Source organism: Actinoplanes xinjiangensis (genome assembly GCF_003148685.1).
Lineage (GTDB): Bacteria > Actinomycetota > Actinomycetes > Mycobacteriales > Micromonosporaceae > Actinoplanes > Actinoplanes xinjiangensis.
On record NZ_QGGR01000002.1, the window covers coordinates 1 to 115,343 of the forward strand.

The window sequence follows — 115,343 nt, forward strand, 5'->3', positions numbered from 1 at the left end:
GTTCGTCCTGAGCCAGGATCAAACTCTCCAACAAAATCTTTGGAAAAGCGTCCCGGCAACAAACAAATGTTGCCAAAGGAATCTCCAACCCATCCCAAAGGACAGGCCGGGGTATTGCCATAATTGGCACTGGCTTATCAAGCACCCTGTTGAGTTCTCAAAGAACAACCGCACACCATCAAAACGTTCCGCATCCGCGGCCCGTTTCCCCGGGGCACTCGCTCTACTTTACCCGCCGTTTCCGCCGTGTCAAATCCGCGTTTCGCAACCGCATTCAACAACCACAGAAACTGCACAGGCACCCCAAAGAAGCACGATGCTAGATCGTGCGATCTTGTCTGAGGATCCTCCAGGACGGCCGCGCCGGGCCCGAAAACCGGCCCCGCTCGCTCGCCCGTCTCCCTGGCGGCTCGGTAAACATTACTCGTCCACCCGGGCAACTCCAAATCGGGGCCCCGCGACCCGGGTCACACCCGCGATACCTCAGGTCGAGCGCTCCGAACGTGGCCCTGACCAGGCCACGAAGGCCGGCCACGCGCGGCCACCCCGGACCAGACGGACCGGAGCAGCCCCTGAACAGACTCGCCCGAGCAGCCCCTGAACAGACTGACGCGAGCGGCCGCCCATGAACAAACGGACGCGCCCCGGATCACGGGGATCCGGGGCGCGGTCAGTGGGCGTACAGGTCAGGGCAACAGTTCGACACCGGCGAAGGTGCGCTTGCCGCGGCGCAGAACCAGGAAGCGGCCGTGCAGCAGGGCCGACGCCGGAACCGGCGCCTCCCCGTCGGTGATGCGCTCGTTGTTGAGGTAGGCGCCGCCCTCGGCGATGGTGCGGCGGCCCTCGTTCGCCGAGGCCACGAGACCGGCGTCCTTGAGCAGCACCCCCACGGCCGGGAGCTCCCCGCGTACCTCGTGCAGTCCTGCCTCGGAGAGTGCGGCGCGCAACGTGTCCGCCGACAGCTCGTCGAGCGAACCTCGCCCGAAGAGGGCCTGGCTGGCGGCGATCGCCTGCCGGGCCTCCTCGGGACCGTGCACCAGCGCGGTGAGTTCCTCGGCGAGGGCGCGCTGCGCGAGCCGGGCCTGCGGCCGCTCGGCGGTCGCCTTCTCCAGCTCCTCCAGTTCCTCGCGGGACTTGAAGCTGAAGTAGCGCAGGTACTGGTTGACGTCGCGGTCGTCGCTGTTGATCCAGAACTGGTAGAAGCTGTACGGCGTGGTCATGCTCGGGTCGAGCCAGACGGCGCCGCCCTCGGTCTTGCCGAACTTGGTGCCGTCGGCCTTGAGGACGAGTGGGGTGACGAAGGCGTTGACCGGGCCGGCGCCGCGACGCCGCACGAAGTCGACGCCGGCCGTGATGTTGCCCCACTGGTCGGAGCCGCCGAACTGCAGCTCGCAGCCGTGCTGGACGTGCAGCTGGTAGAAGTCGTTGGACTGGAGCAGCTGGTAGCTGAACTCGGTGAAGCTGATGCCACTTTCCAGGCGGTTGCGGACCACGTCACGGGCCAGCATCTTGTTGACCGGGAAGTGCTTGCCGACGTCGCGCAGGAAGTCGACGACCGACATCGGGCCGGTCCAGTCGAGGTTGTTGACGAGGGTGGCGGCGTTGTCACCGTCGTAGGTGACGAACGGCGAGAGCTGTGTCCGGATGCGCTGCACCCAGCCCTCGACCACCTCGGGCGGGTTGAGGCTGCGCTCGCTGGACTCGCGGGGGTCGCCGATCTGGCCGGTGGCGCCGCCGACGAGCAGCAGCGGCCGGTGGCCGGCGAGCTGGAGGCGACGGGCGGTGCACACCTGCATCAGGTGACCGACGTGCAGCGAGGCGGCGGTGGGGTCGAAGCCGACATAGAACGTGATCGAGCCGCCGTCGAGCTTCTTGCGGAGCTCGTCGGGGTCGGTCGAGTCCTGGATGAGTCCGCGCCACAGCAGGTCGTCTACGAGAGTCACACCCGGATTCTCCCGCACCGGCTACTGCGGATCACAACGGGATTGGGGATGCTGTGCGGATGGGTCATCTGGGTAGCGCCAATCCCCCGGCGGAGATCTCGAAGAAGAAGGCCGCGGCGCGGCTGGAGGCGGCGCAGGAGCGGCTGCTGCGGTTGCGACTGCTCCTCGGCGGTCAGATCGGGGAGAGGAGGGACGCGGAGACGAGGATCGGCCCCCCGCTGTGCGTGGTGTTCGAGGGGTGGGACGCGTCCGGCAAGGGCGGTGCGATCAAGCGGCTGGTGGAGCCGCTCGACCCCCGGCACGTACGGGTGGCGCAGTTCGCCGCGCCGACCTATGACGAGAAGCGGCACCACTTCCTGCAACGGTTCTGGAGTGTGCTGCCCGGCAAGGGCGGGATGGCCGTTCTGGACCGGTCGTGGTACGGCCGGGTGCTGGTGGAGCGGGTCGAGGGTTTCGCGACGGACGAGCAGTGGAAGCGGGCGTATCAGGAGATCGTCGAGTTCGAGCGGACGCTGACCGCCGAGGGCATGATCCTGATCAAGTTCTGGATGCACGTGTCGGACGAGGAGCAGCTGAAGCGGTTCGAGAGCCGGCGGGTCGACCCGCTGCGCCAGTGGAAGCTGACCGACGAGGACTGGCGCAACCGGGAGAAGCGGGCGGAGTACGAGGCGGCGGTCGAGGAGATGATCGACCGGACGGACCAGCCGAAGGCCCGCTGGCACGTGATCGCGGGGGACGACAAGCCGTATGCGCGGTTGGCCGTGGTGGAGCAGGTGTGTCACGTCCTGGAGACGAAACTGGCGAAGCGGGGCTACGACCTGAGCGCGTTCTGACCGGAGACAGGTCGCCGACGGAGGGCCGCCCCCGGTCGGGGCGGCCCTCCGGTCATGCCGCGAGCTTGCGGGCCTCCCGCGCGTCCGGGGCGGCCACGGCCAGTTCGGCCAGCCGCCGGCAGTCCGCCTCGGTGCGTCCCGCCAGCGCCGCCCGGACCGGGCCGATCGCCCGCGGCGACATCGACAGGCTGGTCACCCCGAGCCCGACGAGCACCGGGGCGAGCAGCGGATCGGCGGCGGCCTCCCCGCAGACGCCGACCGGTTTGCCGGCCGCCCGGCCGGCCTCCCCGCACACCCCGATGAGCTGGAGCAGTGCCGGCTGCCACGGGTCCAGCAGGTCGGCCAGGTCGCCGCACATCCGGTCGGCGGCGAACGTGTACTGGCTCAGATCGTTCGTGCCGATGCTCAGGAAGTCGACCACCCGCAGCAGGTCGGCGGCCCGCAGCGCGGCGGCCGGGACCTCGATCATCACGCCGGCCTTGGGCAGGCCCGCGTCGCGGACGGCGGCCGCGAACCCGGTCGCCTCGGCCGTGGTGGACACCATCGGCGCCATCACCCACACGTCGGCGCCGGTCTGCGACCGGGCCTCGGCGATCGCGGCGAGCTGCGTGGTCAGCACGTCCGGGCGCTGTCGCGCCACCCGCAGGCCACGAATCCCCAGCGCGGGATTGGGCTCACCGTCCTGGTTCAGGAACGGCAGTGGCTTGTCGGCGCCGGCATCGAGGGTACGGATGACGACGCGCCGGCCGGCCATGGCGGTGAACACGTCCCGGTACGCGGTGATCTGCTCGTCGAGGGTGGGTTCCCGGGTCCGGTCGAGGAAGAGCAGTTCGGTACGGAACAGGCCGATCCCCTCGGCGTGTGCCTCGTCGGCGGACGGGACGTTCTTCGCCGAACCGACGTTGGCGAGGAGCTTCACGGCGTACCCGTCGGAGGTTCGGCCCGCACCGGTCGACGTGGACGCCGCGGCAGCCACCCGGGCCGCGTTCTGTGCCGCGGCCGTCGCGTCGGCCTCGGAGACACCCACCCGGAGGTGCCCGGAGGCGCCGTCGAGCAGCACGAACGTGCCGTCCGGCACGGCGAGCGCCCCGGGGCAGGCGACCACCGCGGGCAGGCCCAGCGCGCGAGCCAGGATCGCGGTGTGGCTGGTCGGGCCGCCGACCTCGGTGACCAGGCCGATCACCTGTTCCGGGTCGAGGTCGGCGGTGTCCGCCGGGGCCAGGTCGCGTGCCGCGAGGACGTAGGGGTGGCCGGGCGCGGGGACGCCCGGCATCGGCAGGCCGAGCAGCACCGCGACCGCGCGATCGCGGAGATCGTCCAGGTCGGCGACTCGTTCGGCGAGGTAGCCGCCGGCCGCGGCGAACGCCTCCCGGAACGTCGCGAACGCGCCGTCGATCGCGTGCGGGGCGTCGTGGCCCTCGTCGATCAGCTCGCGTACGCCGTCGCGCAGTTCCTCGTCGTCGGCCATCAGTGCCTCGGCCCGCAGCACCTCGGCGACCGTGGCGTCGGCCGTCCGGTCGGCGCGGCGCCCCAGTTCGGCGACCACCTCGGCCAGTGCGGCCTCGGCGCGGGTGTACTCCGCCTCGGTGTCGGTCACCGGGACGGGGGCCGGGAGCGCCGGGGCGGCCGCGATCCGCAGCAGCGGACCGGCGGCGATCCCGGCGCACACCCCGATGCCGGTGAGCACCTCAGACATCGGCGTCCAGATCCTTCGCCAGCAGTGCGGCCAGGCTGTCCAGAGCTTCGTCGGCGCCCTCGCCCTCGGCCTCGAGGATCACCTCGGTGCCCTGCTTGGCGCCGAGGGCGAGCACCGACAGCATGCTCTTGGCGGGCACCGGCTTGCGGTCGCCGGACCTGATGGTCACCTTGACCGGCGCCTTCGCGGCCGCCTCGACGAATATCTTCGCCGGACGGGCGTGCAGGCCGCTGCTGGAACCGACGGTCACCGTGCGCGTGGGCATGGCGATCTCCTAACTAGGGCTCGATGGTGACCTTGATGGCCTCGCCGCGGGCGACGATCCCGAAGGCGTCGATGGCGCTCTCCAGCGGCAGGCGGTGGGTGATCAGGTCGGCGACCGGCACGGCGCCGGAGGCGACCAGGTTGAGGGCCTCGGCGTTGTGCGCCGGGCTGGACCCGTTGGCGCCGACGATCATCAGTTCCCGGTAGTGCACCAGGTTCGAGTCGCAGGTGATGGTCGGGTTGTCCTTGGGCAGGCCGCCGAAGAAGCTGATCCGGCCCTGCCGGGCGGCCATCTGGATGGCCTGCTCCTGTGCCTTGCCGGAGGCGGCCGCCGTGATGATCACGTCGGCGCCGCGGCCGCCGGTCAGCTTGAGGATCTCCTCGACCGGGTCGACCTCGCCGGCGCAGATCGCCGCGTCCGGCTTGACCAGGTCGGCGGCCATCTCCAGGCGCTGCCGGCTGAGTTCGACCAGGAAGACCCGGGCGGCGCCCCGGGCCCGGGCCAGCCGGACGTGCAGGCAGCCGATCGGGCCGGAGCCGATGACGACCACGTCGTCGCCCGCGCCCACCCGGGCCAGGTTCTGCGCGTTGAGTGCGCAGGCCAGCGGTTCGGCGACGGACGCCTCGGCGAACGAGACACCCTCCGGGATGCGGTTCAGGCCGTCGACCTTGAGAACCTCGCGGGGCACCACCATGTACTGGGCGAAGCCGCCCTCGAAGTGGTAGCCCATCGAGACCTGGTTGGGGCAGATGGTCATCCGGCCGCGGGTGCACTCGGCGCACTCGCCGCACGGGATGGCGGCGATGACCTGCACCCGGTCGCCGGCCGACCAGCCGTCGACGCCCTCCCCGACCTGCACGATCTCGCCGGCGATCTCGTGGCCCATCACCCGCGGCGGGTGGATGTGGTGGTGGCCGAACTTCGAGATCTTGACGTCGGTGCCGCAGGTGGAGCAGTTCCGGACCCGGATCTTGACCTCGCCGGGCCCGGCCTCGGGCTCCGGCGCGTCCTCGAAACGGACGTCACCGGGGGCGTGGAATCGTACGACCTTCATTGTTTCGCTTCCTCCTGGATGCTCCCGAGCAGCCGGGTCACGGTCTCGGGTTCGGTGGCCTCGCGCAGTTCGCGGGCCTGGTCCTCGTCGAGCAGGATCTCGGCGAGAGCGGCCAGCAGCTCGACGTGCCCGTCGCCCTGGGCGGCGATGGCCACGCAGAGGGTGACCGGCTCGCCGTCCCAGTCGACGGTCTCCGGGAAGCGGAGCACCGCGAGGGCGTCCCGCTTGACCAGGTCCTTGCCGGCGAGGGTGCCGTGCGGGATGGCGACCCCCTCGCCGACGTAGGTGGAGATCGACTGTTCCCGGGCCAGCATCGTGTCGATGTAGCCGGGTTCGGCGGCGCCGATCTCGACCAGGACCTCGCCGCAGAGACGGATCGCGTCGTCACGGCTGGCGGCCGTCTCCCCGAGCCGGATGGCCCGGGGATCGAGCAGCTGGTCAGACATTGAGGTCGGTCCCCTGCTGGATGGCCTTGACCACGCGGGTCACGGCCGGGTCGCCGAGGAAGACCTGGAACCCGACGATCGGCTTGTCGGGCGCGACCGACCGGGCCCGGGCGGCCAGGCCGTTGTGGCAGACCACCACGTCGGCGTCGGCCGGGATCGAGTTCACCGGGGTGTGCTCGACCGTTACCCCGCTCTTGCCGAGCTGCTTGCGCAGGGTGCTGGCCAGCATCACGCTGCTGCCCATTCCCGCGTCACAGGCGACGACGAGCTTGCGGATGTCCTTGCCGTTGATGGTTGCCATGACTTCTCTCCTGTGGTGGTTAGGCGTTTTCCTTGCGGTCGGCCGCGATCTCGTCGTCGGCCGTCTCCGCCGGCTCCTGGTCGGACTTGAGCCTGCCGAACCCGAGGAGCAGGGACGCGACGCCGAAGGTGACCGCGGCGGCGATGACGACGCCGAGGATCATTCCCACGTGGCTGCCCTTCGCGGTGACGGCGAAGAAGGCGAAGATGCTGCCCGGTGCCGGGGAGGCGACGGTGCCCGCGCCGGTGATCATGAAGGTCGCGACGCCGGCCATGCCACCGGCCATCATGGCCAGGATCAGGCGGGGCTTCATGAGAACGTACGGGAAGTAGATCTCGTGGATGCCGCCGAAGAAGTGGATGATCATCGCGGCCGGAGTGGTCGGGCGCAGCGACTTCGGGCCGAAGAAGAAGTAGGCGAGGAGCAGTCCCAGACCGGGGCCGGGGTTCGACTCGATCATGAACAGGATCGACTTGCCGCTCTCCGCCACCTGCTGCACGCCGAGCGGGCTGAACACGCCGTGGTTGATGGCGTTGTTCAGGAACAGCACCTTGGCCGGTTCGACCAGGATGGACACCAGCGGCATCAGGCTGTGGTCGAGCAGCCAGTCGACGCCGTTGCCGGCCGCGGTGGTGAGGGAGTTGACGACCGGGCCGATGGCCAGCTTGCCGAGGATCGCGAAGCCCGCGCCGACGATGCCGGCCGAGAAGTTGTCGACGAGCATCTCGAAACCGGGCTTGATCTTGCCCTCGATCGCGGTGTCGAACAGCTTCAGCACGTAGGCGGTGATCGGGGCGATGATCATGGCGCCGAGGAACATCGGGACGTCCGCGCCGACGATGACACCCATCGTGGCGGTGGCGCCGACGACCGCGCCGCGCTGGCCGTGGACCATCCGGCCGCCGGTGTAACCGATCAGGACCGGCAGCAGGTACTTGATCATCGGGTCGACGAGCTCGGCCAGGTTCTCGTTCGGCACCCAGCCGACCGGGATGAACAGTGCCGTGATCAGACCCCAGGCGATGATCGCCCCGATGTTGGGCATCACCATCCCGGCGAGGTAGCCGCCGAGCTTCTGGACGCGGGCCCGGAATCCGGCGCCGCTGACCTCGGGTGTGTACGAAGAGGCCATGAGGGATCTCCATTTCGGTGTGGAGAGTTATTGGAGGGGGTTCGTCCGATCGGGCTCTGACGAGGTGCCGGCCGGGGGTCTCGAAGGGGTTCTGTCCGATCGGCGCCGGCGAGGCGCCTGCCGGGGGTCAGGAGTGGAGGGGGCGGGACGGATCGGGGTCGGGGGTGACGCGTACGTGCGTACGGTCGAGGTCGGCCGGGGTCGGCATGCGGCTGCCCGGAAGCGAGACCGCGGCCGCGCCCCACGCGAGCCCCTCGGTGAGTGCCGCGGCGCCCCGCGCGCCGGCCGAGAGGAAGCCGGCGAGCAGCGCGTCGCCGGCGCCGACCGTGCTGCGCGGCACGCTCACCGGGGAGACGCCGGCCAGGACGCCGTCGGCGTCGACGAGGATCGCGCCGTCCGCGCCGAGGCTGGCCAGGACCGCTCCGGCGCCCGCCGCGCGCAGCCGGCGGCAGGCTTCGATCACGTCGCCGAGGGTGGCCGGTTCCGCTCCGACCGCCTCGGCGAGTTCCTCGCGGTTGGGTTTGACCAGGGCGGCTCCGGCGGCGACACCGGCCAGCAGTGCCGGGCCGCTGCTGTCGACGGCCAGGCGGCTGCCCGCGCCGACCAGCCGGGAACAGAGGTCGGCGAAGGCGTCGATGCTCGGGCCGGGCGGCAGACTGCCGCAGATGACCACCCAGTCGGCGTTCGCCGCGGCGTCCAGGACCGCCTTGCTGACCTGGGCGAACTCGGCGTCGGAGAGGACCGGGCCGGCCTCGTTGATCTTCGTGACGGTGCCGTCCGGCTCGGCCAGGGTGATGTTGGAACGGGTCCGGCCGGCGATCGGCACGGACAGCAGGTCGACACCCTCGGCGTTGAGCAGGTCGACGAGTTGTTCACCCTCGGCGCCGCCGGTGGGCACCACGGCGGTGGAACGGACCCCGTTGGCGAGCAGCGCGCGGGACACGTTGACGCCCTTGCCGCCCGGGTCGATGTGGGAGTCGGCGGCCCGCAGCACCTCACCACGGATCAGGGCGTCGACCTCGAGGGCGCGGTCCACACTCGGGTTCAGAGTGACGGTCAGGATCATGCCTTCACCACCCGGATGCCGGTGGCCTCGACCTCGGCGGCCAGATCGTGGTCCAGGCCGTTGTCGGTGATCAGCAGGTCGAGGTCGGTGAGGGCACCGAACTTGGCCAGGTAGTCATTGCCGATCTTGGTGTGATCGGCGAGCAGCACCACCCGGCGGGCCGCGGCGATCATCGCCCGCTTGACCGCCGCCTCGGCCGGGTCGGGAGTGGTCATGCCACGTTCGACGCTGCACCCGTTGGTGCCCATGAACGCGACGTCGACATACATGTCGGCGAGTGGCCGCAGCGCCCAATCGTCCACGGTGGCCAGAGTCTTGCCCCGGACCCGGCCGCCGAGCAGCAGGACCGTCAGGTTGGGCTTGACGCCGAGCGCGGCGGCCAGCACCGGGGAGTTCACCACGACGGTGAGCTCACGGTCGGCCGGGAGCAGCTGGGACAGGCGGGCCGTGGTGGTGCCGGCGTCCAGGATGATCGCCCCGTCCTCCGGGACCTCGGCGAGGGCGGCCTTGGCGATCCGCTCCTTCTCGCTTATCAGCACCGCGTCCCGGGCGGCCAGGGCGGGCTCGAAGCCGAGCCGCTCGACCGGGATCGCGCCGCCGTGCACCCGGCGCAGCACACCGGAGCGCTCCAGCACCGTCAGGTCGCGGCGGATCGTCTCGGCCGTCACCCCGAAGGTCTCGGCCAGCGCGACGACGTCGACCCGGCCCTCGGCACGGGCCCGCCGCACTATCTCCTGCTGGCGTTCCTCCGCGTACATCCTTGCTCACCCGCCTACTTCGTTTTGGCTTTGTCTTTGTTTACGCCCGCTTCTGCCCGAGCGCAATATGTCGAAGAGATTTCGGTCTCTTAAATTCGCAGGAGTTTTCGCTGCAAAACGGGCGGAAATAGGAAAGTCCGGTTGTGTTGGTTTACCGGTCTAGATCAGATGGCGTTCCACGGACACGACCCGCGACGGGGTGCCGTGCATCACGAGCAGACCGCCCGCCGGGATCGTCGCGTCCACCACGACCGGAGACAACCGGCGCGACAGCTCCTGAAGGGCGCCGAGTTCGGCACAGAGCGCGGCCGGGCGGCCCATCGCGAACGATTCCTCGACGATTCCCAGCGCGCCGTCCGGATCGGCACCCGGGAACGGATCACCGGCGCCGTACGCGGAGAGGAAGGAATGCGCCGCGACCGGCCGGTCCCGGATCAGGATGACGCTGCTCGTGCTGACCGGCGCCCGATTCCGCAGTTCGCCGAGAATCCGCACGTCATCGGGCCGGCTCAGCGCGTCGGCGGCCCGCCCCGGCGGCAGCCAGAGAACGTCGTCGACCTCACCGGAGCCCCCGGAAGGGCAGGTCGCGGCCGGGTCCACCTCGGCCGCGAAATAGTCGACGTGCTCCGGCCAGCCCTGTTCGGAATAGTCGGTCGCGCCCAGCCACGGGCCCAGCCGGACGGACAGGCCGGACCGTTCGGAGACCGCCCGCACCGCGGCCGCCACCATGTGCTCACCCGGGGCGGTACGCCCTTTCGGGAAACACCATTCGCCGTGCCGGAGATGCACGACGGCGACCTCCCGCGCGTTTCCGGTGCCACGCCAGAGAATCGCGCCGGCTCCGGTGACGGGCGCGGAGAACGACGGGCCGAGATGCACGGCATCACGGTAGGCCCGCGCCCGTCTTGATCGGAGCGCCCTATTCGGGGGAAGGGTGGGGGTAGCCGCGGAAGGCGGGCAGGCCGAGGGTCTTGCGGATGGCCTGCTGCACCTCTTCGAGCGGAGGACGCCCGTCCACGTCGTGCACGACCTCCTTGCGCCGGAACTGCTCCAGCACCGGCCGGGTCTTCTCGTGATAGTCGGTGAGCCGGGCCTCCAGCGCCTCCGGGGTGTCGTCGGCCCGGGTGATCAGCTCGTGGCCGCAGATGTCGCAGCGGCCCTCCACCTCGGGGCGGTCGGCGATCAGGTTGTAGTCCAGGCCGCAGTTCGGGCAGAGCCGGCGGCTGAGCACCCGGCGGCGCACCTCGTCGTCGGGCAGCTCCAGGTGGATGACGGCGTCGATGTCGTAGCTCTCCATGAAGAACTCGGCCTGCCGCCCGTTACGGGGGAAGCCGTCGATGATGAACCCGTAGTTCCAGTCGTGGATGCCCATCCGGCGCCGCACCACCTCCTCCACCAGCTCGTCACTGACCAGCTCACCGGCCGCCATGATCCGCTTGACCTGCGCGCCCATCTTGGTGTGCTGGCGCACGTGCCAGCGGAAGATGTCACCGACGCTGATGTGCACCAGGTCCAGGTCCTCCCGCAGCATCTTGGCCTGGGTGCCCTTGCCACTGCCCTGCACGCCCATGATCACGTACTTGCGCATGTGCCTCTCCTCAGTCCGTCGCGCCGAGGCGCAGCGGGCCGGGCGCGAGCCCGGACAACGTGGTCGGGTCGATGCTCCAGGCGCCCGCGACCCGGAACACGTCGCCTTCGGCGACCAGCACCGATGTCTCCTCGCCGAACTCCTCCGGCAGCCCGGCGGCGCGCTCGGCCGCGTCCGGCTCACCGAACCAGGACGTGACCTCACCGGTCTGCCCCACATACCCGAACGTGCGCAGCAGATCACCCGAGTCGGCGCGCTGCCACCGGTGCAGCTCGGTGACCCGGTGGGTGGCGAAGAACTGCACCTCCGCGCCGAGCTCCGCGGAGAGCGCCACCACGTCCGGTGGGTTCATCAGTGCGCGGCCGACGGCCAGCACCCACGTCCCCCCGGCACCGGGCAGCGGCGGGGTGACCGCGACCCGGTCGTCGGTGAGATGAGCCAGGTCCAGCCCGTCGCGCCACGGCACGGTCCCCAGGTCACGCAGGCCGAGCGCCTTCAGGACCGCGCCGGGATCGCCGCCGGCGACCGCCAGCCACGCCTGCTTGCCACCGAAACCGGTCATGACGTCATTCATGGTCCAACGCTATCCGGCCCTACGGCCAGCCGTAGTTGCGGCGCAGGATCGCCGCGATCCGGTCGAAACGGGGACGGTCCAGGACCGCGCCCTCCCGGCGGATGCCGTCCTCGCCGACCTCGATGACCCGGTCCAGGCGGACCCAGCTCGGCCGCGCGTCGCGGTCCCACTCGCCGGGACCCAGCGCCAGCCAGTCCCGCTGACCGTCCCGCTCACTCTGGCTGGAGAGCATCAGGCCGAGCATCGTCCGGGCATCCCGGCCCACCACCAGCACCGGCCGGTCCTTGCCCTGCGACGGATCGTCCTCGTAGGGCACCCACGTCCAGACGATCTCCCCCGGGTCGGCGTCACCGTCCAGATCGGGTGCGTAGGCGAGGTGGCGGCCCTGCTTCGGAGCGGCCTGCCTGACCACCGCCGGCTTCGCGGAGGCCGGTTTCGGCGCGGCCCCGGCACGGGGCACGGCGGGCTTCGGCGCCGCCGGCTTCGGAGCGATCTTCTTGGGTACGGCCGGAGCACCCGACCGCGGCGCCGGCGAGGCGGGCCGTTCCGGTTGTCCGAGAAGTCGTCGAAGGAAGGCTTTCAGCATTTCGAGCACCGGGCCACCCTACGGGCCGGTCCGTCCAGCCGACAGGGCCGAGATCCCGATCGCCGCCCCGAGGTCAGCCGGCAGAAGGCGCGGCTCACGGACTCCTGAGGTCGAACTCGCCGGCGCACACCCCGGTGAGGAAGGCGGCCCATCCGGCGCGGCCGAAGACCAGGGCGGCGCCGCCGGGATCCTTGGTGTCGCGGATCGCCACGATGCCGGGGAGATTGACGGCCACCTCGACACAGTCGCCGCCGTTGCCTCCGCTGCGAGTGCTCTTGTGCCAGACGGCACCCGTCAGGTCAGCCATCGCTCTCCTCGATGATCGTGCGGATGAGGTCGTCGGAGTCGGCCCGGCTGAGCGCGACCGCTCCGAGCCGGCCCCAGATCGACTCGTACGTCTCCACCTCCGCGAGCTTATCCAGGTAGAGGGCACCGGTGAGGTTCTCGCAGTAGATGGTGGTGGGCTCGGGTGACGCGGTGCCGACGGCCGGGAACTCGAGGATGGTGAACTGCCCGGAACTGGCCGCCTGGTGCGGGCCGGCGGCGAACGGGATCACCCGTACCCCGATGTTGCGCCGGGCCGACATGGTGACCAGATGAGCCAGCTGCTTCCGCATGCCCACGGTGTCCGGGATGGCCCGGCGCAGCACACCCTCGTCGACGATCACGTCGAGCCCGGGCGCCTCCGGCAGGCGACGGCTGAGCAGCGACTGACGTTCCAGGCGGACGGCCACGGCGCCGGCGACCGCGTCGGGGTCGGCGTGCCAGCCGCGGAACACGGCCTCCGCGTACTCCCTGGTCTGCAACAGTCCGGGGATCACGCCGGGGGCGTACGAGCGCAGCCGGGAGGCGGCCTGCTCCATACCGACGTAGAGCTCGAACCAGGCGGGGACGACGTCGCCGTACGCGTGCCACCAGCCTTTGGCCTTGGACTCGGCGGCCAGTCCGATGACCACCTCGGTGATGTGGCGCGGCGCCGAGTAGACCCCGCACATGGCGATCACGTCGTGCTTGCGGACCGGGACCTCGCCGTTCTCGATCCGGTACATCCGGGCGCGGGAGAACTCCAGCTCACCGGCGGCGGCCATCAGCGAGATGCCGGCCTGCTCGCGCAACTGCCGCAGCAGCCTGCCGACCTGCCGTTTCGGAACGGTGGAACCCGTCTCGTTCATGTGCTGCCGTCCCCCGCGGTGTCCCTCGACGGTCCGGGTGCATCGCACGGGACGATCCGAACGCCCCGCGCGAGACAGCGGGAATCCAGTGCCGAGATTCTCACCGCACCGGCTTGCGACTGAGCCTAAGGCACGCAAGGCTCCACTGTGTAGTCGACGAATCGCACATGGTGAGGGTGCCGGCTCCCGCCGACGCCTCAGCCCTCGACGCGCTCGCGCAGCAGGTCGTACAACTGCCGGTCCTTGACCGCGCTGAACAGCGTGTCGCCGACGCTGCTCAGGATCACGAACGGACACGCCCGGTCCGCGCCGGTCAGCGCCCTGTCGACCACCTTGCGGTGGCTGGACACCTCGTAGACGGTCAGCCGGTACTTCCCCTCGACCAGCGGCAGCACCTTCGATCCCGACGTGCAGTCCCGGATCGGGCGACCCGGCCCGGTCAGGTCCAGGCACGCGACCAACTGGGCGCGCCGTGGTTCCGGTGCCCACGCCCGGCGTTGCGCGGAGGACCCCGCGAACGCCGCCTGATTCAGGGTGCGGGTCGACCGGTAGTCCACCTCGGCGCCGCCGTCCTCACTGATCAGAATCGGATGCGGGGAGTCGCCACGGAACCTCGGCGCCGACGGGTGGTACCAGTTCTGGCACACCAGATGCAGGTCGTCCTCCGTGCGTACCCCCTGATCGACCGGCTGCGGGCCGACCGCGACCGGGGCCGAGACAGCGGGGTACGACTTACGGGGCGGCGGCGGAGCCGCCGACGGCGACCGGCCGCCGACGTCGACGAACAGGTAGGCGGCGGTACCGAAGAAACCCAGCACGGCCACCGCGACACCCGCGCTGATCAGGTGGGTCCGGCGCCGCCCACGCTTCCGCGCCTCGCCGGTACGCACGACGGGCGCCCCGGCCGGAGCCGAGGCGCCGGCGGGGCCGGACGGGACGGCGTCGAACTCCCCCAGCTCGAGGCCGCCGAGCGCGACGAGCCGTGCGCCGAGTCCCGCCTCGTCCGGCCTCCCCGGTGTTTCCCCTGCCTGTCCCATGATCTGCTCCCCGCCCCGCTCCCAAGGCGACGAACTATATCGATGCGATCGCTCTCTTCAGAAGAGGCGATCACTCTCCTCAGTGCATCGCTCTCCTCAGTGCGATGGCTCTCCTCAGAAGGCGTAGGGCCCGAACCGCCCCCACACGACGAAGGCGGCGAGCACGAAGAGGACCGCGCCCGGAGCGATCGCCTGCCACTCGCCGCGCCGCGCGTGCACCACGATCGCGCCGATCATGGTCAGGGCCAGGCCGGTCGCCGCCAGCGGCACCAGCACCGGCAGTACGTCGAGAGCCGCCGGGAGGATCAGGCCGATCGCGCCCAGCACCTCCAGTGCGCCGATGCCCTTGATCGCCCCCGCGCTGAAGTCCTCGGTCCAGGCCATGCCGGAAGCGGCCAGCTTCTCCTTCGGCTGGGTCAGCTTCATCACGCCGGCACCCAGGAAAGCGGCGGCGAGCAGGCCCGCGACGACCCACAGGACGATGTTCATGATTCCTCGACTCACTCGTTTGAGTTAAACGCTTGAGCGAACGGTAGGCCGGTTGAGTTAAACATGCAAGTGATCGAGACGGGTAGTATGCGGTCGTGGAGACATCTGAGCCACGCTGGCTGACCAGTGAAGAGCGCGCCGCCTGGATGACCCTGATGGGTGTCCTGATGCGCCTGCCCGCCGCCCTCGACGCGCAGTTGCTGCGCGACGCGGGCCTCAGCCACTTCGAGTACGGGATTCTCGCCGGCCTCTCCGAGACACCCGGCCGGACATTGCGGATGAGCGCCCTCGCGGTCCTCGCCGAAGGCTCCCTGGCCCGCCTCTCCCAGGCCGTCGGCCGACTGGAGAAACGCGGATGGGTGCGCCGCTCCCCCGATCCCACCGACGGCCGTTACACCCTCGCCACCCTCACCGACGAGGGCTGGGACAAGATCGTCGCCAGCGCGCCGGGCCACGTCGAGAACGTGCGCACCCTGGTCTTCGACACCCTCACCAGAGCCCAGGTCCGCCAGCTCCAGGAGATCGGCCGCCGGATCCTCGGCGCCACCGATCCGGGCGGTTCCTGTCCCACCCGATAGACCTATTGCCACCCCGCTGACCTGCGGAGATCATCTAGCCCATGTCGACGGAGACAGAAACCGAACCGCTCGGCTGGTGCGTCGTGGCCAACGTCGCCACCGAGACCGCCAACGGGCCGGGAGGCCTGGAGATCAGGGCCGGCGTCCGGCACTTCCCGGCCGGCGCCAAGGTGTGGGTGCTGCCGCCGATGTGGGCCAACGACAGCGACCGCCTGATGGTCGTCGGGCATCACCGCGGCCGCGGCCACCGGCTCGTCCGCGTCCCGGTCCTCTGGCGCCACCTCACCGGGTTCCGGGTCCGGATGATCTACAGCCCGGCCGTCATGCGGGCCATCCAGCGGCCCGCGCGCGGCTCGCGCCAGCCGTGGCTCTGGAACAGCCGCGCGCAGGCCCAGGAGTACGCCGACCTGTGGAGTCACGGCAAACCGCTCGAAGGCCGTCTGGACGACTCCACGGACCGCCCGCCGATCAGCGACCCGCCCCCGCCGGTGCTCGACCACAAGGGACAGACCTACCACCTCGCGCACTTCAACGCCTACCGGGCGCGGTACTCGGTGCTGCCGCCGCCGTCTGAGGCAATATGACCCGGTGACATTCTCCTGGCTGGACCTGCCCGCGACCCGGGTCGACGAGGCGGCCCGGATGCTGCTCGGCTGGCGGCTCACCGCGAACGGCGTGACCGCGCGGCTGACCGAGGTGGAGGCGTACAGCGGGCTCGGCGAGGACCCGGCCAGCCACGCCCACCGCGGGGTCACCGAGCGCAACCGGGTGATGTTCGGGCCCGCCGGCCGGCTGTACGTCTACCAGATCTACGGCATGCACTTCTGCGCCAACGTCGTCTGTGGTGAGACCGGCCGGGCCGCCGCCGTCCTGCTGCGGGCCGGCGCCGTCGTCGACGGGATCGACCTCGCCCGTGCGCGGCGACCGGCGGCCCGCCGCGACAGTGACCTGGCCGCCGGACCGGCCAAGCTCATGCAGATGCTCGGCCTGAACCGGGCCGCCAACGACACGTCACTGCTCGGCGACGGCCCGGCCGTCCTGGCGCCGCCGGACTCACCGGCGGGACCGATCTCGGCCGGGCCGCGGGTCGGCGTGACCTCGGCCCACGACGTGCCCTGGCGTTTCTGGATCACCGGGGACCCCACGGTCAGCGCCTACCGCCGCCACACCCCCCGAAAGCCCGCCTAGTACGCGGCTGGTTCCCACCGCTGCCTCGCCGCCGCTGAGACAGCGGTGGGGACCAGCCGGACCTTCGCGGCTGGGCGTCACCGCTGTCTTGCGGCCGCTGAGACAGCGGTGGGGGCCAGCTGGAAGATTGTCAGGTGCTGGGTGGCGCGGGTCAGGGCCACGTAGAGGTCGTTGACGCCGCGCGGGGACTCCGATCGGATCAGGTCCGGTTCGACCAGGATCACCTCGTCGAACTCCAGGCCCTTGCTCTGGGTGACGGTCAGCAGGACGGCCGGCTCGTCCAGGTCCCGGCCGAGGCCGGGCAGCGCGGCGGCGATCTCGGCGTGCCGGCCCGCCGGGACGATCACGGCGAGGCTTCCCCGCGCCTCCGCCACCAGTGCGGCCAGGTCGGAGGCGCTTCCGGACACTTCGCGGGGCTCGGCTCCCGAGGAGCGGACCGGCTGCGGCAGGTCGATCGGCGGGTCGGCGTCGGCGAGGAGACGGGCGGCGTACGCCATGATCTCGGTCGGGGTCCGGTAACTCACGGTCAGCGCGGCGAGGCGCCAGCGATCGGCGACGTACGGCGAGAGCACCGCCGACCAGGTGTCCGCCCCGCCTCGCGCCCCGGTCTGGGCGAGGTCGCCGACGATCGTCATGGACCGGCTCGGGCAGCGCCGCATCAGCAGCCGCCACGCCATCGGGCTCAGTTCCTGGGCCTCGTCCACGATGACGTGCCCGAACGCCCACCGCCGGTCCACCGCGGCACGCTCGGCAGCCGACCGGGTGTCCCGGTCGGCGTACCGTTCGGCGAGCACGGCGGCCTCCAGCACGTCGGCCACGTTCGGGATCTCCGCCTCGGCGTCGTCCTCCGCCTCGTACGACCGGGAGCCCGCCGAGATGTCCAGGACACCCTGCGCGTAGTCGAGCCGGCGCAGCCGGTCCCGGGCGGCCCGGGCACGCTGGACCGTGTCGTCCTCGCCGAGCAGTTCGGCCGCCTCGTCCAGCAGCGGCACGTCCGCCGCCGTCCAGCCGCCACCCCGCGGCCGGCGCAGCTCCGCGCGGTCCGTGGTGGCCCACAGATCACTGAGGAAGCGCTCCGGCGTCAGCACCGGCCACAGCTCGTCGAGGATCGCCCGCACCGACGGCAGCCCGGCGAGATCGGCGCGGATGTCGGCGACGTCGGCGTCGTCCAGCACGTTCGGGGTGGCCGGCGCGTCGTCCTCGCCCAACGGGTCGTTCCAGAACGGGTCCGCGCCGATCCGCTCGGCCACCTGCCGGGCCAGGACGTCCAGGATCCCGGCCACGAAGATCGGCCGGGCCAGGTTGTGCGGCAGTCCCGACTCCCGGGCCCGGCGGCGCACCGGCTCGCAGTCGTAACGGTCCAGGCGTACCGGATGCCGGTCCACCTCGATCTCGATCGGGGTCTGCGGGACACGCTGCCGTGCGGCGATCCCCCGGATCAGGAAGTCCACCATGTCGGACCGGCCCTTGAGCTCGGCGGTCTCCGGTGGTTCCGGAGCGGTCGCGGACACTCCCGGGAACAGGTCGGCGGGCGTCGCCAGCAGCACACCGGTCTCGGCCAGCGACGGCAGCACCTGGGAGATGTAGCGCAGGAACGTCGGGTTCGGGCCGACGATCAGCACACCGCGGGCGCTCAACTGTTCCCGGTACGTGTAGAGCAGGTACGCCGCCCGGTGCAGGGCCACCGCCGTCTTGCCGGTCCCCGGGCCACCCTGCACGACCAGCACACCCCGGGCCTCCGAGCGGATCACCCGGTCCTGCTCGGCCTGAATGGTCGCGACGATGTCGCGCATCCGGCCGGTGCGGTGCGCGTCCAGGGCGGCGAGCAGCGCGGCCTCACCGACGAGCGGCGAGTCTCCGGCGGCCGCGGCGACGTCCGCGTCGAGGACCTCGTCGTCGAGATCCACGACGGTACGGTCCCGGGTGCGGATGTGGCGGCGGCGGGCGATGCCGTACGAGGTGACGGCGGTCGCCACGTAGAACGGCCGGGCGGCCGGCGCGCGCCAGTCCACGAGCAGCGGCTCGTCGGTGTCGTGGATGCCGATCCGGCCGATGTGCAGGGGCCCGCCGTCGCGCGGGTCGAGGCGGCCGAAGCACAGACCCTGCTCGACCGCCTCGTAGCGGGCCAGCCGGTCGGCGTACCCGCGGGCGACCGCGTCGCGCTGGGACCGTGCCTGCGGAGTACCGCCGGACTGCCGCCACGTGCCGGTGAGGTGTTCGCGGACCCGGTCCCGCATCTGGTCCAGCCGGGCGTAGAGCATTGAGACGTAGTCCTGCTCCTCGGCGAACGCGGAGGAGGATTCCTTCCCGGAAACGCTTGACAGACTTGACACACTGGCCCCCAAGCCGTATTCTAAAACTGGATCCTTCTGTCGTACGGCCATCAGGTCGTACGAAGGTTCCAGCGTACACGCAGAACCGGGTCCGTCGAGAAGGCTCTGTTCAGTGCAGAAGGACCTTCAGAGCGGCGGCATCCGCGCGCCAGATCTCCTCGCTGAGCAGCCGGGCCTCCGCCTCGGTGTCGTCCGGCCGACGGACCGCCACATGGGTGTGCAGGTGAGCCCCCCGGTCACCGCGGGTCAGATAATCGATCGCCGGCGGGCGGAAACAGTCACGGATCGCCCGCGCCACCGTCAGCACCTCACGGTGATACAGGTCGGACTCGATCGGGCTCAGATCGATCGGCTCGGCGATGTGCCTGCCGCGCCACACCACGAACACGCAGCCACGGGCGATCGCCCGCCGGGAGAGATACGCGTCGGTGACCCGGCCCGACCAGACCCGCAGCCCGAACTCGGTCTCGTCGCGGCGGTCACCACACCAGCGGCAACCGCCCTCCCCCACACCCTCCGCCCGCATCCCCGAACCATAAACGATCCTCGATCCCCACAGTGGTCCCGCGACGCCCCGGACTACCAGGGGTTCACCGAACGCCAGCGCTGGCCGGCGGCGCCGGTGCAGGGGCGCAGGCGCACCTTGCCCACGCCGGCGGGGTCCACCGACAGCTCGGTGAGGCAGCGGCCCTGCCTGCCGCCGGCGCGCAGGGTGGTGGCGTACCACCAGCTCTGATTCGCCCGGTAGGTGCAGCGTGCGACCACCGCGCGTGTGCCGGCGGCGTTGGGCTGGACGCAGTTGTCGCCCTGGGTGAAGTGGCCCTCGCTGGTCTGGTAGAAATCCTGGCCCTGGTTGGCCCGATCGCAGTCGGCGGTGTGCAGGACGGTCCCGGTGGGCCCGCCGGTCAGGCACCGGTACGGGGTCTGCTCGGTGACGATCCAGCCCTGGTGCAGCGGCGGCGGGGCGGGCACCGCGGCGACGGGCACGGCCGGGACGGCGAGTGGAAGGGCCGCCGTGACGAGCAGGACCCGGCTGGTCAGCATCTCTCGACTCTAGGAAGGCCGCCGGGGCGGTGCGGACGATTCACGCGGAACCGCCGGCCGGTAGCGGCGAAACCGCCCCGAAGGGGCAAGCAGGACATTAGCGTCGACGGTGATGTTCTCACGTCGGGGCCTGTTGGGGCTGAGTCTGGTGTGCGGGGCCGGCGTGCTCTGGGCCGCCGCGCTCATCGTCGCGTACGTCTTCGCGGTACGGCCGGTGATCACTCCGGTCGCCGTGGGCGTCGCGGCCGTCCTGACCGTGCCCGGGTTCGCGGCCGGCATCCTGGCGAACCGGCGCGGCTATCAGACCCGCCAGCCGCGGCGGCTGTGGAGTCTCGCGTCGTGGGTGCCGCCGCACGTGCCGGTGTGGGCGGCGGCCGTGGCGGCGCTGACGTTCTTCGGGTTCTGGCTGTCCGTGGTGCTGGCGTTCACCGCACTGGAGGGCACGCCACAGCGGCGCGGCGACCAGTATCTGCTGGTCGACCACGATCGGGAGACCGTCGTCGACCGGGCCGCCTACGACCGGCAGATCGACCACGAGACACAGATCTCGCTGGCCGTGCTCGGGGCGTTCGCGGTGGGCGGGACGTTCCTTTGCGCAGCGCGGGCCACCGACCACGAGGAAGGCTGACCGTTCGGGGCTCCCGGGCATACCGTGGGGCGATGGGCGATGAGTTCGGCGAGGTGCTGACGAGAACGGCGCGGATCGCGGCCGACTGGCTCGGCTCCCTCGATCAGCGGCCGGTCGGCGAGACCGCGACCCTCGCCGAGTTGCGCGGGCGGCTCGGCGGGCCGCTGCCGGACGGCCCGGCGGACCCGGTCACCGTGGTCGAGGAGCTGGTACAGGCGGCCGAACCGGGTCTGGTCGCGATCCCGTCCGGCCGGTACTTCGGGTTCGTCATCGGTGGCGGGCTGCCGGCCGCGGTCGCTGCCGACTGGCTCACCACGGTCTGGGACCAGAACGCCGGCCTGTACGCGTGCGGCCCGGCCGCGTCGGTCGCCGAGGAGGTCGCCGGTGAGTGGCTGCGCGAGCTGTTCGGCCTGCCCGGCGGCAGCTCGTTCGCGTTCGTACCCGGCTGCCAGACCGCTCACCTGACCTGTCTCGCCGCGGCCCGGCACCACGTGCTGCGGCGGGCCGGCTGGAACGTGGAGGAACAGGGGCTGGCCGGGGCGCCGCCGATGCGGATCGTGGTGAGCGCCCGCCGCCACGCCACCATCGACCGGGCGCTGCGCCTGCTCGGTTTCGGCACGGCGACGCTGACCGTGGTCCCCGCCGACGACCGGGGCCGGATGGACGTCGCCGCGCTGCGGGAGGTGCTGCGGGACGGGCCGCCGGCGGTGGTGTGCGCGCAGGCGGGCGAGGTTAACACCGGGGCGTTCGACGATCTGGCGGCGATCGCCGACGTGACCGGGCCGGCCGGGGCGTGGCTGCACGTGGACGGGGCGTTCGGGTTGTGGGTGCTGGCCAGCCCGGAGCTGCGGCATCTGGCGGCCGGGGCGGAACGGGCCGACTCGTGGGCGTTCGACGCGCACAAGTGGCTCAACGTGCCGTACGACAGCGGTGTCGCGTTCTGTGCCCACCCGGAGCCGCACCGGGCCGCGGTCAGCGTGACCGCCGACTACCTGGTGCAGGGTGGTGCCGGCGAACCGCGGGACGCGATCGACTGGACGCCGGGGTTCTCCCGCCGGGCCCGCGGCTTCCCGGTGTACGCGGCACTGCGGCAGCTGGGCCGGCAGGGTGTCGCCGAGCTGGTGGAACGCTGCTGCGCCCACGCCCGCGCGTTCGCCGCGGGGCTGGCCGCGGTGCCGGGATGTGAGCTGCTCGGTGAGGTGGTGATCAACCAGGTGCTGTTCCGGTTCGGCGACGACGCGACCACCGAACGGGTGCTGCGGCGGGTGGTCGACAGCGGGGAGGCCTGGCTGAGCGGGACGGTCGCGGGCGGCCGGCGGGCGATCCGGCTATCCGTGTGCAATTGGCGCACCGGGGACGAGGACGTGCGGCGCACCCTCGCGGCCTTCCAGAAATCGGCCGCCGCGGAAAGCTGAAACCGCGGCCGGCGCGGAACGGCGGGCGAACGGCGGGCGGCGGGCGAACCGGGAACGGCGGCCGGCTACCGGCGAACGGGGAACGCTGCGAGTGGTGGTCAAGGCAGGCTGGCGAAGAACCGCGCGATCACGCTGGTCGCGTCGAGGGCGGTGGACGGCGGATCGAGGTCGAGCCGGCCGGTGACGGCCGGGTCCGCCGGGGCGGCTCCGGGCCACTGGTGGCCGGCTCCGGCGACGCTGATCAGCTCGATCATGCGGCCGCCTGGGCAGATGGCGACCGAGCGGGTGACCGGGCCGTCGACGGTGCTGGTGGGCGCGGCGCACGAGGCGGCGGCCCGCCGTGCGGCGATCATGTCGGGGACGGCCGGGCCGTCGATGCGGACCGGGACGCGGCCGGTGCCGCCGTTGTCGCGTTTCCCGGGGCCACCCGCCCAGGGGACACTCTCGTCGGCGGTGCCGTGGATGTGCAGCACCGGCACCGGTGCTGGGTGCGGGCAGTCGCCGATCAGTGTGCCGGCGACCGGCGCGATCGCGGTGAAGACGGTGCTGTCGCAGGCCAGCCGGTACGCCATCATCGCCCCGTTGGACATGCCGGTCACCCGGACCCGGGACGCGTCGATCGGAGCGCCCCGGGACACGGCCGTCACCACGTTCTCGAGGAACGCGACGTCGTCGGCACCGTCCCGGACGGCCGGGCCGCAACAGCCGGGGCCGGCGTTCCACGAGCGGCCCAAGCCGTCCGGGTAGGCGACCACGAAACCGTCGCGGTCGGCGGCGGCGTTCCAGCCGTACGAGCGTTCGGCCTGCGCCCCGGAACCGGCCCCGCCGTGCAGCACCACCACCAGCGGCACCGCCCGCCCGGCCGGCAGCGACGCGGGGCGGTAGGTACGGAAGGTGCGTTCGCCCAGGCGGTGCCCGGTGCTGCCGGGACCGATCGCGACATCGTCGCGGGTGCACCCGCCGGGCCGGTCGCGGGCGCATTCCGCGGGTAGGAGGCGGGTGCAATCCGCGGACTGGTCGGAGGCGCATTCCGCGGGCAAGAGGCGGGTGCAGTCCGCGGACTGGTCGGGGGCGCATCCCGGAGGCAGGTCGCGGGTGCACCCCGCGGGCAGCAGGAGCAGCAGGGTGAGTGCGAGAGGCAGCAGCCGGGGCATGGGCGCATCGTCCACCGGACGGGTACGGATCCGGTAAGGGTCATGTTCGGCGCGGGGCAGAAGTCCCCGGCACCGGATACCGTCGGAGTCTCGCGCGCGCGGGTGGCCGCCGAGGGGGAGGCCACCCGCGCGCACGATCAGCCCGGCACGGTTGGCGACCGGGATCTACGGTGGGCCGGTGGAGATCCGCCTCTGGTCCGTCGTCGCCGAGGGTGCGGCGCTCGCCGTGGCCGGCCACGGCGCCCGGGTGCACGAGACCGCGGACGCCGTCTTCGCGGCCGGGCCGGACGGCACCGTGGTGATCGCCACCGGGCTGCGCAACGCCGAGGACCTGCGGGTGGACGGCCCGTTCCCGCGGCTGGTCGAGGGCCGGCTCACCGGTGACGGGCCCACCCTGCACACGTTCGCCCGGCTGCCGGAGGGGTGCCTGGCGCTGGGTACGGCGCGGGTCACCGAGGCGGCCCGCCGGCGGGGCGTCCTGAAGCGACTGGACCTGCGGCTGGACACGCCGTTACCGAAGCATCTGCTGACCGTGGCCGGGACAACGGACGACCCCGGCGGCGCGGACTGGCTGGACCTGCTGCCGGAGGACCCGGTCAAGGCGCTGGAGGGGTTCGTCACCGACTGGTACGGCGAGGCCCCGGCCGGTGCGCCGCCGCCGGTGGACGGGCAGCCGGAGCCGCTGCGGGCCTTCCACCGGCTGGCGGGTGGGCGGCCGGAGTTCTACGACGGATCGCTCCAGGTTCATCAGCGGCCGGGCGATCCGCTGGTCTTCGGCGAGTCCGGGGACGGCACGTTCGAGCTGTTGATGGAGGCGGGCGCCGACGACCCGCACGTCTACTACCGGGGGCTGAGCGACCAGCCTCTGCGGGAGCGCGAGCGGCTGTCGGCGTACCTCCTGCTTTTGGCTCTGACCCGGGTGGCGATGGACCGGCCGCCGGAAGGTCTCGCGCCGGGGGGCATGGCGTTCGCCGACCGGGCGCAGGCGCGGCGGATCGTCGCGCCGCTGAAGCGGGTGCCGTTGCGGCCGCTGCGGTGGCCGTGTGCGCGGACGCGGATCTACGCCGGGCCGGACACGGTGGCGGTGGTCGGTGCGGACGACGCCGACTGGTTCGAGGTCTACGTGGGCGCCCGTGACCCGGCCGCACTCCGCCGGCTGCGCAGAATCGGACTGGATTGGGCGTCGTTCGAAAGCTGAACCGGTCAGGTCGCGGTCGGTCTGACCGATCAGGGCACCATGACACCAGCACCGACTCGGCTTCGCCGGATGGCACCGCCGCGGCAACTCGGCGCTCGCATCCGCTGGCTCTTCCTGATCTTCATTCTCTTCAATGTGGGCACCGCGGTGCCCCGCACGCTGACGGGCGACCTCGCACCGCTGCCGTGGCAGCTCGCCGCGGTGGCCGCCGCGCTCGGCCTGGGCTGGTGGTGGCTGCGCGGCTACCGCACCGGCACGTTCCCGGTGTGGGCGGCGCCGATCGAGGGCGTCGCGCTCGGGGTGATCGGCTACGGATCGCACAACTGGCTGATCACTCTCGGACTGCTGTTCTCCGCCGTCTCGTTCCGCGGGCTCTACGGGACGTGGCGGCACGCGCTGGTGATGACGGTGTCGCTGTTCGCCGCGTCGGTCGCCGCGATCGCGCTCACCGAGCCGGCTCAACTCGGCGTCTTCCTCCAGCAGACCGCCGGGGTACCGCCGCTGGCGCTGTTCACCGCGGCGGTCGCGGAGAGCACCCGCCGGCAGGAGCAGGCGGCGGCCCGGGAGCGGGTCTTCGCCCGGCTCGGTTCGACCCTGGTCACCACGTCGGACGCGGAGGCGATCGGCCGGCACGCCACCGACGCGGCGCAGGAGCTTCTCGGCGGTCTGGCGGGCGGCTGGGCGGCGATCACCCGCAACACCCCGGAGGGCCAGACGGTGAGCACGGTCGCCGGCCCGGTGCCGGCGGCGCTGCTGGCCGGCGACATCTCGTCGGTACGGGTGACGCTGACCCTGCGCAGCGACAAGCAGTTGTACGGCACCCTGATGGCCGGCGGCGACGTGCCGATCCCGGCCGACGTGATGCCCAGCCTGGAGGCGCTGGCCGCACAGACGGTCCTCGGGCTGCGTAACGCCGAACACGCCGCCGACCTGCGGCATCAGGCGTTCCACGACAGTCTGACCGGGCTGGCGAACCGGCTGCTGCTGCGCGACCACCTGGAGCAGGCGGTCGCCCGGGCCCGCCGGGGCAGCCCGGTGGCGTTGCTGCTGATCGACCTGGACGGGTTCAAGGCGGTCAACGACACGTACGGCCACGCGACCGGCGACCAGCTGCTGGTGGCCGTGGCACAGCGGCTGCGCGACGGCATCCGGGGCGCGGACACGGCGGCCCGGCTCGGTGGTGACGAGTTCGCGGTGCTGCTCGACGGCATGGACTCGCCGGACGACGCGGTGCTGGTCGCCGGTCGTCTGCTCGCCTCGCTGCAGGAGCCGCTGACGGTGTCCGGGGTGGAGCTGGCGCCGCGGGGCAGCGTCGGCGTGGCGGTGTGGCGGGACCACGCCGACGCCGACGCGCTGATGCACGACGCGGACACCGCGATGTACGCGGCGAAGTCGGCCGGCCGGAGCCGGGTCTCGGTCGCGGCCTGACCCGGCGGTGCGCCCGTTCAGACCGAGGCGATCGTGAAGGCCACCTCGTCGAGGAGTTCCCTGGCCAGGTAGCCGATCCGGCCGTACCGCGGGGCCAGCCGCTGGCCGCTGACGGCGTGGGCGAACGCGCCCCAGCAGGCGGCCTGGGCCGGTTCGGCCCCGCGGGCGAGCAGCCCGGCCACGATCCCGGCGCGGACGTCGCCGCTGCCCGAGGTGCCCAGGCCGGAGTCGCCGCTCTCCTCGCGCCAGGCCCCGCCGCCGGGTGCGGCGACGTGACCGTAGAGGGAGACCACGGCGTCGTGGCGGTCGGCCAGCTCCCGCGCGGCCGCGGCCAGATCGTCGCCGGGTTCCCGGCCCAGCAGGTGGCCGGCCTCGACCAGGTTGGGGGTGAGCACCGCCCGGGACTGGCGCAGCAGGCCGGCGTCCTTGCTGAGGGCGCCCAGGGCGTACGCGTCGAGCACCACGGCGGTGTCCTCGCCGGCCGCGCCGAGGACCGATCCCATCAGCTCGAGGGCGCGGTCGATGTCGTCGAGGCCGGGGCCGAGCGCGATCACGTCGGCCCCGGCGGCCATCTCCAGCACCTGATCGGACGGGATGCCCTCCGGTGCCAGGCCGACCACCTTGGCCTCCGGGACGCTGATGCTCAACGGCACGGCCGACTCCTCGGCGACCACGAGTTGCAGCCGTCCGGCGCCGGCCCGCATCGCGGCGACCCCGGCCAGCAGCACGGCCCCCGGGGTGCAGCGGGCACCGCCGACCACCAGGACGGTGCCGCGGGACGTCTTGTCGCCGCCCGGGCTCGGCAGCGGCCAGTCGCGCAGCAGTCCCGGCGTGACGACCCGCTCATCAGACCGGTTCGGCATTGACGTCCTCCTGCCGGGTCGGCGGGGCGTCGTGGCGGTGCAGGTGGTCGACCGCGTTGAACAGCTCCGGCACCAGACGGCCGCCGTCGCGGCGCCAGGTGCTGATCGAGCAGTTCGCGATCGCGCTGCGGTGGGCGAGGTCCATCAACTCGGCCTCGCTCAGCCCCTCGGCCAGATAGCGGACCATCAGCACGGTCGCCTCGTGGGCGAACAGGACGACCCGGCCGCCGGGATGGTCCTCGCGGATCTCGCGCAGCAGGGCGCGCAGCCGCAGCAGCACGTCGGCCCAGGACTCGCCGCCCGGCGGGCGATAGTAGAACTTGCCGAGCCGCTCCCGGCGGCGGGCCTCGTCGGGTAGCCGGGCCTGGACGCCGCGGGCGGTCAGCAGGTCCAGGACGCCCAGTTCTCGGTCGCGGAGGCGCTCGTCGACGATGACCGGCACACCGCTGTCGCCGAGCGCGATCTCCGCGGTCTGCCGGGTACGCAGATAGGGCGAGACCACCGCCAGGTCGGGCGGATCCCCGGCCAGGAAGCGGCCGACAGCCTCGGCCTGTTCTCGTCCGGCCGGGGCGAGGGGCACGTCGGCGTCCCGCTCCGGGATGTCGATCGACTCCGCTCCGGACGTCTCGGCGTCCTGCGCGGTGACGTTGCCGGTGCTGAGGCCGTGCCGCACCACCGCGAGCCAGTGCAGTTGCTCCATGCCCGGCCCTTACCCCGGCCGGGCCCCCGTTATCCCGGTCAGCGGTGCGGCGCGAACGCCTCCAGGGTGCGGGCCTGGTTCACCAGGTGGTCACGGGTGTCGCCCAGCTCCTGGATGGCGGCGCGCAGCGACTCGGTGCCGGGCACGTCGCCGGCGATCGCCCGGGTCGCGGTGAGCACCTCCATGGTGGCGGCCATCGTGCCGGCCGCCGCCGACAGCTTGCGGGTCATCTCTTCGCGCAGGAGCAGCAGCAGTGGATCCACCAGCGGGACACCTCCGGGCGGGGCGGCTCGACGGCCGCCGTTCGAACGGTCCTGATCGGCCGGACCATGGTGGCTCTGAGGGGACTCGACATTTTCTACACATCCGCGGCGCCGGCCCGATCAACAGACCATGCACGTGCTGCGCCGTCTCGATCCGCCACTGGTTCTGGCGTTCGCCCTCTTCGCCTTCGTCACGGGCTGGTTTCTGACCGGGTTGTGGCACGTCTGGGACCATCCGGTGCTGCCGTGGCTCGGGGTGACGGCGCTGTCCGCGCTGACCACCTACGAATGCTGGCGGACCGCCCGGTACGCCCGGCTGGACACCGACATCCGCACCTTCTGGCGACGCCTCGGCATCGCGTGCGCGATCCTCGTCCCGGGCTCGCTCAGCACGATGTACGACTCCGTCGGCGGGCCGGTCCTGACCCAGGAGATCTCGGTGCCCACCCAGATCGTCTTCGGGCTCGCGCTGGCGATGATCCTCACCGCGCTGCTGCGGTTGCCCACCTGGCGGCGTACCCGCGGCGACTGGCTGCGGTTCGGGCTGGACACCGGCATCATCCTGATCACCGCCGGGGTGCTCGTCTGGCACTACTCGCTGAGCCGGATCGACTTCAGCGCCTCCCCGAACAGCACGCCGCTGTCCGGCCTGGTGATCATCATGGTGTCGTTCGCCTCCCTGGTCACCTTCGTGAAGGTGGCGTTCGCCGGGGCCGGGCGCCTGGACCGGGGATCGCTCTACCTGCTGGCGGTCGGCGTGGCGCTGTCCGCGGCGACCGGATCCATCGTGCCGCTGACCGCCGACCGGCCCTATCTGGCGCCGGGGCTGATCGCCTTCCCGGTCTCGGAGATCGCCGCGATCCTGGCCGCCCGCCGCCAGCGCCGCCGCTGGGACGCGCCGACGCCGGCCCGGCCCGCGTCGCGGCGGTTCAGTCTCGTGCCGTACATCTCGGTCGTCCTTCTCTATGCCGCCGTGTTGCAGGTGGAGATCCCGCAGAGCGGCGAGGAGGCACGGATGGCGATCGCCGCCACCGCGGTCACCGTGCTGGTCGTGCTGCGCCAGCTCACCACGCTGCGGGACAACGCCCGCCTCCTGGACGCCGTCGACGCGAGCCTCCAGCAGCTCGATCACCAGGTGACGCACGATGCGCTCACCGGGATCGGCAGCCGGTCGGCGTACACCGGCGAGCTGTCCGCGCGCCTGGCCGGTGGGGAGCCGTTCGTGGTGGCGCTGCTGGACCTCGACGACTTCAAGGTGATCAACGACCGGTACGGCCACGCCACCGGTGACGCGCTGCTCCAGGCGATCAGCGGGCGCCTGCGCGACCGGCTGCGCCCTGAGGACACCGTGGCCCGGCTCGGCGGTGACGAGTTCACCCTGCTGCTGCCCGGGATGACCGAGGCGGACACCGATCTGCTCCTGCACGAGCTGCTCGCCGCGGTGCAGGCGCCGGTGCTGGCCGGTGGCCTGGAGATGGCGCCGCGGATCAGCGTCGGCGTCACCGCGAGCCGCCCCGACGACAGCGCCGGGGAGCTGCTGCGCCGTGCCGACGTGGCGATGTACGCCGCGAAGACGGCCGGCGGCGGCCGGTGGACCTGGTTCGACCCGATCATGGACCGGCTCGCCGACGACGACGCCCGGCTCACCGCCGACCTGCGCCAGGCCATCACCCGCGACGAGCTGTTCCTGGTCTACCAGCCGATCGTCGAGCTGCCGCACGGCCGGCTCGCCGGGGTGGAGGCGCTGGTGCGCTGGCGGCACCCGGAGCACGGCCTGGTCTCGCCGGCCGTGTTCATCCCACTGGCCGAGCGCAACGGGCAGATCGTCGAGATCGGCCGCTGGGTCCTCGAACAGGCCGTCGCACAGACCGCACGCTGGGAACGCGACCTCGGACCGAACGCGCCGGCCAAGGTCAGCGTCAACGTGTCGGCCCGGCAGCTGGGCCAGCCCGGGTTCCCGGCGGAGGTGGCGGCGCTGCTGTCGGCGGCCGGTGTCGATCCGGCCCGGCTGACGGTGGAGGTCACCGAGACGGCGGTCCTCGGCACCGGGGTGGCGCTGGAGGTGTTGCGGGCGCTGGCCGCGCAGGGGCTGAGCATCGCGCTGGACGACTTCGGCACCGGCCAGTCGTCGCTGAGCCTGCTGGTGGACTGCCCGGTCGACTGGCTGAAGGTGGACAAGTCGTTCGTCGACGGGGTGACGTCCGACAGTCCGCAGGCCGTCATCGTGGACAGCCTGATCGGGATCACCGAGGGGCTGCGGATGCAGGCGGTCGCCGAGGGCGTGGAGACGGCCGAGCAGGCCGAGCGGCTGTACCGGGCCGGATACCGGTTCGCGCAGGGATTCCACTTCGCGCGGCCGCTGGCCGAGAGCGACATCGAGCTGCTGATCGCGGCCCAGCAGGTCCAGCTGACCTGATTTCAGCTCATCTCCGCATGCGGCGGGCCGATCTGAGGCACCGTCGGGGTGGGGGTGAGCATGAACGTACGCCAGAAGCTGCTGGGCGGATATCTGCTGGTCGCGCTGCTCGTCGCGGCGATGGCGGGGATCGCCTGGCACTCCTCCACCGCCTCGGCGGAGCAGGCCGCCACCGAGGAGGCCGTCCGGATCGCGCACGGTATGTCCCTCGACGTCACCCTGGGACTGCCGGTCGACACCGAGAACGAGGTGGTCTCACCGCTCTACTACAGCCCCCGGGCACTGGACAACTACCTCCAGCGGATGCACGAGGTCCAGCACCGCGACGCCGTGGTGGTGGACGCCGCCGAGTACGTGCTCGGCGACGTGGTCCGGGAGAACGTCGGCACGATCTTCGACCACGATCTCGCCGGCGAGGTCGGCGCGACGATCGACGACGGCCGGCCGCGGGTGTTCGTGGAGACCAGCGAGGACTACCCGGACGGCATCAAGCAGGTCGTGGTGCCGATGACGAACACCGGCGGCCGGACCATCGGCGCGATCATCGTCGAGTACACGCCGATCTACGACCAGCTGATGGCCGCCACCCGGCAGGCGCAGTACATCACCCTGATCAGCGCCACCGTGGTGATCCTGCTGGTGCTGGCCCTCGGGTTCGGGCTCTCCGGCGCGCTCGTCCGCCGGATCACCTCGCTCACCACCGCGGTCCGGGCCATCCGGACCGGCGACTACACGTTGCGGGTGCCGCACGACGGCCGCGACGAGATCGGCCGCCTGGCCCGGGCCTTCAACTCGATGGCCGAGAAGCTCGAACGCTCGGCCCGCGAGATCCTCGCCAAGGAGTTCACCGACAGCATCCTGGCCGGCGCCGGCGAGGGCATCTGCGGTGTCGACCCGGACGGGCTGATCGCGTTCGCCAACGAGGCGGCCGGCCGGATCACCGGCTTCGGTGTCGCCGGCCTGCTCCGGCGGGAAGCCGGCGTGCTCTTGCCGGAGGCGGCGAAAGGCCTGGTCAACGGCACCCGAGAGGGCCGTCTCCAGCGCCCGGACGGCACCGAGGTACGCGTCGAGTACACGATCAGCGCGCTGGAGAAGGAGGGCCGCCCCATCGGCGCCGTCATCCTGCTGCGTGACGTCACCCGGCAGCGGGACCTCGAACACGACCTGCGCCACCAGGCGCTGCACGACGGGCTGACCGGCCTGCCCAACCGCAAGTTGCTGCTCGACCGGCTCGACCACGCGCTCACCCGGGCCCGCGCCGCCTCCGAACGGATCGCCCTGCTCTACCTCGACCTGGACGGCTTCAAACGGGTCAACGACAGTCTCGGGCACAACGCGGGTGACCTGCTGCTGCGGACCGCCGCCGAACGGCTGGCCGCGGTACTGCGCCCGCAGGACACGGTGGCCCGGCTGGGCGGCGACGAGTTCGCCGTCCTGCTGGAGGGGGCCGACACCCCGGCCGTCGAGGAGATGGCCCGCCGCTGTCTGGAGGCGCTCGGCCGGCCGTTCGTGGTGCACGGCCGGGAGGCGGTCGTCACGGTCAGCATCGGCGTGGTCCCGGACGCCGGCCGGTTCGCCGACGCCGACGAGGTGGTCCGCAACGCCGACGTCGCCATGTACGCGGCCAAGGACCTCGGCAAGAACCGCTTCATGGTGTTCGAGACCCGGATGCACGAGCAGCTGCTGAGCCGCCTCGACCAGGAGGCACGGCTGCGGGAGGCGGTGCACCGCGGCGAGTTGCGACTGCACCTGCAGCCGGTGGTCGCGCTGCCGGACGGTCAGGTGTCCGGGGCCGAGGCGCTGGTCCGGTGGCAGGACCCGCAGCGCGGGCTCCAGCAGCCCGGCTCGTTCATCCCCCTCGCCGAGGAGACCGGGATGATCATCGAGATCGACCGGTGGATCCTGCTGGAATCGTGCCGGACGATCCGCCGCTGGCAGGAGGAGAGCCCGGCGACCGCGCCCGCCTGGGTCAGCGTCAACCTGTCCGCCGTCCACCTGGACCTGCCGGATCTGACCGATCACGTCGCGTACGCGCTAGCCACCACCGGTCTGTCACCGCACTGCCTGGTGCTGGAACTGACCGAGACGGTGATGATGCGGGACCTGGCGGTGACCTCGGCCCGTCTGGAGGAACTCCGGCAGCTGGGCGTCAAGATCGCGATCGACGACTTCGGGACGGGGTACTCGTCGCTCGGCTACCTGCGTGACATCCCGGTGGACGTGCTCAAGATCGACCGCTCGTTCATCACCGGGCTGGTCGGCAACGCGCGCCAGCAGGAACTGGTCAGCGCGATCATCCAGCTCGGGCACACCCTCGGATTGCGGGTGGTGGCCGAGGGCGTCGAGGAGGCCGACCAGCTCACCCTGCTCACCGTGATGGGCTGCAAGTTCGCGCAGGGTTACCACCTGGGCCGGCCTCAACCACCCGACGAGCTGCGGGCCGGGCTCGCCGTGCCGGCTCTGGCCCGTACCGTCACCGGGTCCTGAAAAGGTCTCTCAGCAGCAGGATCTCGGCACCGTGGTGGATCATCTCCCGGTTGATGTGCAGGACGAGCGTGGCCATCGGTTCCTCGGCGAAGCCGCGCTCGGTGGGCCCGACCGGGCGGTGCAGGCCGTCCTCCCCGAGCAACGCCACCCCCTTCGACCAGGTGTGATAGGCGTCGTCCAGCTGAGTGAGGGCGCCCGCGGCGGTGCCCGCGTAGAGGTGGGTCAGGTAGTCGGCGGACCCGGCGCCGAAGTGGGCGGCGTTACGGGCGCCGAGGACGCCAACGATGAGGTGGCCGAGCCGCCAGGCGATCGTGGTGACCGGCGGCGGGGACGGCTCCGGCATGTCCCAGTCGATGGTGAAGTCACCGCCGCCGGCCGCCATGCCGGTGGTACTCGTGCCCCGCGGGCGCACATTCCACGCGCCGGGCGCGGGTTCCCAGAGGTACTCCTCGTCGGTGAGGCCCTCCAGCCGGGGGCGGAAGTGCACCCGCCAGTGCCAGTCGAGCTGTTCGCGAGGTGCCGGTTCCAGTCGAGGCTCATGCTCCCCAGGCTGCCAGGTCCTGCATGGAAACGGCCACCGCCCACCTCAGCTGGTGGATGAGCGGTGGCCGCGACAAGGGGGCTGAGGACCGGGCCGGCGCCGGAGGTGGAAGGGCCCGGCACCGGCCCGGGGTCTCAGCTCTGCACGAAGACCGAGACGGTCCGTGCCGGAACGGTCAGCGTGCCGGTGGACGCGGTGTACGACGCGGAGCGTGTCACCGGGTCGGCGGAGGCCTGCTGGACAGGGTGGAGCGCCACCTTCTTACCGGCGAGACCGGGCACCTTCTGGGTGGCCGTGGTCGTGCCGGCGTTGAAGACCACCGTGATCGACTTCCACCGGGGGTCGATGCCGCGGGCGTCCACGGTCATGGTGATGACGCCCGGGGTCTCGTTCACGCCGGAGAGCGGGAACGCGACGCGCTGCTGCACCTGCGAGCCGGTGGCCAGCCCGAAGGCCGGCGTGGACTTCCGGATTCTCAGCAGCTCCTGGTAGGCGCGGTTCGCCTGGTTGATCGCGGCACAGTCCGGGATCAGGGCCGGGTCGGCGAGCAGCGGCCTGGCGTAGACGTACTTCGACTCGTTGTCCGCCTTGGGCGGCAGGCCGCGGCCGAAGCCGTTGCCCCGCGAGCAGTCCCAGATGATCTGGTTGAACCAGTCCCCGGAGTTGAACGAGTTCCGGTCCAGCGACTTCGAGCGGAGCAGTTCGCTGCCGGCCGTGACGAACCCGGCGCCCTGGCCGAGCACGGTGGTGGCGAGCGCCACCGACTGGGCCCGGGCCCGCTGGGCGGCCGTGGTGGACTGCGGCAGCTTGTAGGCGAACGCGTCGTACAGGATCTCGTTGTCGTGCGCGTCGACGTAGGTGATCGACTCGCCCGGGTTCTTCGTGTAGCCGGCCTGCGCGCCGTTGTAGTCGACCTGTGAACCCTTGACCGCCGCGCCGGCCGACGAGGTGAACGTGTAGTCCGCCAGGTTGCCGGTCAGGCCCACCTTGATCAGGTCCTGGTAGTGCAGCAGACGGGCCTTCTGCTCGGCCTCGGTGCCGTTGACCGCGTCGCCGTTGGGGGCGCCGGCCAGACCGGACGCGAAGCCCTGGATGCGCGGGTTGCCGTCGAACGGGCCGCCACCGCGGACCGCGTCCCGGAGCCGGTCGTTGAACGTGCCGATCCCGGTCCCGGCGAGCTCGGTCTGGGACGCCTGGACGAAGCGCGCGTTGTTCGCGACCTCACCGAAGTTCCAGCCCTCGCCGTACACGTAGATGTTCTTGCCGTCGACGCCGTCCTTCGCGACCGTGAGCCGGTCGAGGGCCTTGCGCACCGCCAGGATGTTCTCCTTCGGGTGGTGGCCCATCAGGTCGAAGCGGAAACCGTCGACCCTGTACTGCTTCGCCCACGTGACGATCGAGTCGACCACGAGCTTGCCCATCATCGCGTTCTCCGGCGCGGTGTTGGCGCAGCAGGTGGAGTTCGCGATGCTGCCGTCCTCCAGAAGGCGGTGGTAGTAGCCGGGCACGATCTGGTCGAGCACCGACTTGGCGTCGGTCCCGGCGGCCGAGGTGTGGTTGTAGACGACGTCCATGACCACGCGCAGCCCGGCCTGGTTGACGCCGGCGACCATCGAGCGGAACTCCTGCGTCCGCTTGTCGGGGTCGGCCGCGTAACCGCCCTCCGGGACCGTGTAGTGCAGCGGGTCGTAGCCCCAGTTGTAACCGTCGGTCGCGGCGACCGCGGCGATGCAGGCCTGCTGCTCCTCCGAGTCGGGCGGCAGCGAAGCCAGGTCGCAGGCGGGCTGCCGCTGGTCGGCGCGCTTCTCCGGGATGGTGGCGAAGTCGAACGCCGGGAGCAGGTGCAGGTGGGTGACGCCGGCACCGGCGAGTTCCCGCAGGTGCTTCATGCCCGTGGTGTTCCGGTCGGTGAAGGCGCTGAACGTGCCCTTCTTCCGCGTCGCGACCGAGTCGTCGGCGATCGAGAAGTCCCGGACCGACAGCTCCGAGATCTGGATCTTCGCGGGCGCCACCGCGGCCGGTTTCCTCAGGTTGTTCCAGCCGGCCGGCGCCAGCGCCGGGTCGGACAGGCTGACGAACCGGCTGTGGGTGGAGTCGGCGGTCAGCGCCACCGAGTACGGGTCGGTCACCGACGCGGTGACGATCTTCTGCGTGGCCGGCTGCCACGCGGTCACCCGGAACCTGTAGAACTTCCCGGCCCAGTCGCCGCGGCCGGACCAGACGCCGGTGCGGTCGTCCCGGGACAGTTCGACCAGCGCCGGGGAGACCTGGTCGGCGGTGTCGTAGACCTCGAGTTCGACACTGCGGGCGGTCGGCGCCCAGACGGCGGCGCTCGCCTTCCTTCCGCTGACGACCGGGCCGAGGGTGGCGGCGGCCGCCTTCTCGTAGACGTCGTCGAGGACCCCGGCGAGCTGGACCCCGGTGGCCGAGAGCAGCTTTCCGGTGGCGTCGCGTTCGGTGACGACCACCTGGCCGCGGAGGATCTCCGGGAGCCTGTTCGTGTTGATGGCGAACGCGCCGTACTGCCAAAGGTGCGGAAAGGCCTCACGCTGTGCCTCGGTGAGGCCGTTCCTCTGCGCGGCGAGAGAGACCGACCGGTACGTCCCGGTCAGCTCGCCGTCCGCGACGCCGATCCCGCCCGTCGGCGACCACACCAGGTCGTAGACCCTGCCGTCGGTGCCCGCGCCGACCGGCTCCAGGGTGGTCCCGGTGCCGGTCTTCCAGGCGATCGTGCCCCGGTCCAGCCAGACCGCGGCCGACTTGGTGACGTCCGCGACGCCACCGCCGGCACTGGTCTTGACCAGCGGCAGCAGACGGGTCTCCTGGCCGGCGAGCAGCCAGACCTCCCGGCCCGCCTTGGCGAAGTCGAGGGACTGGTCGGTGGGCAGGTCCTTGGTGTCACCGTTGTGGAGGATGTAGCTCAGCGACGTCGCCCCGGCCGCCAGCGGCACCTCGAAGACCGCGCCGTAGCTGTCGATCCGGGCCGGGAGCAGCGGGCTCGACCAGTCGGTCGGACTGGCCGCGCCGGCCCAGACGTGCAGGCCCCAGCCGTCGTAGTTCCCGTCGGCCCGCTTCCAGTGGATGATCGCCTTGGACTCGTCCTGTGCCGGGTCGGGCTGACCGGTCGCCGCCTGCCGGGACGGATGGACCGCCGCGTCGCCCTGCTTGATCCAGATCTCCGGGTTGGCGCCGATGTTGATGGTGCGGTCGGCGTCGACGTCCTTGGTGCCGTTGTCGTCGACCACGACGAACCCGACGCTCTTCGCGCCCGGCTTGAGTTTGACGTAGGCGAAGCGGCCGTACGAGTCCTCGCCGGTGAACTGCTGGCCGTCGGGCCAGGTGGTGGACATCGACGGGTCGACGTCGCCCCACACGTAGAGGTTCTGGTCGTCGTAGCCGCCCGCGGGCCGCTGATAGTGCACGACCGCGTAGCCGGCGGTGGACTCGGCCGCCGGCGTGCCGACGGTGATGTTCGTGGTGGCCGACGCGAGCCGCCCCCTGCTGTCGCGCACCACCGCCTTATACCGCACCGCGGTCTTCCCGGCCAGCCCGGTCAGGTCGTGGTAGATGCGGTAGGGGGCCCGGTCGGCGGTGCCGAGCAGCTTCCATTCGCCGTTGCCGGCCTGGGCCGCGAAGGTCACCGTGGACAGCGGGTCACCGACGACGTCGGCGACGATCTCGGTGCGGCCGGCAACCGATGCGCCCGGCTGCGGGCCACTGAGGGTCACGGTCGGGGCATGCGACGGTACGGCCACTGCTCCCCCGGCTCGCAGGACGACGGAGGACAGCGCCGGAACGGTGACGGTGATCCGCCCGCCGGCGTCGGCGTTCGCGCTGGCGGCCCCACCGTAGATCCCGGTGAACACGGTGTTCGGGGTGGACGTGGCGAACGAGACGGTCTGCGCCGTGGTGGCGTTGTTGACCGCGACCACGTACTCCTTGCGGGTGGTGTCCCGGGCGATCCGGGAGGCGGCGAAGACGCCCGGCCCCTCGGCCGCGTAGCGGGTCTGCTGGATGCCGGTGACCAGCGCCGGGTTCGCCCTACGGAGCTTCGCCAGCTCGGCGATGGTCCGGTAGACGGGGTGCGACGTGTCGTAGTTGTCGACCGCGTGCGTGCGGTCGGTGCCGATCAGGTCGTCGTCCAGGTAGTCGGCGCTCTTGTTGGCGAACATGTCCTGACGGGCGTCCTTGTCGCCGCCCGGCCCGGTGAAGCCCTGCTCGTCACCGGAGTAGACGACCGGCTGGCCGCGGGTCAGGAACATCAGCTCGTGCGCGAGCTGGTCGCGCTTGAGCTGGGTGTCGGCGGTGGCCGCGGCGGCGATGAACGAGCCGATCCGGCCCATGTCGTGGTTGCCGAGGAAGGTCGGCAGCCGGTCCGCGCCGGTGTTGCGGGCGGTGTAGAGGTCGTCCTTGGCGTAGAGGCCGGACAGGGCGTTCGCGCCGCTGTTGCCGGTGACGAAGCCGCGGGCCGTCTCCTGGAACGAGAAGTCCAGGGTGGCCGGCAGGTTGCCCTCGCGCACATAGGTCGACTGGATCTCCTGGTCGGCGCTGTAGACCTCGCCGAACATGAAGAAGTCCTTCTTGCCGGCCCGCTTCGCGGCCTTCTCCACGCCGGGCGCCCACTGCTGCCAGAACTCCAGGTTGGAGTGCTTGACGGTGTCGAGACGGTAGCCGTCGATCCCGGTGTCCTTCACCCAGTCGCCGTAGATCTTCGTCATGCCCTCGACGACCTCGGGCCGCTCGGTGAACAGGTCGTCGAGACCGACGAAGTCGCCGTACTCGCTGTTCTCACCGGCGAAGGCGGAGTCACCGCGGTTGTGGTACATGTTCACGTCGTTCAGCCACGCCGGTTTCTTCACCTTGCTGTCGGCCGCGTTGGCGAACACCGGGGTGTACGGGTACGAGGTGGCGTCCGTCTTGGGGAACTGTTTCGAGGTCGCGTAGTTGCGGTCCTCGAACGGCTGCCCGTCGGTGTCGGTGTAGGGCGAGTCCGCCTTGTCGACGTAGGTGTACTTGTCCTCCGCGTACCTGATGACGTCCGCGGTGTGGTTGACGATGATGTCCAGGTAGATCTTCATGCCCCGCGAGTGCGCGAGCTTGACCAGCTTCTTCAGGTCGGCGTTGGTGCCGAAGTGCGGGTCGACCTGGGTGAAGTCGGTGATCCAGTACCCGTGGTAGCCGGCTGACACGTCGGCGCCGGTGCCCTGCACGGGACGGTTCTTGAAGACCGGGGCGAGCCAGATGGCGGTGGTCCCGAGGCCCTGGATGTAGTCCAGGCGGTCCATCACGCCCTTGAGGTCGCCACCGTGGTAGAAGCCCTTGTCGGTGGGGTCGTACCCGGTGGAGAGCCGGTCTCCGGAGAGGCCGCCGCGGTCGTTCTTCCGGTCCCCGTTGGCGAACCGGTCGGGCAGCACGAAGTAGAACTGCTCACCCGAGGTGGGATTGTCGGAGCCCCACTGGGCGATCACGGAGTCGCCGGGCGTTTTCCCTCCGGCGGCGGACGGTGCCGCGACGGCGGCGGAGGCCGGCACGGCGAGAAGTGGGAGGACGAGGCTGAGCAGCGCGGCGCCCAGCTTCAGACGGCGGTGCAAAGGTCTGTTGAGTGCCACTGCGCACCCTTCCGATTCGGTGGTATCGGATTGACAGTTCTATATTTCGTCACGTCCCCCCGGCGCGGAAGCCGCTGGACGCCCTCGGAGTAGAGTGCTCCAGGACAGGCTCGACGACGCGCCGCGGCGACAAACCCGAAAAAGGCCGTTCAGGACGCGTTCCATCGACCGATCGGCCTGTATCGCTCCTGTTGCCGGGACGTTAGCAAGGTCTTGCATGGAATGGAAGACCTTTCAGGACCATGCCGAGCACACTACAGACGACTAGAGTGAGACCATGCGTGCGCGAATGGCCGATATCGCCAAACAGGCTCAGGTCAGTGAGGCGACGGTGTCGCGTGTCATTAACGACCGCCCCGGCGTCTCTGCTGAAACCCGACAAGCGGTCCTGACCGCACTCGACGTCCTGGGTTACGAACGACCGGAAAGATTGCGCAAGCGCAGTGCCGGTCTGGTCGGCCTGGTCGTCCCCGAGCTGGACAACCCGATCTTCCCCGCCTTCGCCCAGGTGATCGAGTCGACGCTGGCCCAGCACGGTTACACGCCGGTGCTGTGCACCCAGTCGCCCGGCGGCGTGACCGAGGACGAGTATGTGGAGATGCTGCTCGACCGGCAGGTCTCCGGCATCGTGTTCATCTCGTCGCTGTCCGCCGACACCACCTCCGACCGCTCCCGCTACCAGCGCCTGCTCGACCGGCCGCTGCCGATCGTGCTGGTCAACGGCTACGCCAAGGAGCTGGAGGCACCGTTCGTCTCGTGCGACGACCGGGTCGCCGGCGACCTCGGCGTGGCCCACCTGGTGGCTCTCGGGCACCGCCGGATCGGCATGATCTCCGGCCCCAACCGGTTCATCAACACCCAGCGCAAGCTGGAGGGCTACCGCATGGCGATGAAGCGGGAGGTGGGCCTCTCCGACGCCGAGGTGAACGACCTGGTCTCGCTCACCCTGTTCGGTGTCGAGGGTGGCGAGGTGGCCGCCGAGCGGCTGCTCACCAAGGGCGTGACCGGCATCATCTGCGCGTCGGACATGATGGCGCTCGGCGCGATCCGGGCCGCCCGGCGCCGTGGCCTGCGGGTTCCCGAGGACGTGTCGGTGATCGGCTTCGACGACTCGGCGCTGATCCCGTTCACCGACCCGCCGCTGACCACGCTGCGCCAGCCGGTGGCCTCGATGGCGGTCGCCGCGGTGCGGTCGCTGGTCGACGAGATCAACGGTCATGGCGCGCCGCACTCGGAATATCTCTTCCACCCCGAACTGGTGGTGCGCAACTCGACCGCGATCGCGCCGATGCGCTCGGAGATTCCGGTCGCCACTCCGGCTGCCTGACCGAAATCGTACGGATGGCGGCCATGTCGCGACCCGTACTCGGTGAGAGCGTTCTCCCGCATTTTCGAACACGACCGGCGCCCGCCGATTCCGGTGGGCGCCGGTCGTGTTTTCCATCGGACAATCAGCCCTTCGTGCCACCGGCGGTAAGACCGGACACGAGATGCTTCTGGGCGAACAGGAATACGATTCCGGCCGGGATCGTCACCAGGACGGCGGCGGCGGTGAGATATTCCCACTGCGGATTGAACTGCGGCACGAACTGCTGGAGACCGTACGCCAGGGTGTATTTGTCATCGGTCTGGATGAACGCCGACGCGTACGCGACCTCGCCCCAGGCGGTGAGAAAGGCGTAGAAACCGGTGACCGCGATGGCCGGGCGGGCCAGCGGCAGGATGACCCGCCAGAAGATCCGGAACGGGCCACAGCCGTCCAGTGACGCCGCCTCGTCGAGCGAGGTCGGGATCGAGTCGAAGTAACCCTTGAGCATCCAGGCACAGAACGGCACGGCGATCGTCAGGTACGCGATGACTAGCGCCGGGAGCGTGTTGATCAGGCCGAGCTTCGCCATGATCGCGTAGATCGGGACGATCAGGATGGACACCGGGAACATCTGCGTGACCAGGAAGACCATCATCAGCGACCGGCGGCCCGGGAAGTTGAACCGGGACAGCGCGTACCCGGTGGTCGCCGAGAAGAAGATGCCGATCAGCATGGTCAGGCTCGCCACGATGACCGAGTTCAGGAACCAGGACGGGAAGTTCGTCTCGAACAGCACGTACTCGTAGTTCGCGAACGTCGGGTCCTTGATCAGGGTGATCTCGGTGCTCTGCACGGCGTAACCGGGCTTGAACGAGGAGAGCACCACCCAGGCGATCGGGCCGATCGCGATCAGCACGGCCAGGATCAGCGTGCCGTGCAACGCCACCGACGCGCCGGGGCTGCGACGGCCACGCCGGGGCTTGTTGACACGCGCCGGCGCACCGCCTGCCGGCACCGCGATCGGTGGGGTCGTGGTCATCTGGGCCATGTCACCAAACCTCGCCTTGCTTGCGCAGCACCCGCCGGTAGAACACCGAGAAGATGAGCAGGATCGAGAGGATCAGCACGCCGTACGTGGAGGCGAGCGAGTAGTTCCGGATGCCCTCGAAAGCGGCGCGGAAGGCACCGGTCACCAGGATCTCGGTCGATCCGGCCGGCTGGCCCTCGGTCACCAGGAAGATGATCGGGAACATGTTGAAGGTCCAGATCGTGCCGAGCAGGATCACCGTCATGCTGACCGGCCGCAGCCCCGGCAGGGTGATGTTGCGAAACCGCTGCCACGGCGTCGCGCCGTCGATCTCGGCCGACTCGTAGAGCTCCTCGGGGATGCTCTGCAGACCACCGAGCAGGGCCACCATCATGAACGGCACACCCAGCCAGATGTTCGTGATCACCGCGACGAACAGTGACGTCCACCTGTCGGCGAACCAGGCGACCGAGTCGATGCCGATCGCGTTGAGCAGCGAGTTGACCAGGCCGAGCTGCTCGTTGAAGAGGAACTTCCAGGCGAAGGCGCTGATGAACGCCGGCACCGCCCACGGCAGCACCAGCAGGACCCGGTAGAAGCCGCGGAACCGCATCTCCCGGTGGATCATGACAGCCAGGCCGAGGCCGAGGCCGTAGTGGAAGACCACACCCGCGGCGGTCCAGATCAGGGTGGTCCCGGTCCACTGCCAGAACTCACCGATCTTCCCGGTGAGGACGTTGACGTAGTTGTCGAGCCCCACGAACGACCAGGCGTTCGGGTTCTCCTTGCAGACCTCGCCACCGGTGATCGACTTGGTGCAGATCTCGGCGAGCTGGTTGGCCTCGGTCTGGTCGGTGAACGTCAGCCAGATGCCGTTGACCAGGGGATAGAAGATCAGGACCGCCAGGACCGCGACGACCGGCACGACCATCGCCCAGGCCGCCCAGTGCTTGTCCCAGTTCCGCCGCAACGCGGTGCTCCTCGGCGCCGCGTCGGCAGTCACAGTGCTCATCAGCTGTGCTCCAGAGAGGAAGCGAAGCGGGCGCCGGCTCTCGGCGAGCCGGCGCCTGCGTTCAGGACCGTCAGTTGGTGGCGTACGAGGGAACGACCTCGGCCTTGTACTTCTGGGCCACGGCGTCGAGCGAGGCCTTGGCGTCCTTGTTCTGCACCAGGACCTCGGTGGCGAGAGTGTCGAGCGGGCCGAAGAACTGGCCACCCTCCGGGATCCACGGGCGGTTCACGGCCGACTCGATGACCGGCTTGAAGGCCGAGATCACGGCGTTGCCCTTGACCGACGCGACCTCGTAGGCCGACTTGCGGGTCGGCAGCACGCCCAGCTTGTCGGCGAGGGTCGCCTGCGACTCGGCGGAGTTCATGAACTTGATGAACTCGACGGCGGCGGCCGCCTTCTCCTGCGGGACACCCGAGTAGACGACGTAGTTGTGGCCACCGATCGGAGCACCCGCCTTGGCGGAACCGGCCGGGACCGGCGCGATACCGAGGTTCTCCAGGCCACCGAAGGCCGGAGCGGCCTTCACGTTCGCGACCTCCCACGGGCCGTTGACGATGAAGGCGACCTTCTTCTCCTTGAAGAGGGTCATCATCGTGCCGTACGAGTCGGTCGCCGACGGCTTGACCGAGGCGCCGCTGTCGATCAGGTCCTTCGCGATGTTCAGGCCCGCGACGTTCTGCGCGGAGTTCACCACGATCTTCTTGCTGGCGGTGTCGACCAGGTCGCCGCCCTCGCCGTAGAGGAACGGCAGGGTGAAGTAGCCGGCCGGGTTCACGTACAGACCCGCGGCACCGGTCTTCTGTTTCACGGTCTGCGCGGCGGTCTTCAGCTCGGCCCAGGTCTTCGGCACCGCGACGCCGGCCTTCTCGACGAGCTCCTTGTTGTAGAGCAGGGCGAGGCTGTCGGTCACCTGCGGGACGCCGTAGGTCTTGCCGTCGAACTTGTTCGAGGCCAGGGCGGCCTCGTTGTAGTCCGGCGCGTCGGCGAGCAGGGCCGAGTCGTCCAGCGAGTAGAGGTAGCCCAGCGACGCGAACTCGGGCACCCAGGCGACCTCGGCGCGCAGGATGTCCGGGGCCCCGGTCTTCGCCGCGGCGGCGGTCTTGAACTTGTTCTGCGCGTCGGCGAACGGCACCGACTGGTAGTTGATTTTGATGTTCGGGTACTTCGCGTTGAACTGCTTGATCAGGTCCTGGAAGACCGGACCCTCGTTCTTGGCGTCCGACGTGTCCCACCACGTGAGCTCGGCGGACAGGGCGGCCGGGTCGACGGCCTTGTTGTCGCTAGCGGCCGGCTCCTTGTCGCCGCTGCACGCGACGAGGGTGAAGGCGAGGGCCACAGAGGAGAGAGCGGCCAGTCCCTTGGTTATGCGACGCATGTTGCGCTCCTTGAAGACCTGCTTGGTGACGACCGGACGTTAGCAAGAGTTTTCGGTGTTAGAAACCCCTTGCGAACCAACTTGCAACACGGGCGTCTCCGAAAACCCGCACGATTCCGGCATCGCGGGCGCTCCAGGGCTTCTAGCTGCTGTTCCGTTACCGATAGTGGCCCATCAGGGAACACAACCGGCATGGAAGCGGGCGACATCTCTTGCAGGCGAGCTTGCGCGAAGGCGCGCGATAGAGCGTTTCGCCATGCAACTTCTTTCATGGACGACTGAAAGCCCGTGCCGGATTTCGACGGGCAGCCACCGGTCAGGGCGGAAAAGCGTCAGGAATGTAAACAAGCGGTGACCGGCATACCGCCGGTCACCGCTGTTCGAACGCCTCGGGCGCGGATCAGTGCCCGGCGGTCACCATCGCCAGGTCACGGATCAACTCGGACACCACCACCGGATCCAGGTCGCCGAACGTGGCAACCCGGCCGGCCGCTTCCACGACACCGAGGGTCTGCTCAGGGAAGAGGTCCACGGCGCCCACGGCGATGCCCGGCTCCAGACCCAGAATGAACTCCAGACCCCGCGCCGGCGACATGGTCACGGCCGTCTGCACGCCGCCGTCCCCCGGAGCCGCCCGCCGCCAGCCTCGGCTTTCCAGGCCCAGCACCGCACCGGCCGGAACCCGGCGGCCCTCGAACCGGGTCAACACGGCGGCCGCCGCCTCGGCCCCGGTCAGGCCGGCGACCTCCCGTCCGAGCTGGGCGAACGGCTGCACGATCCGGTAGTCGGCGAAGATCTCCGACCACAGCGGCAGCGTGCCACCCAGATGGACCGGATGGACCACACCGACGACCTCACCCTCGGCGATGGTGACGGCGTCGTCGTGCACGTCGGCGAAGGTGCCGTCCTCGGCCACCCGGAACCCGCCGGTCAGGCTGCCCTGCCCGCCGTAACGGCCCCAGAGAAGCCGCCGGGTCAGGTGGCGCACCAGCGGATGCTCCGCCAAGAAGCGCCGGAACTCGTCCACCGGCCAGCGGCGGCCGGTCACCATGGCACGTTCCAGACGGCGAACCTGATCGGCGGCGACCGTCCGCACATCCTTCTTCAGCAGCAGAAACCGCCGGTGGGCGGCGGAGGCGCGCTCCGCGTCGTCCCGGGCGCCCGGCTTCGGCAGAGTCTTGAGCACCTTCCCGCCGGCGTCCACGACACACGGCCTCAACTCCTCGTCGAACCGCACGGCGAAACTCCGGGACCCGTAGTCGAGCGTCAGACCACCGTCGCCGTCCAGCCCGAAGTCCGGCACCAGACGGTCCGCGAGCTGCTCGGAGGTCAGGCCCAGCCGGTCGGCGACCTGGCCGATCTGACGCTGGGCGGCCGTACGGAGGCCCGCATACCGCGAACGCTCGGCGATGTGGTTGAGCTGCACGAGCGCGAACTCGGTGCCGATGTCGGCGAGCACACCCAGACCGGTGACGGCCCGGGCGTGCCCGCTCTGCCCCGGCCACTCCATGATCAGCGGGGTGAGCCGCCGTACCGTCTCGTCGTCACCGACCAGCCCGAGCGCGTCCAGCGCCCAGCCCTGCCTGCCGTTGGCGCCGGCGGCCAGCCACGCCTCGAACAGCCCCCAGGTGAACCGGGCCAGGTCGGCCGGCTCGCACGCCTGCCGGACCGTCTCGACACCCGGATACGGTTCGAGGGGCTTGTCCAGCGCGAACACCATTGCCAGGTCACGCAGCACGGCAGTCGGCAGAACGGGAGCCGGTCCCCCGCCGGGGCGCTCGGCATCGCGGGTCGCCACACCACCGGCCTTGCGGCCGGCAACGGCTGGACCGGCAACCGCCGGACTGGCATCCTCCGGGCCCGCAACCGCCAGGCCAGCACCTCCCGGGCCCGCAATCGGTGGGTCGGCGCCTTCTAGGCCCGTAACCGCCAGGCCAGCATCTTCCGGGCCCCCAACCGCCAGGCCGGCGGCGGCCTCCGGGCCGGAGGCTTCCGCGTCGGGCCGTGGGGCGGGTGGCCGCCGGAGACGAACCGGGGGCAGAAGGGCCGGGTCGAACCACTTCGGGATGGCGGGGAGTTTCGTGGGGAGGATCGCCAGCGGATCGGTGGCGATCAGCGTTTCGACGGCGGCCGCGGCCTCGGGGCCATAGGACCCGGCGACCGCCCGGAGAGTCTCGGCGTGACCGGCGGCGGCCATATACGCCAGCGTGTGCTGCGCCGACCGTCGAGCGGAACCGTCCGGGCCGAACGCACGGGGCACGAGATACTGGGCCGCGAACCCGGGATGTCGCTCCAGCCACGCACGCGCCACCAGACCGGCCGGTCCCCGGTCATGCAGGCGCACCTGCATCCGCCAGGGGATGTCCGGAGACGTGAACGGCAGCATCAGCGCGCCGGCCACCGCCGAGTCATGGAAGGCCAGTCGCCGCAGGGGCAGCAGCGCGTCCGCCCCGAAACGCGCGACGATCCGCCGCATCCAGGGCTCGCAATCCGGAGCGGGCACCGGACGCCACTCGGCGAGCAGAGGACGGGCCGTCTCCTCCGGCGCGTCGACGAAGAACTCGGCCGCCTCCCGCCAGTCGACCGCCTCGCCCCGCTCCAGCCGGCCGGCGGTGACGGCCCAGCCCTCCTCGCCGGCGGTGCCGGCCGATCCTTCCCGGTGGGCGCCCGCGTCGTGCCGGTCGAGCGGGGACGACAGCCACTCGGCGCGCTCGCCGGGCAACCACTCCAGGGTGATCGGGGTGTCGGGGGCCTTGAGGTCGAGAATTACGAGGGGATTCGCCCGCCGGCGGCGCCATGGCGGGTCGGCCAGTAGTGGGGGCAATGCCTCCGGCGGGGCGGGCACGACGGTGTCCACGCCGGACAGGCACTCGCGGATCCGGGCTGCGGGAGCTCCGGTCAGATCGGCCGCGACCCGCTCGGCCAGCGCCGGCTCGGCCCGGACCAGGGCTGACAGCAGGTCGTTCATGCCGGACCTGCCCGCCGCGGCAGAGAACAGGCGCAGGGCCCGCTCCGGGAACCGGTCGGCCGCCCCGGTCAGCGCCTCGCGCACGTGCCGCTGACCGAGACGATCGACCAGGCCGCGCATCGCCTCGTCCTCCGGCAGCACGGACAGCAGGCCGAGTAGGTCACGGCGGACGTCGGCGCGGGTGGCGGGGAGACGGTCGAACCAGTCCAGCAGCAGGCCGGTCGCGGCGGCCGGGCCGACACCGTCGACGACCGTGGCGTTCAACCCGGGCCAGCCGGCGGCCAGTGACCCGGCGGCGTCACGGGCGCCGGCCGCCTGCGCGGGTGTGCCGATCGCGGCCAGCAGCATCGCGGCGTGGTGGAAGTCGCGGCCGGCCAGTGCCTCCGCCCAGTCCTGCTCGACCCAGTCGGCCCGCGACGGGACGAGCACCGAGGTGGCACAGCGGGTGTGCGGGCCGCGCTCCCGGTAGCCGGTGATCGCCTCGACGACCTCGGCGTGGACGTCGTCGGGGGCGGCTGCCAGGGCCGCCCGGACCCGTAACAGCACGACGAGGTCGGGGTCGAAGAAGAGCGCCACCGTACGGGACTCGTCGCCGGGCCGGCGGCGGCGCACACCCATGATCTCGGTGCCGTCGCGGCGGATCGCCCGGCGGGGTGGCCGGTCGCCCTCGGCCACCAGGATCAGGGAGAACAACTCGACGGCCGCCTCGGCTGCGAACCGCAGGCCCCGCTCGCCCAGCCACAGGTCGGCGAACCAGGGGCGGCGCACATGCTCCTGCCAGTCCAGCGTCTTCGTGGCGAGGGCGGCGACGGCCGCGCCGGCGGGAGCCGCCGCCGGATCGCCGGCGCACCAGGCGGTGGCGGCAGCGCGCAGCTCCGGCTCGGTGAACTCGCTGGCGATCACGCCCGGGACGAGATCAGGCAACTCCCGCAACTGCCCGGCGACGACCTCGCGGGCACGCGGGTCGGGCTCGACCGGTCGGACGCCGGCGCCGCCCCGGCGCGGGTGCAGCCGGGACAGCCATGGTTCGGGCAGCGCGAACGACATGGCGGCACGGTACCGGCCACCTGTGACAGAAACGGGAGCGGCCGGGACCGCTCCCGTTCGAGGTGACCGACTGGCTGCGGACGACCTTCACGACCCGGATCATCGAAGGAAGACCCCGGCGACCCGGATCACCGACGGACGAAGCTCCGCCACCGTGTCAGCGCGGGACGACCCGACGAAGCGGATCAGCGGCGGGCGGAGCTTCGCGGCCGGGTCAGCGCGGGACGACCTTCTCGATCGCCCACTGGCGCCAGTTGTCCAGTTTGTGCTGCACGATCGCCAGCTGTTCGGCGACCGGGCCCGGGCCGGTCGAGCCCGGCGTGGTACGGGCGGCGAGTGCCGACGACACCGACAGGACCTCGCGCACCGACGGGTCCAGGTGCTCGCTGATCGTCTTCAGGTCGTCGTCGGTCACGTCCTCCAGCTCGCACTCCCGGGCCGAGCAGAGTGCCACCAGCCGGCCGGTGATCTCGTGCGCGTCGCGGAACGGCACGCCCTTGCGGACCAGCCAGTCGGCGACCTCGGTGGCCAGCGAGAAGCCGACCGGGGCGGCCGCAGTGAGCCGGTCGACCCGGACCGTCATCGTGGAGACCATGCCGGCCAGCGCGGGCAGCAGCAACTGCAGGGTGTCGACCGCGTCGAAGGCCGGCTCCTTGTCCTCCTGCATGTCCCGGTCATACGTCAGGGGCAGGCCCTTCAGCATGGTCAGCACCGCGACCAGACCGCCGACCAGGCGGCCGCTCTTGCCCCGGGCCAGCTCGGCGATGTCCGCGTTCTTCTTCTGCGGCATGATCGACGAGCCGGTGGCGAACGCGTCGTCCAGCTCGACCCAGCCGAACTCGGTCGACGTCCAGAGGACCACCTCCTCGCCGAGGCGGGACAGGTGCACACCGATCAGCGCGGTCACGAACAGGAACTCGGCCACGAAGTCACGGTCGGCGACGGCGTCCATCGAGTTCTGCGCGGGGGCGGTGAAACCCAGCTCCTTGGCGACGGCCGCCGGGTCCAGCGGCAGGGACGAGCCGGCCAGCGCGCCCGAGCCGAGCGGGCTGATCGCGGCCCGCACGTCCCAGTCCTTCAGGCGCTCCAGGTCACGCAGCAGCGGCTGCACGTGCGCGAGCAGCCAGTGGCCGAAGCTGACCGGCTGGGCGTGCTGCACGTGGGTCAGACCCGGTGCCGGGGTGTCCACGTTGCGGGCCGCCTGCTCGGTCAGCGCGTCGGCCAGCTCGATCAGTGCCACGGCCACGCCACGGGCGTGGTCACGCAGGTAGAGCCGCAGGTCGGTGGCGACCTGGTCGTTGCGGGACCGGCCGGCGCGCAGCTTGCCGCCGAGTGCGCCGAGCCGCTCCAGCAGGCCCCGCTCCAGGGCGGTGTGCACGTCCTCGTCCTCGATCGTGGGACGGAACTCACCGGCCGCGCAGGCCGACGCCAGGTCATCCAGCGCGGCGAGGATCCGGCCCAGCTCGTCGGCGTCGAGCAGGCCCGCGTTGGCCAGCACCCGGGCATGCGCACGGGAGGCCAGCAGATCGTACGGCGCGAGCCGCCAGTCGAACTGGACGCTGACGCTCAGCCGGGCCAGCGCCTCCGCCGGACCACCGGCGAAACGGCCGCCCCACAGCCTCGTCGGCTCGTCGCTCTCCGACACACCTTCTCCTCGCTCGCTCACGTTTCGTTACCTTCCTGAACCCTATCGCTGAGCCCTGTGTGCCGGGTCCCGGCCCGGCGCCATCGCGCTGGGTGGGACAGGTGGCCGTCTCCACCGGATACACCCCGGCGGTCGCGTTGCGGCCGCGCCCCTCGCCTCCGTCGCGCGGTGGCTCACGGTGCCTTGACTGGCCGTACGTATAAAAATGCCTTGGATCTGATAAGTTTGCAACATGACCAGCCTCGATCTGACCGGTGATGTCGTCGACCTCACTCGGACCATCTGTGACATCCCGTCCGTGAGCGGTGACGAGAAGGCCCTGGCCGACGCTGTGGAGAGCGCCCTGCGCACCTGTCCGCACCTGGAGGTGCTGCGTGACGGTGACGCCGTGGTCGCCCGGACCTCGCTGGGCCGCCCGACCCGGGTGGTGCTCGCCGGGCATCTCGACACCGTCCCGATCGCGGACAATCTGCCGGTCGTGCTCGACGGCGACGTGCTGCGCGGCCGCGGCACCGTCGACATGAAGGCCGGGGTCGCCGTGATGCTGCAGCTCGCCGCCCTGCTGCCGGAGCCGCGGCACGATCTGACGTTCGTCTTCTACGACCACGAGGAGGTCGCGGCGCGGCTCAACGGGCTGGGGCGGCTGGTCCGCAACCACCCGGAGTGGCTGGCCGGCGACTTCGCGATCCTCGGTGAGCCGTCCGACGGCACGGTCGAGGGCGGCTGCCAGGGCACCATGCGGGTGAAGATCACCGTGCCCGGTGTGGCGGCGCACTCGGCCCGCTCGTGGAAGGGCAGCAACGCCATCCACAGCGCCGGCGCGGTGCTCGACGTGCTGCGCGCCTACGTGCCCCGGCAGCCGGTCGTCGACGGCCTGCAGTACCACGAGGGCCTCAACGCGGTGAAGATCGAGGGCGGCATCGCCGGCAACGTGATCCCCGACCTGTGCACCGTGTACGTCAACCACCGCTTCGCCCCGGACCGGGACGTGGCCGCCGCCGAGGCGCACCTGCGGGAGGTGTTCGCCGGTTTCGAGCTGGAGGTGACCGACGCGGCGCCCGGTGCGCGGCCCGGGCTGGACAAGCCGGCCGCCAAGGAGTTCGTCGAGCTGGTCGGCCGGGAGCCGCAGGCCAAGCTGGGGTGGACCGATGTGTCGCGCTTCGCCGGGCTGGGCGTCCCGGCGGTCAACTTCGGGCCGGGCGACCCGCTCCAGGCGCACACCGACGGCGAGCACGTGCCGGTGCCGGAGATCCGGCAGGCCCTGCACGTGCTCACCTCCTGGCTCAGCTGATCACTCGGCCGGTTCCGCCGCCGCACGCAGGATGGCGCCCGGCACCGAATACATGTGGGCGAACGCGCGGGCCTGCTCGCCGGTCCACAGCGACGAGCCGTGGCCGTAGACGACACCCGAACGGGTCGCGGCGTCCAGCAGGCTGTGCGGGCTCCTGCTGCCGAGGAGCACGATGTTGCCCTTGTGCAGCAGGACCCGCACGGTGCCGGTGACCCGGGTCTGGCTGGAGTCCAGGAAGGCCCGGAAGTCGTCCATGATCGGGTCGAAGTAGACGGCCTCGTGCAGCAGATCGCCGTAGGTGTTGCCGAGCGTCGCCTTGGTGGACTGCTGCCGGTTCGACAGCACCAGTTTCTCCAGCTCGCGGTGCGCGGCGATGAGGATCAGCATGCCGGGCGCCTCGAACCCGACCCGGGCCAGGTTGCCGACCATGGTGGAGCCCATGTGGATGCCCCGGCCCACACCGTGCTCGCCGCCCAGCACGTTCAGCGCCGACAGGATGTCGTAGTTGTTCTCGTTGGGCAGCGCGTCACCGGCCGCGGTCACCGCCGAGACGACCTCGCCCTTCTCGAAGCTGATCAGCAGCTCGACGCCCTTCTCCGGGGCCTCGTCGATCGGCTTGGTGTAGGTCCACGCCGACTCCGGCAGGTACTCCCAGGAGCCGTAGGTCTCCTCGCCACCGATCGACGTGCCGATCAGGCCCTCGTTGATCGAGTAGAGCTTGACCTTCTCGCTGACCTCGTAACCCCGCGACCGCAGGAACTCGGTCTCCCCCTCGCGGGTGAGCCGCTCGTCCCGGATCGGCGTGACGATCTCCAGGTGCGGGGCCAGCGCCCGGATCACCGCGTCGTAGCGCACGTGGTCGGCGCCCGCACCGGTCGAGCCGTGCGCCACCGCGTCCGCCCCGACCTCCAGGGCCACCTGGACGACCTTCTCCGCCTGGATCAGCCGCTCCGCGCCGACACACGACGGGTAGGCGCCGTTACGCAGGTAGTTCGCCTTGATCGCGTAGGTGATCACCCGGTCGTAGAGTTCCGCGCGGGCGTCCACGACGTGGTGCTCGACGGCGCCCAGCTCCTCGGCGCGCGCCTTGACGACCTCCGCCTCACCGCTGTGCAGGCCGCCGGTGTCGATGTTGGCGGTCACCACGTCCCAGCCCTTCTCGCGGAAGTCCACGAGGGCGTACGAGGTGTCCAGACCACCGGAGAAAGCGAGGACGATCTTGCGCTTGGTCATCGGGGCAGTTCCTTCTCGAGAATCGGCACATACGTCCTACCGTCCCGGCGGACGTGACCCGGCGGCAGGACGTAGAACTCACAGCGGCCCGCTTCGATGTCCTTCTGCATCGCCCGCTGGCGGCTGTAGTCGAACGGATCGAGCAGGAAGGTCGGCTCGGGCAGCTCTGTCCCGGCCGGGAGCGTCAGGTCGCTCTGATAGACGAACGAGCCCGGCGAGGTGTGGAACGGAACGGTCGCGACCAGGATCTTCAGCGCCCCGAACTCGGTGTGCACCTTGAGGGCACTGTTGTCGTACTGGGTGACGCCGTCCAGCTTCTGCGCCCGGTACGCCGACAGGGCCAGCGCCTTCGCCGCCTTGCCCAGGCCCACCGCCGGCATCAGCGACCACAGCGACCAGCCCACCCAGCGGCCCGGCTCGGCGCTCGGGGCGGCGCAGTATCCGCCGACCGGGACCGGACCGCGGTAACCGCTGTCGCGCATGTCCTGCTGCACCTTGCGCAGCAGCTGCTTCACGTCGGTGTCGAAACGGAACGTGGACCGCTCGACCATGTCCGCGAACTCGGCCTGCGGCAGCCCGGCGATCAGGGCGGCGGCCGGCATCAGGATCAGGTCGACCATCACCCACTGCGGCATCGGGATACCCCGGTCACCGAACGCGATGCCGTTGATGATGTTGAAGAAGTTCAGGAAGTCCCGGATGGACCAGTCCTTCTCCGCGGTGTCGGTGAAGTCCAGCCAGGTCAGCTTGTGGCCGTACGGCGTCTCGTTGAGGTGCGGCCGCAACGTCTCGTTGGAGGCGAGGAAGAACTCCACGCCGTGCCCGACCAGGCTGTCGGTGTGGTCGGCGAAGTCCGGGAAGCGAGCCTCCACCGCGGGTGTGAACGTCATGACCGGCTCTCCTCGGAATCCGCCCTGCTCCAGTTGCTGAGTTTCTCGGCCAGCACCGCACCCGACGTGGGACCGCTGTCCCGGGCCACCACGAAGATGGTGTCGTCCCCGGCTATGGTGCCGACGACGTCCGCGAGACCGGACCGGTCCAGCGCGCTGGCCAGGAACTGCGCCGCCCCCGGCGGAGTACGCAGCACCGCGATGTTGCCGCTGGAGTCGACACCGGTGAGCAGCTCGCGCAGCAGCCGGATCAGCCGGGCCGGGCCGTGCCCGGTGGTCTCCCGCAGCGGCTTGTGCCCGTCCTCCGGAATGTAGTAGACGCCGCTGACCTTGACGGCGTTGAGCTCCTCCAGGTCACGGGAGAGAGTGGCCTGGGTGACCTGGACCCCCTCGTGGGCGAGGATGTCGGCCAGCTCGGTCTGCGACCGGACCCGGCGGGTCCGGATCAGGTCGACCAGCCGGGCATGCCTACCGGCGCGGGTCAGCGGAGCACTCATTGCGCATTTACCGCCAGCAGCCAGCTGAGCAGTGCCTTCTGCGCGTGCAGGCGATTCTCCGCCTGGTCGAAGACGGCGCTCTGCGGCCCGTCGATCACCTCGTCGGTGATCTCCTCGTTGCGGTGCGCCGGCAGGCAGTGCAGCACGATCGCCTCCCGGTCGGCGGCGGCCAGCAGCTCCTTGTTCACCTGGTACGGCCAGAACGGGGTGAGCCGGTCCTTGCCGTCCTCCTCCTGGCCCATCGACGTCCACGTGTCGGTGGCGATCACCTGCGCGCCGTCGGCCGCCTCCCGCGGGTCCCGCAGCACCTCGACCGAGCCGCCGGTCCACGCCGCGATCTCGGCCGCCCGGCTGACCACCGACGCCGCCGGGTCGAACCCGGACGGGCCGGCCACCCGCACGTTCATCCCGGCCATCGCGCCCGCGATCAGGTAGGAGTGGGCCATGTTGTTGGCGGCGTCACCGACGTACGCGAGGGTGCGCCCGGCCGTCGAGCCGAACCGCTCCCGGATCGTCAGCAGGTCGGCGAGCAGCTGGCACGGGTGATAGCCGTCGCTCAGCGCGTTGATCACCGGCACCCGCACACCGGACGCCAGCTCCGCGAGCCGTTCGTCGCCGTGCGTGCGGTAGACCATCGCCGACACGTACCGGGCCACCACCCGGCCGGCGTCGGCGAGCGTCTCACCGCGGCCGAAGTGGGTGTTCTGGCTGTCCACGATGATCGGCTGGCCGCCCAGCTCGGCGATGCCCGCCTCGAACGACAGCCGGGTGCGCAGACTGGCCTTGTCGAAGAAGACGGCGACACTGCGCGGGCCGGCCAGCGGGGTGTGCCCGAACCGGTTCGCCTTCATCTCGGCGGCCAGGTCGAGGACCTCGGCCTGCTCCTGCGGGGTCAGGTCGTCGTCACGGAGGAAGTGGCGGGTGGTCACCGGATACCGTCCAGGGCAGCGATCAGGGCGTCCGCCTGATCGGAGGAGATGATCAGGGGCGGGGCGAGCCGGATCACGTCCGGCTTGGCGGGGTTGACCAGGAAACCGGCGTCGCGCAGCCGGGCCGCGACCTCGGCGGAGACCGGCTCGTTGAGGACGATCCCCAGCAGCAGGCCGGCGCCACGGACATATTTCACCAGCGGGTGGTTCAGTCCCTCGACGCCGAGCCGGATCTGCTCACCGACCCGCTTCACATGGTCCAGCAGACCCTCGTTCGCGATCGTACGGATCACCGCGAGCCCGGCCGCACAGGAGACCGGGTTACCGCCGAAGGTGGTGCCGTGCGAGCCCGGGGTGAGCAGGTCCGCGGCCGGGCCGAAGGCCATGCAGGCGCCCAACGGCAGACCCCCGCCGAGACCCTTGGCCAGGGTGACGACGTCCGGCTCGACACCCTCGCTCTGGTGGTGGAACCAGTGCCCGGTCCGGCCGATGCCGGTCTGCACCTCGTCGAGCACCAGCAGCGCGTTGTTACGCGTACAGATCTCGCGGGCCGCCGTCAGATAGCCGGCCGGGGGCACGACCACGCCGTTCTCCCCCTGGATCGGCTCCAGGATGACCATGGCGGTCGCGGTGGTCACCGCGGCCTCCAGAGCGGCGACGTCCCCGTAGTCCACATGGGTGACGTCGCCCGGGAGCGGCCGGAACGGATCCTGCTTCGCCGGCTGCCCGGTCAGCGCCAGAGCGCCCATGGTCCGGCCGTGGAAGGCACCGTGGGTGGCGACCACGTGCGTACGCCCGGTCAGCCGGGAGATCTTGAAGGCGGCCTCGTTGGCCTCCGCGCCGGAGTTGCAGAACAGCACCCGCCCGGTGCGGCCGGCCAGCGCCAGCAGCAGGTCGGCGAGCGCCACCGGCGGCTCCGAGATGAACAGGTTGGAGACGTGCCCCAGCTGCTGGATCTGCTGGGTGACCGCGGCGACCACAGCCGGGTGGGCGTGCCCCAGGGCGTTCACCGCGATGCCGCCGAGGAAGTCGACATACTCCTTGCCGTCCTCGGCGGTCAGCACCGCACCCCGGCCCTTGACCAGGCCGATCGCCGGGGTGCCGTAGTTGTTCATCATCGACTCCTGCCAACGCTGCACGAGAGTCATGCCGGGACCACCATTGTTCCGAATCCTTCTTCCGTGAAGACTTCGAGCAGAGTCGAATGGGCGACCCGGCCGTCGACGACGTGCGCGGCCGGGACCCCGCCGCGGACCGCGCGCAGGCAGGCCTCCATCTTGGGCACCATCCCGGACTCCAGGCCCGGGAGCAGCTCCTCCAGCGCGTCGGCGTCGATCTCGCTGGTCAGCGACGACGTGTCCGGCCAGTTCGTGTAGAGGCCCGGCACATCGGTGAGAACCACCAGCTTGCGGGCGCCGAGTGCGACCGCCAGCGCGGAGGCCGCGGTGTCGGCGTTCACGTTGTGCAGCACGCCCGCCGCGTCCGGCGCGACCGTGGCGATCACCGGGATCCGGCCCGCCGCGATCAGGTCGTCGACGGCCGACGTGTCCACCTGGTCGACGTCGCCGACCTGGCCGATGTCGACCTCCTCTCCGTCGATCGTCGCGCCCCGGCGGACCGCCGTGAACAGCCCGGCGTCCTCACCGGACAGGCCCACCGCGAACGGGCCGTGCTGGTTGATCAGGCCGACCAGCTCCCGGCCGACCTGGCCGGTCAGCACCATCCGGACGATCTCCATCGTCTCCGGGGTGGTGACCCGCAGGCCGCCGCGGAACTCCGACTCGATACCGACCCGCTTGAGCATCCGGCTGATCTGCGGGCCACCGCCGTGCACGACCACCGGCTTGATCCCGACCAGGCGCAGGAACACCATGTCGGCGGCGAACGCCTCCTGGAGCTCCGGGTCGATCATGGCGTTGCCGCCGTACTTGATCACGACCGTGGTGCCGTGGAACCGCTCCAGCCACGGCAGCGCCTCGATCAGGATCCCGGCCTTCTTCAGCGGATTCACGACGAGTACGCCGAGTTCTCGTGGACGTACGCGTGGGAGAGGTCCGTCGTCCAGATCGTCGCGCTCATCTCCCCCTCACGCAGGTTGATCGTCACGCTCACGTCCCGCCCGGACAGGTCGACCTTGCTGCGGTCCTCCGCGGCCGCCCCGCCCTTGCAGATCCACACGCCGTTGATCGCCACGTCGATCCGGTCCGGCTCGAACGCCGCACTCGTCGTGCCGATCGCCGCCAGGATCCGGCCCCAGTTCGGGTCGTTGCCGAAGAACGCCGTCTTCACCAGGTTGTTGCCCGCGACCGTCCGGCCCACCTGCACCGCGTCCGCCTCGGTGGCCGCGCCCTGCACCTCGATCGCGATGTGCTTGGTCGCGCCCTCGGCGTCGGCGATCAGCTGCTGGGCCAGGTCGTGGCAGACCTCGGTGACCGCGGCGGTCAGCTCCTCCGCGGTCGGCTGCCGGTTCGACGCACCGCTGGCCAGCAGCAGCACCGTGTCGTTGGTCGACATGCAGCCGTCCGCGTCGATCCGGTCGAAGGTGACCCGGGTGGCGGCGCGCAACGCGGCGTCCAGCACCTCGTTGTCGGCCGACGCGTCGGTCGTGATCACGACGAGCATGGTGGCGAGCGCCGGGGCCAGCATGCCGGCACCCTTCGCGATACCGCCGACCGACCAGCCCTCGCGCTGGGCCACCGCGTTCTTCGCCACCGTGTCGGTCGTCATGATCGCCTCGGCGGCCTTACCACCACCGTCGGTGGCCAGCGACCTGGCCGCCGCGTTCACCCCCGGCAGCAGCCTGTCCATCGGCAGCAGCTCGCCGATCAGGCCGGTCGAGCAGACCGCCACGTCACCCGCGCCGATCATCATGCGGTTGGCGCCGCCACGCAGCACCGTGGCGGTGTGCTCGGCGGTCGCGTGCGTGTCACGGAAGCCCTGCGAACCGGTGCACGCGTTGGCGCCCCCCGAGTTGAGGATCACCGCGCGGACGATGCCGCCCCGGAGCACCTGCTGGCTCCACAGGACGGGCGCCGCCTTGACCCGGTTGCCGGTGAACACGCCGGCGGCCGTGTAGTCGGGGCCGTCGTTGACGACCAGGGCGACGTCGGCGTTGCCGTTGGCCTTGAGCCCGGCGGCCACGCCGGAGGCACGGAACCCCTTGGGGTGGGTGACGGTCACTGTGCTTCCTTTACAGGTCCGGCGGCGTGGTCGATCACGGCGCCACTCCGAAGACGCTGAGGCCCGTGGTCTCGGGCAGGCCGAACATGATGTTCGCGTTCTGCACGGCCTGGCCGGCCGCACCCTTGCCGAGGTTGTCCAGCGCGCTCACCACGATGATGCGGCCCGAGTCGATGTCGACCGTGGCCTGCAGGTGGCAGGAGTTGGAACCCGCGGTGGCCGCCGTGCGCGGCCAGGAACCCTCCGGCAGCACGTGCACGAACGGCGCGTCCGCATAGGCCGCCTCGAGAGCCTCCCGCGGGTCGCCGCCGTTGAGCCGGCGCGCCGTCACCGTCGCCAGGATGCCGCGCGGCATCGGCGCCAGGATCGGGGTCATCGACAGCGAGGCCGCCCCGGTGGCCTGCTTGATCTCGGCGACGTGCTGGTGCGCGCCGACCTTGTAGGGCGACAGGTCGCCCATGATCTCGCTGGCCAGCAGGTTCACCTTGGCGTTGCGCCCGGCACCGGAGGTGCCCGAACTGGCCACCACCACGACGTCCTCCGGGTCGGCCACCCCGGAGGAGATCAGCGGCGCCAGCGCCAGCGTGATCGTCGCCGCATAGCAGCCCGTGTTGGCGACCCGGTCGGACGCGGCGATCGCGGCCCGCGCGCCCGGCAGCTCCGGCAGGCCGTAGGTCCAGGTGCCGGCATGCCCGCCGCCGTAGTAGCGGGTCCACTGGTCGGCGCTCTCCAGCCGGAAGTCGGCCCCCAGGTCGACCACCTTGACACCGGCGTCCAGCTGCCCGGCGACGGCCGCCGACTGCCCGTGCGGCAGAGCGAGGAACACCAGGTCAGCGCCGCTGAGCGTGGCGGCGTCGGTGGAACCCAGCGTCAGGTCGAGCCCGGTCAGCTGCGGATGCACCGCGCCGACCGGGGAGCCGGCCTGGCTGTGCGCGGTCGCCGCGACGAGGTCGAACTCGGGGTGCCCGGCGATCAGGCGCAGCAACTCACCACCCGCGTAGCCACTGGCTCCCGCTACCGCGACCCTGATTCCCATGCCTACCTCCGTATGACTATGCAGAAGAACGTATCAACTCCCACTCGCCGCAGCAACCACGAACGCGCCCATCCCGCATGCTGAGCGATGCGATCCGGTCCCGGTCGGGGTTTCTCCCATTTCGGGGGGTACGGGCCACACCGCCCCGACCGCAGTCGGCCCGTCCCCGCCTACACCGCGGCGCAGGCGGTCCGTCCCGCCCGCCACCGCGCCTCACGGGCGCAGCCGGCCCGTCCCCGCCGGCTGGCCCCCACCGCTGTCTCAACCGCTCCGAAACAGCGGTGACAACCAGCCGGGACGGTTCGGCTGGCTCTCACCGCTGTCTCAGGCCGTTTGAGACAGCGGTGGGAACCAGCCAGGACGGTGCGACTGGCTTCCACCGGTGCCTCAACCCGTCCGAAACAGCGGTGGGAACCAGCCGGGGCCTCGCGGCTGGCTCTCACCGCTGTCTCAGGCCGTTTGAGACAGCGGTGGGAACCAGCTGGGACTTTGGGCGCGGGGTGGAGCGGGTCGTTTGGTGGGGTGGACGCGGACAGGAGCACACGATCGGTGATCGTGTGCTCCTGTCGGGGCTTGGGGTGGGTGGCCTTGGGAACGTCTAGGTGGAGGCCCACTCGTTCCAGGCGGCGAGCCACTCGTCCTGGGCGGCGGCGATCGCAGTGATCTTGGCGTAGTCGACCGGGCGCAGGCCACGCTGGCGCTGCCAGGCCAGCTGCGCGGGTCGGCTGGGCACGTCGGGGCCGAGCCTGGTGCCGTACAGGAGGGTCTCGGCGATGGCCCGGTCCCGCCGTGCCGGGTCGGTGCGGAACCAGCCGGCCTCCCGGTCGAGACGGGTGAGCTGGTCGAGCATCGTCTGCACGGAGCGGCGCGCCTCCTCCTCCGGTTCGCCGGCGAGATCGGTCTGGCGGCGTACCGCGTTGCGCCACAGGTCGGCCCAGGCGCGCGGCAGTTGTGGGCGCGGACCGCCGGAGGTCGACCAGGCGTCGTGCTCCCGGGACGCCCGGATGACCGCATGGACCAGCAGGATGTGCGGCTCCCGGGCCGGTGACGGCTCACCGGCGGTCTCCGAGCCGTCGCCGGCCGGCAGCGGCGGAACGGGCGGCGACGGATCATCGCCGGGTGGTTCGGGTGACGGCGACGGGTCGCCGCCGGGTGGTGATGGCGGGCTAGCGCCGGAGGGCGACGGGTCGCCGCCGGGTGGTGGTGGCGGGCTGGCGCCGGAGGGCAGCGGGCTGGCGCCGGAGGGTGGGTGGGCCTGCGGTGACGGCTCGGCGGGCGGCTGGTCGCCGGGCGGTGGTACAGCGTCCGCGTGGTCGGACTCCATGCGGGACCCCCTTGGTCGACGCCTCGTGCTGCCGTCTCGCGCGGACTCGCGAGACGGCTCCTGGCGGTGAGGCGGCACCGCAAGGAAAACACGAAGCGTCAACCTTCAGCCCGCCTGGGCGAGGGTGAGTCCGAACCAGTCGTTCGGATCGGTCCACCAGTGGCGTGTGGTGAAGCCGGCGGCGGCGAGTTCGGCGGTGAGCCCGGCGCGGCGGAACTTCGCGGAGATCTCGGTGCGCATCTCCTCGCCCGCGGCGAACGGGACGTCGAGGTCCAGGCCGGCGACGTGGACGACCTGCTCGCGGGTGGACCGCAGGCGCATCTCGATCCACTCGTTGTCCGGGTCCCAGAGGGCGACGTGCCGGAAGGCGGCCGGGTCGAAGTCGGCGGCCAGCTCACGGTTGATCACGTGCAGGACGTTGCGGTTGAACTCGGCGGTCACCCCGGCCGCGTCGTCGTAGGCGGGAACCAGCACGGCCGGGTCCTTGACCAGGTCGGCGCCGAGCAGCAGCCACTCGCCCTCGTGCAGGACCGACCGCAGCGACGACAGGAACGCGGCCCGTTCGGTGGGCACGAGGTTGCCGACGGTCCCGCCGAGGAACGCGACCAGACGGCCGTCGCCCTCGGGCAGATGCCGCAGATGGCGGGTCATGTCACCGATGACACCGCGGATGCCGAGGCCGGGATAGGCGACGGTCAGCGACTCGACCGCCGCGGCCAGTGCCGACCCGGAGACGTCCAGCGGGACGAACGCGCCGAGCGTGCCGCGGGCGACCAGGGCGTCGAGCAGCAGGCGGGTCTTCTCCGACGAGCCGGAACCCAGCTCGACCAGGGTCTTCGCGTCGGTGATCCGGGCGATCTCGGCGGCGTGCCGGTCGAGCAGGGACCGCTCGGTACGGGTCGGGTAGTACTCCGGAAGCCGGGTGATCTCCTCGAAGAGTTCGCTGCCACGGGCGTCGTAGAACCACTTCGGCGGCATCCACCGAGGGTCGGCGGTGAGTCCGGCGCGCACGTCCGCGCGCAGCTCACGGGCCAGATCGTCGTCGTCGATGTACCTGTCCAGGAGCAAGGCCGAGCACCTTTCTAGAGGGGAGTGATCTCCACACGACCCGCGGTGGCGACGACCAGGCGGCCGTCGGGGACGGGCTGCCACGCCGGTCCCGGGTCGAGGGGCTCAGAACTGATCAGGGTGGAGTCGCGCAGCGATCGCACCGACAGGGCGTGACCGAGCGTGGTCGCGATCATCCGGTCGCCGTCGCCGAGGAGGAGGTTCAGCCGGGATCCGGGCGCGGCGGCGGCGACCTCGGTGACCACGGCGGCGACCGCCTTGGCCGGTGGCTCCCCGGCGCGCAGCTTTCCTCGTACCAGCGCCCAGAGGGTTGCCGAGTCGGTGGGCGCGTCGAGGGTGAGGAGATCCTCCACCGGGAGGTCACGGGCCTGCGCGGCGACGGCCGAAGGCCAGCCGCGGACGACGCCGTTGTGGCTGAACAGCCACCGGCCGTCGGTGAACGGCGCCGCCGCCGTCTCGACGACCGGCATGCCGACGGTGGCCGAGCGGACCGCCGCGAGGACCGCGCCGGCCGTCGTCGCGGCCGCGAGCAGCGGCAGCGACGCGTCCGTCCAGATCGGCATGGCGCTGCGGTGCCGCACCGGTGCCGCGGCACCGGGCGGCCACCAGCCGACACCGAAACCGTCGGCGTTGATCGTCCCCCCGCCACGCATGTCGCGGGGCGCCCAGGCTTGCGTCGCGAGGGCGTGCGGCGGGTCGAAGAGCAGATCCTTCAGCGGTACGGGCGGACCGAGATAACCGAGGTGCCGGCACATCAGGCGTCCCGTGCGCAGCGGAAACCGCTGAAGATCTGCCGCCGGATCGGATGGTCCCAGTTGCGGAAGGTGCCCCGGCAGGCAGCCGTGTCGGTGCCGAAGGAGCCGCCGCGCAGCACCCGGTAGTCACCGCCGAAGAACACCTCCGAATACTCGCGGTAGGGGAACGCCGCGAACCCGGGGTAACCGTGGAACCCGGACGAGGTCCACTCCCAGACGTCGCCGATCAACTGGTGCACGCCCTGCGGGGAGGCGCCGTCGGGGTAGGCGCCGGCCGGGGCCGGGCCGAGGTGCCGCTGGCCGAGGTTGGCGTGCCGCGCCTCGGGTGGGTCGTCTCCCCACGGGTAGCGGCGGGAGCGGCCGGCCGACGGGTCCCAGCGGGCGGCCTTCTCCCACTCGGCCTCGGTGGGCAGGCGTTTCCCGGCCCAGGCGGCGTAGGCCTCGGCTTCGAAGTAGCAGACGTGGACGACCGGCTCGTCGGGTGCGACCGGGGTGACCCGCCCGAAGCGCCGGTGCAGCCAGCCCCCGGAATCACGGATCCAGTGCAACGGCGCCTCCAGGCCGCTGCTCTGCCGGTGCGCCCAGCCGCGCTCGCTCCACCATCGTGGGTCGTCGTAGCCGCCGGCGTCCATGAACGCCAGATAGTCACCGTTGGTGATCAGTGCGGTGTCGATCCAGAACGCCGGCACGTCGACGGGGTGGGCGGGGCGTTCGTTGTCGAGCGCCCAGGGCTCGGTGTCCGTACCCATGGTGAATCTGCCCGCTTCGATGAGCACCTCGCCGGAGACGGCCTGCCGGGCACGCGGTGGTGGGGGCGCCGTCAGCACCGGGGCACCGGCCCGTAGCTGGTGGGTGGCCAGCATGGTCTCGTCGTGCTGCTGCTCGTGCTGGACGATCATGCCGAACGCGAACCCGCCGTCGAGCAGCCTGCTCTCCGGGCCGAACCGGGTGCGGTCGAGCACGTCGAACACCTTGTCGCGGACCTGCGCGGTGTACGCACGGGCCTCGGCCGGGTCGAGCAGCGGCAACCCCGGCCGGTCGCGCCGGGAGTGCTTGAACGCGTCGTACAGCTCGTCGATGTCCTGCCGGAGCGGGTCACGGCCGCCCACGTCCCGGACCAGCCACAACTCCTCCTGGTTGCCGACGTGTGCGAGGTCCCAGACGAGCGGGGACATCAACGGCGAGTGCTGCCGGGTGAGGTCGTCGTCGTCGACGGCGTCGGTGAGCAGGACCGTCCGGGCCCGGGCGCGTTCCAGGTCGGCGGCGATGGACAGCCGCAGGTCGTCGGTCATACGGAAACGTCCTCTCGTGGTCGTCCGGGCACGGCGTCCCGCAGGCGGCGGGAGACGATGCCGGTGACGGTGTCGCGGACCGGCGCGGACAGGCCGGTCCGGTCGAGGTTGCGGCAGGCCAGGTCGGCGAGGGCGGTGGCGGCCCGGCGCACCGGCCGGTCGGCGAGACCGGACCGGGCGGCGGCGTGCCAGCGGCCGGCGGCCGGGGCGGCCAGCTCCCGGGCCCGATCGGTGAGCGCGTCGCCGGAGAGCAGCGCCGTCAGCACCGCGGCCGGGGCGATCCACTCGTCGCCGGGTTGCGCGTCGAGGTAGCGGATCTCCAGGTAGCCGCGCGGTCGCACCGGCGGGAAGAGGGTGCCGAGGTGATATTCCAGGTCGTCGATCGTCGGCGGCCGGGTGACCGGGTCGATGATCTGCGGTGGCCGCTGCCGGCGGGGGCCGATGCGGCGCCCGCCGATCCGGCCGGAACCGGCCGGGCCGCCCTCGATGCCGCCCGCCTCGATCCAGTCGGCCATGGTCACACCGGGCCGCACGTCCCACCGGCCGTGCTCGCGCCGCACGCACAGCAGAGGCGCGTGCACCGCGTAGTGTGCCCAGCTCACCGCCGGGTCGACGGATGCGGGGACCGGGCCCGAGCGGCGGGGGTCGATACCGTGCCAGGCCGCCGTCCGGGCGGACGCCCATCCGTGCCGCGGTGAGTTGGCGAACAGGGCCAGCAGCGCCGGCCCGGCCTCGTGCAGAACGGCCCATCGGGCCGCGACCTGGTGGGTCTCCCCGGCGTCGAAGCAGACCTGGAGGCCGGCGGTGGAACCCATCATGGTGTGCCCGGCGTTGTCGAAGGCCCGGTCCATGGCCGCATAACGCGGCGCTTCCAGGATGCGGCGGGGCGCCCGGTACGGGTCCAGGCCGCGATCGCCGAGAACGATGCCCCGGCTCGCCAGCAGCCCCGCCAGGGTGTCCCGGTCGGCGGTGACCGCGGCGTGCAACTCGGCGAGCGAGCCGGCCGGCGCCGACGAGATCTCGATCTGCAGGCCCGGCTCGACGGTGACCATGCCGCCGCCGGGCAGCGGCACGGGGTGTGGATTGCCGAGGGCCGCGGGCGTGTGCACGCCCAGCGCCTCGACCAGGTCACCGGCCCGCAGGTACGCGGAAGGGTCGGCGACCGGATGCGTGGTCCACTCCAACTCGGCACCGACCTGCCGAGGCGGGCCGGTCTTGAAACAAATGCCGGTTATGTGCTCGATTGCTTCGGCGGCTCTTCGCAGAACCCGGTCAGCCGAACCCATGGTCCTCCATCACTCACTGCGCGTGATCAATAGACTTCACTGCGTCCGATCCCGTTAGGACCTTACCGGCACCCTCTGACATTCGCCTCCCACCAGAGCTTCCCGGTGGATGAAGTTCCGGAACCGTAGCGGGGTGCCGGAACCGGTTCCGTACGTGGAAGACTCCGAACCGTTCGCGTTCGGCAGACCCATCGGAGAAACTCATGCCCTTGCCATATCAGGACTCCTCGCTCCCGGTGCGAGAGCGTGTCGAGGATCTGCTGGGCCGGATGACTCTTCCCGAGAAGGTCGGCCAGATGCTCCAGCTCGACGCCCGCCAGGACATCGGCGAGATCGTCCTGGACAAGCTGGCCGGATCGATCCTGCACACCTCCCCCGCCAAGCTCGTCGAGGCCGCCGAACTGGTCGCCCGGACCCGGCTGCGGATCCCGCTGATCACCGCCGAGGACTGCATCCACGGGCACGCCTTCTGGCCCGGTGCCACGGTCTTCCCCACGCAACTCGCGATGGCCGCCAGCTGGGACGCCACGCTGGTCGAGCGGGTCGCCCGGGCCACCGCCGTGGAGGCCGCCGCCACCGGCGTGCACTGGACCTTCTCGCCGGTGCTGTGCATCGCCCGCGACCTGCGGTGGGGCCGGGTGGACGAGACGTTCGGCGAGGACCCGTACCTGATCTCCGAACTCGGCGCCGCCATGATCCGCGGCTACCAGGGTGCGGGTCTCACCGACCCGACCGCGATCCTGGCCACCGCCAAGCACTTCGCCGGATACTCCGAGACCCAGGGCGGCCGCGACGCCAGCGAGGCCGACATCAGCCGGCGCAAGCTGCGCTCCTGGTTCCTGCCGCCGTTCGAGCGGGCCGCCGCCGAAGGGTGCCGGGTCTTCATGCTCGGCTACCAGTCGATGGACGGGGTGCCGATCACGGCCAACAAGTGGCTGCTCAACGACGTACTCAAGGAGGAGTGGGGCTTCGCCGGCACCCTCGTCACCGACTGGGACAACGTCGGCCGGATGGTGTGGGAGCAGAAGGTCTGCGCCGACTACGCCGAGGCCGCGGCGGTCGCCGTCAAGGCCGGCAACGACGTGATCATGACGACGCCCGCCTTCTTCGACGGCGCCCAGGAGGCGATCCGGCGCGGGCTTCTCGTCGAGGAGGACATCGACGCGGCGGTACGCCGGATCCTGCGCCTGAAGTTCGAGCTGGGCCTCTTCGAGAACCCCCGCACCCCGGACGCCACCCGGCAGGCGGCGGTGATCGGCAGCCCCGCGCACACCGCCCTCAACCTGGAGATCGCCCGCCGGTCGCTGGTCCTGCTGCGCAACGACGGTGTCCTGCCCCTGCCGGCCTCGCCCTCCGGCCCGTCGAAGCGCATCGCGCTGCTCGGCCCCAACGCCGACGACGTGTCCGCGCAGCTCGGTGACTGGGCCGGCGACTCCGGCCAAGTCGACTGGATGCCCGGCGGCCACCCGCGGGAACTCACCTCCACCGTCCTCGACGGTCTGCGTGATCTGCTGCCCGGCGGCTGGGAGCTCGACTTCGACCCGGCCGTCGAGATCGAGGAACTCGTGCCCGACCCGGAGGGCGAGACGTTCCCCGACGGCCAGCCCCGCCCCCCGATCTCGGTGGGCGTCCCCGCCGACCCGGCCCGCCTCGCCGCCGCCACGGCCACCGCGGCCGCCGCCGACTACGCGATCGTGGTCGTCGGTGACACCGTCAACCTCAATGGCGAGCACAAGTCCACCGCCACCCTCGAACTCCAGGGCGGCCAGATCGCGCTGCTCGACGCGGTCGCCGCCACCGGCACCCCGATGATCGTCGTGCTGATCGACGGCAAACCGCACGCGCTGCCGGAGTCGGCGCTCGGCGCGGCCGCGATCGTGCAGGCCTTCAACCCCGGTATGCGCGGTGGACAGGCCGTCGCCGAACTGCTCCTCGGGCTGATCGAGCCGACCGGGCGCATGCCGATCTCGGCGGCCCGGCACGCCGGACAGCAGCCGGTCTTCTACAACCAGACCCGCGGCCAGCACGGCTCGCGGTACGCGGACCTCACCCAGGACCCGCTGTTCGCCTTCGGTGAGGGGCTCAGCTACACCACCGTCACCTACGACGGGCTCAGCATCGAGGAACCGGACGTGGCCACCGACGGGGTCGTCCGGGCCACCGTGCGGCTCAGCAACACCGGGACGCGGCCGGCACTGGAGACCGTCCAGGTCTACGTCAGCGACCTGGTCACCAGCGTCACCTGGGCGAGCCGTGAGCTGAAGACGTACCGGCAGGTCACCGTGCCCGCGGGCGAGAGCGTCACGGTCGCCGTCGAGCTGGCGGCCGCGGACTGCACGCTCGTCGACGCCGACGGGAAGCGGGTCGTCGAGGCCGGCGACTTCGAGCTGCTGGTCGGGCCCAGCTCCCGGCCGTCGGCGCTGCTGGCCGCCAAGTTCCGGATCAGCTGACCGGGAAGCTTCTCAGAGTCGCGGTCCCCCGGGGGGAGTTCTTCAGGGGACCGCTGGGGAGTTTCCTCAGGGGCGGGGGACCGCTGCGAACGCGAACTGCCGGAACCATGCGGGTACGGCGCGGCGCAGGTCCTCCGGCCCCTGGAACGCCAGCTCACCGGACCGCAGGCCGGACGCCCACGTACGCTCGCCCCGCCACACGTCGGTCAGGCAGCGCAGGTCGGCGGTCACCAGCACGTCCACGTCGTGACCGGGGTCGACGTCACAGATGTCGGCCTCGCTCGGCGTGATCACCAGCCACCAGTCCCGTACCTTCGCCGGCGCCGACGGGAACCGGAACTGCAGGACCGTGCGGCGGGCCGGCACCGCCCCGTGATCGACCGACCGGTGCATGTCCCACAGCAGCAGCTTCGGATCCAGATCACGGTCACCCAGCTCGGGGATCCAGCGGGTCCCCCACGCACCCAGTGCCACCACGATCGGCTGCAACTCCCGGCCCGCGGCGGTCAACTCGTACTCCACCTCGGTGCCCGACTCGCGGCGCTCCACCACCCCGGCCGCATTGAGCTGCTGCAACCGCCGGGACAGCAGCGTCGGCGACATCCGCGGCAGCCCGCGCCGCAGATCGTTGAACCGGCGGCTCCCGGCGATCAGCTCCCGGATCACCAGCATCGTCCAGCGCTCGTCGAGCAGTTCCATCGCCTTCGCAACCGGACAGAACTGCCCGTAGGTGGCACCCATACGGTGGTCTCCTTCCCCCGGTACACATCGTGTACTAGGCCTGGCCCGCCGCGGATCCCTACTGTCGGTCACATGACGACAACCGTGAAAACCAAGCACCGGGCCATGTGGGCCTCCGGCGACTATCCAGCCGTCGCCTCCGACTTGGTCGCGCCGCTCGGGCCGGCACTCGTGCAGGCCGCCGGTATCGGCCCCGGACAGAAGGTCCTCGACGTCGGCGCCGGCACCGGCAACGCCGCGATCCCCGCCGCCCGGACCGGCGCCACCGTCACCGCCAGCGATCTCACCCCCGAACTGCTGGCCGTCGGCGAGAAGAACTCCCACGTCAACCTGACCTGGACCGAAGCCGACGCCGAGGACCTGCCGTTCGAGACCGGCGCCTTCGACACGGTGATCTCGTGCATCGGCGTCATGTTCGCCCCGTTCCACACCGCCGCCGCCGCGGAACTGCTCCGGGTGTGCCGTCCCGGCGGAACCATCGGCCTGGCCAACTGGACCCCGGAAGGCTTCATCGGACAGATGTTCGCGACCATGAAGCCGTACGCCGCCCCGCCCCCGCCCGGCGCCCAGCCGCCGCCGCTGTGGGGCGACCCCGCCCACCTGGCGTCCCTCTTCGGTGACGGTGTCACCGACGTGTCCGTGGAACGCCGCACCCTGCACGTCGAACACTTCCGCACGGCCGTCGACTTCCGCGACTACTTCAAAGCCAACTACGGCCCGACGATCGCGGTGTACCGCAACATCGCCGACGACCCGGCCCGGGTCGCCACCCTGGACGCCGAACTCCTCGCCCTGGTTGAACGCCACGATCTCGGTGGTGGCGCCATGAACTGGGAATATCTGCTCTACATCGCCCGTCGGGCGGGCTGATCCGGCGGCTGCTCCGGTCCTCCCGCCGGCAGCGCCGCGGTTTCGCTCGCCGGTGCCATCGCCGTTCCGTTCGCGGCCCCCACCGCCCTTTCGCGCGGCCTCCACCGCCAGTCCGCGCGCCCCCGCCATTCCCCGCGGCCCCCACCGCCATTTCGCGCGGCCTCCACCGCCGTTCCGCGCCCCCGCCATTCCCCGCGGCCCCCACCGCCAGTTCGCGTGGCCTCCACAGCCGTTCCGCGCGGGTTCCCGGGGCCGGCGTGGTTGTGCGGGTTCAGCGACGGCGTGCGGCGGCCACTCGCCGGGTCGTGAATCCCAGCCCCGAGTAGGTGGCCAGAGCCGCCGTGTTCCAGTAGTCCACGAGCAGTGCCACCCGCTCCCGGCCGGCCAGCAGCTCATCGGCCACGAAGGCGCAGATGGCCGTCCCGAGACCCCGCCCCCGCGCCGACGGGCGGGTGGTCACCCCGGACATGAACCCGATCTCCGGCGTCGACCACGCCTCGGCGGCCACCGTGAGCAGTTCCCCGTCGGCACCACGGATGCCCGCCCACCGGTGCACTCCCGGGTGCCCCGGCCAGGCGTAGGACTCCGGATAGGCCTCCTGGATCATCTCGGTCACCTCGGGCCAGGTCTCTATCCCGAGCCAGAACGGGCCCGAGAACTCGCCCGGCGCCGTCTCACGCCGCCGACCCGGTGTCACGCCTCCGCCCGACGCAGTCTCACGCCGCCGATCCGGTGTCACGCCTCCGTCCGCCGCCGGCCCCGGCCCACCCGGCCTCAAGTCACCGCCGGTCAGTACGCCACCGTCGCCCAGACCCACATCCGCGCGGCGGCCCAGACCGAGGCCGTGGGATTCGTCCGAGTCGACGTCGGAGTGCCCGCCCCGGTTCACGCCGCCGGGTCGATCCGCGTCCATGCCGCCGCGCTGGACCGGCTGGGTGGTCTCCATCCAGGCGAACGTGGCGCTGACCTCCAACTCCGGGATCCGCGCGACGATTTCGGTGACCAGTTCCTCCGTACCGAATGGCCGGAAGGTCTCCCCGGTCTCGCCCAGCACCTGCCGCAGAAGCCCGGCCACCGCCTCCGGCTCGCCGTTGATCACGAGCCGGTCCCAGTGCGACAGGTCCGCGCACGCCACGACCACCGCGTCCGTCCGCCGCCAGACCCGGGCACCCGGCGCCCGCAACGCCCATCGAACCAACGGATCCCGGTCAGGAGCGATCTCGATCATGGCCACATGCTGCCATTGGAGCTTTTCCCGACCGTTGACCCCGTCTGCCATCCTCGGACCGATGCCGAAGCGCCCCGTTCTCCCCGACTGGCTGACGATCACCTTCCGCCGCCGGCGTCAGGCCGATCAGCCCGGCCCGGCCGGGCCTCGATCCGGTCCGACCGGAGACGCGTTTTCCGGCCCGCGCTCCACGCCCTCCACCGCGGCCGCTTCATCCACCGCGGCCTCGGCGTCGGGTCCGCATGTTCCGGACCACGGCGATCGGTCTCGGCGGGCCCGGCTGCGGGCGTTGCTCTCCTGGCGACGGGTACGCCGTCTGACGGTGGCGGGCACCGTGGGCGGTGTCGTCGCGGTTGTCGTCGCTCTGGGCTGCGCTCATTGGGTGCAGTCTTCCGCCGACGGTCACATCTATGACGTGGCCTCGGTACCCGCCGCCCCGGTGGCGCTGGTCCTCGGCGCCCAGGTCAACGACGACGGCCAGCCTTCGGCGTTCCTGGCCGCGCGTTTGGAGATCGCCCGCCGGCTCCTGGAGGCCGGCAAGGTGAAGGCGATCCTGGTCTCCGGCGACCACGGTCGGTGGACCTACGACGAACCGGGCGCGATGCAGTCCTGGCTGGTGGCCCGTGGGGTGCCCGCCGACCGGGTCGTCCTCGACCATGCCGGCTTCGACACCTACGACTCCTGCGTCCGCGCCAGCAAGATCTTCGGCGTGCATCAGGCGATCGTCGTGACCCAGGCCTTCCACCTCCCCCGGGCGGTGACCCTCTGCCGCGAACAGGGCATCGACGCCACCGGTGTCGGCGACGACAGCGTCCGTATCTACGAGGCGATGTGGCTGCGCGGCGAGGTCCGCGAGTACGGTGCCGCCGTCAAGGCCGCGACGGACGTCCTGACCTCCCGTGACCCGATCTTCCTGGGACCGCACGAGACCGGCGTGGAGGAAGCCGTCCGCCGCGGCTGACAGATCCCCGCCGTCGGCCCTCACGCTGCACACTTCGACGGAAGTGGCCCGCAACGGGATTCCACCGCTGCGAGCCGCGACGAGGCGCTGTCAGAGAAGGTCAGCGGCGAGACTCACCCGCAGGTAGGCGTCGGCCCAGGCGTTGGCCGCATCGAAACCTGGGTCCGGGCTGAGCCGGGCGGACACTTCGTCGAGCGCGGACGCCACCCGGTGCAGCCCGACCCGGGCCAGCACATTCCGGGCGTTGCCGAGACGGTTCGCATACGCCGGCGGCAGGTGGGCGAGACCGCTGTGAGCCGCCTCCGCGAGCACGTCCCGCGCCGCCGCCACGGCGGCTGCCAGCACTTCGGTGCCGTCGCCGCCGTCCCACACCTCAACCCCGGCCGGCGCACCGGGAACGCCGGCCTCCGGCCCGTGGCCGTCCGCCGATGTGCCGGGCACCGCAGACGATGCGGGCACCGCCGCGGAGGCTGTGGGGTTCAGGGTGTCGGTGGGGGTGGAGGCGGTGAAGGCATCGGGGGTGGCCAGGTCGGGGATGACCGTGGGGCCGTCGGCGGCGATCGCGTATGGGTCGATCACCACCCGGCCGCCGCTCCGGTGGACGCTGCCGGCCACGTAGCGGGGTCTGCCTCGCCGGCCGTCGAGCGCGGCAGCGACCGCATCGAGGCGGCCCGGGGCGACCGCGGCGTGGGTGGCGACGACGGTGGCCGTGTTGCCGTGGACGTCACGGATCTCGACGGTGAGGCGCTGGGCGCCGGGCGAGTAGTGGGCGGGGCCGACCTCGGCGATCGCGAGGACACGGACGAGTTCGGCGCGGACCCGGGCGCGGACCGGGCGTGGTGGCATCGCGTCGAGGTCGGCGGCGAGGCGGGCGTAGTCGTGGATCAGCAGGCCGTCGGGCAGTCCGTCCCAGGCGCCGTTCGACGCGGTGACGGTCGATTTCGCGACGCGGCTGGCGCTCAGCCGCACCGCCCGGCTGGCGTTACGGACCGCGGACTCGGTCACCAGTGTGCCGGCGGCCACGGCGGCGACGGTCGTGCCGGCGAGACGCCGCCGGGCCAGGGCCGGGCCGTCGTCCGGTGTCGTCCACTGCCGGTGGGAGACGAGGACGACGCCGCTGGCGGGCTGCCCGTGGAAGATCTCGATACGCCGTTCGTCGTCGATCGCGGTGACCCGGGCGCCGAGGCCGTCCAGCCGCACCCGGCGCAGTGGTGTCTCGGCCGCCTCCTCGGAGCCGAGCACCCGGGCGCGGGCCGCGGCCCCACCCTCGACGCCGGCCGCCCGGTGCCGGGCGAAGATCTCGGCGAGAAGGTCGGCGAGCAGCTCCGGTGAGTACCGGGCGCTGCGGTCGCGGTAGGCGGTGAGCTGGCCGGCGAGTTCGGTGGCGGCGTCGAGGGGCCACCGCAGCCCGGCCCGCTCCAGCGCGGTCAGGTGTCCGGCGGCCGTGGCGGCGAGGCCCGCACCGGAGTGGACGGCGCCACCCCGCAGCACTTCGGCGGCGAACTCGACGAGCGCCTCCAGACCGGAGCCGGTCGCCGCGCCGACTCCGGATCCGCCGACGTCGACCACGCAGTCGGCGGTGTCCGGCTGTTGGTCGTCGGCGGTCCGGAACGCCCAGACGGCCAGCGCGATCACGTCGTCGCGTACCCCGGCGCGGGCGTCGGTGTGCACGTAACCGAGGTCGTGGGGCACCAGGAACCGGACGGTCGCCGCGGGTAGTTCGACCACCGGAACCGGGCCGCGCCGGACCCGGGCCGTGTACCCGGCGCGCTCGGCACGCCGGGCCGTCGCGACGAGACGGGCCCCGATCCGGGCGGTCAGGTCGTCGTCGGTGAAGACACCCGGCGACCAGGCATCCCGCTCCGGCGGGCTCGCGGGCGCAGTCGGCCCGGCGGGCGCGGCGACCTGCGCCGGCGATGAAGGCATCCCGGACGGCTCGTCCCGGGCCGGTTCAGCGGCCTCGGAGGAACCTGCCGGAAGACCGGCGGGCGAGCCGGCGGAAGCGGCGGGGGCCGGGACGGAGGCGGTCTGGTACGCGAGGATCAGGGCGATCAGGTGACGGCAGACGCCGGTCGCGCCGCACGAGCACCGGCCCTGTTCGAGGCCGCCCTCCGGCAGCGAGGCCCGGACACCGTCGCTGAACTCGGCGACGATCGCCGGCCCGTCGGCGGAGAGCCGGGGTGGTTCCCGCTCGACCTCCCGGCTTGCCCGTTTGACCAGGCCACGGTTGGCGAGGGCAGCGAGCGCGTCAGCGTCCAGGGCACGGAGGTCGGCCCGGACCGGCAGGGTTCCGGTGCTCATCGTCCCACCCTCTCCGCGACGAATCCGGCCAGCTCGCCGGGGGTCATGGCGCCGACCCAGGCGCCCGCGTCCGCGAGTTTCTGTGCGCAGGCGCGGTCGTACGCCGGGTCGGCATTCTCGTCGAGGGCCGCCAGCCCGAGCACGATGCTGCCCTGCTCGACGAGGTCCCTCACCGCCCGCACCAGTCCGGCCTCCGATCCGCCCTCGAAGAAGTCACTGACCACCGCGACGATGGTGCGCCGTGGCTGTTCGACGAGCTGGGCGGCATACCGCACGGCGCGGGCGATGTCGGTGCCGCCGCCGAGCTGGGTCTTCATCAGCAACTCCACCGGGTCGCTGACGTCGGAGGTGAGGTCGACGACCTCGGTGTCGAAGGCGATCAGGTGGGTCCGTACCCCCGGCAGTCCCCACAGGCAGGCCGCGGTGATCGCCGAGTGGATGACCGACGACAGCATCGATCCGGACTGGTCGACGAGCAGAATGACCTGCCACTGGTTGATCTGCCGCCGGGTACGGGAGGCGAAGTACGGCGTCTGGACGTAGATCCGCCGCTCGTCGGGCCGGTAGTTGCCGAGGTTCGCCCGGATGGTCCGCCGCGCGTCGAAGTCGCGGGCCTGACGGAACCGGCTGGCCCGACGGGACCGCGCGCCGGAGAAACTCTGCTGGACCTCGGTGGCGAGCCGCCGCATCAGGTCGCGGACGACGGCTTCGACCAGCCGCCGGGCGAGCCGGAGCACCTCGGGGTTCATCAGGTGTTTGGTGCGGAGCACGGCGCGCAGCAGGGCCGGGTTGGGTTCGATCCGTTCGAGCACACCGGGATCGGTGACGATGTCGTCGATCTGGTAGCGCTCGACGGCGTCCTGCTGCAGCCGTTCGACGGTCTCCTTGGGAAACAGCCGGGTGATGTCGTCGAGCCAGTCGACCGTGGTGAGCTGGGACGGGCCGGTGCCACCCTCCCGCCGGATGTCGCGGCGGCTGAGTTCCTCGTCCCGGCCGTAGAGCCAGTCGAGCGCCGCGTCACGCTGCCCATTGGCGCCGCTGAGGCCGCCGAGGGAGCCGCCCGACGGCGCGCCCAGAATGAGGCGCCATCGTTCGAGGCTGACGTCAGTCATCGGTCCTCCCCACGGTGATCAGCCCGGCACGGGCCAGGCGTTCTTCGACGGCCTCGTCCAGGGCCAGCCCGGCCGCCACGGTCTGCGGCGCGACGGACATGCGGAGCAGGTCCCGGCCGGATCCGCCCAGCCCACGCCGGGCCAGCAGTTCCTCGGCGATGGTCTCCCGCTCCCGGGGCGGGAAATACTCGAAGGCCTGCCGCAGCGCGGGCAGCGCGATCAGGAAGTCGTCGGCGCCGAGCCCGCCGACCAGGTCGTCGAGCAGACGGAGGATGCCGCCGGGCGCGAGGACGTGCTCGCGGGCCACGCCGAACAGCCCGGCCAGCCAGTCCCCCGCGGCCCCGCCGGTGAAGGCACCGCGGACGGCCTCCGACGGTTCCGGGAACAGCCCGGCGGGGTCGTCCTCGTCGAGAAGGGAACGGCCGAGGCCGTAGAAGGCGCCACGCAGTTCGGGCGGCGCGGCGCGGTCGGCCGCGATGCGCCCGGAGATCTCGACCGCGGCGGTACGGTCCACGCCCAGCCCCGCCGCGTGCAGCACCGCGTCCCGCACCGCCACGACGGCGGCGATCCGTTCGCGGTCCGCCGGTGCTCCGGGCGCGTGCCATCCCTCGGCGAGCCAGAGGATGCGGCGGGCGGCAGCCGCCACCACGACACCGAGGGCGGCGCTGCCGGCCGTGCCGAGGAGGCGGTCGTGCCGCCACAGGGCCAGGGTGACGGCCAGCACCCGGCCGAGGACGGCAAGGTCACCGGCCACCGCGATGCCGCGTTCGAGCCGGTCGGGCACGTCCGATCCGAGGTCGGTGACCCCGCACAGCGCCGCGTCGAACAACGCGTCCGCGATGGCGCCGAGATCGCCGCCGGCGTCGTCGATGCGCTGGGCGATCCGGGTGGCGGCCGCGGACTCCAGGGTGGGGCCGTAGCCGCCGGCCTCGATGAGCGCGGCGAGCCGGTGCGGGTGTTGCTGGACCGTCCACTGCTCGCGCAGCACCGGGTCGATGCCGGTGGCCGGCCCGGAGTCGCGACGGAACCCGGGTATCTCGAGAACGCGCAGCCGGTGCAGGACCCGGCTGACGGTCCGGCCGTACGGGTCGGTCAGGTCGGTGGTGTGTTCACCGGCCCGGTCGAGGCCGTACCGCTCGAGTTCGGCGGTGGCGGCGTGGACCAGCGGCGGCAGCGGGGTGTCCGGATGCAGGCGCCCGACCCGGTCGCCGCTGAGGGCGGCGGTCATCTCGACGACCGCCGGGTGCTGCCCCGCGGTGACGGTGCCGCGCACCGCCCAGGGCAGCGGAACGTCGAGTGCCTCGTTGATCAGCGCGGATGCCAGCCCGTCGAGCACGTCGACCCGGGACGGGCAGTCGTGACCGCGGAGCCGGGCGAGGGCTTCGGCACCGGCCCGGGCGGCGATCAGGTCGGCCGTGGAGACCGGCTGCCCGCGCCGCCTCAGCCGCGCGGCGACCGCCGTGATCAGATACCGGGCGGCCTGCTCCGCGCCGCTCTCCCAGAGCTGCTGGTAGTACTCCGGGGACGGCATCCCGGACTGGTAGCCGCCGAACGCGTCGAGTCGCCGGAACGAGTAGGGCACCAGATAGCTGCCGGCGGTGGCGCCGGTGGGCGGCTCCGGCACCTCCGGCCACCCCGGCTCCCCAGGGTCACCCACACCCGGATCGCCGGCCGCGCCGCCGATGGGAGAAGCCGGAGAGGACGGAGAGGAACCGGAGGGCGCCGACGGGGCTGTCGCCGGAGAGGACGGGGAGGAAGCTGAGGAAGCCGACGGGGCTGTCGCCGGAGAGCCGGCCGGGGAGGCGAGACGGAGCAGGGCGGGCCGGTGGAAGCCGCCGACCACGGCGACGACCGGCCGGTCCCCCGCCGCCACCTGGGCGGCACGGATCCATCGGGCCATGTACGCCTCACGCGCCGTGTCCGAGGTCCCCGCCGCCGAGTCGCCCCGGATCAGATCGAAGTAGGTCTCCAGCCGCTGCCCGACCTGCTCGGCCGGGCCCATCTCGACGACGTGATCCCAGAGGGCGTCGCTGTTGTCGACCCCGAACTCGGTGCACAGCCGCTGCACCGCCTCGGCATAGCGCAGTTCGGCGTCGGCATACCGGTTGTCCCGGTCGGCGAACGCCTCGTGCCACGCCGGCAGATCGATGAACCGCAGCTCGGCCCCGCACTCGCGGCCGGCCCGCAGTGCCTCCCACTCGGGCGAGTAGGCGCAGAACGGGGCCCACGACCCGTGCCGCCGCTGCTCGTCGAGGTAGCTGGTGAAGACCGCCACCGGCAGCTCGTGCCCGAGCAGCAGCTCGCCGATCCGCGCGTTCATGTCGGCCGGGCCCTCGATCAGTACGAAGGCGGGCCGCAGGGCGGTGATCGTCGAGCCGACGAGGCGGGCGCAGGCGGGGCTGTGGTGCCGGACCCCGATGACGGTGAGGCTCATCCGCCGGGCAGTTCCCGGCGCGCGTCCCGCAGCTCACGCCACTGCGGCCCGTTACGCCACGAGGTGTGCTGCTCCAGGTAGCGGCGCAGTTTCGCAAGGTCCTCGGGACTGTCCTTGGCGGCGGTGCCGGCCAGGCAGGAGACCAGGTCGGCGGCGGTGCCGGCGTCGCCGCGCAGGAACCATCCGCGCAGGCCGACGGCGTGCGCGACGGAGACCGCCTCGGCGGTACTCATCACCGACGACAGCCGCTCCATCTCGTCGCCGCGCGCGGTGCGCCCGGCCCGCAGTTCCCGGAAGGCCGTCACCAGCACCTCCAGTACGTCGCGCCGCGGTGGCGTGGTGACCCCGGAACGCCGCAGCAGCGTGCCGGCCTCGGCCTCGACCAGGGACAGCTCGGTGTCGAAGTCGGCGATCGGGAAGACCGTCTCGAAGTTGAAGCGCCGTTTCAGCGCCGAACTCATGTCGTTGACGCCGCGGTCCCGGGTGTTGGCCGTGGCGATGATGTTGAAGCCTTCCTTCGCGAACACCATGCCACCGTCGCCGGGCAGCTCCGGGACGGCGAGGACCCGGTCGGAGAGCGGCGAGAGCAGGCAGTCCTGCACCTCGAGCGGGCAGCGGGTGATCTCCTCGAAGCGGACCACCTGCCCGTGGGCCATCCCGCGCAGCAGCGGCGCCGGAACCAGGGACCGCTCGGTCGGCCCCTCGGCGACGAGGAGCGCATAGTTCCACGAATACTTGATCTGGTCCTCGGTGGTGGCCGCGCCGCCCTGGATGGTGAGTGTCGAATCACCGCTCACGGCGGCCGCGAGCAGCTCCGACAGCAGCGATTTCGCGGTGCCGGGGTCGCCGACGAGCAGCAGGCCGCGGCTGGTGGCGAGGCTGACCAGGGCCCGGTCGATGAGCGACGGGTCGCCGACGAACTTGCGGGTGACGCCCAGTTTCTCGTCGCCGACGATGAAGGCGCGGGCGGCCCGGAGGCTGAGCGCCCAGCCCGGCGGAGTCGGCGCGTCGTCGGCGGCCCGCAGGCGGGCCAGCTCGTCGGCATACCGCACCTCGGCGGGCGGGCGCTGCACGTGGGCGGTGGTGGTGACGGTCATGCGAGCACCTCGGTCAGATCGCGCAGCGCCTCGGCTGCGGTGATGGGGTCGAGTTCACGGATACGGTCGTCCTGATCCCGGCGGAACCCGTGGTACTCACCGGCGGGGGCCACGTGGATCGACTCGACGGTCTGGTCGCCGAGCACGTCGATCGCGCCGACGGCGATGCCGGGGGTGATGGCGAGCACCAGGTGCAGGCCGCCGGGCACGTCACGCTCGAACCAGCCCTGCACGCCGCCGTCCTGTGGGCTGCCGCGCCGCCAGCCGCGCCGTTCCAGGCCCAGTAGGGCGGTACTGGGCGCCGTACGCCCGACGAATCCGGCCGCACGCTCCGCGGTGAGCGGCTCGACACCGCGGCCCAGCTGAGCGAACGGCTGCGTGATCTCGTAGTCGGCGAAGAGCTCGGACCAGGCGGCCAGATCGTCGCCGAGGTCCAAGGGGTGGGCGATCCCGACCGGCTCGGTGTCGCCCAGGGTGACGGTCTCGTCGGTGACGTCGGCGAGAGTGCCGTCCTCGGCCAGGCGCAGGCCGCCGCCCGGCCGCGTCGAGGCGCACCCAGACGAGCCGCCGGACCAGGTGCCGCAGCAGCGGATGGCCGGTGAGGAACTGGCGGAAGGTCGCGCCGGTCCAGCGGCGCCGGGTGACCATCGCCTGTTCCAGACGGCGGACCTGGTCGGCGGCGATCGCCCGGACGTCCTTCTTCAGCGCGGTGAACCGCTGGTACGCCTCCGGCGCCAGCACCGGGTCGTCCTGGGCTCCCGGCTTGGGCAGGGCCTTGAGCCGCTTGCCGGTGGTGTCCGCCACGAACGGTTTGAGCTGCTCGTCGAAGCCGACCGTGAAGGTCCGCCGGCCGTAGTCGAGGACCAGGCTGCCGGTGGCGTCCAGCCCGAGGTCGGGCACCAGCCGGTCGGCCAGTTCCTCCGCGGTGAGCCCCAGCTCGGCCGCCAGCTCGGCGATCTTCTCGCCGGCCCGTTCTCTGAGCGCGCGGAACTTGACCTTCTGCGCGATGCCGTGGAGATACATCAGAGCGACGTCGGTGCCGATGGCGGCCAGCACGTCGAGGCCGGCGACCGCCCGGGTGTGACCGCCCTCACCGGGCCAGGCGCGGATCACCGGAGCCAGCCGGCGGACCGTCTCGTCGTCGCCGAGCGGACCGAGCGCGTCGAGTGCCCAGTTCTGTTTCGCCGGATGCCCGGCCTCGCGCCACTCGGTGAACAGCGCCCACGCCGACTCGGCCAGGTCGGCGGCCTCGCACTCGGCGGTGACCACGGCGAGACCCGGGTACGGGGTGTCGGTCCGGGAGAGGGCCAGCATGGTGAGCACGTGACGGACCGACTCGACGGGCAGCAGGCCACGGTCGCCGGTGAGCCGGATCGGGGGCATCACCGCCGGATTCGCCCAGTCCGGTAGTGCGGGCACGGGTACCGGCAGAACGGTCAACGGGTCGACGGCCAGGATCTCCTCGACCGAGGCGGCGGCCTCCGGACCGAACTCGCCGGCGGCGGCCCGCACCTCCCCGCCGTACCCGGCGGCGGCCAGGACGCGCAGAGCCCCCTCGGCATCGGCGCGGGCCTGGCCGGCTCTGCCCACCGCGACCGGCACCAGGGCACGGGCCGCGACCGCGGTGTGCCGGGCGAACCAGGCCAGTGCGACCGGCCGGACCGAGCGCACCCGGGCCAGCCAGCCGGCCATCAGCATCGCGATCTCCGGCCCGGCGGCCGGGGCCAGCAGGCGTGCGGCGGCGGCCGGGGCCCGGCGGGCGACGTCGGCGAGCGGCGGGACGGCCTCCGCGCCATACCGCGCCAACAGCTCCGCACCCCAGTCGGCGACGTCGTAGTGGTGGCTCGGGCGCCGCGCGGCCACCCGGGGCAGAGTCAGCTCGTCCGGCCCGCGGAGGAAGAGATCGATCTCGTCCCAGCCGTTGGAGGCACTGGTACCGAGTTTGCCGGCGACGGCCGCCCAGTCGTGCGCGCCGCCGTGCCGGGCGGCCCAGGAACCGGCCGCCCAGGCCTCGCGCTCGCCCGGTGCCCACGCGACGCGCACCGGGTCGTCGCTGATCAGGCCGGTGACGACGAGCCGCTGCCGGGCCACCGGAGTCAGCCACGGCGGGCTCACCAGGATCGGCGGCAGATCCTCCAGGGAGGCGGTGCCGGTGTCGGCGGCCCGGAGCACGGCGTGCGCGGTGTCGAACCGGGCGGCGGCCGCCCCGGACAGGTGCGGACGGACCTGGTCGGCGAGCGGCCGGTGGTTGGCCAGATGCCGGTGCAGGAGCCGATCGGCGGACGGCGTCTCGGCGAACAGGCGCAGGGCGAGGGCCGGATCACGGCCCGCCGCGTCGGCGAGGGCGGCCGGCACATCGGGCTTGCCGGCGCGCTCGATCAAGGCGGTGAGGGCCGCCTCGCCGCCGACCGCCGCGAGCAGCCCGAGCAGCTTGCGCCGGTCCTGCGCGTCGGTGACCGCAGCATCCAGCCAGCCGGTCAGTGCGGGCACCGCGGCCGGGCCGAGCGTCGCGGTGAAGGTGTAGATCCGCTCCTTCTCGGCGAGCACCGCCCAGGGCGACAGCTGACCGGCGAGACGGGACGCGAGCGGATCGGCCGACACGACGGTCAGCAGCAGGCCCTTCAGTGCCTCCCGGCCGCCCATGGCCACCAGGCCACCGCATATCTCGTCGGCCCAGACCGTCTCGTCGGGCGCGATCACGGACACGAGCGCCCGCTGCGACAGCGACGGGCCACGCGCCGCGCCCAGGGCGGTCACCGCCGCCGCATACTCCCCCGGCGGTGCGGCCACGACGGCCCGGCGCAGCTGGTAGGCCATTCGGATCGCGGTCCGCGCGGCGAACCCGTTGGCGTCCGCGTCGGGCACCGCCCGGGTGATCGCGGAGTCCGACGGGGACGAGCCCAGATGGAACCCGGCCAGCTCGACGGTGGCGGCCGCGGCGAACGCCAGACCGTGCCGCACCCGCCAGAAGTCGGCGAACGCGGTCAGCTCGTCACGCCGCGACCACGGCAGCACACCCGCCACGCCGCGGGCCACCACCGCCGCGCCGAGCGGGGTGACCGCCGGACCGCCGGCGAGGTAGGCGTGCCCGGCCTCGGCCAGGTCACCGGCGATGAGGCGGTGGCGCAGCGCGCTGCGTACGTCGCCGTCGAACGCGGTCAGCAGCTCCTCGACGGCCTTGACGCCGGCGGCCCCCGGTCTCGGGGCGGCCGGCGCGGCGCCCCGCCGGGGCAGCACGAACCGCTTCCACGCCGACGGCACGACGAACGTGTCGGAGCCCACCACTTCGGTCACCGGCCCAACTCCCCAGGTCTGGTTCCACGACGACGCGCTGAACCCTAGCGACCCCCACCGACAAAAACGGGGACGGATCCGGGGCGTACGGACGACCGTGGACGCCGGGTTCGCGGTGGACCGGAGTGGAGCCGTCGGTGCGGGCCGCGCAGGCGGCCGGCCCGCGCCGATGCCCCGCCGGAACGCCGGGTTGCGCGCGGCCGGGGGTTCGTGAAAACCTCGCTGGGCGATCGTGCGACAGAGCACGGTCCCGGTGCATTCGAGAGAAGTGAAGCCTGTGATCGCCGCCCGGCCAGTCGGCCGTCGCTGAGCGTTCTCCGCCAGCGGCGGCCCTGCGTGAACAACGTGCCCACCCGCAGGTGTTTCTTCATCCTTCTCTCGAAAAGGCTTACCTCACCATGGATCTGCGCATCCAGCGCTCCGTCGTGTCCCACCTCCGCACCCGGCCGAAGGTCATCGAGATCGGCCCGTTCGTGGCCGGCCTCGACCCGGACACCGAGAGCCCCTTCATCAACTACGCCTCGCCACAGCCGGGCGTCCCGATCACGGCGGCCGACGTCACCGCCCTGATCAGCGCGTTCACCGAGGCGGGCCGCAAGCCACGCCTGGAGTACGTGACGAGTTGCACTCCAGAACTGGAGAGCCTGCTGGTCACGGCCGGGTTCACCGTCGAGCAGCGCAATCAGTACCTGGTCTGCCCGTCGGACGGGCTGACCGCCTCGCCCGTACCGGAGGGTCTGGTCCTTGCCGAACCCATGACGGACCCGGACCGGGCCGCGGTGGTCGCCGCACAGAACGAGGCCTTCGGTGACCTGCCGGACCAGCAGCCCGAGGCCGCGGTCGCCCGGATGCGCCGCAGTCAGGAACGCGGCGGGGTGGTCCTCGGCGCCCGCACGGAGGACGGCGAGTGGGTCGGCGGTGGCCAGGCCGCTCCGCCCGGCGACGGGGTCAGCGAGGTCGCCGGGATCGCGGTGCGCGAGCCGTTCCGGCGGCGCGGGCTGGGCGCCGCGATCAGCGCGGGCGTCACCCGGCGGCTCTTCGACCGCGGGGTGGAGATCGCCTGGCTGGAGGCCTCCGGCGACGACTCATGGCGGGTCTACGAGCGGGTCGGTTACGTCCCGGCCGGCCATCGTCTCTACATCTCCCGCGAGTTGTAGGAACGGCCCTCTTCCGGAAGTTGTAGGAACGGCCCTCTTCTGGAAGTCGTAGGAACGGAACCCCCGGGCGATGAGGAGACGAAGCCACCCGAGGCGCTCATGAGGGGAAGTCGCTGGGGCGGCGGAGAGCCGAACTGCCCGAGGTGATCACGGGGCGAAATCGCTGGGGCGGCGGAGAGCCGAAACCGCCCGGGGTGATCGCCAGGCGGAGTCGCCCGGGTGGTGCAGAGCCGGGACCTTTCCGGGGGAGATAGGGCGGTATCGCGAAACGGCCGGTCCGGCACGGACCGGCCGTCAGCGGCATGATCGACCCGAAAGTCCCACCGGACAGAACTCTATGTTCGACCTGCCCTGATGCACGGCGGTGCGACGATGTGGGCCATGACGGTCGACTACACGGTGCGGCTACGGTTCTCCGACGAGTCGCAGGCCGCGGCCACCCACACCAACCTCTCCGCGGTCCGCCTCGACGGCCGGGCGCTCTGGATCGCCGGCGACGAGACCGCGACGATCGAGCGCCTGATCGCCGACGACACCGAACGGCCCGCCGAGTTCGGGCAGGAGGCACGGTTCCGGCTGGCCGACTACGTGGACCTGCCCGGCGCGGACGCCGACGAGGAGGCGGACGTGGAGGGGCTGGCCCGCAACGGGCACTTCCTCTGGGCGGTCGGCTCGCACAGCCTGCGCCGCAAGCAGATCAAGGACCGCCACGTGGGGCCGAAGGCACTGCGCCGGCTGGCCCGGGTCGAAGGGCAGGACAACCGGCAGATCCTGGTCCGGCTGCCGGTCACCGACGTCGACGGGGTGCCGACCCCGGTCCGGGAGCTGACCGTCGACGGGGTGCGGCACCGGGCCGCCGCGCTGAGCGCCCGCGACGACCTGCGGCGGCTGCTGCGCGACGATGAGCATCTGGCGCCGTTCCTGCCGATTCCGGGCAAGGACAACGGCCTGGACATCGAGGGCATCGCGGTCCGTGACGACCGGGTCTTCCTCGGATTGCGCGGTCCGGTGCTGCGCGGGTGGGCGTTCGTGCTGGAGCTGCGGCCGTACGTGCTCGGCAGCGAGCCGGGAAGACTGCGCCTGCACCGGTTCGAGGACGGGCTGCCGTACCGCAAGCATGTTCTTGATCTTGAAGGTCTGGGGGTGCGGGACCTCTGCCCGGCCGGGAACGACCTGCTGGTGCTGGCCGGGCCGACGATGGATCTGGACGGGCCGGTGCGCATCTACCGCTGGCACGACGCGTGCGTGGCGGAGCAGCCGACGATCGTGCGGCACGATCTGATCACCCGGGAGCTGGAGCTGACCTACGGCGAGGGTGACGACCACGCCGAGGGCCTGAGCATGATGGGGACGGATCGGGTGCTGGTCGTCTACGACAGCCCGGCGGCGGTACGGCTGGAGGCGGACGGCGCGGTCATCGCCGACGTGCTGAAACTGCCCTGATGCGGCAGGTCTACGCGCATCAGGCGACGGTGTCGCTCGCGGCCGGCGGCGATCCGGGTGCACCGGGTGCGGCGATCACCGCCGCTCTGTGCGGGCATGGGGAGCACGAGCCGCCGTGCCCGCTGGCACCCCACCACACCGCCGCCGCACCGGAGGACGGCCGGCTGCGGCTGCGTGTGCTCTTCGCCACCGAGCCGGACCGGGTCGAGGACGTCCGCGCCCGCATCGACGCGGCGCTGGCGGCCGGCGACTGGCGGCTGATCGAATCCGGCTGCACCCGCCTGGACCCGGCCGAACGGCCGCACGGCCGCCGCCTGCTGCGCAGACGACCCGAGGAACCGGCGGGATCGAGCGAGTGAGGCCGGTTCCGGGGACGGCCACGGCGAGACCGGGTCAGCGGGCGGCCGAGTGGGACATCCGCCCGGGCCCCAGGAAGCGGGTGAGGGCGGCCGCCGTCCCCGTGACGGGGCCCCGCCACGCCACGTAGCCGTCGGGCCGGACCAGCACCGCGTCGCTCGTCTCCGCCTCAGGGGCTGCCACGACCAGGCGTTCGCCGTACCCGGAAAGGTCATCGGGTTCCGGGGTGAGCAGTACGTGCCGCCCGGACCGCAGCGCCTCGTAGAGGCGGCCGCCACCGCGGAGGGTGACGTCGCCGGCTCGCGGGGCGCCCGGGTAGCCGATGCCGACGCCGGAGATGACGCCGGTGGCACGGCGGACGACCGGCGGGAGGGCGAGCAGCGCGGCGCCGACGGTGTTGCGCAGGCGGCGGGCGACCGCCGACCGCATCATCGCCATCCGGACGAGGGCGCCGCTGCTGCGCAGGACGAGTCTGCCGACCGGGTGGCGTTCGGTCTCGTAGGAGTCGAGCAGGCCGGCCGGCGCCCAGCCGTGGATGGTGGCGGCGAGTTTCCAGGAGAGGTTCGCGGCGTCCTGGAGACCGGTGTTCATGCCCTGGCCACCGGCCGGTGAGTGCACGTGGGCGGCGTCGCCGGCGAGGAACACGCGGCCGACCCGGTAGTGCGGGGCCTGCCGTTCGTCGCTGTGGAAGCGGGACAGCCAGCGGGCCTCGGTGATGCCGAAGTCGGTTCCGTGGACCCGGCGGGTGACCTCGCGGATCTCGTCGAGGGTGATCGGGACGTCGTCGGCGACCTGGCGGCGGCGGTCCCAGGCGAAGATCCGATACCAGCCGTCGCCGAACGGGGCGACCATGGCGAACCCGTCACCGACGGAGTCGACGGCGAGGACGTCCTCGGGCGGGGCGGCGAGGCGCACGTCGGCCAGCATGATCGAGGTGAGCACCGCCCGGCCGGGGAAGGGCAGGCCGAGCTGCCGGCGGACGGTGCTGTGGGCGCCGTCGGTGCCGATCACCCAGTCGGCGGTGACGGTGCGGTCGCCGAACTCGAGGGTGACCCGCTCGCCGTCGGGGCGCAGGGAGGTGAGGCTCGCGCCGCGCTCGATGCGGGCGCCCGCGGCCAGGGCCCGCTCTTCGAGGGCCGTCTCCACCCGGTACTGCGGGGTGATCAGCAGGAACGGATAGCGCGACGGCAGCCCGGTCAGGTCGAGGCGGATCCGGTCGAACAGGCGCAGCCGCTCGACTCGCGCGCCACCGGTGAGGATGCCGTCGGCGAGGCCTCGGGCGTCGAGCATCTCGAGGGTACGGGCATGGACGCCGAACGCCCGGGTCAGGTTGGACGTCTCCGACCGGCGTTCGAAAACGGTGACCGGAATGCCGGCCAGGGCCAGGTCACCGGCGAGGAGCAGCCCGGTGGGGCCGGCCCCGATGATCGCGACGGTGGTGTGCATGACGGCGCCTCCACTCGAAAGTCAACAACTGTTGGCAACGATAGGCCGCCCGGGAAGATCGAGTCAACAGTTGTTGGCAAACGAGTGTTGGCATAATATGGTCACCATGACCGCACGCCGTTCCGACGCCACCCGGGCCGCCATCCTCGTCGCCGCCCGCGAGCGCTTCGCCGCCGACGGGTTCGAGCGCGCCACCATCCGCGCCATCGCCGCCGACGCGCGGATCGACCCGTCGATGGTGATGCGCTATTACGGCAACAAGGAGGCGCTGTTCGCCGCCGCGGCCGATTTCGATCTGCGGCTGCCCGACCTGGGTGACACTCCCGGCGAGCGGATCGGCACCACCCTGGCCCGGCACTTCCTGCACCGGTGGGAGGGCGACGAGACCCTGATGGCCCTGCTGCGGGCGGCCGTCACCAAGGAGGCCGCCGCCGAGCGGATCCGGTCGGTCTTCGTCCAGCAGGTCGGCCCGGTCGCCGCCCGGCTGGCCCCGGACCCGGCACAGGCGGCCACCCGGGCCGGCCTGGTCGCCACCCAGATGCTGGGCTTCGCCCTGTGTCGTTACATCCTCCGGCTGCCCCCGGTGGTGGGGCTGACCCCGGAGGAGGCCGCCGCCTGGCTGGCCCCGACCATCCAGCGATATCTCACCGGCGAGGCGCAGGCCGGATGACGAGAGCCGGGCCGGTGGAGATCCACCGGCCCGGCTCCGCGGTGCTGCGAACGGTCAGGCGCCGCGCAGGACGGCGCCGAAACGGGAGGACGTCACGGCGACCGCGGCGTCCCGGGCGGCGATGGTCTCCTCCGAGGTGAGAGTGCGGTCCGGAGCACGGAAGGTCAGCTTGTAGGCGAGGGACCGCTTGTCCCCGCCCAGCTGCTCCGACTCGTAGACGTCGAAGAGCGACACCGACTCCAGCAGTTCGCCGGCACCCTCGGTCAGGGCCGCCTGAACCTCGGCGGCCGGAACCGTGCGGTCCAGGACCAGGGCGACGTCGATCAGCGCCGGCGGGAAGGTGGAGATCTTCGGGGCGTCGACGACCGGGGCCGCCGGCAGGGCGTCCAGGTCGATCTCGGCGGCCGAGGTCCGCTTCGGCAGCTCCAGGGCGGCCAGCACGGCGGGGTGCAGCTCACCGGCATGACCGATGACCTCGCCGTCGACCAGGATCGCGGCGCAGCGGCCGGGATGCCAGGGGGCGTTCTCGGCGGCCCGTACCGTGATCCGGTCCTCGGCGATGCCGGCCGCCGCGACCGCGACGCGCGCCGCCTCGATGGCGTCCGCCCACGTCGCGGCACGTCCCGCACCCCACCAGCCGGCCGGCTCGATGTCGCCGGCCAGCACCACGGCGAGATGCCACGGCTGCTCGGGGACGATCGCGTTGGCCGCCGCCCACTCGGCGTTGCCGGGCCGGCGGTCCACCCCCAGCTCGGGCGGCGCGGTCGAGGTCAGGTGCGGCAGGAAGACCGTGCCGGCCTCGAAGAGCGCCACGTCCCGGCGGCCACGGCCCAGATTCCGCTTGAGCGTGCCGAGCAGCGGGCCGAGCAGCGTGGTACGCAGCAGCGGCTCCTCCTCCGACAACGGGTTGGTGAGCCGCACCGCACTGCGACGCGGGTCCGCCGGGGGCAGGCCGAGGGCGTCGGCGACACCGGGCGAGACGAAGGGGTACGACAGCACCTCGACGTACCCGTTCTCGGCGAGGGCCCGGCCCACCGACCGGCGCTGCTTCTGCGCCGGAGTGAGGCCACGGCTGGCACCGGCCGGCGGCAGCACGCTCGGGATCTCGTTGTAGCCGCCGAGCCGTGCCACCTCCTCGATCAGGTCGATCGGGGCGACCAGGTCGGGACGCCAGGTCGGCGGCACGACACTGAGCACCTCGTCGCCGGAGACCTCGCAGCCGATCCTGGCCAGCAAGGTGGCCACTTCCGAGGAGGTGTACGGCAGCCCGATGAGGCGCGCGGGGGCGGACGAAGGCAGCGTCAGTGCGACCGGAGCCACGACGTTGTCGATGTCCAGCACGAGCGGAGAAGCGGTCCCGCCGGCGTGCTCGATCAGGATGTCGACGGCCTTCTGCAGCGCGGCGAGCGGCAGCGCCGGGTCGACGCCCCGCTCCCACCGCTTGGCGGCCTCACTGAACAGCCGGTGCCGCCGGGCGGTCCGGCCGACCATGACCGGGTCCCAGTGGGCGGCCTCGAGGAGCACGTTGACCGTGCCCTCCTGCCACTCGCTGGTCTCGCCGCCCATGACCGCGGCCAGCGAGATCGGCCCGGTCTCGTCGCAGATCACCATGTCCTCGGCGTCGAGCGCACGCGCGACACCGTCCAGGGTGGTCAGCTTCTCCCCGGCCCGCGCCCGCCGGACGACCAGGCCGCCGTGGAGCCGGTCCAGGTCGAAGACGTGCATCGGCTGACCGAATTCGAGCATCAGGTAGTTGGTGATGTCGACGGGCAGCGAGATGGCCCGGATGCCGGCCTGGATCAGGCGCCGCTGCATCCACTCCGGAGACTGCGCGTTCGGGTCGACGCCGCGGACGACGCGGGCCGCGAACCGGTCACAGCCGACGGTGTCGTCGATCGTGACCGGATACGGAACCTCCGCCGTGGCACCCGCACAGGCGATGTCCGCGGGATCCCGGTAGGCCACGGAGAAGTACGTGGCCAGCTCCCGCGCGATACCGCGGACACTCATCTCGTAGCCGCGGTCCGGCGTGATCTCGACCTCGATCAGCACGTCGTCCAGGCCGACGATCGAGCGCGCGTCGACACCCGGCTCGGCGGAGTCGGCCGGCAGCACGATGATGCCCGAGTGGTCGCCCGACAGACCCAGCTCGGCGGCCGAGCAGATCATGCCGTTGGAGTTGCGGCCGTAGGTCTTCCGCGCACCGATCCTGAATCCGCCGGGCAGCTCCCCACCGGGCAGGATGACCGCGACGAGGTCGCCCTCGGCGAAGTTCCGGGCCCCGCACACGATCTCCTGCGGCGCCGGGTTGCCGACGTCGACGGTGCAGAACCGGATCGGCTTCTTGAAACCGGTCAGCTCCTCGATCGTCAGCACCCGGCCGACGACCAGGTCACCGAGGATCGTGCCGGCCTGGTCGACGATGCCCTCGACCTCCATGCCGAGATTGGTGAGCGCCGCGTCCAGCTCCGAAGCCGTGATCTCCGCGGGCAGCTCGACGTACTCGCGCAGCCACGACAGTGACGTCTTCATCGCTTCAGGACTCCATTCCGAAGTTCGTGGTGAACCGCACGTCGCCCTCGACCATGTCGCGCATGTCGGAGACGCCGTTGCGGAACATCAGGGTCCGCTCGACACCCATGCCGAACGCGAAGCCCGAGTAGACGGCCGGGTCGATGCCGCACGCGGTGAGCACGCGCGGGTTGACCATGCCGCAGCCGCCCCACTCGACCCAGCGCGGGCCGTCCCGGTGCTGGGGGAACCAGACGTCGAACTCCGCCGACGGCTCGGTGAACGGGAAGTAGTGCGGCCGCCAGCGGGTCTTCGCGTCCGGGCCGAGCATCGCCCGGGCGAAGTGGTCGAGGGTGCCGCGCAGGTGCGCCATGGTGATGCCCTCGTCGATGACCAGGCCCTCGATCTGGTGGAACACCGGGCTGTGCGTGGCGTCCAGCTCGTCGGTCCGGTAGACGCGGCCGGGGCTGACCACGTAGATCGGCGGCTGCCGGTCGAGCATGGTGCGCACCTGGCCGGGTGACGTGTGGGTCCGCATGACCAGGCCGGGCAGGTCGACGAAGAACGTGTCGGAGGCACCGCGGACCGGGTTGTCCGGGCCGATGTTGAGCGCGTCGAAGTTGGCCCACTCCAGCTCCAGCTGAGGGCCGTCGACGATCTCGTAGCCCATGCCGATGAAGATGTCGCCCATGTGCTCCATCAGCGTGGTCAGCGGGTGCCGGGCGCCGCGCGGCCGCCGGGACCACGGCAGGGTGACGTCGACGCGCTCCTCGACGAGGACCCGGGCCGCACGGTCGGCCTCGAGCTCGGCCTGCCGGGAGTCGTAGGCGGCCTGCACGGCCTGGCGGGCGATGTTGACACGCTTGCCGGCGTCGGATTTCGCGGCCGGCGGCAGTGAGCCGATCTCGCGGCGGGCCAGCGACACCGGGGAACGGTCACCCAGGTGCGCCGGCTTCAGGGCCTGGAGCGCGTCGAGGTCGGCGGCGGAGGCGAACGCCTTCTCGGCCTCCGCGACCGCGCCCTCGAGCGACTCGGGGGCCAGCAGGACGGCCTGCTTCGGATCGTACGGATCGTTGCGGTAGGACATGGTAGGGCGAACTCCCTCACACCGGATTTGCCAACGGCCCGTCGGCGCTGAGTGCACCGAGCGCAGCGAGGGCCGCGAAGAGGCGACACAGCTGGGACAGTCTACGGAGGCACGGCTGAGCCGTAGCCCGCCGGTCAGGGAGTGCGCGCAGAAGGGTCAGATCCGGCGCCCGCGACCAGCGGGCCGGATAAAGGAGAGCCGGGGACCTGACATGCGGCCCAGCATACCCTCAGCGCTGGGCGCGGGCCGACGCATATAGGCAGACGGCGGCCGCCGCGGCCAGGTTGAGGCTCTCCGCGCCCCCGTAGATGGGTACGCGCACCCGGCGATCCGCGGCACTCAGCAGGTCAGCGGGCAGGCCGTGGGCTTCGGAGCCGAACAGCCACGCCGTCGGCAGGGCGAGCTGACCGCCGTCGAGCAGCGAGTCCACATCGTCCTCACCGGTGCCGCTGGTGGCGAGCACCTGGAGCCCGCTGTCCTGGAGCAGTTCCACGACGCCGAGCGGGGACCGGACGACGTCCACGTGGAACAGCGAGCCGGCCGACGAGCGTACACATTTGCCGTTGTAGGGGTCGACGGCGTCGCCGGCGAAGACGACCATCCCCGCTCCGGCGGCATCCGCGGTGCGCAGCACGGTCCCGGCGTTGCCGGGGTCCCGGATCTCGGCGACCACGGCGACCAGCCGCGGGTTCTTCGCCAGGGCCTCGCCGATCGGCACGTCGTTCTGCTCGCAGACGGCGACCAGCCCCTGCGGGTGCACGGTCTCGGCGAGCGCGGCGAGGGCGTCGTCGGTGACCGGTGACAGCTCGGGCGCCTGTGCGGCCAGGTCGGCGTGGCGCTCCAGCGCGGCCGGGGTGCCGAACAGTTCGAGCACCGCGCCCGCGGCGAGCGCCTCACGCACGGCCTGCGGGCCTTCGGCGAGGAAACGCCCGGACTGGTCGCGGTCCCGGCGGCGTTGCAGGCGGCGGGCGGCGACGATTCGGGGAGTACGGGGTGTGAACATCGCTCCGACCTGAGGAAATGAAGACGCCCCCCGGAAACTGGGGGGCGTCTCGAAACGTGCTACGCGATATCAGGCAGCCTGCGCGGCGGCGCCGCCGGTGCCCTCGGCCGCGACGGCCGCACGGGCGATCTCGACGATGGCCGCGAAGGCAACCGCGTCGTGGACCGCGAGGTCGGCCAGGATCTTGCGGTCGACCTCGACCTCGGCCAGCTTCAGACCCTGGATCAGGCGGTTGTAGGTCATGCCGTTCGACCGGGCAGCCGCGTTGATACGGGTGATCCACAGCTGGCGGAAGTCGCCCTTGCGGTCACGACGGTCACGGTACGAGTACTGCATCGAGTGCAGCACCTGCTCCTTGGCCTTGCGGTACAGGCGGGAGCGCTGACCGCGGTAGCCGCTCGCGGTCTCGAGCAGGGTGCGGCGCTTCTTCTGGGCGTTTACCGCCCGCTTGACGCGTGCCATTTCTAGTTACTCCTTCAGGGGAACCGGGTCAGGCTCGCGTCAGCGGCCCAGAAGCTTCTTCACGCGCGCGGTGTCGGCCTTGGCCACAACGACCGTGCCGGTCATCCGGCGGGTGACGTGGGAGCTCTTGTGCTCCAGCAGGTGACGCTTGCCGGCCTGCTCGCGCACGATCTTTCCCTTGCCGGTGACCTTCACCCGCTTACCCATGCCGGTGTGGCTCTTCATCTTGGGCACTTGACGCCTCTTTCTGATCTCTCCCCACGACCGGGGGGTAGCGGGGAAAAGCTTGACTACTCTGCTGCGGTGGTCTCGGCCGGAACGGCCGGCTCGACGTCGGCGACATCGCCCTCGCCCTCGCGCGGCTCACGGGCGGGCTTGGCGCCGGCGGCGACGGCGGCGACGGCAGCGGCCTTGGTGGCCCGGTGCGGAGCGAGCACCATGATCATGTTGCGGCCGTCCTGCTTCGGGCTGGCCTCGACGAAGCCGAGCTCCGAGATCTCCTCGCTGAGCCTGCGCAGGAGCCGGAAACCCAGCTCGGGGCGGCTCTGCTCACGACCGCGGAACATGATCGTCACCTTGACCTTGTCGCCCGCCTTGAGGAACCGCACCACGTGACCCTTTTTGGTCTCGTAGTCGTGCGGGTCGATCTTCGGCCGTAGCTTCATTTCCTTGATGACGGTCTGCTGCTGGTTGCGCCGCGCTTCGCGGGCCTTGAGTGCGCTCTCGTACTTGAACTTGCCGAAGTCCATGAGCTTGCACACCGGCGGCCGCGCCATCGGAGCAACCTCGACCAGGTCCAGGTCGACATCCGCGGCCAGCTGAAGGGCGCGCTCGAGCGGCACGATGCCGACCTGCTCACCCTCCGGACCGACCAGACGGACCTCACGAGCCCGGATCTGTTCGTTCACGCGTGGTTCGACGCTGATGGGGCCTCCTCAGTTGATACCTCACCCGGCCGGGTAGGTCGGGCGCTGCCAATGTCGGTCGGCCCCGAGTGTCCCGCTGGCCGCGGGACGCCGGGAAAGTAGAAGGCCCCGCCTGCTCTCTCGAAAGAGAGCATGCCGGGGCCCGCTCGACCGGTCATCGGCGCCCAAAGGAGGACGCGCACCCGACAAGAGATATTCCCCTGTCAGGGAGACCGGACCCGGCCACAGTCAGTGACTCGGGTGGGAACCAGCGGGCTCCTCTTTCGCGCCCACACCGTCAACAAGGCTGAAACCCAAAAAGGCTGCAAACCAAAGCTGAAAGGTGGGCGTGGTCGACTGCCCGCAATCCTATCAGGCGTCCTGAGCAGCCTGATGAAGAGCCCTCAGGGTGCGTACGCCGTCCAGCGCGTAGTCCTTGTCGACGGCCTGTAGCGCGTGCACCGGGACCTGATCGTCGTTCTCCAGCTCCAGATGCGCCCACGCCGAGTTGCGGTCGAACCGGACGGCACGGATCACCGACCACGGCAGGTCGTAGCCGCCGATCACGTTGCGCACCCGCACCCCCGCCTCGTCGGCCGCCACCCGCGGCCGGCAGAACAGCAGGATGCCGAGGCCCAGCAGGATGCCCAGCCCGATCATCGCGAGCTGGTCGCCGCGCTGGAAGCTGGCCTTCGAGTTCTGGAAGCCGGCCGAGCCGCTCAGCCCGAAGCTGAGCACGATGAACAGCAGCGCCACCCCGGCGGCCAGCGGACCGGCCACCCAGCGGATCTTCTTCGGGCGGTACAGAACGGCGGTCATCACAGCCTGCAGTTCGCGATGTCGGTGACCAGGATCGCGCGGGCGCCCAGGTCGTACAGCTCGTCCATGACCCGGTGCACGTCGCTGCGCTGGACCATCGCCTGGACGGCGACCCAGCCCTCCCGGTGCAGCGGGGAGACGGTCGGCGACTCGATGCCGGGGGTCAGGCTGGTGGCCTGGTCCAGCAGGTCGGCGCGGACGTCGTACGCCAGCATCACGAAGTTTCTCGCGACCAGCACGCCGTGCAGCCGCCGCAGCAGTTGCGACGCACCGGCCGGCGTCTCCTCCGCGCGCCCGATGAGGATCGCCGACGACTGCATGATCGGGTCGCCGATGGTGACCAGACCCGCCTGGCGCAGCGTCGCCCCGGTCTCCACCACGTCGGCGATCAGGTCGGCGACGCCGAGCCGGACCGCGTTCTCCACCGCGCCGTCGAGGCGCACCACGTCCGCCTTGAGCTCGTGCTCCGCCAGATAGCGGCCCACCACGCCGGGATAGGCGGTGGCGATGCGGCGGCCGCCGATCTCGTCGACGCCGGTGAGCGTCCCCGCCGGGGCGGCCCAGCGGAAGGTGGCCCGGCCGAAGTTCAGGTCGAGCAGCTCGGTGGCGGGCACGCCGGAGTCGACGAGCAGGTCCCGGCCGGTGATGCCGAGATCCAGATCACCCGAGCCGACATACGTCGCGATGTCCTTCGGCCGCAGGTAGAAGAACTCGACGTTGTTGTCTTCGTCACGGCAGATCAGATCTTTGGGATCGGTGCGCTGGCGGTAGCCGGCGTCCCGCAACATCTGTGACGCCGGTGCGGACAGGGTGCCCTTGTTGGGAATGGCGATGCGCAGCATGACGTGCTCCTTCGATCAGTGAACGGGTCTTGTGGACGCGTGTCACAGATGTCGGTAGACGTCCTCGAGCTCAAGGCCTGTCGCGATCATCAGGACCTGGGCCTGGTAGAGCAGCTGGGAGATCTCCTCGGCAGCGCGTTCCGGCCCCTCGTGTTCAGCGGCCATCCACGACTCGGCCGCCTCTTCGACGACCTTCTTGCCGATGAAGTGGACTCCGCGTTCGAGCGCCTCGACGGTGCCCGAACCGGGTGTCTTGTCCGCCGCCTTGCTTTGCAACTCGGCAAACAGTTCTTCGAACGTCTTCACGAGTAGCGATTGTGGCAGCTCATCACGTCTTGACGACGAACGGCCCCAGCCCATGGGACGTCTTCTAAGCTCCCGGGCATGGTCAGCCGATTCACCCCCGTGGCCGTCGGTGGCGTAGCCCTGCTGCTCGCCGCCGTGACGGCATGTTCTCCCGCAGACGAAGACGAGACGACCACCACACCGTCGGCCGCCCCCGCCGCGACCTGTGAGCCGGCGTCACTGAAGACCCTGACCGCCGGCAAACTGACCGTCGGCACCGACACCCCGGCGTACGAGCCGTGGTTCACCGACAACAAGCCGGAGAACGGCAAGGGCTTCGAGTCCGCCGTCGCCTACCAGCTCGCCCAGCGCCTTGGATACCAGCAGTCCGACGTGGTCTGGACGACTGTCGGGTTCAACAACGCGATCGCGCCCGGCCCGAAGACGTTCGACATCGACGTCAACCAGTTCTCCATCACCGACGAGCGCAAGCAGGCGGTGGACTTCTCGTCGCCGTACTACCTGGTGCGCCAGACCGTGATCACCACCAAGGGCTCGAAGATCGCCGGTGCGAAGTCGCTGGCCGACCTCCGGGACGCCAAGCTCGGCGCCCAGGTCGGGACCACCAGCTACCAGGCCATCACCGACGTCATCAAGCCGGCCGGGCAGCCGCAGGTGTTCAACAACAACGACGACGCCAAGAAGGCGCTGGAGAACGGCACCGTCGACGGCATCGTGGTGGACCTGCCGACGGCGTTCTACATGACCGGCGCGGAGCTGGAGAACGGCGTCATCGTCGGCCAGGTCGGCCAGGTCGGTGTGCCGGAGCAGTTCGGCATCGTGCTCGACAAGGGCTCGCCGCTGACCGGTTGCGTCAGCAGGGCGGTCGACCAGCTCCGCCAGGACGGCACCCTCGCCGTGCTGGAGAAGACGTGGCTCGCCGACAGCGCCGGGGCCCCCGAGCTCCGGTGACGTACCAGCCGAGCATCAGGCAACAGGAACGGATCGCCTACCGTCGCGGACGGGCGGTCCGTTCCGTTCTGCTGGCCGCCGCATCGACGGCCGTCGTCGGCGTCGGGCTGGCCGTGGGCATCACCGGCGCGCCCGGCTGGGAGCGGGTCAAGGAGTCCTTCTTCGACCTGGACACCGCCCAGAAGTACCTTCCGCAGATCCTGGAGGGGCTCTGGCTCAACCTGAAGCTGCTGGTGGTCTGCGCGACCCTGGCACTGGCGCTCGGCCTGCTCGTCGCGGTGCTGCGGACCCTGCGCGGCCCGGTCTTCTTCCCGGTACGCGCTCTGGCCACCGGATACACGTACTCGTTCCGCGGCCTGCCGCTGATCATCGTGCTCTACCTGTTCGCGTTCGGCATCCCGGGCCTGCGGCTCAAGGGCACACCGGACGTGCTGGTGCTCGGTGCCGCGGCGATCATCGTGACGTACGGCGCCTACCTGGCCGAGGTGTTCCGGGCCGGCATCGAGTCGGTGCACCCGAGCCAGATCGCGGCGGCCCGGTCGCTGGGCCTGAGCTACCGGCAGGCGATGCGCCACGTGGTGCTGCCGCAGGCGGTCCGCCGGGTCGCCCCGCCGCTGCTCAACGACACGGTGGCACTCCAGAAGGACGTCGGCCTGATCTCCCTGGCCGGGCCGATCGACGCCATCCGGGCCGCCCAGATCGGGGTGGCCCAGGACGCCGACTTCACCCCGTACATCGTCGCCGGGGTTCTGTTCGTCCTGCTCGCCCTGCCGCTGATCGCCGTCACCGACTGGGTGACGCTGCGGGCGGCCCGCCGCCAGAACGCGGGGACCTAGTGCTGCTGGAATGCAGGGACGTCCGCAAGGTCTTCGGTGGCCACGCCGTCCTCGACGGGCTCACCCTGGACGTGGCCGAGCACGAGGTGGTGGCGCTGATCGGCGCGTCCGGCTCGGGCAAGTCGACGCTGCTGCGCTGCGTCAACCTGCTCGCCGAGATCGACGACGGCACGATCCACCTGGACGGCGAGGAGATCACCGATCCACGGGCCGACCCCGATCTGGTGCGCCGGCGGATCGGGCTGGTCTTCCAGTCGTACAACCTGTTCCCGCACATGACGGTGCTGGACAACATCACGCTGGCGCCGGTCCGCGTACACGGGCGGCCGGTGGAGGAGGCCCGGGAGCAGGCACGGCAATGGCTGGACCGGGTCGGCCTGGCGGAGAAGTCGGGTGCCTACCCGGACCGGCTCTCCGGCGGCCAGCAGCAACGGGTCGCCATCGTCCGCGCCCTGGTCAACAACCCGCGCCTGCTGCTGCTCGACGAGGTCACCTCGGCGCTCGACCCGGAACTGGTCGGCGAGGTGCTGTCGATGATCCGCGAACTCAAGGGCGAGGGCATGACGATGGTGCTGGCCACCCACGAGATGGGTTTCGCCAGGCAGGTCGCCGACCGGGTCGCCTTCCTGGACGCCGGCCGGGTCCTCGAACAGGGGCCACCGGAGCAGGTGCTCGGTGACCCCGTCGAGGCGCGGACACGTCAGTTCCTGACCCGGATCATCGACGCAGGAAGGCTCTAGCCCGCCGTTTCAAGGCTCCAGCCAGGCGTTTCGGGTCACGCAGCCGGGCCACCCGGCCGGCGAGCTGCGCGGCCCGGACGGCACGCCCGCCGCGTAGCCGCCGCATCTCGTCGCGCATGGTCCGCAGCTGCTGCTCCCGGGTGCGCAACTGCTGGTCCCGGAACCGCATCGTGCGTTCCAGGCCGAAGATGTGCCCGGCCTGCTCCTTGGCGGTGACCCGGGCGGCCTCCGCGTCGGCGAGGACGCTGAGCAGGTCGGGCCGCGACTCGGTGCCGGCGATCTCCCGGCCCCGGGCGAGCATCTCCGGAGTGGCCTCCACCCCGGACATCGCCAGCCACATGGTGACCAGGTCGTCGCCGTCGGCCATCCACGGCGGCCACGGGTGCCGGCGGTGGCCGCCGACCAGGCGGTCCCGGAAGCGGATCCAGGCGGCGGCCAGCGGGATCTCGGGCCCGGGCAGCGCGACGCCGTCGTGGACCCGGTCGAAGAAGGCGCCGTCGCGCAGCCGCGCGGCACAGGCCCGGAACCCGGGCACGTCCTCGGCCGCGGCCAGCCGGAACAGCTCGGTCTCGGCCGACTCGGTGTCCGGCACGAGGCGGTCACCGAAACGCCAGCCGTCCGCGGTGAGGTCCGCTACCCCGGACGGGGTGTAGGCGGTGTGCACCGGCCCGCCGTCGCCGAGGACGACGAGCCATCCGGGCGCGACGGCGTCCAGCATCCCGGCCCGTGCCGCGGCTTCGGCGGCGCCGGTCACCGGCGCGAGCAGGGGCGTTCCCCCGGCCACCGCCGCGAGTCCGGCGAGGGCGATCCCGGCGCCCGGCAACCCCGGTGCGGTACGGGCCAGAGCATCCGACTCCACCAGGGTGTGCACCCGTCCCGCCGAGCCGAACAGCGCGTACCGCCGCCCCGCCGTACCGAGCACGTCCTCGATCTGCGCCGGCGAGGAGGGCCGTCGCGGGTCGTCGCGCAGCGGCCGCCACTCGTCGTCGCCGTGGCGTTCCTTCACCGGCCGCCGGTCCAGCAACGCGGTGATCGAGAACCCGTTCTCCACCCCGATCACCACGAGCGCACCCGGGGCGGCCAGCCCGCGCAGCAGGCCGGCCCGCTCCGGCCAGTCCAGCGCCGGCGAGTCCGTGCCGAGCAGCCGGTCCAGGCCGTCGGCGGCGACCACCACGTCATAGGGCCCGGGCCGCTGACCGGCCAGCCCGTCGAGGGCGCCGGCCACCACGGTGTGCCCGCTGGCCCGCAGGTCCTCGGCGTCGCTGACCGAGCGGCGCAGCACCGTCACGTCGGCACTGCGGCCCGCCAGGACGTCCAGGACGCCGGTGTCGTGCGGCCCGGCCAGCAGCACCCGCCCCACGGAGGCCGGCAGCAGGTCGGCGAGGAAGGCGGCGAGAACCGGCCCACCGGCCGGGTCGGCGTCGGTCCACGGCTGGATCTCGCCCCGGACGACGGGTGGCAGCTTGGTCTCAGTCACGGTGGTTCCAATCAAAGAGCATGCGCATCTCCTCCGGCGGCATCAGGTGGCGCCGGCCCAGTTCGACGTCGGTGGTGGCGCGGGCGGCCGCCAGGTCGATCTCCTTGCCGAGCATCTCCGGCCACAGGCGGGCGATCCGGGCCTGTCCACCGAAGAGCGGGTCGTCGCCCTCCAGCGACATCGGGTCGCCGTAGACGGCCGGTTCGCAGCCGGCCGCGACCCCGAAGAAGACGGCGGTGCTGAGCCGGTTCGCGGCGACCCGCCGGAAGCGGCGGAACGTCTCCAGCTGCTTGTAGAGGAAGCGGCGGTCGGTGCCCTCGTAGTTCCAGCCGCGTTTGCCGAAACAGATCACGTCGAAGCCGGCCTTCTCGTAGGCACGGCGGACCTCGCGCCGTTCGAACTCGGTGTAATACAGGCTGATGGTGACCGGCTCGGTCTCGGTCTCCTTGATCTCGCTGATCAGCCGGGCGTGATCACCCTCGATCTTCCCGCCCCGGCCGCCACCCTCCCAGCCGTGGAAGAGGAACCACAGCGTGCCGCGGCGTTCGTCCTCGGGCACCGCCCCGAGCGTGGGCTCCAGCTCGGCGAGGTAGAGGAACGGCGCGCCCACCACGTGATAGTTGCGGCGCCCCAGCGAGTGACCACGCCGCCGGGGCGCGTCGCTCCACGTGTAACGCCAGGCCCCGTCGAAGAACTCGTGCACCGGGTTCCAGCCGCAGCCGACGTTCCACCCGTGCTGGAGGTAGCCGCGGATCCGGGGCGGGTGCTCGTCGTCCAGTCCGCACCAGCGGGCCAGGATGTGCGTCTGCCCGTAGTAGTGGTTGTGGTGATGCATGGATCAGTTCGTCTCCAGGTGCAGGGTTCCGGCCCGCGCGTAGAGCCGGTACCGGTCGAGGGCGCGCGGCAGGCCGGTCAGCGCGAACGACTCGGCCTGGACGGCGTGATCGGCGGCGAACAGCGTCCAGTCGGCGTCCTGCGCCGGGCCCAGATCGTCGAGGTTCACCCGCGCCGACCAGCGGTCGCCGTCGAGGGTGACCCGGCAGACGGCGTCGACCGCGTCGTCGGAGTTCGGCAGGAACCGCCGCCACACGATCCGTCCGTAGTCCACACCCGCCCAACGGGGCCCCTCGACCGTCACCGACCGGTCACCCGCGTGGATGCGGGCCGCCGTGACCCGGGCCGGCATCTCGATCAGGTTCAGGTACTGCCCGGGCGAACGGGCCACGGTCAGCAGCCGGTCGCCCTGCTGCGCACTGACCGCGGTACTCAGGCCGGTCACCAGGATCAGCGCGTCACCGATCTTCGGAATCAGCACGGTCCGGTCCAGGAACGGGTCGTCCGGGCTGGTCGCGTCGACCACCTCGGCCACCGGGACACGGACGGTGAAGACACCGCCGGGCCCGGTCTCCAGCGGCGCCCGCAGCTCCCGGGCGGCCCGGGCGAGCACCAGCTCGGAGCCCGTGGCGCCGGACGGCAGCCGCCCGGTCAGCACCAGCACGTCACCGTCGGTGGCGGCCGCGGTCAGCTCCGGCTCGCCGCGCATCCGGCGCAGCAGCAGCCGGCCGTCGGAGGCCTTGGCCGGCTGGAACCAGTCGTCGCCGATCCGGTCGCCGACCGGGTACTGCATCTGCATCAGCAGCAGGCTCCGGCGCCGGACCGGGCCACTGCGCATCGTCGCGATCAGGCGTACGGCCTCCCGTTTCGCCGGCATCGCGGCGAGCGCCTCGCGGGGCACCCGCGCCGTGAACCCGATGAGCCGCCGCTGCCCCGCCGAGTCGGTCAGCAGGTGCCGTTGCACGGTGAGCGGCGTCTCCCGCAGGCCGGCGAGCAGCGCGATCCGCAGCGTGGAGTCCTCGACGGCCGGCAGGTGGTCGATCGCCGCCGTACCGGTGACCACCAGGGCGTCGGGTTCCCAGACCAGCTCGGTGGCGGCGGCCCGCAGGGTGAGGTCGCGGCGCGACAGCCGGTGCAGGTCGGCCGGGGTGCCGGGGGTGTCCGGCAGGCCCAGGGCCCGGTAGCGCCACGGCAGCACCGGGTGCCGTTCGGCCGGCGCCCGCGCGGGACGGCCGCCGTCGGCCCGGTACCGGGCGATCCGCTGGAGCAGCTCCACGTCGCCGGACTGGAGACCGTGGTACTCCAGCCGCTCGATCGCCGACGAGCCCACGAGCGCCTCCGGGTCGAGGCGCCCGGTGAGCCGGCGGCCCAGGGCGAGGACCGCCTCCAGCTCGTGCTCGGGGGCCGACCCGAAGGCCTGGACCACCGTGGCGAGATCGATCATCGCCAGATGGCGGTGCACCTTCCAGCGCAGCTCGGGGGCCCGCCGGTCGACCATGTCCAGGATCATCCCGGCCGACCGGACCCGGTCCTCCAGGTTGCCGAACTGGAACTTGAGCTGGGTGACCGACTCGCCGGACTCCCGCTCGCGCCAGTAGTAGGTCGGGGCCGCCAGACAGTCCACGGTGACCGCGTCCAGGTGCGCCTTGAGCGCCACCGGCCAGTCCTCGTAGCGCATCGCCGGGAACTCGTAGCCGAACTGGTCCCAGAAGGTGCGGCGGTACACCTTGTTCCAGACCATCCGGTCGATCGCCAGATCCGGCCACTCCAGGACGTGGGTGGCCGGGCGGTCGGCACCGTAGGCGATCCGGTGCACGTACGACTGCCGTACCCCGGAGGTGTTGTTGAACCGCCGGGCGTTGCCGCCGGCTAGCGACGACGAGGTCCGGTCCAGCGAGCCGACCAGCAGTTCGTACGCGTGCCGCGGCACCAGGTCGTCGCTGTCGACGAACGTCAGGTACTCGCCGCGGGCCCGCTGGATGCCGGCGTTGCGGGCCGGGCCCATCCCGCGGTTCTCCTGGCTGATCAGCTGGAACCGGGAGTCGCGTTCGCACCACTCGCGGGCGATCGCGGCGCTGCCGTCCCGGGAGCCGTCGTCGACCAGGACCACCTCGAAGTCCCGGAACGTCTGCCGGGCCAGCGAGTCCAGACACGGGCCGAAGTAACGCTCGACGTCGTAGAAGGGCACGACGATGCTGAGCCGGGGGATCACCGCTGTAAACACCAGTTCCGGAATAGGCGACGGACCGGGCGAGCATCCCGGCGCCGTTCGCCTAATCCGCGAACTACGGGTGTCCGGAGGGTGAAGACCCTCCCTACTGCTTGGAGACCTCGCGAATGGCGAGCGCCGCGTCGAGCACGGCGACCGTGCTCTGCCAGCCCTTGTCCTCGATCGAGTCCTCCAGGCCGGCCCGGTCCCGGGCCTGCCCGAGGCTGTGCACGGTGAGCACGCCGTGCGCGACCGGGGTGCCCTCGTCCAGCGCCACCCGGGTCAGACCGGTCGTCACGGCGTCGCACACGTACTCGAAGTGCTGGGTCTCGCCCTTGATCACCACACCCAGGGCGACCACCGCGTCGACCCGGCGGGCCAGCGCCTGGGCCACCACCGGCAGCTCCACCGAGCCGGCGACCCGGGTGGTGATCACCTCCGTCACGCCACACGCCTCGGCAGCGGCCACCGCCCTGGCGATCATGTGTTCCACCAGGTCGTTGTGCCACCGCGAGCCGACGATGCCGAGCCGGAGCCCGGCCGCGTCGACAGTCTGCATGTGCGGATCACCGAAGCCGGCCATGAGTGTCCCCCTTCATCGTCATTGTTGCCCCGATCGGGGACTGGGTCAGGCCAACTCCGCGAACAGGTGGCCCATCCGGTCCCGCTTGGTGCGCAGGTACCGGACGTTCTCCGGGTGCAGGCGGACGGGCAGTTCCTCGCGGCCGGTCACGCGTAGGCCGTACCCCTCGAGGCCTGCTCTCTTCGCGGGGTTGTTGGTGAGCAGGCGCATCGAGCGGATGCCGAGGTCGGCGAGGATCTGCGCCCCGGTGCCGTAGTCGCGGGCGTCAGCCGGCAGGCCCAGCTCCAGGTTGGCGTCGACCGTGTCGAAACCGCGGTCCTGGAGCTGGTAGGCCTGGAGCTTGTGCAGCAGGCCGATGCCGCGGCCCTCGTGACCGCGCATGTAGAGGACCACGCCCCGCCCGGCCGTGGCCACCCGCTCCAGGGCGGCGTCCAGCTGCGGCCCGCAGTCGCAGCGCCGGGAGCCGAAGACGTCGCCGGTGAGGCACTCGGAGTGCACCCGGACCAGCACGTCCTCGCCGTCGCCGAGGTCACCGAAGACCAGCGCCACGTGCTCGCCGTCGTCGGCGGCGGTCCGGTAGCCGACCGCGGTGAAGACGCCGTGCTCGGTCGGCAGGACCGTCTCGACGACCCGCTCGACCTGGCTGCCCTCCCGGTGCCGCAGGTAGGCGATCAGCTCCTCGATGGTGATCAGGGCGAGGTCGTGCTCGGCGGCGAACTTCTCCAGGTCGGGCCGGCGCTGCATGGTGCCGTCGTCGTTGACCATCTCGCAGAGCACCCCGGCGGGGCGGCACCCGGCCAGCACCGCCAGGTCGATGGAGGCCTCGGTGTGACCCGGGCGCCGCAGGACGCCGCCCAGCTTGGCGCGCAGCGGCACGACGTGGCCGGGCCGGTTGAAGTCGGTGGGCTCACTGTCGGCGGCGGCCAGCAGCCGGATGGTGTGCGCCCGGTCGGCAGCCGAGATGCCGGTGCTGACACCGTGCCTGGCGTCGACCGTCACCGCGTACGCCGTCCCCCGCGCGTCCTGGTTGGTGTGGAACATCGGGGGCAGATCCAGCCGGTCCGCCTCGCTCTCGGGGAGCGGCACGCAGATGTAACCGGATGTGTAGCGGACCATGAAGGCGACGAGTTCCGGGGTGGCGTGCTCGGCCGCGAAGATGAGGTCACCCTCGTTCTCCCGGCTCTCGTCGTCCACCACGATCACCGCCTTGCCGGCCGCTATGTCCGCGATCGCGCGCTCGATGGTCTCAAACATTGCGGGCCCCCAGCATCTTCTCCACGTACTTGGCGATCACGTCGACCTCGAGGTTGACCGGATCTCCGATGGCCTTGCTGCCCAGCACGGTCAGCTTCGAGGTGGCCGGGATCATCCCGACTGCGAAGCTGTCCGCGTCGACCGCCATGACGGTCAGCGACACGCCGTCGACGGTGATCGACCCCTTCTCCACCACGTACTTCGCCAGCTCGGGTGGGAGCGAGAAACGCACCACCTCCCACTGGTCGGCGGGCTCGCGGGCGATGATCCGCGCCACCCCGTCGACGTGGCCCTGCACCAGATGACCGCCGAGGCGGCTGCCGAGAGCGGCGGCCCGCTCCAGGTTCACGTTGCTCCCGGTCCGCAGAGCACCGAGCGACGTACGCCGGAGCGTCTCGCCCATCACGTCGGCGGTGAACACCCCGTCGACGTTGTCGATCACGGTGAGGCAGCAGCCGTTGACCGAGATCGAGTCGCCGTGCCGGGCGTCCGAGGTGACCAGCGGACCGCGTACGGCGATCACCGCGGAGTCCTCGGCGCCCTCGGTCAGGCGGATGATCTCGCCCAGTTCCTCGACGATTCCGGTGAACATCTTCAGAAACCTTCTTCCGAATTACGGGTGGAGGATGAGGCGGGGGGAAGGTTCTCGGCCGCGGGGTTGCGGTTCTCCTTCTGCCGCAGGTTCGCGGTGAAACGCAGATCGCCACCGATCTGCGTGATGTCGGTGAAGTCGAGTTCGACGGCGTCGGCGATGGTGCCGATGCCGGCGCCGGCCAGGGCGGCGCGCCCGTCGCCGAGCAGTTTCGGCGCCACGTAACCGACCACCCGGTCGATCAGCCCGGCCGCCAGGAAACCGCCGGCCAGCGTCGGGCCACCCTCCAGCAGGACGTTGCGCACCCCCTTGGCGAACAACGCGATGAGCAGCGCGTGCAGGTCGACGTGGCCGTCCGGCCCGGCGCCGGCGGCGGCCGTCGTGACGATCCAGGTGGGTGCGGCCGCGTCACGGACCCGGGCATTCGCGGGGGTACGCCCGGACGAGTCCACCACCACGCGCAGAGGCTGCTTGATCGCCAGCGTGCCGTCCCGCAGATCACGAACGGTCAGCTGCGGATCGTCGGCGACCACCGTGCCGACGCCGGCCACGATCGCGTCGACGGTGCTGCGCAGCACGTGCACGTCGGCCCGGGACTCGGCCGCGGAGATCCACTGGCTGGTGCCGTCCGCCGCGGCCGACCGCCCGTCCAGCGTCGCCGCGAACTTCCACGTCACGAAGGGCCGGCCCCGGCGCACCGCGGTCAGCCAGGCGATGTTGCCGACCTCCGCCGCCTCGCGCCGCACCCCGGTGACCACCTCGATACCGGCCGCCCGCAGCGTCGCCGCGCCCCCGGCCGCCACCGGCGTCGGGTCGTCCACGGCGATCACCACGCGCCGCACCCCGGCGTTGATCAGGGCCTCCGAACACGGACCGGTACGCCCGGTGTGGTTGCACGGCTCCAGCGTCACCACACAGGTCCCGCCGCGGGCCAGCTCCCCCGCCTGGGCGAGGGCCACGATCTCGGCGTGCGGGCCGCCGGCATACGCGTGGAAGCCCTCGCCGACGACGTCGCCGGCGGGACCGAGCAGGAGGCAGCCGACCACCGGATTGGGACTGGTCGTGCCGAGGCCCCGGGCGGCCAGCGCGACAGCGCGGCGCATCGCCTCGTCCTCGGTCACCATCCGGTGTTTCCTCTCACGCGGTGCGGTCACGCGCTGGAGAGGGGGAGTTATCGCCAGGAATCGGACTTCAAGGGTACGCTTCGCGCACCCCGGCCGGATCGTGCCACTGAAGGCACGACCCGTTCCGATCCCGCGCGCTGTCTCCCATCCGGACTGTCTGATCGGCTTCCCAGCCGGTCAACCGTCGGCCCTGGAGTCTCACCAGGTCCACCGTCTGCCTTGGTAGGCAGCCGGGTCGCGGGCTTACCGTCGCTCTCGCGTCGGATCACCGCCGGTTCGGAATTTCACCGAGTCCCGCCAGCGCGTGGTGGGTCACCCCCGAGTCTTGCACTACTTCGAGAATTTGCCACCCACCTGGCGACCTACCTCACATCCGCCGCCGGCATTCCCACTTACCCACTGGGATTTGTCACTCGACTTCGCTGCGCCGACGGTCGATCGCCACATACGATCCGGGCTGCGACTTCGCGACCTTCTTCATCTCCGAGGCCACCGCGATCACCACCCGCGGATCGGTGAACCGCCGCCCGTCCTCGGTCGCCTGCGCCACCCCGATCGAGAGCGTGACCAGAGCCGCCTTCTGCTTGTTGCCGCGCCGGTCCGGGACCTCGATGTAGCCGCGCTGCGCGTCGCCCGGCTCATACAGCCGGTCCGCCGCCGTCTCGAAATCGGTCACGGTCCGCTGGGTCAGCGGCAGCACCTGATCGGGATGGCAGATGAACACGAAGTCGTCGCCGCCGATGTGGCCCAGGAAGATGGACGGCTTACCGGTCTGCGAGGCCGCCCGCTGCAGGCTCCGGGCCAGGGCGATGATGAACTCGTCGCCGCGGTCGAACCCGTACACGTCGTTGACGCTCTTGAACCGGTCGACGTCGATGTAGCCGACCGAGTAGTCGTCGCCGCCCCGCATCCGCTCGCTGATCTCCCGCCGCACCCGGGCGTTGCCGGGCAGACCGGTCAGCGGCGACACCTCACGGGCGTCCTTGTGCCGGCGCAGCGTGTTGGTGACCCGCGCGATCAGCTCCTCCAGATCGAAGGGCTTGACCAGGTAGTCGTCGGCGCCCGCCTGCAACCCGTGCACCTTGTCGCCGGTCAGGCCCATCGCGGTCAGCATGATCACCGGAAGGGCCGAGGTGAGCGGCTCGGCCCGGAGCTGGCGAATCAGCTCGACCCCGTCCATCCCCGGCATCATCCAGTCGATCACCGCGAGATCCGGCCGGTGCGTCTCCATCAGGTCGAGCGCCTCCTGGCCGTCCCGGGCCCGGATCACCTCGAAACCCCGCAGCTTCAGGTTGAACTCGACGAACCCGGCGATGTCCTGGTCGTCGTCGACCACCAGGATCAGGCTCGGGCCCTCATCCGGGTTCAGCTCGGGATCGATCTCGGGAAGCGGCTCGGCCGCGCTCATCGCGCCACCTCCGCCGCGCTCCGGCGTCGCCTGACAGTGCCGGCCGATTCGCTCGCGAGCTCGCTCATTGCACCTTCCTGCCAGCACCGGGCGTACCGCTCGATAATGGTCGGTGAACCGGCCTCACGCCAGTCCCTTCGGGGCCACAGCTCTCATGCCCCGCCCATGCGGGCCGCCGCGAGCGCCCGGAGGTTGCGGATCGCCTCGGCCGGGTCGGCGGCGCCGTAGACGGCCGTGCCCGCCACGAACGCGTCGGCACCCGCCTCGGCGGCCTGCTCGATGGTGTCGGCCGCGATGCCGCCGTCCACCTCGATGCGGATCTCCAGGTCGTTGATCTGCGCACGGCGCCGCACGTCACGCACCTTGTCCAGCATCTCCGGCATGAACGCCTGCCCACCGAAACCCGCCTTGATCGTCATGATCAGGATGGTGTCGAGGTACGGCAGCAACTCCAGATACGGCTCCACCGGGGTGTCCCGGTCGATCGCCAGCCCGGCCTTGGACCCGGCCGCCCGCAACGTCTTCGCCAGCGCCACCGGGTCTTCACACGCCTCCGCGTGGAAGGTCACGTTGTAGGCGCCCGCCTCCGCATAGGCCGGTGCCCACCGCTGCGGATCGGTGATCATCAGGTGCACGTCGAACGGGATGCTCGTCGCCTTGCGCAGGCTCTGCACCACCGGCAGGCCGATCGTCAGGTTGGGGACGAAATGGTTGTCCATCACGTCCACGTGCGCCCAGTCGGCCGCACCCTCGATCGCCTGCACCTCCTCCGCCAGACGGGAGAAGTCGGAGGCGAGGATGCTCGGCGCGATGATGGGTTCCACGCGACGAAGTCTACGGTCCGGCGATGCGGAAAGGCCGGGCCATCCCGGCCCGGCCTTCCATCTCAGCTCGTACGGCGGACGACCGCCCTCACCCCGCCGGCCGGCCACCCTTCACGTCAGCCGGCCCGGCGGAGAACCGTCAGCTGGTGCGGCGGAGGACCGCCAGGAACATCGCGTCCGTCCCGTGGCGGTGCGGCCACAGCTGCACCGTCGGGCCCGCGCCCAGCCCCGGCATACCCGGCGGCAGCAGCGGCCGGGCATCCACGAAGTCGACCTCGACGCCGCTGCGCCGGGCCCCCTCGCTCACCGTCACCTGGGTCTCCACCATGTGCGGCGAACACGTCACATACGCCACCACACCGCCCGGCCGGACCGCCCGCAGCGCCGCCACCAGCAGCTCACGCTGCAGACGGGTCAGCGGCGGCAGATCGGCCGGCTGACGGCGCCAGCGCGACTCCGGCCGGCGCCGCAACGACCCCAGCCCCGTGCACGGCGCGTCGACCAGCACCCGGTCGAACCCCTCCTCCGGCAGATCCGGGTCACGGCCCACCGACCGGCCGTCCATCGGCAGCACCGTCACCGGCATGCCCTCGGTGGCGATGTCCACCAGCCGGGCGCGGTGCTCGGCCACCTCGACCGCCGTCACCTCCGCGCCCCGGCCGGCCGCGATCGCGCCCATCAGGCCGGTCTTGCCACCCGGGCCGGCGCACAGGTCCAGCCAGCGGGTGTCCCGCCCCTCGATCGGGGCGGCCAGCAGCGCCGCCGCCACCAGCTGCGAACCCTCGTCCTGCACGTGGGCGCGACCCTCCCGGATGGCGGCCATGTTCCGCGGCGCGCCCCCGTTCAGATACACCGCGTACGGCGAGAACGCGCCCGGCACCCCGTCCACCTCGTCGGCCAGGTCGACCGCGTCGACCCGTCCGGGGCGCGCACACAGGTGCACCGCCGGCGGCTGGTTGTCCTCGATCAGCAGCCGTGCCGTCTCCTCCAGGTCACCGCCGAGCGCCTCGGCGAACGACCGGATCACCCACTGCGGGTGGTGGTGGATCACCGACAGGTGGGCCACCGGATCGTCCTGGTACGCCGGGGAGACCCGCTCCAGCCACGCCTCCAGAGGCGTCTCGGACACCGTGCGCATCACCGCGTTGGCGAACCCGGACGCGCCCGGCGCCACCGACCGCACCAGGTCGACCGTCTGGTTCACCGCGGCGTGCGACGGCACCCGGGTGTAGAGCAGCTGGTAGACACCGAGCCGCAACGCGTCCCGCGCCGGCGGGTCGATCCGGGAGACCTCACGGTCGGCGGCCGACGCGATGATCAGGTCCAGGGTGCCGACGGCCCTCAGCGTCCCGTACGTCAACTCGGTCGCGAACGCGGCGTCCCGCCCGTGCAGGCCCATCCCGCTGAGGATGTCGGCGAGCACCAGGTTCGCGTACGCGTCGTCGCGGTGCACGGCCGCCACCGCTTCGTACGCCGCCTGCCGTGCCGGATCCGATGGTGGCCGGCCGGCCCGCGGCGCCCGGCCGCTGCGCTCGTCCCGCGGGTGGCCCGGGCCACTCGGCCGGCTCGGCCGTCCGCCGTGGGGGCGCGGCGCCCTGTGTTCCGTCACGCTTGCGTCCTGCTCTCTGAAGTCCCGAACTCTGTGTTCATGCCAGCTTCTCCCCTGCTTCGATCCGCATGCCCCGCGCCCAATCGGTGGCGGACATCGGCTTCTTGCCGGCTGCCCGCACCTCGCCCAGGATCACCGGCGTCGTTGCCGTCCCTGCCAGCACCTGCTTACGCTCCACCAGAAGCTCCCCCGGGCGCAATCCGGCCGGCCCGTTCGCGATCGGCCGTACCGGGCCCAGCTTCAGCCGCTCGTCGCGCAGCGTCGTCCACGCACCCGGCGCCGGGGTGCACGCGCGGATCCGCCGGTCCACCGCGAACGACGGGTCGTCCCAGCGGATCCGGGCGTCCTCGGCCGACAGCTTCGGCGCGAACGTCACCCCGTCGTGCGGCTGCGGATGCGCCCGTGCGGTGCCCGCCTCGATCGCGTCCAGCACCGCCACCAGCAGGCCCGCCCCGTCCACCGCCAGCCGCTCCAGCAAGTGACCCGACGTGTCGGTGAACCGGATCTGCTCGGTCAGCGTGCCGTAGACCGGGCCGGTGTCCAGCCCCGCCTCCAGCTCGAACACGCTCGCCCCGGTCACCTCGTCGCCGTGCAGCACCGCATGCTGCACCGGCGCGGCTCCCCGCCAGGCGGGGAGCAGGGAGAAGTGCAGGTTCACCCAGCCGTGCTTCGGGATCTCCAGCGCCGTCGGGGGGACCAGCGCGCCGTACGCCACCACGGGCACACAGTCCGGCGCCAGCTCCCGCAGCCGGCCCTGGAACTCCGGGTCCCGCGGTTTCTCGGGAGTCAGCACCTCGATGCCGCGCTCGTCGGCCCACTCCCCCACGGGCGACCGGACCAGGCGGCGGCCCCGGCCCGCCGGAGCGTCCGGGCGGGTCACCACGGCCACCAGCTCATGACCGGAGGCGGCGATCGCGTCCAGGCTCGGCACGGCGACGGCCGGGGTGCCGGCGAAGATCAGGCGCATCGGATCACCGGCCCGGACTGAAGAGACCCGACCCGAAGACACTCCGGCCGTGCGGGCTCTCCTTGATCGTCGGGGGCTTACCCGCGTCATACCACTCCGCGGACCGGATCTGCTTCATCGCGTCCTTACGGGACGCGGTGTCCAGCCGGTCCAGGAAGAGCACCCCGTCGAGGTGGTCGGTCTCGTGCTGCACGCAGCGGGCCATCAGACCGGTGCCGACCAGCTGAACCGGGTCGCCGAACTCGTTGAACCCGTTGGCCACCACGTTCTGCCGGCGTTTCGTGTCGATGTAGATGCCCGGGATGGAGAGGCAGCCCTCCGGCCCGTCCTGCTCCTCCTCGTCGGGGAAGGACAGCACCGGATTGACGATGTGCCCGACCACGTCATCCACGTCGAAGGTGAACACCCGAAGACCGACACCGAGCTGCGGGGCGGCCAGACCGGCACCACCCTCGTCCTGCATCGTCTCGATCAGATCCTTCACCAGCTTGCGCAGTTCCTTGTCGAAATCCACGACGGGGTCGGCCGGCGTACGCAGCACCGGATCACCGAAGAGACGGATGGGCTGAACGGTCACGCGGAGAGACTCCTGACTCTGGTGGGCAGCACCTGACCAGTCTACGGAGTGACGCGCGCAACGCCGTGGGTGACAGCAGCCAAGCGGCCCCCTCCCCACCAAGGACATCGACCACCGGCACCGCGCCGGCCTGCTCCCCGCGCACCCCGGCACCCCCCGATCTCCCCGGCTGGCTCCCACCGCTGTCTCACAGGCCTCGAAACAGCGCTGGGGACCAGCCGGGAAGATCCAGCTGGCTGCCACCGCTGTCTCAGTGAGGCTGAGACAGCGGTGAGGACCAGCCGGGCGTGTGCCCGTTGCCGGGCTGTCCTGACCAGCAAATACGGAAGCGGACGAAGAGAACGGCACGCGAAAAAGCGGAACAAGCGGAACCGGTCAGACGGAAGCGCCGGCTGGAACCAGTGGAGCGGGAGCAGCTGGAAGCGCCCGAGCGGGATGGGCGGGCGGGTGGAAGGAAGAGGCGGGCGGCGAGAAGAGGCAGGCGCGGTCAGAAGAGGTCGGCGGGGTCGACCTGGATGCGGACCGGTAGGGCGGCCTTGCGGGCACTGCGAACCCCCGCTGCCTCGTGCAGGGCGTGTGCCAGGTCGGCGGCCCGGGAACGGGTGACGCGCAGCAGCATCCGTTCCTGTTCGTCGGTGGCCGGGACCGGTCCGAGTACCTCGGCGCCGGCGGGCAGGTGGGCCAGCGACAGCAGCTCGGCCACCGCGGTCGCCTGCCCGGTGACGCTGGCCATCCGGGCTGCCGGGGGGAATCCGAGGTCACGCCGCTCGGCCAGTTCCCGTGCCGCGAACCAACCCGGATCCCAGCGCAGCAACGCCTGCACCGGGGCCAGCGATCCGTCGGCGACCACGACCACGCGCCCGCCCTCCTGTGCGGGCCGGGCCAGGGCCGCCGCGTTCAGCCAGCGGCGCATCGTCTCCTCGGCGGCCCGCAGGTCGGCACGGCTCAGCAGCGCCCAGGTGTCGAGCAGCAGCACCGCACCGAACCCGCCCTCGGCCAGCGGCTCGGCTCCCGGTGTGGACACCACGACGGCCGCCTCGGCGGGCACATCGGTCAGCACCTGTTCCCGCCCGGACGTCCGCACCGGGAACCCCGGAAACGCCCGGCCCAACTCCTCGGCGGTCCGTTTGGCACCGATCACGGATGCCCGCAGACGGCGCTCCTGACAGTTCGGGCACTGGTAGTCGGCCGACCCACGCCCACACCAGTGGCAGACCGGGACGTCCCGCGCACCGTGCAGCCCGAGCGGCCCGGAACAGTGCGGGCAGCGGGCCGGAGTACGGCATTCGGCGCAGGCCACCGACGGCAGGTAGCCCCGCCGCGGGACCTGCACCAGCACGGGGGCTCCCGCCTGCAACGCCTGTTTGGCGGCCTGCCAGGCCACGCTGGGCAGCCGGGCCACGACCGCGGCCGAATCACGCTCCAGCTGGAAGTCGTCACCGGTCGGCGTGATCGCCGGCGACCGGCGCCGCAGCACCGCACGGTCGGCGGCGATCTCCCGCGCCCAGCCGGTCTCGAGCAGCAACTGCCCCTCACCGGTACGCGCGAACCCGCCCACCAGCGCCGCACAGTCCGCCAGCCGCGCCCGGGTAAGCAGCACGTCCCGCGCGTGCGGGTAGGGCGCCCGCGGCTCGGCGTGCAGATCGTCGCCGTCGTCCCAGATGACCACCAGCCCGAGATCGGGAACCGGCGCCCACATCGCCGCCCGTGTCCCCACCACCACCGGCACCTGGCCGCGAACCGCCGCCAGGAACCGCCGATAGCGCTCGGACGGGCCGAGAGCCGCGTTGAGTGCCACGTGCCGCCCCTCGCCCAGCACTCCGGCCAGGGCCCGGTCGACCCGGTCGAGATCACGCGCGTCGGCGACGACGATCACCACTCCGCGCCCCGCCCGCACGGTGGCCGCGGCCGCCTCCGCGATCCGCGCCGGCCAGTCCTCACCCGGCAGCGCCGACCAGACGGCCCGGGCCGGCCGCGCATCCTGGAGTGCCCTCAAATAGGCGGGCCCGGTCGCGTAGGAGTCCCATCCACCGGCCACCGGCTCCCGAAATCCGGAACTCCCCCAACGGCTCCCATCCCCCGGAAGGGGCCCAGCCGCTGGACGGGCTGCCGCAACCTGGGAAGTCCCGGCCGATGGAAGTGCTCCCGCGCCCAGAGGGCCTCCTGCAACCTGGGAGATCCCGGCCGATGGAAGGGCTTCGGCACCCAGAGAGGCTGCTGCAACCTGGGAAGCCCCGGCCCCAGAAGGGGCGCCGGCGTCCTGAGAGGCTCCTGCCCCTGGATGGGATTCGACCTCCGGGGCGACTCCTGCCTGCGGAAGCGCACGCTCCGCCTCCGACGGCAACGCGGATCCCGTCTCGGTGACCGGTGGCGACGCGGTTGCCGTCTCGGTGAGGTCAGGACCTGTTTCCCCCGGGGCACTCGCCGCCTCCGGCGGGGACGTCGCGGCCTGGGACTCGACGCGGGCGTGCCGGGGTGGCACCGCGAGCCGGAGCACGTCGGCGAGATTGCCCGCATAGCGGTCGGCGACCGCGCGGGCCAGGCGGGCGATCTCGGGGTCGAGAACCCGCTCGGGCGAGACCACCTTCTCCAGGTAGGCCAGCTTGCCGGCGTGGTCGGAGGACTCGACCCGGGCCAGCAGGAACCCGCCGACCTGCTGGCCGGCGAACCGGACCTTGACCCGGACCCCCGGCTGCGCCGCCTCGTCGTCAGCCGTGGAGACCAGATAGTCGAACGGCCGGTCGAGGTGGGCGAGTGGCATGTCCACACAGACCCGCGCGACGGGCAGCCGCTCGGCCGGCTCCCGCTCGCTGCGCGTCCTCTTGATCCCCATCGTCGAACATTCTGCCCGCACCCCCCGACATTTCCGTTCGCCGCGGGCCCCGGGATCAGTGGGTGAGGCAGGTCACCGTCTGGGCGTGCAGGTCGATCTCGACGATGTCCGGGAAGCGGAGGTCGGCCCAGAAGCGGGCCGGATCGGTGGCCAGCTGGTAGCGGCTGGCCATCCACACCGTCGGGGCCAGGCCGTGGGTGCCGATGACGAGGGTGCGGTTCTGTTCGGCGGCGGCGGCCGCGTGGCGTACCACCGCGGCGTCGAACCGCTCGATGACCTGGTCGCGCGGCTCCCACCCGTCGGGGCACTCGCCTCGCGCATAGGCCTGTGCGGCCGAGTGGTAGCCCTTCTCGTCGGTGAACCAGACATGCGGCCGGTGCACCTCGGCCAGGCCCGCGTCGCGGACCACCCGCTGGGCGCCGGCGATCTCCTGCATGGTCTGCGCGGCCTTCGGTTCGGTGCTGGCCACGTAGTAGGCCGGATGGCAGACGTGCAGCCGCATCAGGCGGGCCGCGACCCGGCTCTCCTGTGCCAGCTGCCACTGCTCCGACGGCACGTCCGGATCGACGGTCGGCATCGCATGCCGGACCACGATCACCCGCTCGCCTTGAACACCCGTCATCACGGAAGCGTAAGCGCCTTCACCACCCCTGACTGTCATGCGAACGAACACGCAATTCAGGCGTCACAAGTTCACTACCCGGCACAGTTCCCACCGGAGACGCGAAACGCCCACCCCCGGTCGGGGGCGGGCGTTTCGTCGATCAGCGGTCAGGAAGCGGCGTTCTTCAGGTCGGCGGCACGGTCGGTGCTCTCCCACTTGAGGTCCGGCAGCTCGCGGCCGAAGTGGCCGTACGCGGCGGTCTGCTGGTAGATCGGGCGCAGCAGGTCGAGGTCGCGGATGATCGCGGCGGGGCGCAGGTCGAAGACCTCGCCGATGGCCTTCTCGATCCGCTCGACCGGCACGTTCTCGGTGCCGAACGTCTCGACGAACAGGCTGACCGGGTGCGCCTTGCCGATGGCGTAGGCGACCTGGACCTCGCAGCGCTCGGCGAGTCCGGCGGCGACGACGTTCTTGGCGACCCAGCGCGTCGCGTACGCCGCGGAACGGTCGACCTTGGACGGGTCCTTGCCGGAGAACGCGCCGCCACCGTGCCGGGAGTAGCCGCCGTAGGTGTCGACGATGATCTTGCGGCCGGTGAGGCCGGCGTCGCCCATCGGGCCGCCGATCTCGAAGCGGCCGGTCGGGTTGACCAGGAGCCGGTAGCCCTCGGTGTCGATGCCGAGGCCCTCCAGCTCGGGGGCGATGACGTGCTCGCGGACGTCCGGCGTGAGCAGCGACTCGAGCGAGATGTCGGCGGCGTGCTGCGACGAGACGACGACCGTGCCGAGGCGGACGGGGCGGAGCCCGTCGTACTCGATGGTGACCTGGGTCTTGCCGTCGGGGCGCAGGTAGGGGATCGTGCCGTCCTTGCGCGCGGTGGACAGGCGGCGGGCCAGCCGGTGGGCGAGCGCGATCGGCAGCGGCATCAGCTCGGGGGTCTCCGAGCAGGCGAAGCCGAACATCATGCCCTGGTCACCGGCGCCCTGGCTGTCCAGCGAGTCGCCGGCCTCACCCTCGCGCTCCTCGATGGCGGTGTCGACACCCTGCGCGATGTCCGGCGACTGGGAGCCGATGGACACGCTGACGCCGCAGGAGGCGCCGTCGAAGCCCTTCTTCGAGGAGTCGTAACCGATCCGCAGGATCGTGTCGCGAACGATGCTGGGGATGTCGGCGTAGGCCTGCGTGGTGACCTCACCCGCCACGTGCACCTGGCCGGTGGTGATCAGGGTCTCCACCGCGACGCGGCTACGCGGGTCCTGGGCGAGCAGGGCGTCGAGAATCCCGTCGCTGATCTGGTCAGCGATCTTGTCCGGGTGGCCTTCCGTGACCGACTCGGAGGTGAACAGGCGGCGTGCCACGGTGCTCCTCAGATTTGTCGAATGAAACGTAACGCGGAAGTGTAGTCAGGGTCGCCGAGCGTCCCGGACCTGGGCTTCCAGGCGACTGGCCACTTGATCGAAAATCATATCGGCCACATCGTCTTTCGGTAGTTCCCCGTACGTGGCGGTGAAGCCGTCCGCCCCCAGAAGGGTAACGGTGTTGCGGTCCTGTCCGAAAACCCTGTCGACCCCGACCTCATTGACGACGATCAGGTCGGCACGCTTGCGGACCAGCTTGCCGCGGGCGTTCTCCAGAGCGTCGTGGGTCTCGGCGGCGAAGGCCACGAGGACCTGGCCGGGGCGCTTGGCGGCACCCAGTTCGGCGGCGATGTCCGGGTTGGTGACCAGGGTGATCGGTCCGGGCGTACCGTCGTCGGTCTTCTTGATCTTCTGCTCGGCGACCGATGCCGGGCGGAAGTCGGCGGGTGCGGCCGCCATCACGACGACGTCGGCCGAGGCGGCCGCCTCCACGGTGGCCTTGCGCAGCTCCTCGGTGGTGCCGACCCGCACGATGTCCGCCCCGGCGGGATCGGGCAGCGACACGTTCGCCGAGACGAGTGTCACCCGGGCGCCGCGGGCCACCGCGGACCGGGCGAGCGCGTAACCCTGTTTGCCGGAGGAGCGGTTTCCCAGGAAGCGGACCGGGTCGAGCGGCTCCCGCGTGCCGCCCGCGGTGACCACCACGTGCCGGCCGGCCAGATCGAGATCAAGACCCCGGCGGAGTACGCGCACCGCGGTCTCGAAGATCGCCGACGGGTCGGGCAGCCGGCCCTTGCCGGTGTCCTTACCGGTCAGGCGCCCGACGGCGGGCTCGATCACGACCGCCCCGCGGGACCGCAGTGTCGCCACGTTGGCCCGGGTGGCCGGGTTCTCCCACATCTCGGTGTGCATGGCCGGCGCGTAGACGATCGGGCACGTGGCCGTGAGCAGGGTGTTGGTGAGCAGGTCGTCGGCGATGCCGTGGGCGGCCTTCGCCAGCAGATCGGCGGTGGCCGGTGCGACCACGACCAGGTCGGCGGCCCGGCCGATCCGCACGTGCGGCACCTCGTGCACGTCATCCCAGACACCGGTCGCGACCGGCCGTCCGGACAGCGCCG

General features: G+C 71.6%; 98 protein-coding genes, 3 pseudogenes and 1 riboswitch (1 of these 102 running past the window's edge). Of the genes and pseudogenes, 22 read left to right on the forward strand and 79 right to left on the reverse strand.

Translation table 11 applies throughout. The features are described from left to right. Positions 1-686: 686 nt before the first annotated feature. Entirely contained in the window at positions 687-1,943 is a 1,257-nt protein-coding gene (gene tyrS / locus BC793_RS03535; protein ID WP_203896288.1) for a tyrosine--tRNA ligase, read from the reverse strand. A 59-nt stretch (positions 1,944-2,002) separates the two neighbouring features. On the opposite strand from tyrS, the gene BC793_RS03540 reads away from it, so the two are divergent. Then, a complete protein-coding gene (locus tag BC793_RS03540; protein WP_109590286.1) occupies positions 2,003-2,776 on the forward strand; it encodes a polyphosphate kinase 2 family protein in 774 nt (257 codons plus the stop codon). A gap of 52 nt (positions 2,777-2,828) precedes the next feature. Here the strand turns inward: BC793_RS03540 and ptsP are convergent, their stop codons facing one another. The 16 genes from ptsP to BC793_RS03620 all read right to left on the reverse strand — a co-directional run bounded on the left by ptsP (position 2,829) and on the right by BC793_RS03620 (position 14,940). Continuing rightward, complete coding sequence (gene ptsP, locus BC793_RS03545; RefSeq protein ID WP_109589130.1) at positions 2,829-4,472, reverse strand: phosphoenolpyruvate--protein phosphotransferase; 1,644 nt, start codon at positions 4,470-4,472, stop codon at positions 2,829-2,831. Next, positions 4,465-4,737 (reverse strand): HPr family phosphocarrier protein, encoded by a 273-nt coding sequence (locus tag BC793_RS03550; RefSeq protein WP_109589132.1) that lies wholly within the window; start codon positions 4,735-4,737, stop codon positions 4,465-4,467. Before BC793_RS03550 ends, ptsP begins: the two co-directional genes overlap by 8 nt. 13 nt (positions 4,738-4,750) lie before the next feature. Next, on the reverse strand, positions 4,751-5,791 hold the full coding sequence (locus BC793_RS03555) for a zinc-dependent dehydrogenase (RefSeq protein ID WP_109589134.1): 1,041 nt from the start codon (positions 5,789-5,791) through the stop codon (positions 4,751-4,753). Next, on the reverse strand, positions 5,788-6,237 hold the full coding sequence (locus BC793_RS03560; RefSeq protein ID WP_109589137.1) for a PTS mannitol transporter subunit IIA: 450 nt from the start codon (positions 6,235-6,237) through the stop codon (positions 5,788-5,790). The genes BC793_RS03555 and BC793_RS03560 overlap by 4 nt, the downstream gene beginning before the upstream one ends. Beyond that, positions 6,230-6,538 (reverse strand): PTS sugar transporter subunit IIBC family protein, encoded by a 309-nt coding sequence (locus BC793_RS03565; RefSeq protein ID WP_109589139.1) that lies wholly within the window; start codon positions 6,536-6,538, stop codon positions 6,230-6,232. Before BC793_RS03565 ends, BC793_RS03560 begins: the two co-directional genes overlap by 8 nt. Before the next feature lie 19 nt (positions 6,539-6,557). After that, positions 6,558-7,670: a mannitol-specific PTS transporter subunit IIC gene (mtlA, locus tag BC793_RS03570; RefSeq protein ID WP_109589141.1), complete on the reverse strand. Its 1,113-nt coding sequence runs from the start codon at positions 7,668-7,670 to the stop codon at positions 6,558-6,560. A gap of 127 nt (positions 7,671-7,797) precedes the next feature. Beyond that, positions 7,798-8,736 carry a 1-phosphofructokinase gene (gene pfkB, locus BC793_RS03575; protein WP_109589142.1) on the reverse strand — a complete coding sequence of 313 codons (939 nt, stop codon included), beginning with the start codon at positions 8,734-8,736 and terminating at the stop codon, positions 7,798-7,800. Next, positions 8,733-9,494 carry a DeoR/GlpR family DNA-binding transcription regulator gene (locus BC793_RS03580; protein WP_109589144.1) on the reverse strand — a complete coding sequence of 254 codons (762 nt, stop codon included), beginning with the start codon at positions 9,492-9,494 and terminating at the stop codon, positions 8,733-8,735. The genes pfkB and BC793_RS03580 overlap by 4 nt, the downstream gene beginning before the upstream one ends. A 159-nt stretch (positions 9,495-9,653) precedes the next feature. Continuing rightward, positions 9,654-10,373, reverse strand: a complete 720-nt coding sequence (locus BC793_RS03585; RefSeq protein WP_109589147.1) for an NUDIX hydrolase — start codon at positions 10,371-10,373, stop codon at positions 9,654-9,656. A gap of 40 nt (positions 10,374-10,413) precedes the next feature. Beyond that, complete coding sequence (locus BC793_RS03590; protein WP_109589149.1) at positions 10,414-11,082, reverse strand: adenylate kinase family protein; 669 nt, start codon at positions 11,080-11,082, stop codon at positions 10,414-10,416. Between the two features lie 10 nt (positions 11,083-11,092). Beyond that, positions 11,093-11,656, reverse strand: coding sequence for a hypothetical protein (locus tag BC793_RS03595; RefSeq protein ID WP_239170149.1), 564 nt, complete (start codon positions 11,654-11,656; stop codon positions 11,093-11,095). Positions 11,657-11,675: 19 nt separating this feature from the next. After that, positions 11,676-12,242: a type II toxin-antitoxin system PemK/MazF family toxin gene (locus BC793_RS03600; protein WP_239170154.1), complete on the reverse strand. Its 567-nt coding sequence runs from the start codon at positions 12,240-12,242 to the stop codon at positions 11,676-11,678. Positions 12,243-12,336: 94 nt separating this feature from the next. Next, positions 12,337-12,549, reverse strand: coding sequence for a DUF397 domain-containing protein (locus BC793_RS03605; RefSeq protein WP_109589151.1), 213 nt, complete (start codon positions 12,547-12,549; stop codon positions 12,337-12,339). Beyond that, on the reverse strand, positions 12,542-13,414 hold the full coding sequence (locus BC793_RS03610; protein WP_109589153.1) for a helix-turn-helix domain-containing protein: 873 nt from the start codon (positions 13,412-13,414) through the stop codon (positions 12,542-12,544). The genes BC793_RS03605 and BC793_RS03610 overlap by 8 nt, the downstream gene beginning before the upstream one ends. Before the next feature lie 197 nt (positions 13,415-13,611). Beyond that, complete coding sequence (locus BC793_RS03615) at positions 13,612-14,451, reverse strand: hypothetical protein (protein ID WP_109589155.1); 840 nt, start codon at positions 14,449-14,451, stop codon at positions 13,612-13,614. Between the two features lie 114 nt (positions 14,452-14,565). Continuing rightward, entirely contained in the window at positions 14,566-14,940 is a 375-nt protein-coding gene (locus BC793_RS03620; RefSeq protein ID WP_109589157.1) for a DoxX family protein, read from the reverse strand. Positions 14,941-15,035: 95 nt separating this feature from the next. Here BC793_RS03620 and BC793_RS03625 point away from each other — a divergent pair, with 95 nt between their 5' ends. From BC793_RS03625 to BC793_RS03635, 3 genes are read left to right on the forward strand one after another with little or no spacing between them, the layout of a single operon-like run. Beyond that, positions 15,036-15,518 (forward strand): MarR family winged helix-turn-helix transcriptional regulator, encoded by a 483-nt coding sequence (locus BC793_RS03625; RefSeq protein WP_373871234.1) that lies wholly within the window; start codon positions 15,036-15,038, stop codon positions 15,516-15,518. 41 nt (positions 15,519-15,559) lie between these two features. Continuing rightward, positions 15,560-16,102 (forward strand): hypothetical protein, encoded by a 543-nt coding sequence (locus tag BC793_RS03630; protein ID WP_146246181.1) that lies wholly within the window; start codon positions 15,560-15,562, stop codon positions 16,100-16,102. A gap of 58 nt (positions 16,103-16,160) precedes the next feature. Next, a complete protein-coding gene (locus BC793_RS03635; protein ID WP_239170153.1) occupies positions 16,161-16,706 on the forward strand; it encodes a DNA-3-methyladenine glycosylase in 546 nt (181 codons plus the stop codon). A 77-nt stretch (positions 16,707-16,783) separates the two neighbouring features. On the opposite strand, the gene BC793_RS03640 is transcribed toward BC793_RS03635, so the two are convergent. The 3 genes from BC793_RS03640 to BC793_RS03650 all read right to left on the reverse strand — a co-directional run bounded on the left by BC793_RS03640 (position 16,784) and on the right by BC793_RS03650 (position 20,083). Further along, positions 16,784-18,967: a HelD family protein gene (locus BC793_RS03640; RefSeq protein WP_239170152.1), complete on the reverse strand. Its 2,184-nt coding sequence runs from the start codon at positions 18,965-18,967 to the stop codon at positions 16,784-16,786. Between the two features lie 181 nt (positions 18,968-19,148). After that, on the reverse strand, positions 19,149-19,565 hold the full coding sequence (locus tag BC793_RS03645; RefSeq protein ID WP_109589168.1) for an HIT family protein: 417 nt from the start codon (positions 19,563-19,565) through the stop codon (positions 19,149-19,151). A gap of 53 nt (positions 19,566-19,618) precedes the next feature. Then, positions 19,619-20,083 carry an RICIN domain-containing protein gene (locus tag BC793_RS03650; protein WP_109589170.1) on the reverse strand — a complete coding sequence of 155 codons (465 nt, stop codon included), beginning with the start codon at positions 20,081-20,083 and terminating at the stop codon, positions 19,619-19,621. Between the two features lie 112 nt (positions 20,084-20,195). Here BC793_RS03650 and BC793_RS03655 point away from each other — a divergent pair, with 112 nt between their 5' ends. Then, positions 20,196-20,711 carry a hypothetical protein gene (locus tag BC793_RS03655; protein WP_109589172.1) on the forward strand — a complete coding sequence of 172 codons (516 nt, stop codon included), beginning with the start codon at positions 20,196-20,198 and terminating at the stop codon, positions 20,709-20,711. 32 nt (positions 20,712-20,743) lie between these two features. After that, positions 20,744-22,126 (forward strand): pyridoxal phosphate-dependent decarboxylase family protein, encoded by a 1,383-nt coding sequence (locus tag BC793_RS03660; RefSeq protein WP_109589175.1) that lies wholly within the window; start codon positions 20,744-20,746, stop codon positions 22,124-22,126. A 98-nt stretch (positions 22,127-22,224) separates the two neighbouring features. Here the strand turns inward: BC793_RS03660 and BC793_RS03665 are convergent, their stop codons facing one another. Further along, positions 22,225-23,280, reverse strand: coding sequence for a CE1 family esterase (locus BC793_RS03665; RefSeq protein WP_109589177.1), 1,056 nt, complete (start codon positions 23,278-23,280; stop codon positions 22,225-22,227). 178 nt (positions 23,281-23,458) lie between these two features. Here BC793_RS03665 and BC793_RS03670 point away from each other — a divergent pair, with 178 nt between their 5' ends. Then, positions 23,459-24,478 (forward strand): hypothetical protein, encoded by a 1,020-nt coding sequence (locus BC793_RS03670; RefSeq protein ID WP_146246182.1) that lies wholly within the window; start codon positions 23,459-23,461, stop codon positions 24,476-24,478. A 69-nt stretch (positions 24,479-24,547) separates the two neighbouring features. Further along, positions 24,548-25,906: a GGDEF domain-containing protein gene (locus BC793_RS03675; RefSeq protein WP_109589181.1), complete on the forward strand. Its 1,359-nt coding sequence runs from the start codon at positions 24,548-24,550 to the stop codon at positions 25,904-25,906. Between the two features lie 17 nt (positions 25,907-25,923). On the opposite strand, the gene BC793_RS03680 is transcribed toward BC793_RS03675, so the two are convergent. Genes BC793_RS03680 through BC793_RS03690 form a run of 3 tightly spaced genes read right to left on the reverse strand, consistent with a single transcriptional unit; the run spans position 25,924 to position 27,732 of the window. Further along, the gene (locus BC793_RS03680) at positions 25,924-26,769 is read right to left on the reverse strand and encodes an NAD(P)H-hydrate dehydratase (protein WP_109589183.1); all 846 of its coding nucleotides are present in this window, start codon (positions 26,767-26,769) and stop codon (positions 25,924-25,926) included. Beyond that, positions 26,753-27,469, reverse strand: coding sequence for a histidine phosphatase family protein (locus tag BC793_RS03685; RefSeq protein ID WP_109589184.1), 717 nt, complete (start codon positions 27,467-27,469; stop codon positions 26,753-26,755). The genes BC793_RS03680 and BC793_RS03685 overlap by 17 nt, the downstream gene beginning before the upstream one ends. Positions 27,470-27,507: 38 nt before the next feature. Next, the gene (locus BC793_RS03690) at positions 27,508-27,732 is read right to left on the reverse strand and encodes a hypothetical protein (RefSeq protein ID WP_109589186.1); all 225 of its coding nucleotides are present in this window, start codon (positions 27,730-27,732) and stop codon (positions 27,508-27,510) included. A gap of 130 nt (positions 27,733-27,862) precedes the next feature. On the opposite strand from BC793_RS03690, the gene BC793_RS03695 reads away from it, so the two are divergent. Together BC793_RS03695 and BC793_RS03700 are read left to right on the forward strand one after the other, a co-directional pair. After that, entirely contained in the window at positions 27,863-30,148 is a 2,286-nt protein-coding gene (locus tag BC793_RS03695; RefSeq protein ID WP_109589188.1) for a putative bifunctional diguanylate cyclase/phosphodiesterase, read from the forward strand. Between the two features lie 60 nt (positions 30,149-30,208). Next, positions 30,209-32,635: an EAL domain-containing protein gene (locus BC793_RS03700; protein ID WP_109589190.1), complete on the forward strand. Its 2,427-nt coding sequence runs from the start codon at positions 30,209-30,211 to the stop codon at positions 32,633-32,635. Here the strand turns inward: BC793_RS03700 and BC793_RS03705 are convergent. Further along, positions 32,622-33,122: a DinB family protein gene (locus tag BC793_RS03705; RefSeq protein ID WP_239170148.1), complete on the reverse strand. Its 501-nt coding sequence runs from the start codon at positions 33,120-33,122 to the stop codon at positions 32,622-32,624. The genes BC793_RS03700 and BC793_RS03705 overlap by 14 nt on opposite strands. A gap of 188 nt (positions 33,123-33,310) precedes the next feature. Further along, on the reverse strand, positions 33,311-38,785 hold the full coding sequence (gene pulA, locus BC793_RS03710) for a pullulanase-type alpha-1,6-glucosidase (RefSeq protein WP_239170147.1): 5,475 nt from the start codon (positions 38,783-38,785) through the stop codon (positions 33,311-33,313). A gap of 277 nt (positions 38,786-39,062) precedes the next feature. Between pulA and BC793_RS03715 the strand changes: the two genes are divergently transcribed. Continuing rightward, positions 39,063-40,112, forward strand: a complete 1,050-nt coding sequence (locus BC793_RS03715; protein WP_109589196.1) for a LacI family DNA-binding transcriptional regulator — start codon at positions 39,063-39,065, stop codon at positions 40,110-40,112. Between the two features lie 124 nt (positions 40,113-40,236). Here BC793_RS03715 and BC793_RS03720 read toward each other — a convergent pair whose 3' ends face one another. The 5 genes from BC793_RS03720 to argH all read right to left on the reverse strand — a co-directional run bounded on the left by BC793_RS03720 (position 40,237) and on the right by argH (position 49,189). Next, positions 40,237-41,142 (reverse strand): sugar ABC transporter permease, encoded by a 906-nt coding sequence (locus BC793_RS03720; RefSeq protein WP_109589198.1) that lies wholly within the window; start codon positions 41,140-41,142, stop codon positions 40,237-40,239. Between the two features lies 1 nt (position 41,143). Beyond that, positions 41,144-42,133: a carbohydrate ABC transporter permease gene (locus tag BC793_RS03725; RefSeq protein ID WP_373871233.1), complete on the reverse strand. Its 990-nt coding sequence runs from the start codon at positions 42,131-42,133 to the stop codon at positions 41,144-41,146. Between the two features lie 70 nt (positions 42,134-42,203). Then, positions 42,204-43,508 carry an extracellular solute-binding protein gene (locus BC793_RS03730; RefSeq protein WP_109589200.1) on the reverse strand — a complete coding sequence of 435 codons (1,305 nt, stop codon included), beginning with the start codon at positions 43,506-43,508 and terminating at the stop codon, positions 42,204-42,206. Positions 43,509-43,908: 400 nt separating this feature from the next. Then, positions 43,909-47,523, reverse strand: a complete 3,615-nt coding sequence (locus tag BC793_RS03735) for a DUF4132 domain-containing protein (protein ID WP_109589202.1) — start codon at positions 47,521-47,523, stop codon at positions 43,909-43,911. Positions 47,524-47,737: 214 nt separating this feature from the next. Then, on the reverse strand, positions 47,738-49,189 hold the full coding sequence (gene argH, locus BC793_RS03740) for an argininosuccinate lyase (protein ID WP_109589205.1): 1,452 nt from the start codon (positions 49,187-49,189) through the stop codon (positions 47,738-47,740). 211 nt (positions 49,190-49,400) lie between these two features. Between argH and dapE the strand changes: the two genes are divergently transcribed. Next, on the forward strand, positions 49,401-50,459 hold the full coding sequence (gene dapE, locus BC793_RS03745) for a succinyl-diaminopimelate desuccinylase (RefSeq protein ID WP_109589207.1): 1,059 nt from the start codon (positions 49,401-49,403) through the stop codon (positions 50,457-50,459). Here the strand turns inward: dapE and argG are convergent, their stop codons facing one another. From argG to BC793_RS03810, 13 genes are all read right to left on the reverse strand, one after another. Beyond that, positions 50,460-51,692, reverse strand: a complete 1,233-nt coding sequence (gene argG, locus BC793_RS03750) for an argininosuccinate synthase (RefSeq protein ID WP_109589209.1) — start codon at positions 51,690-51,692, stop codon at positions 50,460-50,462. Then, positions 51,689-52,582 (reverse strand): hypothetical protein, encoded by an 894-nt coding sequence (locus tag BC793_RS03755; RefSeq protein ID WP_109589213.1) that lies wholly within the window; start codon positions 52,580-52,582, stop codon positions 51,689-51,691. The genes argG and BC793_RS03755 overlap by 4 nt, the downstream gene beginning before the upstream one ends. Continuing rightward, on the reverse strand, positions 52,579-53,079 hold the full coding sequence (locus tag BC793_RS03760; protein ID WP_109589215.1) for an arginine repressor: 501 nt from the start codon (positions 53,077-53,079) through the stop codon (positions 52,579-52,581). The genes BC793_RS03755 and BC793_RS03760 overlap by 4 nt, the downstream gene beginning before the upstream one ends. Next, a complete protein-coding gene (gene argF, locus BC793_RS03765) occupies positions 53,076-54,008 on the reverse strand; it encodes an ornithine carbamoyltransferase (RefSeq protein WP_109589218.1) in 933 nt (310 codons plus the stop codon). The genes BC793_RS03760 and argF overlap by 4 nt, the downstream gene beginning before the upstream one ends. Continuing rightward, the gene (locus BC793_RS03770) at positions 54,005-55,156 is read right to left on the reverse strand and encodes an acetylornithine transaminase (protein ID WP_109589220.1); all 1,152 of its coding nucleotides are present in this window, start codon (positions 55,154-55,156) and stop codon (positions 54,005-54,007) included. The genes argF and BC793_RS03770 overlap by 4 nt, the downstream gene beginning before the upstream one ends. Beyond that, positions 55,153-56,019 (reverse strand): acetylglutamate kinase, encoded by an 867-nt coding sequence (argB, locus tag BC793_RS03775; protein WP_109589222.1) that lies wholly within the window; start codon positions 56,017-56,019, stop codon positions 55,153-55,155. The genes BC793_RS03770 and argB overlap by 4 nt, the downstream gene beginning before the upstream one ends. After that, the gene (gene argJ / locus BC793_RS03780; protein ID WP_109589224.1) at positions 56,016-57,188 is read right to left on the reverse strand and encodes a bifunctional glutamate N-acetyltransferase/amino-acid acetyltransferase ArgJ; all 1,173 of its coding nucleotides are present in this window, start codon (positions 57,186-57,188) and stop codon (positions 56,016-56,018) included. Before argJ ends, argB begins: the two co-directional genes overlap by 4 nt. A 34-nt stretch (positions 57,189-57,222) precedes the next feature. After that, positions 57,223-58,224, reverse strand: a complete 1,002-nt coding sequence (argC, locus tag BC793_RS03785; RefSeq protein WP_109589227.1) for an N-acetyl-gamma-glutamyl-phosphate reductase — start codon at positions 58,222-58,224, stop codon at positions 57,223-57,225. 598 nt (positions 58,225-58,822) lie between these two features. Then, positions 58,823-59,548, reverse strand: a complete 726-nt coding sequence (locus tag BC793_RS03790; protein ID WP_109589229.1) for a hypothetical protein — start codon at positions 59,546-59,548, stop codon at positions 58,823-58,825. Between the two features lie 105 nt (positions 59,549-59,653). Then, on the reverse strand, positions 59,654-60,616 hold the full coding sequence (egtD, locus tag BC793_RS03795) for an L-histidine N(alpha)-methyltransferase (protein ID WP_373871232.1): 963 nt from the start codon (positions 60,614-60,616) through the stop codon (positions 59,654-59,656). Positions 60,617-60,630: 14 nt separating this feature from the next. Beyond that, on the reverse strand, positions 60,631-61,371 hold the full coding sequence (gene egtC / locus BC793_RS03800) for an ergothioneine biosynthesis protein EgtC (protein ID WP_109589231.1): 741 nt from the start codon (positions 61,369-61,371) through the stop codon (positions 60,631-60,633). After that, entirely contained in the window at positions 61,371-62,663 is a 1,293-nt protein-coding gene (gene egtB / locus BC793_RS03805; protein WP_109589233.1) for an ergothioneine biosynthesis protein EgtB, read from the reverse strand. The genes egtC and egtB overlap by 1 nt, the downstream gene beginning before the upstream one ends. Continuing rightward, complete coding sequence (locus BC793_RS03810) at positions 62,660-63,949, reverse strand: glutamate-cysteine ligase family protein (protein WP_109589235.1); 1,290 nt, start codon at positions 63,947-63,949, stop codon at positions 62,660-62,662. Before BC793_RS03810 ends, egtB begins: the two co-directional genes overlap by 4 nt. A 203-nt stretch (positions 63,950-64,152) precedes the next feature. Here BC793_RS03810 and BC793_RS03815 point away from each other — a divergent pair, with 203 nt between their 5' ends. Next, positions 64,153-66,399: an exo-beta-d-1,3/1,6-glucosidase gene (locus BC793_RS03815; protein WP_109589238.1), complete on the forward strand. Its 2,247-nt coding sequence runs from the start codon at positions 64,153-64,155 to the stop codon at positions 66,397-66,399. A 66-nt stretch (positions 66,400-66,465) separates the two neighbouring features. On the opposite strand, the gene BC793_RS03820 is transcribed toward BC793_RS03815, so the two are convergent. Next, complete coding sequence (locus BC793_RS03820) at positions 66,466-67,140, reverse strand: winged helix-turn-helix transcriptional regulator (protein WP_109589240.1); 675 nt, start codon at positions 67,138-67,140, stop codon at positions 66,466-66,468. 72 nt (positions 67,141-67,212) lie between these two features. Between BC793_RS03820 and BC793_RS03825 the strand changes: the two genes are divergently transcribed. Beyond that, positions 67,213-68,010, forward strand: coding sequence for a methyltransferase domain-containing protein (locus tag BC793_RS03825; protein WP_109589241.1), 798 nt, complete (start codon positions 67,213-67,215; stop codon positions 68,008-68,010). A gap of 271 nt (positions 68,011-68,281) precedes the next feature. Here BC793_RS03825 and BC793_RS03830 read toward each other — a convergent pair whose 3' ends face one another. Continuing rightward, a complete protein-coding gene (locus BC793_RS03830) occupies positions 68,282-69,238 on the reverse strand; it encodes a GNAT family N-acetyltransferase (RefSeq protein WP_239170145.1) in 957 nt (318 codons plus the stop codon). Between the two features lie 322 nt (positions 69,239-69,560). Here BC793_RS03830 and BC793_RS03835 point away from each other — a divergent pair, with 322 nt between their 5' ends. Next, complete coding sequence (locus tag BC793_RS03835; RefSeq protein ID WP_239170144.1) at positions 69,561-70,199, forward strand: SanA/YdcF family protein; 639 nt, start codon at positions 69,561-69,563, stop codon at positions 70,197-70,199. Positions 70,200-70,289: 90 nt separating this feature from the next. On the opposite strand, the gene BC793_RS49465 is transcribed toward BC793_RS03835, so the two are convergent. The 7 genes and pseudogenes from BC793_RS49465 to BC793_RS03865 all read right to left on the reverse strand — a co-directional run. Next, positions 70,290-72,500, reverse strand: a complete 2,211-nt coding sequence (locus tag BC793_RS49465) for a hypothetical protein (protein WP_158319195.1) — start codon at positions 72,498-72,500, stop codon at positions 70,290-70,292. Then, on the reverse strand, positions 72,497-73,612 hold the full coding sequence (locus BC793_RS03845; RefSeq protein ID WP_109589245.1) for a VWA domain-containing protein: 1,116 nt from the start codon (positions 73,610-73,612) through the stop codon (positions 72,497-72,499). Before BC793_RS03845 ends, BC793_RS49465 begins: the two co-directional genes overlap by 4 nt. Further along, positions 73,605-76,046, reverse strand: a complete 2,442-nt coding sequence (locus BC793_RS03850; protein WP_109589247.1) for a DUF5682 family protein — start codon at positions 76,044-76,046, stop codon at positions 73,605-73,607. The genes BC793_RS03845 and BC793_RS03850 overlap by 8 nt, the downstream gene beginning before the upstream one ends. Then, positions 76,043-77,143, reverse strand: coding sequence for an ATP-binding protein (locus BC793_RS03855; protein ID WP_109589250.1), 1,101 nt, complete (start codon positions 77,141-77,143; stop codon positions 76,043-76,045). The genes BC793_RS03850 and BC793_RS03855 overlap by 4 nt, the downstream gene beginning before the upstream one ends. Then, positions 77,140-77,376 carry a hypothetical protein gene (locus tag BC793_RS50150; RefSeq protein ID WP_170167195.1) on the reverse strand — a complete coding sequence of 79 codons (237 nt, stop codon included), beginning with the start codon at positions 77,374-77,376 and terminating at the stop codon, positions 77,140-77,142. The genes BC793_RS03855 and BC793_RS50150 overlap by 4 nt, the downstream gene beginning before the upstream one ends. An 87-nt stretch (positions 77,377-77,463) precedes the next feature. Beyond that, positions 77,464-77,736 (reverse strand): annotated as a pseudogene (locus BC793_RS52745) (DUF4132 domain-containing protein); the annotation flags it as partial. A 7-nt stretch (positions 77,737-77,743) separates the two neighbouring features. Then, a pseudogene (locus BC793_RS03865) lies at positions 77,744-79,960 on the reverse strand (DUF4132 domain-containing protein); the annotation flags it as partial. A gap of 875 nt (positions 79,961-80,835) precedes the next feature. Here BC793_RS03865 and BC793_RS03870 point away from each other — a divergent pair. From BC793_RS03870 to BC793_RS03880, 3 genes are all read left to right on the forward strand, one after another. Next, positions 80,836-81,594 carry a GNAT family N-acetyltransferase gene (locus tag BC793_RS03870; protein WP_109589256.1) on the forward strand — a complete coding sequence of 253 codons (759 nt, stop codon included), beginning with the start codon at positions 80,836-80,838 and terminating at the stop codon, positions 81,592-81,594. Positions 81,595-81,975: 381 nt separating this feature from the next. After that, a complete protein-coding gene (locus BC793_RS03875; RefSeq protein ID WP_109590300.1) occupies positions 81,976-83,037 on the forward strand; it encodes a DUF3616 domain-containing protein in 1,062 nt (353 codons plus the stop codon). Continuing rightward, positions 83,037-83,396: a hypothetical protein gene (locus tag BC793_RS03880; protein WP_109589258.1), complete on the forward strand. Its 360-nt coding sequence runs from the start codon at positions 83,037-83,039 to the stop codon at positions 83,394-83,396. The genes BC793_RS03875 and BC793_RS03880 overlap by 1 nt, the downstream gene beginning before the upstream one ends. A 34-nt stretch (positions 83,397-83,430) precedes the next feature. Here the strand turns inward: BC793_RS03880 and BC793_RS03885 are convergent, their stop codons facing one another. Beyond that, complete coding sequence (locus BC793_RS03885) at positions 83,431-84,840, reverse strand: FAD-dependent monooxygenase (protein WP_109589260.1); 1,410 nt, start codon at positions 84,838-84,840, stop codon at positions 83,431-83,433. 106 nt (positions 84,841-84,946) lie between these two features. Between BC793_RS03885 and BC793_RS03890 the strand changes: the two genes are divergently transcribed. Next, entirely contained in the window at positions 84,947-85,510 is a 564-nt protein-coding gene (locus BC793_RS03890; protein ID WP_109590302.1) for a TetR/AcrR family transcriptional regulator, read from the forward strand. A gap of 54 nt (positions 85,511-85,564) precedes the next feature. On the opposite strand, the gene pheT is transcribed toward BC793_RS03890, so the two are convergent. From pheT to BC793_RS03935, 9 genes are all read right to left on the reverse strand, one after another. After that, entirely contained in the window at positions 85,565-88,042 is a 2,478-nt protein-coding gene (pheT, locus tag BC793_RS03895; protein WP_109589262.1) for a phenylalanine--tRNA ligase subunit beta, read from the reverse strand. Between the two features lie 4 nt (positions 88,043-88,046). Further along, on the reverse strand, positions 88,047-89,108 hold the full coding sequence (locus BC793_RS03900; protein WP_109589264.1) for a phenylalanine--tRNA ligase subunit alpha: 1,062 nt from the start codon (positions 89,106-89,108) through the stop codon (positions 88,047-88,049). A gap of 229 nt (positions 89,109-89,337) precedes the next feature. After that, the gene (locus tag BC793_RS03905) at positions 89,338-90,111 is read right to left on the reverse strand and encodes a TrmH family RNA methyltransferase (RefSeq protein ID WP_109589266.1); all 774 of its coding nucleotides are present in this window, start codon (positions 90,109-90,111) and stop codon (positions 89,338-89,340) included. A 69-nt stretch (positions 90,112-90,180) separates the two neighbouring features. Beyond that, positions 90,181-90,573, reverse strand: coding sequence for a 50S ribosomal protein L20 (rplT, locus tag BC793_RS03910; protein ID WP_109589268.1), 393 nt, complete (start codon positions 90,571-90,573; stop codon positions 90,181-90,183). Between the two features lie 39 nt (positions 90,574-90,612). Then, positions 90,613-90,807 (reverse strand): 50S ribosomal protein L35, encoded by a 195-nt coding sequence (gene rpmI / locus BC793_RS03915; RefSeq protein ID WP_043528306.1) that lies wholly within the window; start codon positions 90,805-90,807, stop codon positions 90,613-90,615. Between the two features lie 56 nt (positions 90,808-90,863). After that, the gene (gene infC, locus BC793_RS03920) at positions 90,864-91,481 is read right to left on the reverse strand and encodes a translation initiation factor IF-3 (RefSeq protein WP_109589270.1); all 618 of its coding nucleotides are present in this window, start codon (positions 91,479-91,481) and stop codon (positions 90,864-90,866) included. A 369-nt stretch (positions 91,482-91,850) separates the two neighbouring features. Further along, on the reverse strand, positions 91,851-92,297 hold the full coding sequence (locus tag BC793_RS03925) for a PH domain-containing protein (RefSeq protein WP_109589272.1): 447 nt from the start codon (positions 92,295-92,297) through the stop codon (positions 91,851-91,853). Continuing rightward, positions 92,297-93,139, reverse strand: a complete 843-nt coding sequence (gene hisG, locus BC793_RS03930; protein ID WP_109589275.1) for an ATP phosphoribosyltransferase — start codon at positions 93,137-93,139, stop codon at positions 92,297-92,299. The genes BC793_RS03925 and hisG overlap by 1 nt, the downstream gene beginning before the upstream one ends. A 42-nt stretch (positions 93,140-93,181) precedes the next feature. Beyond that, positions 93,182-93,445 carry a phosphoribosyl-ATP diphosphatase gene (locus BC793_RS03935; RefSeq protein ID WP_109589277.1) on the reverse strand — a complete coding sequence of 88 codons (264 nt, stop codon included), beginning with the start codon at positions 93,443-93,445 and terminating at the stop codon, positions 93,182-93,184. Between the two features lie 78 nt (positions 93,446-93,523). On the opposite strand from BC793_RS03935, the gene BC793_RS03940 reads away from it, so the two are divergent. Genes BC793_RS03940 through BC793_RS03950 form a run of 3 tightly spaced genes read left to right on the forward strand, consistent with a single transcriptional unit; the run spans position 93,524 to position 95,972 of the window. Continuing rightward, complete coding sequence (locus BC793_RS03940) at positions 93,524-94,396, forward strand: ABC transporter substrate-binding protein (protein WP_109589279.1); 873 nt, start codon at positions 93,524-93,526, stop codon at positions 94,394-94,396. Further along, positions 94,393-95,232 (forward strand): amino acid ABC transporter permease, encoded by an 840-nt coding sequence (locus BC793_RS03945; protein WP_109589281.1) that lies wholly within the window; start codon positions 94,393-94,395, stop codon positions 95,230-95,232. The genes BC793_RS03940 and BC793_RS03945 overlap by 4 nt, the downstream gene beginning before the upstream one ends. After that, positions 95,232-95,972: an amino acid ABC transporter ATP-binding protein gene (locus BC793_RS03950; RefSeq protein ID WP_109589284.1), complete on the forward strand. Its 741-nt coding sequence runs from the start codon at positions 95,232-95,234 to the stop codon at positions 95,970-95,972. The genes BC793_RS03945 and BC793_RS03950 overlap by 1 nt, the downstream gene beginning before the upstream one ends. Here BC793_RS03950 and BC793_RS49470 read toward each other — a convergent pair. From BC793_RS49470 to coaBC, 16 genes and pseudogenes are all read right to left on the reverse strand, one after another. Continuing rightward, positions 95,950-97,449: a hypothetical protein gene (locus BC793_RS49470; protein WP_109589285.1), complete on the reverse strand. Its 1,500-nt coding sequence runs from the start codon at positions 97,447-97,449 to the stop codon at positions 95,950-95,952. The two genes, BC793_RS03950 and BC793_RS49470, sit on opposite strands and share 23 nt — an antisense overlap. Next, positions 97,442-98,284 carry a hypothetical protein gene (locus BC793_RS03960; RefSeq protein ID WP_109589287.1) on the reverse strand — a complete coding sequence of 281 codons (843 nt, stop codon included), beginning with the start codon at positions 98,282-98,284 and terminating at the stop codon, positions 97,442-97,444. Before BC793_RS03960 ends, BC793_RS49470 begins: the two co-directional genes overlap by 8 nt. A 3-nt stretch (positions 98,285-98,287) precedes the next feature. Further along, positions 98,288-100,507 carry a glycosyltransferase gene (locus BC793_RS03965; protein WP_109589289.1) on the reverse strand — a complete coding sequence of 740 codons (2,220 nt, stop codon included), beginning with the start codon at positions 100,505-100,507 and terminating at the stop codon, positions 98,288-98,290. A 91-nt stretch (positions 100,508-100,598) separates the two neighbouring features. Further along, entirely contained in the window at positions 100,599-101,075 is a 477-nt protein-coding gene (gene ribH, locus BC793_RS03970; RefSeq protein ID WP_109589291.1) for a 6,7-dimethyl-8-ribityllumazine synthase, read from the reverse strand. Positions 101,076-101,120: 45 nt separating this feature from the next. After that, positions 101,121-102,329, reverse strand: coding sequence for a bifunctional 3,4-dihydroxy-2-butanone-4-phosphate synthase/GTP cyclohydrolase II (locus BC793_RS03975; protein WP_109589293.1), 1,209 nt, complete (start codon positions 102,327-102,329; stop codon positions 101,121-101,123). Then, on the reverse strand, positions 102,322-102,921 hold the full coding sequence (locus tag BC793_RS03980; RefSeq protein WP_109589295.1) for a riboflavin synthase: 600 nt from the start codon (positions 102,919-102,921) through the stop codon (positions 102,322-102,324). The genes BC793_RS03975 and BC793_RS03980 overlap by 8 nt, the downstream gene beginning before the upstream one ends. A 74-nt stretch (positions 102,922-102,995) precedes the next feature. Next, positions 102,996-104,045, reverse strand: a pseudogene (gene ribD, locus BC793_RS03985) (bifunctional diaminohydroxyphosphoribosylaminopyrimidine deaminase/5-amino-6-(5-phosphoribosylamino)uracil reductase RibD); the annotation flags it as partial. Positions 104,046-104,177: 132 nt separating this feature from the next. After that, positions 104,178-104,351, reverse strand: a riboswitch (FMN riboswitch). Between the two features lie 103 nt (positions 104,352-104,454). Continuing rightward, complete coding sequence (locus BC793_RS03990; protein ID WP_109589297.1) at positions 104,455-105,453, reverse strand: GGDEF domain-containing response regulator; 999 nt, start codon at positions 105,451-105,453, stop codon at positions 104,455-104,457. Between the two features lie 152 nt (positions 105,454-105,605). Continuing rightward, positions 105,606-106,277, reverse strand: coding sequence for a ribulose-phosphate 3-epimerase (rpe, locus tag BC793_RS03995; protein ID WP_109589299.1), 672 nt, complete (start codon positions 106,275-106,277; stop codon positions 105,606-105,608). 139 nt (positions 106,278-106,416) lie between these two features. After that, positions 106,417-107,886, reverse strand: a complete 1,470-nt coding sequence (locus BC793_RS04000; RefSeq protein ID WP_109589301.1) for an RsmB/NOP family class I SAM-dependent RNA methyltransferase — start codon at positions 107,884-107,886, stop codon at positions 106,417-106,419. Positions 107,887-107,923: 37 nt separating this feature from the next. After that, positions 107,924-108,853, reverse strand: coding sequence for a methionyl-tRNA formyltransferase (fmt, locus tag BC793_RS04005; RefSeq protein WP_109589302.1), 930 nt, complete (start codon positions 108,851-108,853; stop codon positions 107,924-107,926). A 4-nt stretch (positions 108,854-108,857) separates the two neighbouring features. After that, the gene (def, locus tag BC793_RS04010) at positions 108,858-109,430 is read right to left on the reverse strand and encodes a peptide deformylase (RefSeq protein ID WP_109589304.1); all 573 of its coding nucleotides are present in this window, start codon (positions 109,428-109,430) and stop codon (positions 108,858-108,860) included. Positions 109,431-109,917: 487 nt separating this feature from the next. Next, entirely contained in the window at positions 109,918-112,197 is a 2,280-nt protein-coding gene (locus tag BC793_RS04015; RefSeq protein WP_239170150.1) for a primosomal protein N', read from the reverse strand. 121 nt (positions 112,198-112,318) lie between these two features. Further along, positions 112,319-112,885, reverse strand: a complete 567-nt coding sequence (locus tag BC793_RS04020; protein WP_158319196.1) for a histidine phosphatase family protein — start codon at positions 112,883-112,885, stop codon at positions 112,319-112,321. Positions 112,886-113,034: 149 nt separating this feature from the next. Next, positions 113,035-114,225, reverse strand: a complete 1,191-nt coding sequence (gene metK / locus BC793_RS04025; protein ID WP_109589310.1) for a methionine adenosyltransferase — start codon at positions 114,223-114,225, stop codon at positions 113,035-113,037. A gap of 45 nt (positions 114,226-114,270) precedes the next feature. Continuing rightward, a protein-coding gene (gene coaBC / locus BC793_RS04030; protein ID WP_109589312.1) for a bifunctional phosphopantothenoylcysteine decarboxylase/phosphopantothenate--cysteine ligase CoaBC crosses the window boundary here: on the reverse strand, positions 114,271-115,343 show its 3' portion. The gene runs 145 nt beyond the window's last position; only the last 1,073 of its 1,218 coding nucleotides appear in the window; its start codon lies off the right edge, out of view — the gene reads right to left on this strand; it ends in the stop codon at positions 114,271-114,273.

Coding starts and splice junctions, on each gene's coding strand:
- ptsP (WP_109589130.1), bottom strand. CDS start 4,472: ATGTCTGAGGTGCTCACCGGCATCGGGGTGTGCGCCGGGATCGCCGCC.
- BC793_RS03635 (WP_239170153.1), top strand. CDS start 16,161: ATGCTGCTCGGCTGGCGGCTCACCGCGAACGGCGTGACCGCGCGGCTG.
- BC793_RS03555 (WP_109589134.1), bottom strand. CDS start 5,791: ATGAAGGTCGTACGATTCCACGCCCCCGGTGACGTCCGTTTCGAGGAC.
- BC793_RS03845 (WP_109589245.1), bottom strand. CDS start 73,612: ATGACTGACGTCAGCCTCGAACGATGGCGCCTCATTCTGGGCGCGCCG.
- egtC (WP_109589231.1), bottom strand. CDS start 61,371: ATGTGCCGGCACCTCGGTTATCTCGGTCCGCCCGTACCGCTGAAGGAT.
- BC793_RS03810 (WP_109589235.1), bottom strand. CDS start 63,949: ATGGGTTCGGCTGACCGGGTTCTGCGAAGAGCCGCCGAAGCAATCGAG.
- BC793_RS03550 (WP_109589132.1), bottom strand. CDS start 4,737: ATGCCCACGCGCACGGTGACCGTCGGTTCCAGCAGCGGCCTGCACGCC.
- BC793_RS03825 (WP_109589241.1), top strand. CDS start 67,213: ATGACGACAACCGTGAAAACCAAGCACCGGGCCATGTGGGCCTCCGGC.
- BC793_RS03730 (WP_109589200.1), bottom strand. CDS start 43,508: ATGCGTCGCATAACCAAGGGACTGGCCGCTCTCTCCTCTGTGGCCCTC.
- argG (WP_109589209.1), bottom strand. CDS start 51,692: ATGACCAAGCGCAAGATCGTCCTCGCTTTCTCCGGTGGTCTGGACACC.
- BC793_RS03565 (WP_109589139.1), bottom strand. CDS start 6,538: ATGGCAACCATCAACGGCAAGGACATCCGCAAGCTCGTCGTCGCCTGT.
- BC793_RS03980 (WP_109589295.1), bottom strand. CDS start 102,921: ATGTTCACCGGAATCGTCGAGGAACTGGGCGAGATCATCCGCCTGACC.
- BC793_RS03590 (WP_109589149.1), bottom strand. CDS start 11,082: ATGCGCAAGTACGTGATCATGGGCGTGCAGGGCAGTGGCAAGGGCACC.
- BC793_RS03885 (WP_109589260.1), bottom strand. CDS start 84,840: ATGCACACCACCGTCGCGATCATCGGGGCCGGCCCCACCGGGCTGCTC.
- BC793_RS04020 (WP_158319196.1), bottom strand. CDS start 112,885: ATGACGGGTGTTCAAGGCGAGCGGGTGATCGTGGTCCGGCATGCGATG.
- BC793_RS03975 (WP_109589293.1), bottom strand. CDS start 102,329: ATGTTTGAGACCATCGAGCGCGCGATCGCGGACATAGCGGCCGGCAAG.
- BC793_RS03560 (WP_109589137.1), bottom strand. CDS start 6,237: ATGTCTGACCAGCTGCTCGATCCCCGGGCCATCCGGCTCGGGGAGACG.
- BC793_RS03640 (WP_239170152.1), bottom strand. CDS start 18,967: ATGCTCTACGCCCGGCTGGACCAGATGCGGGACCGGGTCCGCGAACAC.
- BC793_RS03580 (WP_109589144.1), bottom strand. CDS start 9,494: ATGTACGCGGAGGAACGCCAGCAGGAGATAGTGCGGCGGGCCCGTGCC.
- BC793_RS03960 (WP_109589287.1), bottom strand. CDS start 98,284: ATGCATCACCACAACCACTACTACGGGCAGACGCACATCCTGGCCCGC.
- pheT (WP_109589262.1), bottom strand. CDS start 88,042: ATGAAGACGTCACTGTCGTGGCTGCGCGAGTACGTCGAGCTGCCCGCG.
- egtB (WP_109589233.1), bottom strand. CDS start 62,663: ATGACCGACGACCTGCGGCTGTCCATCGCCGCCGACCTGGAACGCGCC.
- BC793_RS03630 (WP_146246181.1), top strand. CDS start 15,560: ATGTCGACGGAGACAGAAACCGAACCGCTCGGCTGGTGCGTCGTGGCC.
- dapE (WP_109589207.1), top strand. CDS start 49,401: ATGACCAGCCTCGATCTGACCGGTGATGTCGTCGACCTCACTCGGACC.
- BC793_RS03695 (WP_109589188.1), top strand. CDS start 27,863: ATGCACGTGCTGCGCCGTCTCGATCCGCCACTGGTTCTGGCGTTCGCC.
- BC793_RS03830 (WP_239170145.1), bottom strand. CDS start 69,238: ATGATCGAGATCGCTCCTGACCGGGATCCGTTGGTTCGATGGGCGTTG.
- BC793_RS03715 (WP_109589196.1), top strand. CDS start 39,063: ATGCGTGCGCGAATGGCCGATATCGCCAAACAGGCTCAGGTCAGTGAG.
- BC793_RS03615 (WP_109589155.1), bottom strand. CDS start 14,451: ATGGGACAGGCAGGGGAAACACCGGGGAGGCCGGACGAGGCGGGACTC.
- BC793_RS03820 (WP_109589240.1), bottom strand. CDS start 67,140: ATGGGTGCCACCTACGGGCAGTTCTGTCCGGTTGCGAAGGCGATGGAA.
- BC793_RS03650 (WP_109589170.1), bottom strand. CDS start 20,083: ATGCTGACCAGCCGGGTCCTGCTCGTCACGGCGGCCCTTCCACTCGCC.
- BC793_RS49465 (WP_158319195.1), bottom strand. CDS start 72,500: ATGAGCACCGGAACCCTGCCGGTCCGGGCCGACCTCCGTGCCCTGGAC.
- BC793_RS03620 (WP_109589157.1), bottom strand. CDS start 14,940: ATGAACATCGTCCTGTGGGTCGTCGCGGGCCTGCTCGCCGCCGCTTTC.
- fmt (WP_109589302.1), bottom strand. CDS start 108,853: ATGCGCCTGATCTTCGCCGGCACCCCGGCCGTCGCCGTGCCGAGCCTG.
- BC793_RS03675 (WP_109589181.1), top strand. CDS start 24,548: ATGGCACCGCCGCGGCAACTCGGCGCTCGCATCCGCTGGCTCTTCCTG.
- BC793_RS03770 (WP_109589220.1), bottom strand. CDS start 55,156: ATGACTCTCGTGCAGCGTTGGCAGGAGTCGATGATGAACAACTACGGC.
- BC793_RS03540 (WP_109590286.1), top strand. CDS start 2,003: ATGGGTCATCTGGGTAGCGCCAATCCCCCGGCGGAGATCTCGAAGAAG.
- BC793_RS03685 (WP_109589184.1), bottom strand. CDS start 27,469: ATGGAGCAACTGCACTGGCTCGCGGTGGTGCGGCACGGCCTCAGCACC.
- BC793_RS03925 (WP_109589272.1), bottom strand. CDS start 92,297: ATGACCGCCGTTCTGTACCGCCCGAAGAAGATCCGCTGGGTGGCCGGT.
- BC793_RS03645 (WP_109589168.1), bottom strand. CDS start 19,565: ATGCGGGCGGAGGGTGTGGGGGAGGGCGGTTGCCGCTGGTGTGGTGAC.
- BC793_RS03990 (WP_109589297.1), bottom strand. CDS start 105,453: ATGAGCGCGGCCGAGCCGCTTCCCGAGATCGATCCCGAGCTGAACCCG.
- rplT (WP_109589268.1), bottom strand. CDS start 90,573: ATGGCACGCGTCAAGCGGGCGGTAAACGCCCAGAAGAAGCGCCGCACC.
- mtlA (WP_109589141.1), bottom strand. CDS start 7,670: ATGGCCTCTTCGTACACACCCGAGGTCAGCGGCGCCGGATTCCGGGCC.
- BC793_RS03850 (WP_109589247.1), bottom strand. CDS start 76,046: ATGAGCCTCACCGTCATCGGGGTCCGGCACCACAGCCCCGCCTGCGCC.
- BC793_RS03660 (WP_109589175.1), top strand. CDS start 20,744: ATGGGCGATGAGTTCGGCGAGGTGCTGACGAGAACGGCGCGGATCGCG.
- BC793_RS03940 (WP_109589279.1), top strand. CDS start 93,524: ATGGTCAGCCGATTCACCCCCGTGGCCGTCGGTGGCGTAGCCCTGCTG.
- BC793_RS03870 (WP_109589256.1), top strand. CDS start 80,836: ATGGATCTGCGCATCCAGCGCTCCGTCGTGTCCCACCTCCGCACCCGG.
- BC793_RS03855 (WP_109589250.1), bottom strand. CDS start 77,143: ATGACCGTCACCACCACCGCCCACGTGCAGCGCCCGCCCGCCGAGGTG.
- BC793_RS03875 (WP_109590300.1), top strand. CDS start 81,976: ATGACGGTCGACTACACGGTGCGGCTACGGTTCTCCGACGAGTCGCAG.
- BC793_RS03790 (WP_109589229.1), bottom strand. CDS start 59,548: ATGGAGTCCGACCACGCGGACGCTGTACCACCGCCCGGCGACCAGCCG.
- BC793_RS03725 (WP_373871233.1), bottom strand. CDS start 42,133: ATGAGCACTGTGACTGCCGACGCGGCGCCGAGGAGCACCGCGTTGCGG.
- BC793_RS03605 (WP_109589151.1), bottom strand. CDS start 12,549: ATGGCTGACCTGACGGGTGCCGTCTGGCACAAGAGCACTCGCAGCGGA.
- BC793_RS03815 (WP_109589238.1), top strand. CDS start 64,153: ATGCCCTTGCCATATCAGGACTCCTCGCTCCCGGTGCGAGAGCGTGTC.
- BC793_RS03680 (WP_109589183.1), bottom strand. CDS start 26,769: ATGCCGAACCGGTCTGATGAGCGGGTCGTCACGCCGGGACTGCTGCGC.
- BC793_RS03665 (WP_109589177.1), bottom strand. CDS start 23,280: ATGCCCCGGCTGCTGCCTCTCGCACTCACCCTGCTGCTCCTGCTGCCC.
- BC793_RS03735 (WP_109589202.1), bottom strand. CDS start 47,523: ATGTCGTTCGCGCTGCCCGAACCATGGCTGTCCCGGCTGCACCCGCGC.
- hisG (WP_109589275.1), bottom strand. CDS start 93,139: ATGCTGCGCATCGCCATTCCCAACAAGGGCACCCTGTCCGCACCGGCG.
- BC793_RS03655 (WP_109589172.1), top strand. CDS start 20,196: ATGTTCTCACGTCGGGGCCTGTTGGGGCTGAGTCTGGTGTGCGGGGCC.
- BC793_RS03610 (WP_109589153.1), bottom strand. CDS start 13,414: ATGAACGAGACGGGTTCCACCGTTCCGAAACGGCAGGTCGGCAGGCTG.
- BC793_RS03760 (WP_109589215.1), bottom strand. CDS start 53,079: ATGAGTGCTCCGCTGACCCGCGCCGGTAGGCATGCCCGGCTGGTCGAC.
- BC793_RS03755 (WP_109589213.1), bottom strand. CDS start 52,582: ATGACGTTCACACCCGCGGTGGAGGCTCGCTTCCCGGACTTCGCCGAC.
- BC793_RS03720 (WP_109589198.1), bottom strand. CDS start 41,142: ATGGCCCAGATGACCACGACCCCACCGATCGCGGTGCCGGCAGGCGGT.
- BC793_RS03595 (WP_239170149.1), bottom strand. CDS start 11,656: ATGAATGACGTCATGACCGGTTTCGGTGGCAAGCAGGCGTGGCTGGCG.
- BC793_RS03600 (WP_239170154.1), bottom strand. CDS start 12,242: ATGCTGAAAGCCTTCCTTCGACGACTTCTCGGACAACCGGAACGGCCC.
- argC (WP_109589227.1), bottom strand. CDS start 58,224: ATGGGAATCAGGGTCGCGGTAGCGGGAGCCAGTGGCTACGCGGGTGGT.
- BC793_RS03890 (WP_109590302.1), top strand. CDS start 84,947: ATGACCGCACGCCGTTCCGACGCCACCCGGGCCGCCATCCTCGTCGCC.
- BC793_RS03880 (WP_109589258.1), top strand. CDS start 83,037: ATGCGGCAGGTCTACGCGCATCAGGCGACGGTGTCGCTCGCGGCCGGC.
- ribH (WP_109589291.1), bottom strand. CDS start 101,075: ATGGCCGGCTTCGGTGATCCGCACATGCAGACTGTCGACGCGGCCGGG.
- BC793_RS03905 (WP_109589266.1), bottom strand. CDS start 90,111: ATGTTCACACCCCGTACTCCCCGAATCGTCGCCGCCCGCCGCCTGCAA.
- BC793_RS03900 (WP_109589264.1), bottom strand. CDS start 89,108: ATGTCCTACCGCAACGATCCGTACGATCCGAAGCAGGCCGTCCTGCTG.
- pfkB (WP_109589142.1), bottom strand. CDS start 8,736: ATGATCCTGACCGTCACTCTGAACCCGAGTGTGGACCGCGCCCTCGAG.
- BC793_RS03700 (WP_109589190.1), top strand. CDS start 30,209: ATGAACGTACGCCAGAAGCTGCTGGGCGGATATCTGCTGGTCGCGCTG.